Genomic DNA, 115,343 nt, shown 5'->3' with positions numbered 1-115,343 from the left:
TACTGCAATTGTTTCAGGAAATGTTATTTGTGTTGGTGTTTGTTTTACTTTTTCTAAAAAGGCTTGAATGCTCATGTATGTATTCTTTTTGTTCTTAATTCTTCTTTATATAGTTTTTGATGAAATTTTCTACTTTTCTTCCATCAAATTTTGTTATCAATTTCAAAATATATTTCATCATCATTACTTTGTTTTAAAGTAAAGGTTGTTTTGTTTCCATTTTCTTCTAAAATATAAATGTCCAACCATTGTTCAGGTCTTATATTTTCAATATATTTTGCATTTGAAGAATTTGCTATTTTACAAAAATCAATAATTTCATTTTGTGTTAAGGAAAAATAATATTCTTTATAGAAATCATATTCTTTTCCATTCCAATTCCAACTTCCGTCGCCATTGGAGATTTTGCTTATTGTTTTTGGATTTAACTTTGTTTTTTCTGTAATATCAAAGGATTGTTTTTTGTAATAAAAGACATTATATAAAGCTAAAACAAATGATAAATTTGAAATAATAATTATTATTGTAATAAGTATCTTTTTTCTAGTCATTCACAATACTATATTATTCTTCCTCGTCTTTCGAATATTTACTTTTCTTAGCTTCTTTTTCTATTGTTTTTCCGGCAACAACCACAACGATTTCTCCTCTTGGTGCAGTTTTTTCAAAATGAGCTAAAACTTCTTTTGCAGTTCCGCGGACGTTTTCTTCGTGGAGTTTTGATAATTCACGCGAAACACAAACTTGTCTATCTTCTCCGAAATACTGAACAAACTCCGCTAGAGTTTTAACCAATTTATGTGGAGAAACATACAGAATCATGGTTCTAGTTTCTTCAGCTAAAGCCAAAAAACGAGTTTGGCGTCCTTTTTTCTCCGGAAGGAAACCTTCAAAAATAAAGCGGTCATTTGGGAGTCCGCTGTTTACGAGAGCGGGAACAAAAGCCGTTGCTCCAGGAAGACATTCGACAGGAATATTATTTTCAACACAAGCACGAGTCAGTAAAAATCCCGGATCTGAAATCGCAGGAGTTCCGGCGTCTGAAATTAAAGCGATAGTTTCGCCAGCTTTCAAACGTGCAATTAAATTCTCTGTTGTTTTGTGTTCGTTGTGCATATGATGGCTGTGCATGTGCGTGCCAATTTCAAAATGCTTCAACAGTTTTCCGCTTGTGCGTGTATCTTCCGCCAAAATCAAATCGACTTCTTTCAAAACCCGAATGGCTCTAAAAGTCATGTCTTCAAGATTGCCAATTGGCGTTGGAACGATATATAATTTGGACATAAATTTTTATATTATAACACGAATTGCACTAATTAGCACAAATTCTAAAACTTTAAAAAATTGCACAAAGAAAAATTTGTGTTAATTCGTGCAATCTGTGTTTTTATTTTTTTAAGAAAATTTCTTCTCGATAATTCCCAGAAAACGTTCTGCATAGTCGTCTTTTCCTTCCCAGTTGTTGTAATCTGGTTTAACCATATTTTCGATAAATTCCTTTGCTTCATTAAACGAATCAAAAGTTAAAAGCTGGTTTAAAACACGACTGTAATCTTCTGTACTGTTTCCGAAAAGATTTTTAGTAAAAGCAATTCTGTCATTCAAATCAATATGAAAACCTCTTGCCAGTTTTTCATTTAAGGTTACAGGTTTTTGTTGTGCAGGAGTTTCTAAAATCGCAGTTTCCACTTTTTTAGGCTCTTTAAAATCACTTATAGAAGGAGCTGGAGTTGGAGGAACAGCTTCAAAACTATCTACTTTTACAAACTGTGCATCGGCATAATTAATGCCAAAATCCTCAAACTGAATAGTTGGCTGCGAAGGAGTTTCTGCCTTTGGCTCTATTTTAATATCCTCTTTAACTTCTTCTTTGATTGGTTCTGTTTCCAATTCAAAAGCAGGCTTAAAATCTGGAATTGGTTTCAGTTCATTTACAGTTGTGAATGAAAGATCGTCAATCGGTTTTTTAATTTCTTCTGTTTTTTCAGCAACTGGCTCAACAATTTCTTCAACAACTGGTTTTTCAACTTCAGCAGCGATTGGTTCAATAGTTTCTTCGATTACTGGTTCTTCAACTTCAGCAATTATTGGTTCAACAGTTTCAACAACTTCTGCTGGTTTTTCTTCTGAAATTTCAGGCTCGTAAGATTCTTCAAGCGCAATTACTTTTTCTGCAGTTGGAGTTTCAATTTCAATTATAGCTGGAATTATTTCTTCTTGTTTATCGAAAATAGTTTCCAACTCAGAAGTAATATCATTTTGTCCGATTGTTGGTTTTGCAGCATCGAAATTCTCTTCTACAAATTTTAATACCGCTAATTTCTCGTATAATTTCTGAGTTTCAAGATACAATTGATTGATATCGGATTTGTTTTTTAATTTTAAAATTCGATGTGCAATGCTAATTAAATCAGCTTCCAATTTTTTTTTCATAACTGTTGAAATTATAGTGAATAAGGTATTTTAGTGTATTTAATGTCTGAATGTCTCTATTATCAAGGAAATTCAAAAGATATTTTTTTATTTCTGTTAATACGCTTTCGCGAATCTACGGTTTGATAAAAATTTTCTACTTTTGAAAAAATGTAAAACAGCACATTTTTACATCAATTTATTGCCAGTACAAAGTAATAAAAACTATTCATTTTTAAAGGTAGAAAAATACAAAATGTTTCTCGAAAATACAGTAAATCACAAAGAACAATTTGGTTGGATTGAAGTTATTTGTGGATCAATGTTTTCGGGTAAAACCGAAGAGCTGATCCGAAGATTAAAGCGCGCCCAATTTGCCAAACAAAGAGTCGAAATCTTTAAACCTGCTATTGATACCCGTTATCATGACGAAATGGTGGTGTCTCATGATGCCAACGAAATTCGTTCTACGCCCGTTCCTGCAGCAGCTAACATATTGATTTTAGCTCAAGGATGCGACGTAATCGGAATTGATGAAGCACAGTTTTTTGATGATGAAATTATTACCGTTTGCAACGATTTGGCCAATCAAGGAATTCGTGTAATTGTTGCAGGACTGGATATGGATTTTAAAGGAAATCCGTTTGGGCCAATGCCTGGATTAATGGCAACTGCCGAATATGTAACAAAAGTTCACGCCGTTTGTACGCGAACAGGAAATTTGGCCAATTACAGTTTTAGAAAAACAGCAAATGATAAATTGGTCATGCTGGGAGAAACAGAAGAGTACGAACCGCTTAGCCGTGCAGCGTATTTTAATGCGATGAAGAAAAGTCAGGAAAAATAAATTTAAATTTCCCTAAATAAAAAAAATACAAAATATGAGAAAGTCGACTGCTTTATTATTGGTACTGATCGGAATTGCAGTGGCTTTTGTGGTTTATTTTCAGTTTTATCTCGCCAAAAATGCAGATGAGGTAAATACTGAAGTAGTAGAATTGGTTGCAAAATATAATAAAAGCTGTCCGCTAAATATTCAGGAAGGAATGAGATTAGACAGTGTAAGCCTTCCAGAAGAAAGATTTGTTCAGTACAATTTGACTCTGCTAAATGTTGAAAAAGAAACCGCTGAAGTAAATGTTATTCAAGAAGAACTAAAGAAAAGCTTAACAAGCACCGCAAAAGAAAATCCTGGACTTCAAGTTTTTAGAGATAATGATTATACTCTAATTTACCATTATACTGATAAAAAGAAATCTTTTTTATTTGATGTAAAGATTTTGCCGGATGAGTATAAATAGTTAAAAATATACATTAATTGATATTATAAAACCCGACAGATTTTTAAAACCTGTCGGGTTTTATTTTGTGCGGATTTATTTTTTAAATTTGTACGTATAAAATAAATGATCATGGACGCAAAATTGACATTGAAGTTAGATAAAGATGTAATTGAAAAAGCAAAAATCTATGCTGCCGAGCATAAACACAGTTTGTCGCTTTTGATTGAGAATTATTTAAAAACAATTATTCAGCTTGAAAAAATGGATAAAAGAGAAGAGAATGAAATTAGTTCTTTTGTAAAAAGTCTTGCCGTTGGAAAAGGGAAAATTGCCAATGATTTTGATTATAAAAAAGACAGGGAAAATTATTTATCTGAAAAACATAAATAATGATATTATTTCTGGATACAAATGTTCTAATTGATTTAATTGGAGAACGCGAACCTTATTTTAATGAGATTGCAATTATTGCATCTCTGGCAGAAAACAAACAGCTCAAATTAGTGACTTCTTCCTTGTCATTTGTAAATACTGTATATGTTGTTTCTAAAGAAATTGAAAAAAAAGTAGTGCTGGAAGCATTAAAAAAATTGCGTTTTATCTGTGAAGTTTCTACTACAGATGAAATTGTAATTGACAAGAGCTTAATTTCAAATTTTAATGATTTTGAAGATGCAGTACAATATTTTAGTGCCTTACATCATAAAAGCGATGTTATTTTAACGCGAAATAAGAAAGATTTTCAAAATTCTGAAATTTCGGTAATGAGTCCAGCAGAATTTTTAGCTTCAATGAAATAAAAACAAACCCCAACAGATTTTCTAAAATCTGCTGGAGTTTGTTTTTTTAAATAAGCTTATATTTCTTATATGGTTAAAAAAAGAAAAAAACTAAATCTTCTTTCTCATTCTCGCTACCGGTATATCAAGCTGTTCGCGATACTTAGCAATCGTTCTTCTCGCAATCGGATATCCTTTTTCTTTTAAGATTTCGGCCAATTGATCGTCTGGAAGCGGTTTTCTCTTGTCTTCTTCTTCAATAGTATTCTGAAGGATCTTTTTGATTTCTAAAGTCGAAACATCTTCTCCCTGATCATTTTTCATCGCTTCAGAGAAGAATTCTTTAATTAGTTTTGTTCCGTATGGCGTTTCCACATATTTGCTGTTGGCTACACGCGAAATCGTCGAAATATCCAAACCAACCATATCTGCAATATCTTTTAAGATCATTGGTTTTAGTTTGGTTTCGTCACCGTCTAAGAAATATTCTTCCTGATAATGCATAATCGCATTCATGGTAACAAAAAGCGTTTCCTGGCGCTGTCTGATCGCATCGATAAACCATTTTGCAGAATCTAGTTTTTGTTTGATAAACTGAACCGCATCTTTCTGCGCAGTCGATTTATCACGAGATTCTTTATAGGTCTGCATCATTTCTTGATAATCTTTAGAAACGTGCAGAGAAGGAGCGTTACGGCCGTTTAAAGTCAATTCCAATTCGCCGTCTACAATTCTGATGGCAAAATCGGGAACTATATTCTCGGTTACTTTATTATTTCCAGTAAAAGAACCGCCTGGTTTCGGATTCAAACGTTCAATTTCGTGAATCGCTTTTTTAAGCTGTTCGTTAGAAACGCTATATTTCTGTAATAACTTATCGTAATGTTTCTTCGTAAAAGCATCAAACTGATTTTCGATAATGTCAATCGCTAAATCAACATATTCAGTTGGTGTTTTATGTTTTAATTGAAGCAACAAACATTCTTGTAAATCACGTGCACCGACACCAGAAGGTTCCAGTTCGTGAATTACCGTCATCATTTTTTCGACCATTGCTTCATCAGTATAGATTCCCTGAGTGAAAGCCATGTCGTCTACAATATCTGGAATGCTTCTCCGGATGTATCCCATATCATCAATACTTCCTACTAAGAACTCAGCGATTTCGCGCTCTTCATCATTCAAAATAAAAGTATTCAACTGATTAATCAAATCCTGATGAAAACTTATCGGAGCCGCAAAAGGAGTTTCGCGTTCTTCATCATCGCTGTAATTGTTGACCTGAGTTTTGTAATCAGGCGTATCGTCGTCGCTTAAGTATTCGTCAATGTTAATGTCGTCTGCTTCGATTCTGTCCGATTCGTTATCATCGTAATCGTCGTAGTCGTCATTAGCATATTCATCAGCTTCGTAATCGTCTTCTTTTCCAGCTTCAAGTGCCGGATTTTCGTTCATTTCTTCCAATAAACGCTGTTCAAAAGCTTGCGTAGGCAATTGAATTAACTTCATCAGCTGAATTTGCTGTGGAGATAATTTTTGAGATAATTTTAAATTTAAAAATTGCTTTAGCATAAGTAAGGCGCTATTTTTTTAGCCACTAAGGCGCAAAGGCACAAAGTTTTTTTTGTTTTATATATTTTGCCTAAAAAGGCGCTAACTTTTATTACTTTTTTAATACAATATGTTTGTATTAATGAATCTTTTAATGCCGCTCTTAATCAAAGGAACATTGAAATTAATTAGAAAGCCTAAATCTTTATTTGAAAGTTTCAAATGACTTATGATTTGTGCGCTCCAAACTGGATTTATTTGTTCGACTGCTTTGATTTCTATAATTATTGAATCTTCAACTAATAAATCTAGTCTTAAGCCTTCGCTAAATTCAATTTCATCATAAACAATCGGAATTTCAACCTGTCGTTTTACATCTAAACCTGCTTTGGCAATTTCATGTGCTAAACAAACTTCATAAACTCTTTCTAATAATCCTGGGCCAAGTTGTTTATGAACTTTAAATGCAGAGTTTACAATAATTTTTCCAATTTCTTCTGTTCTTTCAGAGAGCATATTTTATGGGTTTGCCACGAAGGCACAAAGGCTCAAAGTTTTTTAACAAAAATCCAAGATGACTTTCTTTGTGTCTTCGTGGTATTATTATTTTAATTTATAAAAACTTCGTGACTTTGTGTCTTTGTGACAACCTATATCGCCAGCAAAAGCAAACAAAAACTTAGCGCCTTTGTGCCTTCGTGGCAAAACTTATTTCTTAGAATTCCGCACTACCTGGAGTTCTTGGGAAAGGAATTACGTCTCTAATGTTTGTCATTCCTGTAACAAACAATACCAAACGCTCAAATCCTAAACCGAAACCTGCGTGTGTTGCAGAACCAAATCTTCTGGTGTCTAAATACCAGTATAATTCTTCTTTGTCAATTCCAAGAGCTTCCATTTTCTGAACCAGAACATCGTAACGCTCTTCTCTTTCAGAACCACCAACGATTTCTCCAATTCCAGGGAAAAGGATGTCCATTGCACGAACCGTTTCTCTTCCTGGTTCTGTGTTATCATTCAAACGCATGTAAAACGCTTTAATGTTTGCTGGGTAATCGTATAAAATTACTGGGCATTTAAAGTGTTTTTCTACTAAATAACGCTCGTGTTCCGACTGTAAATCTGCTCCCCATTCGTTGATTAGGTAACTGAATTTCTTCTTTTTATTTGGAGTTGAATCTCTCAAAATGTCAATTGCTTCTGTATACGAAACACGTTTGAAGTTGTTTTCTAAAACAAAGTTTAGTTTCTCCAACAAACTCATTTCGCTTCTGTCTGCCTGCGGTTTCGATTTTTCTTCTTCCAAAAGTCTTCCTTCTAAGAATTTCAAATCGTCTTTACAGTTGTCTAAAGCATATTTAATAACGTACTGAATAAAATCTTCAGCCAAATCCATGTTGTCGTCCAAGTCGTTGAAAGCAACTTCTGGCTCAATCATCCAGAATTCTGCTAAGTGACGAGAAGTGTTTGAGTTTTCTGCTCTAAACGTTGGTCCAAAAGTATAAATCTGACCCAAAGCCATTGCAAAAGTTTCACCTTCTAATTGTCCAGAAACCGTTAAGTTCGTATGTTTTCCAAAGAAATCTTGTTTAAAATCAATGTTTCCTTCTTCGTTTTTCGGCAAATTATCCAACGGTAAAGAAGTAACTTGGAACATTTCTCCAGCACCTTCAGCATCAGCTCCAGTAATAATTGGCGTATTTACATAAACAAAACCTTTATCCTGAAAATATTTATGAACTGCATAAGACAATACCGAACGCACACGCATAATCGCACCAAAAGCATTTGTACGTACACGTAAGTGAGCGTTTTCACGTAAAAATTCTAAAGAGTGTTTTTTAGGCTGCATTGGGAATTTTTCAGCATCAGAATCTCCAAGAATTTCAAGTTTGTTTACCTGAATTTCATATTTCTGACCCGCACCTTTACTTTCTACTAAAGTTCCAATTACAGAAACAGAAGCTCCAGTCGTGATTCTTTTTAAAGTCTCTTCTGGCGTATTTTCAAAATCAACAACACATTGAATATTATTAATGGTAGAACCGTCATTTAGCGCGATGAACTGATTATTTCTAAAAGTTCTCACCCATCCTTTTGCATTTACTTCCTGTAACGTCGTCGTACTGTTTAATAAGTCTCTAACTTTTGTGTGTTTCATTGTTATTTAAGATTTTAGATTTCTGACTTAAGCTTAAAACCAAATCAGTGTTTTTATATCGAATTGCAAATATAAACGATAATAATTAATTTTTTGAAGTTGATTGTTGTTCTTCAAATTATTTGTTCAAGTAATTTCTCTCACCAGTGGTGAGAGTTTTGGCAAATCTTTATAAGCTTTTTAAAATTCGATAAACATTTTAAAAATCAGGTATTATTCCATAAAGAAAATAGAAAGTCATCTCCAAAAATCAGCATTGCTGCAATTGTTATTAAGAATGCGATAGAAAATGCCTTAAGCGTCTGGTTCTTTATAAACAGCTTGTTTTTCTGTAAAATAAACTTCACAATTATTCCTCCAAACATTGTAAATGCAAGAATCCAAAAGCAAATAAACAAAAGCTGTATAAAGTTCATAAATCGCGCTAACCCATATTGTCCTTCTGCAAAACAAATACTTGTATATGAAAAAAGTAATACAATTAGTGCGATTCTTTTCTTTGCCATTTCGATGTTTCGATTCTTAATATTAAAGCATTCGTTTCAACAATTACGAATGTTTCGTATTTTTTGTCATTTCGAGGAACGAGAAATCTCCGCGACAATATTCTACAAAGATTGGAAATACTTTGTCGAGTTTCTTGCGTAGATTTCTCGTTCCTCGAAATGACAGACTTTGTGGGAATTTTTATTTTAAAAAATCATATAATCTAAAAATAAAAACGAATGCGCCTGCAATAATAATAAATAGCTAATATTTTTTTAAAGGTTTTAAGTCCTCGTTATTTGAATATTTTAAGATTATTCCGAAACCAATTAAAATCAGAGGTATAAACAATCTAAATATTTCCATTCTCGTTTTAGTTGTATTAGAAAAATAGTTACTTATCCAAATTCTCCAATTCCTCTTTCTTAGTTTTCTTTTTTTCGAAAGTTAAAACCAAAGAAGGCAAAACAACCAAATTCGCAAACATTGCAAAAACCAAAGTACAAGAAATTAATCCACCAAGCGCAATAGTTCCGCTGAAACTTGATAAAGTGAAAGTCGCAAAACCTAAAATTAAAACCACAGAAGTATAGAAAGTACTTACTCCAGTTTCTCGCAAGGCACTGAAAACCGATTTCTTCACTTTTCCTTTATTTTGAATCAAGTCGTGTTTGTATTTCGCCATAAACTGAATCGCATTATCAACCGAGATTCCGAAAGCAATACTAAATACCAAAATCGTTGAAGGCTTTAATGGAATTCCGAAATAACCCATTAATCCTGAAGTAATGCAAAGCGGTAAAATATTCGTAATTAAAGAAGCCGCTACCATTTTGAATGATCTAAACAAATAAAGCATCAAAATTGCAATCGTTGCAATGGCAAAAAGAAGCGACTCAATTAAGTTGTGCGCCAAATAAGTTGTTCCTTTCTGGAAAACCAATGCTTTTCCTGTAATTGTAACTTCATAACGATCTTTCGGAAAAATTTCATCAATTTTCTTGCGGATTTTCCCTTCTACTTTTGCCATTTCATCCGTTCCAATATCTTTCATGAAAGTTGTGATTCTGGCATATTGTCCAGTCGAATCGACGTAAGCTTTCATTAGATTTTCTTTGCTGTTTTTAGTCGCATTTTTAGCATAACTCAAAATAAAAGTCTGCTCTTGCGAAGTCGGCAATTGGTAATATTCTGGGTTTCCATTGTAGAAAGCCTGTTTAGAATATTTCACCAAATTCACTACAGAAACCGGTTTTGCCAATTCTGGAATTTCTGCAATTGTATTTTGCAGTTCATCCATTTTACGAATCGTCGAAGCTTTCATAACACCTTTTTTCTTTTTGGTGTCAATCATAATTTCAAGAGGCATTACACCATTAAATTCTTTTTCGTAAAATAAAATATCTTTAAAGAAAGAAGCTGTTTTTGGCATTTCACCAATTAAACTTCCCGAAACTTTCATTTGTCTTACACCATTCAAACTCACGATAAAAAGTACCGCATAAATAATATAGACAATTGTCTTTTTGCCTTTAACAATTGTAGCAACAGAATTTAAAAGCGTCGAAATATACGTTTTGTCTAAATGGTATAAATGTTTTGCTTTCGGCAATGGCATAAAACTGTAAATAATTGGCACAATAAAAAGCGTCAGAGTATATACAGAAAGCACGTTGATAGAAGTGACCAAACCGAATTCAAACAGCAATTCGTTTCCTGTAATCATCAGCGTTGCAAAACCAATGGCTGCGGTTAAATTGGTCATCAAAGTTGATGATCCAATTTTTGAAATTACACGCTGTAATGCTTTTGCCTGATTGTTGTGTATTTTAATTTCCTGCTGATATTTATTAATCAAGAAAATACAGTTTGTAATTCCGATTACGATAATCAGCGGTGGAATAATAGCTGTTAAAATGGTGATTTTATAACCCAATAATCCAAGCATTCCAAATGACCAAGTTACACCGACAATTAAAATACAGATAGAAATAAATGTAGCTCTAAACGAACGGAAAAAGAAAAAGAAAATCAATGAAACGGTCAGTAAAGACGCACCAATGAAAAGTCCAATTTCGCCTTTCATGTTGTCGGCGTTAATCGTTCTGATGTATGGCATTCCAGAAACTTTCAAATCGATTCCAGTTGTTTTTTCGAATTTATCAATCTTCGGAACCAGAGTTTTCAGAATAAAAGTTTTTCTTTCAGCGGTGTTTACCAAAGCTTTATTCATGTAAATCGCCGAGCGTACGCTTCCGCTTTTTTTGTTGAATAAAAGGCCTTCGTAAAAAGGCAGATTGTTAAACAATTCGTCTTGAGCGCTTTTTAAATACGCAGGGTCCAAAACTTTGCTTTGATCGATAAAAGGCGTTAAAACAAATTTTTCATTAACCGTATCTTTTTCCAGTTTTTTCAAATCATTCAAAGAAACGACTAAATCAACTTCTTTAGATTTTTTCAAGCCTGTCATTAATTCATTCCAAGCGGCGTAATTTTTAGGCGTAAAAAAGTTTTTATCCTGAAAACCAATCACAATTAGGTTTCCTTCTTCACCAAATTTGTCTAAGAATTTTTGATAATCTTTATTGGCAATATGATCTTTAGGAAGCAGGTTTGCTTCAGTGTAAGTCATAGATAGATTTTTCCACTGATAACCAAAGAAAATAGTTAAAGCAGAAAGTATAACCAGAATCGTAATTCTGTTTTTAAGTATGATTCGGGCCAATTTTTCCCAAAATCCAACTTGAATAGCGTTTTTCATAACATCTTTAAAAAATGGTTGCAAATGTAGTGAAAAGTGCTCGAAATCATAAACAATCGCCTCTATTTTACTTTATGTTAACACAAACCATAACATCTTAAAAATAGGATAATTTACTTGCTTTTTGCTTTTTAGTCGTCTGCTTTTGCCATATTTGCAATTAATTTTGCAATAAAAAAAATCGGTTATTGTAATTTGTACTTAAAAATAGATTAACAGCGATGCAGCAAAACAATACAACAACTTTTATTTTTCTGGCAATTCTTCTGCTTCTCATCATCATTATTTGTTTTATGGTTTATCAATTAATGCAAACCAAAAAAGCCAAAGAAGATGCCGAGAAAAGTTTCTATGCTTTAGAATCAAAAGTTAACGATTTGCAATTGGAGAATTTAGAATCAAAACTAAATCCGCATTTGTTTAAAAATATTTTAAATTCGATTCAGTCGCATGCTTACCAAACTTACTTTGCATTGGACAAATTGGCTAATGTGTTGGATTATATTTTGTATGAAAGCAAAAAGAAATTTGTAACAGCCAAAGAAGAAATAGATTTTGCTCTGAATTTAATCGAAATCAATAAAATTAAAATCAGTCCGCTTTTTGAGCTCAAAGTCAAAACCAATATTAACCAAGAAGATAAATTGTACGATCAGCCTTTGCTGGCACCTTTAATTTCGATCGATTTAATTGAAAATGCTTTTAAACATGCCGATCTTCAAAGTCCCGATGCTTTTATTACGGTAGTTTTTGAGTTTAAAGACAATGCTTTTTTTATGACGGTTTCGAATAAAATCTCTGATAAAAAAGTGCTGAAAAAAGAACGAAGCGGTTTTGGCCATGCCACACTAGAACATCGTCTTCGCATTATTTACAAAAACAATTTCAAACTCGATAAGTTTATAGAAAACGACGTTTATATTGCTCATCTAAAAATTGATTTACTTGAATACAAAACTGAAATGCTTGCTTCTGGACGATGAACTTCCGGGATTAACATACCTAAAAATGCTTTGCGAACAGATTCCTGAACTGGAAATCGTAAAAACATTTAATAATCCTGAGAAACTTTTGTCTGATATTTCGGATCTGGATTTCGATCTGCTAATCTCAGACATCGAAATGCCAGGAATCGACGGATTGCATCTGGCTGAAAAGCTGCAGGATAAATTAGTCATTTTCTGCACAGCGTACAAAGAATATGCGGCCGAAGCGTTTAACATAGATGCGGTAGATTACATTACAAAACCTGTAAAATTGGAGCGTTTAGAAAAAGCGATTTCAAAGGCTCTTGAACGTTTTGAAAAATCAAATTCAGATAAAAAATTCATTCAGCTCAATACTGACAAAGGGAAGACGCTGCTGTATTTTAATAAAATCCAGTACATTACAACTGCATTAAGCGACAGTCGAGACAAAACGGTGCTTCTTACTGACGGAAGTTTTTTGAATTTGAAAAATGTAAAATTCGACACGCTTTTAAAAGAATTGCCAGATGCCGATTTCTGCCGAATTAATAAAAAGGAAATCGTAGCTGTAAAAGCGATAAAATTCTTTAACCATAACGAAATTGTCTTGCATCATTTGGACGAAAACAATAAAAATACAGCCTTAATTTTAAGTGAAACCTATCGTTCTGATTTTTTGAAAAAGGTAAAATTATAACTTATTACAAAGTTTTTCCGACTTGTTACATACATTGAAAATTAGCTGGAAATTTGCTTTTTCACGTAAAACTCAGTTCTGATATTTGCGCAAATAAATCTAAAGAACGAGTTATGAATAACATTAAGAACTCTATATTCTATGTTACAATTATTGGTGGTTTTACAGCGCTAATATATTGGGTAATTTCTAAAGGCGCCTCATTAGAAGTGGGCCGTAATATTGTAAAGAAAAGTGTTGAAAGCAATCATTGGAAAGACTTTCTTCATTCGATGGTCGAAAATCTGCAGCATCCACTAGCTATTTTACTAGCGCAGATCGTAACCATTATTTTGGTCGCTCGTCTGTTTGGATGGATTTTTAGAAAAATAGGACAACCGTCGGTAATCGGAGAGATGATTGCCGGAATTGTGTTAGGGCCATCTTTAGTCGGAATGTATTTTCCAGAGTTTTCTGCAGCTTTATTCCCAGCAGCATCTTTAGGAAACTTACAGTTTTTAAGCCAGATCGGTTTAATTCTTTTCATGTTTGTGATCGGAATGGAATTGGACTTGAAAGTCCTAAAAAATAAAGCGCATGATGCTGTTGTTATTAGCCATGCCAGTATCGTAATTCCGTTTGCTTTAGGTTTGTCATTGGCCTATTTTATATACGAGACTTTTGCGCCAGAAGGAGTGGAGTTTTCTTCTTTTGGATTGTTTATGGGTATTGCCATGAGTATTACCGCTTTCCCCGTTTTAGCTCGAATTGTGCAAGAACGCGGTATGCAGAAAACAAAATTAGGAACGATTGCCATTACTTGTGCCGCTGCAGATGATATTACAGCGTGGTGTATTTTGGCGGTTGTTATTGCTATTGTAAAAGCAGGCTCGCTTTCGAGTTCGCTTTATGTTATCGGAATGGCGATTTTGTATGTTATTATTATGCTAAAAATCGTTCGTCCGTTCTTGAAAAGGGTAGGAGATTTGAATGCAACTCGCGAAAGCTTGAATAAACCAGTTGTTGCGATTTTCTTTATCACACTTTTAATTTCTTCCTATGCTTCTGAATTAATTGGAATTCATGCTTTATTTGGAGCTTTTTTAGCGGGAGTAATCATGCCTGAAAACAATAAATTCAGAAATATATTTATTGAAAAGGTTGAAGACGTTGCCATTATTGTTCTATTGCCACTATTCTTCGTGTTTACTGGTTTGCGTACACAAATCGGATTGCTGAATGATCCTGAATTATGGAAAATTACAGGTTTGATCATTCTGGTTGCCGTTGTAGGTAAATTTTTCGGAAGCGCCTTTGCGGCCAAATTTATGGGGCAGAACTGGAAAGACAGTTTGGCCATTGGTGCCTTGATGAACACGAGAGGTTTAATGGAACTGGTGGTTTTAAATATCGGTTATGATCTTGGCGTATTGTCTACAGAAATCTTTACGATGATGGTTATTATGGCATTGATCACTACTTTTATGACGGGACCAGCATTAGATTTCATCGGATTTATTTTTAAAGATAAGGTCACGGCTGTTCCTCAGGAAATAGGAAGCAAAAGTAAATTTAAAATCCTTCTTTCGTTTGCAACTCCAGAAAAAGGGAAAAAACTGCTCAAGATTGCCAACAGTTTGGTGAAAAAACAAGCAGACAATTCAATCGTAACAGCGATGCATATTTCATTAAGTACAGAAGTGCACTCTTTTGATGTAAAAGAATATGAGCGCAAAATGCTGGTTCCGGTTATTGAAGAATCGCATGCGCTGAATCAGGATATGTTGAGTTTGTTTAAAGTTTCTAATGATATTGATTCTGATATAATTGATACGGCAAATCATGGCGAATATGATTTGTTATTGGTTGGTTTAGGTCAGTCTATTTTTGACGGAACTTTACTCGGAAAAATACTTGGTTTTACGACCAGAATGGTAAATCCAGATCGTTTGATTGATAAGTTTACAGGAAAAGAAGGTTTGTTTGAAAATTCTCCTTTCGATGAAAGAACACGTCACATTATTACAAAATCTAGAATGCCGGTCGGAATTTTTATCGATAAAAACTTAGAAGACGTCAATCGCGTTTTGATGCCTGTTTTTAGTAAAGAAGATGCTTTTTTAATTGAATATGCTAAAAAGCTAATCAATAATAACGGTTCTCAGATTACGGTTTTAGACGCTGGCGGAGAAGTGAAAAACACAAGAGAAATTCAGGAAACCATTCGTTCTATCGAGCAGATTGCACCAAATCATATTATGATTATGAATGATAGAACGCTGAAGAAAGAATTTTTAGAAAGTCAGGATTTAATGATTATCAGTCTGGAAAGCTGGAAAAAGCTAATAGAATCTCAAAGCATTTGGCTGAATAATTCGCCATCGGTTTTGATTTTTAAACCATAGTACTTTAGAAAATTCCAATATTTTAAAATTCCAAATTCCAATTTTTGTTGGGGTTTGGGATTTTTGTTTTCTGCCACAGAGATTCGCAAAGAATTTCCACAAAGATGCACGAAGATTTTTAAGTATTGTGAATTGTAGAGGCGCACCGCAGTGCGTCTAACGCAAAGTAACCATAAAGTTATTTGGATAAAGTTTTATAATAATACAATTGGAATTTGGAATTTAAAAAGATTGGAATTTAAAACTATTTACAATCCAAGATCAAGTACATAAGAAATCTTAACCGCAATATTATCTTCAAATCGTAATAACTGATTTGGGCCATATCTATAGAAGCCTCCTAAACCAAAACCTTTAAAGATTCTGTTCAATTCAATTCCCGATTCAAAAAAGCCTCGATCAAGTGTTTTGTAAGTTGGACCCACATGCTGTTCTGGATTTTCCATGCTTCCCCAAGCCATTCTCGTTACCAAGACTAACGAAGGGCGAACCTTTTTCATGATTCTGATTCGGTCAAAACCATGTTTGATTTGAAACATCAGATATTGGCTCGAGAAGAATTCGTTAAAATACATCGTTTCAAAAGCATTTCTACCTGCAAAAGTGATACGCTGTATAACGGTTTCTTTAGTCAAGTTGTTTGGAGAGGTATTGTACAAATGCGTAATCGGAACATCGCCCATTGCATAACCTGCCTGTAAAAGCAAGCTTGTTTTCTGGCGGTTCAAATACTGTTTTTCGTATTCGGCCTTAAAATCTATTTTGCTAAAAGTAAAATCATTATCGAAAACGCTCGGAAGAGATTGCGTGTATTGAAAAGTAAATCTCGGAAATCTTTTATCGCTTTCATTTCTTCCTGTCGGAGTCTGCATATAATTGCTGAAAGGCGCCCAGACAACAGAAAGCATTGCTGTGGTCATAATATAACTCGAATACAACTTTCCGTTGAGATTAAAAAGATAATCAAATTTTGGTTCGATCAAATTTCTCGAAACCTCCAAAACAGCTTCCGTTTTCGGAATAAATTTAGTCTGCACATTGGCACGCCATCCCGTATATTCGTAAAAAGTACTAATGTTTATCGGGCGCGGATCGTAGATTTTAAATACACGTTTATCTACCGCAAATACAGTACTTGCGATTTCGCGGACATCATCTGCATAATAGGCATTAAACCAAGTATTGGTATGTTTGTCTAGCAAAACCCCGCCACCCGCACTGTATTTAAAAACACCGTCTTTTGTTCCGTAAGCCGTGTAACTTTCAAGACGGAAATTTTTTGAAAAACGGTCGTTTGTAATACCGCCCAAACCAAGTCTGAAACCTTCGTAATTGTTGTAGCTGATAATTTTCTTTAAATCCAAATCAATCGGGCCAATCGGGTAGAAGCCATTAATGATTTTTCGGCCAATTCCTAAACGTTTTTCAATCCTGTTTCGAATAGAAAGACTGTCTAAGAGTAAATACGTTTTCTGGCTTTTTAAATCCAAATTTTCCTTTCGATAGGCTTCCCAGAAACTTTCTGGTTTTTTGGCCGCATCGTCATTGATTTCGATATAAAGGGAAGGATTTTTTATCGGATTATTGTTGTTTACACGAATATCAAAACTATTGCTTTCTGAAAGCAGATAGGTAAAATCTGAAGCCACTTTTTTTCTTGGTTCGGAACTCTCTTCAATATCCCCGTCAAACTGAATGGTGCCGCCTAATATTCTAATATCATCATCATTTTTTCCTTTTACGATTTTAAAAGTGGTATTGCTCTGAAACCAAATTTTTTCTTTCGGAATATATTCAAATTCATGAACACCGCTGATATCCAAAACGCCTTTAATTCGCATTACGGCTTTCGCGACAGCAAAATTTTCTTTGTCAATATATAAAACGCCTTCTAGCCCAGAAACTCTATGTCTAGATTTGTTTTTGAAATAAATCATATACGTATCGCGGCCTTTTATACTGACAGTATCTAACAATTTATAATTGTAATTAGAAGGCGCATTTCTCGAAATCGGATTTTCGTATTTGGTTTCGAACAATTCGTAGTTAGAATCGTAAATCGAGATAGATTGAAGGTTGAAAGCCAAAACTTCGTAAATAGGCTGTTTGAAACCAGCTATTTTTGTTCCTAAAACAGTTTCTTTCAATTTGTTATTCCCAAACTGATATTGAGAAACTTTTTCCGTTTGAAACAAATGCTGTTTGCTGACAATTTCTTTAAACTTATAATCGGAAGAATCGATGTTAACGATTTTTTTGTCGAAATCTTTGTACGCCGCCGAAGTGTCAATACGTCCGTCAATAGAATCAGGGTTTGCAGTTACAATAAGTTTATTATAGGTTTTGTATTCAAAGTTATTTAGTTTTTTCTGCGGATCGTTTGTCGATTTACTAGCAATAACTTTCTTTATTATCGTTAAGGCGGGATTTTCATTAGAAACCACAACTTCTTTTAAGTCATCGGTTTGCTGTAAAAGCGATATAGAGTAAAAGGTTTTGCTGCTGATTAGGGCAATCGTTTTGGTTTTAAAACCAATATAAGAAACCGTAAGCGATGTGGCTGAATTGCTAATTTTGAAAATAAATTTTCCGTCAACATCTGTAATAGTGTTATTGTTTTCTGAGGTGGTAATGGTAGCAAACGGAAGAGGTTTGTTGTTTGAATCGGTTACGATTCCGTTTATTTGAATTTGCGCCTGAAGGGTAAGCGTAAAAAACAAAGTCAAAAAACAAAATAGCTTCATACAGAATGATATAGTTTCAAAAACGAAAAGAATTTAATTTTCGTATGCAAAAATAACAATAAAAAAATCCGTCTGATGCAATTCACCAGACGGATTTTCTATTTTATCGCAAAACTAATTACACTTTCATGATTTCAGCTTCTTTTAAAGCCAATAATTCATCAATTTTTTTAATGTAAGCGTTTGTCAAGTTTTGAACTTCTTCTTCTGCAGATTTGCAGATATCTTCAGAAGTTCCTTCTTTTTCTAATTTTTTAATATCAGTATTAGCATCTTTACGAGAGTTACGAATACCAATTTTAGCATCTTCAGCTTCAGATTTTGCTTGTTTTGCCAAATCACGACGGCGCTCTTCTGTCAAAGGCGGTACGCTGATGATGATAACGTCTCCGTTATTCATTGGGTTAAAACCAATGTTAGCAATCAAAATAGCTTTTTCAATAACAGACAGCATATTTTTTTCAAATGGCTGTAATGTAATTGTTCTCGCATCTGGAACGCTAATTTTAGATACTTGAGAAAGCGGTGTTGCAGATCCGTAATAATCAACAAAAACACCTCCAAGCATAGCCGGAGAAGCTTTTCCTGCACGAATATTAAGAAATTCTTTCTCTAAGTGTGCAATAGTACCGTTCATAGATTCCTCAGTACTTTCTAAAATAAAGTCTATTTCTTCAGTCATTTTTTTAAATTTTAGATTTTAGATGTATGATTTTAGATTTAAAATAAATGCATCTAAAATTTACTAACTAATATAATTTAATTTTTAAGATTGCTTTTTAATAATTATAGAAAATCAGAAAGTTCTAACTTGTCTAAAATTCTAATAATCTAAGCAACCTAGATATTTACTACAGTTCCGATGTTTTGGCCTTCGCAGATTTTCAAAAGGTTTCCGATTTTATTCATATCAAAAACAACAATTGGCAATTTGTTTTCCTGGCTCAAAGTAAATGCAGTAGTGTCCATCACATTTAATCCTTTTTTAAGAACATCATCAAAAGTGATATAGTCAAATTTCACTGCAGAAGCATTTTTTTCTGGATCAGAATCGTACACACCATCAACGCGAGTTCCTTTTAGGATAACATCAGCATTGATTTCGATACCTCTTAAAACGGCAGCAGTATCAGTTGTAAAATATGGATTTCCAGTTCCAGCACCAAAAATTACAATTCTGCCTTTTTCAAGGTGGCGATCTGCTCTTCTTTTAATGTATGGTTCTGCAATAGATTCCATTTTCAAAGCTGTTTGCAAACGTGTTTTCATTCCTTTATCTTCAAGAGCGCCTTGCAAAGCCATTCCGTTAATAACAGTTGCAAGCATTCCCATGTAATCTCCTTGCACTCTGTCCATTCCTGAGCTTGCACCGGCAACGCCTCTAAAAATATTTCCTCCTCCAATAACAATAGCAATTTCTACTCCTTTGTCGTGAATCTGCTTGATTTCATCTGCATATTCGCCTAATCTTTTTGGGTCTATACCGTATTGTAAATCACCCATTAAGGCCTCGCCGCTAAGTTTTAGAAGAATTCTTTTATATTTCATGTGTGTGTTGCGTTAATTTGTGCAAATATAGACATATTCTGATTTTTAAAAATAATGTTTGCAAAAAATTAATTAGTACCTCAATTTTAGATTTAAAACGGCTTTACAGTTGTTTCATTTTAAATGTGACAAATGTCATTTCTCGGTGTTTCGAAAATTTGTATTTTTATTGTATCCTAAAAAATAAAATAATATGAAAAGCATCGTAGCCAAAGCATTATTCAATAGTCATTCTTATGCTGAATACAGAAAAATAGTAACCGATTTGCTGACTGAAGGAAAATCGACGGGAAACGAGCAATCGGAAAGTCTTACCAATTATTCCAAATTGAATGAAGCCCGAATGAATAGGCTCGAGAAAACGATCACTATTTCAGAAGCTATAGCAGATAAACTTCAACACTTAGATAATCATTATATTTGGCTGGTACTTTCAGAAGGCTGGTGTGGAGATGCAGCGCAGATACTTCCAATTTTAAATAAAATGGCTTTGGCTTCTAATAAAAAAATCGATTTGAGAATTGCTTTGCGCGATGAAAACGAGGATTTAATGAGCCATTATTTAACGAATGGCGGAAGAGCAATTCCGAAAGTAATTATTATTTGCAAAGAAGCGGGAATTGTGCGTGCCGATTGGGGACCAAGACCCAAAGGTGCAGCCGAATTAATGGCAAAACACAAAAGAGAGGTTGGCCCTATAGACGAAAAAATAAAGACAGATCTACAATTATGGTACTTAGCAGATAAAGGAATTTCGGTTCAAGAAGAATTGGTCGAAATTATGGAGAATATCAAATATAATAGGCTTTAAGAGGTTAATGTGTTGATAAGCAGAATATTTGGTTAATAAAATTGTCTTAAACTATTTTTAATTTATAAGAAATTTTGTAACTTAGTAAAACTAATCCCACATCTATTATAACTTTCAGATTTACTCTTTTTATTGGTGTTATTTAATTTTTATCTATTAACTATTAAAAAAATACACTATTATGAAAAAGTTATTCGAAAGATTTTATGATTTCTTTTCTACATTTTTATTTGGAGGGAAGAATGTGCCTCACTATTAAATGAGATAAGTATGAAGTAATAATACTTATTTTAGGAGCTTGGCACATTACTTTTCAAATAAATGTAATGTGCTTTTTTATTTATTACTTAAAGCTTTCTTCAAACAAAGTAATATCGATCGCATTTTTTACATCGTAATCGCCAATTTTTGTTCGGCGCAAAACGGTTAAATGCGAACCAGAATTCATTGCTTTTCCAAAATCGTAAGCTAGAGAGCGAATGTAAGTTCCTTTAGAACAAACCACTCTAAAATCTACTTCTGGCAATGCAATTCTCGTAATTTCAAATTCGTGAATCGTAGTTTTTCTGCTTTCAATTTCGATAGATTCTCCTGCGCGTGCATGCTCGTACAAACGAACGCCATCTTTTTTGATAGCCGAAAAAATAGGCGGTTTCTGGTCGATTTCGCCCAAAAATTGTTTTACGGTTTCATGAATCAGCGCTTCGTCAATATGTGCTGTTGGGAAAGTCTGATCGATTTCGGTTTCTAAATCGTATGATGGAGTAGTGGCTCCAATGTAAAAAGTTCCCGTATATTCTTTTGCCTGACCTTGAAGTTCTGAAATTCTTTTGGTGAATTTTCCGGTACAGATCAATAACAAACCTGTAGCCAAAGGATCTAAAGTTCCGGCGTGGCCAATTTTGAATTTTTTTGGAAGCCCAACTTTATTGATCAAAAGGTATTTTAATTTATTGACAGCCTGAAATGAACTCCATTTTAAAGGTTTGTCAATCAATAAAACCTGGCCTTCTAAATATTCTTCGGGTGTCATTATATGATGGTAAGCGGATGAATGAAAAAGTGAATCAATAATAAAATGATTCCAGCGATAATTCGGTAATAACCAAAAACTTTAAAACCGTTTTTAGTCAAAAAGCCGATAAAAGTTTTGATAGCTAAAAGCGCTACAGCAAAAGCAACAATGTTTCCGATAACCAGCATGTTTACCTGATCGTGCGAAAGTTCAAATCCAGCTTTATAATAATCGTAACATTTTTTTGCAGTTGCGCCCAACATAGTTGGAACAGCTAAGAAAAATGAAAATTCTGCAGCAGAAGTTCTGGTTAGCTTTTGTGCCATACCTCCAACAATACTTGCACCGCTTCGAGAAACTCCAGGAATCATAGCAAGACATTGAAATAATCCAATTTTAAAAGCTTTGGCATAAGTAATTTCGGTAGAAACTTCTGGATCGTTTGGTTTGTTAAACCATTCGTCTACTTTTAATAAAATTACACCTCCAATTAAAAGTGAAATTGCCACGGTTACTGGGTTTTCTAATAAGCCATCAATAAAATCGCTTAATAATAATCCTAAAACAACGGCTGGTATAAAAGCAACTAAAAGTTTAAAATAGAAATCAAAAGTTTGAAAGAAACGTTTGAAGTATAAAATCACAACCGAAAGTATCGCGCCAAGCTGAATTACAATGGTAAAAAGTTTAGTAAAATCGTCATGCGCAATTCCGAAAAAAGAAGACGCAATAATCATGTGACCTGTTGAAGAAACAGGCAAAAACTCTGTAATTCCTTCAATAATGGCAAGAACAATAGCTTGTAATGTGTTCATTTAAAATTTTAGATTTTAGATTTTGGATTTTAGATTGTTCTTTCGCTACGCTCAAGTTTTCAATTAAAATCTTAAAACTGATTTATTTTGATTTTTTGAATATAGAATAAATCGTGATTCCGAAACCGATTAAAACAGTTGTTGGCGCTAAACGAATACGTCTAAAGCTGAAAATATCCTCATTAAAAACATTTGGATCTGTACTTCCTCCACCAGACATTAAGATAAATCCAAGTGCTATAACCGCAATTCCGATTAATAAGATTTTATAATTAATGCTGTCAAAAAGAAATTCTTGTTTTGGCTGCTGTTCTGCGTTATTGTTGTTTTTCATTTTTATATATTTTGTAAACCCTGAAGCGTAGCCGAAGGGCATTTTTTTAATTGTAACCCTGAGCGGAGTCGAAGGGCAATCTAAAATCTAAAATCAGAAATCTAAAATTAATAAAGATCGTCAGTTCTTAAATTTAAGAAACGTTGTGTTGCAAAATGCGTGCTTACCCAAGTAATTAAAACTCCTAATCCGAAAACCGCAACTAGAACCAAACCAGTTAAAGCTTTGTCTTCTAGAATTCCTAAACCTGGGAAATTAGTGTCTACATAAATTAAAAGTGCGATTAAAGCAATAATAGCAAGACCTGCGCCCAGCATTCCAAGTTTTACGCTTCGCATTACAAACGGTTTACGAATAAATGCTTTTGTTGCTCCAACCATCTGCATGGTTTTAATAATAAAACGGTTAGAATGTATAGATAAACGAAGTGAACTGTTGATTAATAAAACGGCGATTACAGTCAAGAAACCACTGATAATCAAAATCCACATACTTACTTTTCTGATGTTATCATTGACAAGATTTACCAATTGTTTGTCATAAACAATGTCTGAAATCATAGTGTTTTGACGAAGACGGCTTTCGATTTTGGCGATGCTGTCTCTCTCTACATAATCTGCTTTTAAGTGAATATCGTATGAATTCAATAATGGGTTTTCTCCCAAAAAGGTTAAGAAATCCTCTCCAATAATGTCAGTGTGTTCTTTTGCTGCTTTTTCTTTGGTTACATAAACAAAAGATTTCGCAAAAGGCGCCCTTTTAAGTTCAGTATTAAAAGCTTTGATGATACTGTCGTTTGCTTCATTTTTAAAGAAAACTGTCATGGCGATTTTTTCTTTAAAATCGTCAGCTAGCTGTTTAGAATTAATAATGAATAATCCCAGTACTCCCAAAAGGAATAAAACCAAGAATACACTTAATACTACCGAAAAATAAGAGGAAATTAACCTGCGCTTTTGAAATTTATCAAAGTTAGAACTCATAGTCTGCTTAAATTATGTGGTAAAAATAGTAAACAATTTTTTTATTTAGGTTAATAACGTTCAAAGTTTTGACTTTATTAGCATAAATATACAATAACAGATTGAGATTTTTTCCGCTTAAGTTTTTTTTAACCGCAAAGGGCGGAAAGATTTTGTTCTAAGTCTTAAGAAAAAATCTCGCAAAGTCGCAAAGACGCAAAGTTTGATTAATCTTTGCGACTTTGCGTCTTTGCGAGCAAATTTTATGTTCTTTTCAAAACATAGCCCACGGTTTCAACCGTGGGAGACGTATTGTGAATTCTATCAAACGTATCGTGAATTCGTTGTGTACCCACGGTTGAAACCGTGGGCTATGTTCAAATCTTTGTCTTTTTGTCTCTTTGTCCCTCTGTTTCTCTGTCTCTCTGTCTCTTTACGTCTTTATCGAACCTTAAAAACTTCGATACTTTTTAGCCAATAAACATGCCTTGGTCCGGTGCTGATATCATTTTTAGAAATCAAAATCATGTCTCCATTTTTAACTGGTTTGCCATTTTCTTCAAAAAGAACAAAAACATTTTCTCCGGTCGGATTATTAAAAAGTTCTGCCCATGAAAATGTTGCTTTATAATCGTCTGAAGCTCTTGCTACGATATAGAAGTTTCGGTCTTTGTGATCGGTTTGTTTGATTTTGGCTTTTTCTAAAATATCTTTTAAGAGAACACCTTTACAAACTTTGACTTCCCTTTTAAGAACACCATTTTTTCCAGTTATCTTAAGATTATCAATCGTCACGACTTTCATTTTCTGAAGAGAATCGACACTTAATTGCAGCGGAAATTCAACTTCGCCTTTTACATCAATTTGATGATTGACCAATTTCAAACTGTCCTCTGCCGAAAGTGCGTGATGATGTTCTTCTTTTGGAACAACTTTTTCTACAACAACTTTTTCTTCTTTTTTAGAAGAATTGCACATCGTGAAAGTTAGAATGATAAACGGAATTAAAACGAAGATTTTTGTTTTCATAAATATGATTTTTAAAGTTTTTTGGTCTCCCAAACCAATGATAAATAATATAATCCGCCAATTGATGGTCCGCCAAGAATTGAAGAGTAAGGCTTATTAAGAATATTTGTTCCGCCTAATTTTGTTGAAATACCTTTTTTGAAACTGTAATTTAGCTGAGCGTCCATTGACCAATAGGCAGGAACCGTTCCGCTGACTAAAAAAGAAACATAATCAAAGTTGTTCTGATAACGCGCCGTAACACTTGCGCCCAGATTTTTCCAGATATTTTGAGCGATCAGCGTTCCGTTTGCATTAAATTCAGGCGTATTGAAACCGTCTTCCAATCCGTCTTTGTCATCTGTTCTGTCCAATTTTGTGTAAGTTAAATTGGTTAAAGCGGTAAACATTTCATCAATACGATATCTCAAACCAAAACTTCCTCCGTAATTGTAAATTTTACTTTTCGAATTCGTCCATAAACGATAACGGTTTTGAGTGTTTTTTGAATATAAAGCAGTCGGAATCAAATTTGGATCGGTAGTATTGGGAATGCTGGCTTCGACTTGCGCGATAAAATTTTTATACGAATTGTAATAGAAATCAGCATCAATAAAAAGACTTTGGTTTAAAGCAATTCCTCTAAAACCAATTTCAAAAGATTTAACAAATTCAGGTTGCAGATAAGTGTACGGATTTTTCTGAATCGTGTTTTTGTTTTTTTCAATGGCCTGCGCCTGAGTCAAACCAAGCGTATTAACGTCGCTGTTTACTTGTGCTTGAAATTTATCAATAGAAGCTTTAGTATAGGAATTTTCAAAAATACCATCAGACATAATTCTCAAACCTCCAACACGTTTTACACCGCCCGAATTTACATTAGAAAATCCTTCAAAAATACTCGGAAAACGATAACCATTTTGATAAGATGCTCTAAAACTCAAACTTTGTTTTGGGGAATAAACCGCTGTAAACTGCGGCGTAAATTTCGCATCAAAATAATCAGCTTTGTCCATTCTTAAAGTGGCTCCCAAACGTAATTTGCTTTCGAATAAATCTTTGGTTAACTGCGTAAAACCTCCGAATTTCTGATACGTTAAATTTCCGCCGTCATTTTTTGGATTGATAAAATAATTTCCGTCGGGTACAATAATGTAATTTCTATAATCTAGACCGCTCAGCAATTTAGCATCGATTTTTTCGAAGAAATTAGAAAAAGCTTTGTCCCAATTAAACAAACCTTCGCCATGAACCAAAGTCGATTTCACGCGTAAAGCGGCACCAATATCCCAATTATTGATGTTGATTAATTCGTTTTTCTTCGCTTCATAAGCTTCCGTTCCAGGTTCAAAACGGCCTTGATCAGAAGCTGTTCTGGCAATATGATGCGCATCGGCAACAGCCGAACCATTATTGATAGCATTGTTGTAAGCCGTTGTGTAATCCTTAAACCATTGATCGTCTGACTTAAAAGCGCGATCCATATTTTCGGCAAGTGAACGTAAATTGAATGAGTTTCCCGTATTTTCAGTTGTAGCATAGGCTTTTACCTGAAAAACTGGAGTATGATAATCAGCCGCAAATTGATTTAAAGTATAATTGTCTAATGTAAATCGGTTCGAACGCTGATAAATAGTATTAATTAAAGCGGTTTTATAGGTTAAAGCGAGTTCGTTATCTTTTTTTGGACGAAAAAATAATCCGAAATCAGCCTTGTAATTGTTGATATTGTAATCTGAAATATCCGTTTCGCGATATCCCGTTCTGGCAACGACATAATTTTTCCCGTTCAGATTTAAGGTTTTTCGGTTTGCCGATTCATTTCCGTAACCGTTGACTTCGTCATAAGCGGGATTATCAGCTCCGAATAAATTGGTTGAAGTATTGGCGTTTGGAGCCAAATCGGTTCGGTCGTCTGCAACCCAATCTGTTCCTCCGGTTGTGGAAGCATTTATTTTGAAAGCCCATTTTTCGTTAAAAGCTTTTGCCAATCTCAAATTAAACTGTGAATATACTTTCGGTGAAAACCGATCCACATTTCCAACATGATTCACGCCTGTTAATTGCTGAATGCTAATTCCCTGATGTTCAAAAGGATTTTTGGTTTGAATATTCGCCAAACCATTAATCGCATTCATTCCGTACAAAGCGGCAGCCGTTCCCGGAATAATTTCGATTTTATCTATATCCAAATCATTTGCGCCCAAAGCGTTTGCAATTGGCGCACCCAAATGTGGCGCCTGATTGTCGATTCCGTCAACCAATTGTGCAAAACGAACGTTGGTTGAATTGGCAAAACCTCTCGTATTGATCACTTTAAAACCTAAACTTGGCGTAATAATCTGTACGCCTTTTACATTTTCTAAAGCTTCATAAATACTTGGCGAACCCATTTTTTTGGCTTCCGCCGATTTTAACTGTTCAATGGTGGTGGGAGAATGCATCAATTTTTCTAAACGTCGCGACGCTGTAATTACAATTTCATTCAGTTCTTCCTTAATAGTGTCTTGCGTTTTTTTGTTTTCCGTTTGAGAAAAGCTTTTTAGGCTTATAAAAAGAAATAATAGATATAGTTTTTGGTTCATAATCTTGTTTTGTTTCAGTATGTTTTAAAATGAATACTGATGGATTTGAAAAATGGTTTTTGGTTGGTTTTTTTAAAATTGAATTTGATTGATTTTTTTAACACATAGAAACATAGATTTTTTTATTCGAAAAGGCAATTAAAAGAAACTAGTTTCTAACACATAGCTATGTGTGAAATGACGAGTCATTTTTTTATAATCTCAGTGAAAGAAAAAATCTATGTTTCTATGTGTTTAAATTTCTCCCGCAGATTTTACAGATTAAGCTGATTTATTTTTCTAAAGGCTGAATATATTTTTTAAAACTTTAAACTCTGTGTTTCTTTCAACGCAAAATCTTTAATACGTTTTTCGACTTCATAAAATACTTCAATCGCACGTTCGCCTGCCTCGGTCAATTTTGCGCCGCCGCCGCCTTTTCCACCTAAAAGTTTTTCAACTAAAGGACTTTCAGCACGCTGATTCATTTCTTCAACCAATTGCCACGCCTGACGATACGCCATTTTCATTTCTTTTGCGGCATTGGTAATTGATCCCGTTTTCCGGATATTTTCCAGAAGCCAGATTTTTCCAATTCCAAGAAACGCACCTTCAGCTTCTTCAATCCAAACACGAACTTCCACATTATATTTCTTATTTTCTGACATTTATTTCCGAATAAATAAGTACTAGAGTCTTGCAATAATACGTATTTTTACTTAATTATGAATACGTAATTTGTTATTTTATTTGTTTGTCAATGAAATAGCTTTGGAACAAACAACAATAAATGTAAATTTGCGGATTAAATTAAGCGGCAAAATAGAGAAACTCAGAACCTTTGCCTCTTAGAACCTTAGTATCTTTAAAAAAATGAAATACAATCCAAACGAAATAGAAGCCAAATGGCAGAAATATTGGGCAGAAAATCAAACTTTTGCAGCAAAGAATAACTCTGAAAAACCGAAGCATTACGTTCTCGATATGTTTCCTTATCCATCAGGAGCAGGATTACACGTGGGGCATCCGCTGGGGTATATTGCATCAGATGTGTATTCGCGTTTCAAAAGGCATCAAGGTTTCAATGTTTTGCACCCAATGGGTTATGATAGTTTCGGATTGCCAGCTGAGCAATATGCGATTCAGACAGGACAGCGTCCAGAAGATACAACTCGTGTAAATATTGATGGTGGAGTTGACAAAGAAGGAAAACAAATTGCCGGATACAGAAAACAATTAGATAAAATCGGATTCTCATTTGACTGGGCGCGTGAAGTGCGTACGTCAAATCCTGATTATTACAAACATACACAGTGGATTTTTATTCAATTATTTAATTCTTGGTATTGCAGAAAACAAGGACAGGCTTTTGATATTTCAGAGTTGGTTACTGTTTTTGAAGAATCAGGAAATGCTTTGGTTGAAGCCGTTTGCGATGACAACGTAGCGATTTTTACTGCTGACGAATGGAACTCGTATTCTGAAGAACAAAAAGAAAAAATCTTATTGCAATACAGATTGACTTATTTGGCAGAAACTGAAGTAAACTGGTGTCCGGGCTTAGGAACGGTTTTGGCAAATGACGAAATTGTAAACGGTGTTTCGGAGCGAGGAGGCTTTCCTGTTATAAGAAAAAAAATGACACAATGGAGTATGCGAATTTCTGCTTATGCCGAACGCTTGCTTGAAGGTCTAAATGATATTGATTGGAGTGAGTCAATTAAAGAATCTCAAAGAAACTGGATAGGGAAATCAGTAGGAGCGATGGTTACTTTTAAAGTGAAAAATCACGATGAAGTAATTGACGTTTTTACCACTCGTCCTGATACTATTTTCGGAGTTACTTTTATGACTTTGGCACCAGAACATGATTTGGTGGCTAAAATTACAACTCCAGAACAAAAAGCAGAAGTTGAAGCATATATCGAAAAAACATCTAAACGTTCAGAGCGTGAGCGTATGGCCGATGTAAAAACCATTTCTGGTGTTTTCACTGGAGCTTATGCAGAACATCCTTTTACAAAAGAACCAATTCCGGTTTGGATTGGAGATTATGTTTTAGCAGGTTATGGAACTGGTGCTGTAATGGCGGTTCCTTGCGGAGACGAAAGAGATTACGCTTTTGCGAATTTCTTTAAAGGTCAAAACGGAATGCAGGAAATTAAAAATATCTTCGCAAATGTTGATATTTCTGAAGCAGCTTACGGATCTAAAGACAACGTTGAAATCGCAAATTCTGATTTCTTAAACGGATTAAATTATAAAGAGGGAACTAAAAAAGCCATCGAAAAATTAGAAGAAATTGGTCAGGGAACTGGTAAAACTAATTATAGATTGCGTGATGCGGTTTTCTCTCGTCAGCGTTATTGGGGTGAACCGTTTCCAGTTTATTATGTAAACGGATTGCCAAAAATGATTGACGCACAGCATTTGCCAATTATTTTACCAGAAGTAGAGAAATACTTGCCAACTGAAGACGGTTTGCCTCCATTAGGAAACGCAGCTGTTTGGGCTTGGGACACGAAACAAAATAAAGTTGTTGATACTGATTTGGTTGACAATGTTTCGATTTTTCCTTTAGAATTAAACACAATGCCAGGTTGGGCGGGAAGTTCTTGGTATTGGATGCGTTACATGGACGCGCATAATGAAAATGAATTTGCTTCTAAAGAAGCATTGAAATATTGGGAAAATGTAGATTTATACATTGGTGGAAGCGAGCACGCTACAGGTCACTTATTGTATTCTCGTTTCTGGAACAAATTCTTAAAAGACAGAGGTTATGCTCCAACTGAAGAGCCTTTCAAAAAACTGATTAATCAGGGAATGATTTTGGGTACGACAGCTTATGTTTACAGATTGGAAGGAACAAATACTTTTGTATCTAAAAACAAAATCGGAGATCAAAATGTACAGCCAATTCGTGTGGATGTTAAGTTTGTGAATTCTTCAGATGAATTGGATATTGAAAAATTCAAAAAATGGAGAGAAGATTTCAATTCAGCTGAATTTATTTTTGACGAAAACGGAAAATACATCGTTGGCCGTGAAGTTGAAAAAATGTCGAAATCATACTATAATGTAGTAACCCCAGACGATATTTGTGCAGAATACGGAGCAGATACATTACGTTTATACGAAATGTTCTTAGGTCCGTTGGAGCAGGCAAAACCTTGGAATACGGCTGGAATTTCAGGAGTTTTTGGTTTCCTTAAAAAATTATGGAGATTGTATTTTGATGACAACGGTTTAATCGTAAACAACGACGAACCAACAAAAGATAACTTAAAATCGTTACATAAAACGATCAAAAAAGTAGCAGATGATATTGAGAATTTCTCTTTCAATACTTCGGTTTCTCAGTTTATGATTTGTGTAAATGAGTTGTCTTCTCAAAACTGTCATTCAAGAGCAATTTTAGAACCTTTAGCGATTTTGGTTTCGCCTTATGCACCTCATATCGCTGAAGAATTATGGGCAAAATTAGGACATACAACTTCTATTTCTGAAGTTCCGTTCCCAATTTTTGAAGAGAAACATTTGGTTGAAACCAATAAAGAATACCCAGTTTCTTTCAACGGAAAAATGCGTTTCACAATCGAATTGCCTTTGGATTTAACCAAAGAACAAATCGAAGAAATCGTTATGAAAGACGAAAGAACTCAAAAACAATTAGACGGTAGAACTCCAAATAAAGTGATTATCGTTCCTGGAAAGATAATTAACCTTGTGGGATAATTATTTTTAAATTCCAATATAAAAAATTCCAAATTCCAATTTTCTTGGGGTTTGGGATTTTTTTTTGTTTTTTTTTTTCGCCACGAATTCACGAATTTTTTTGCAATTAATTCGTGAATTCGTGGCGGAAAATTACCCGAATCAGTTTGGAATTAAGTCTAGTTTGTCAGTCTGAGCGGAGTCGAAGACCACGCGAGCAACTCTAATAAGATTGGCTTTTTTTTGCCACAGATTAAAAAAATTTCCACTGATTTTTTTGTTTCACGCAGATTTTAAATGATTTAAGCAGATCTAGAGATTTCAATAAATAAAAAATCATATTAAATCTGCTCTAATCTGTAGAATCTGCGTGAAAAAAAAATCGTTTCGACTTTCCTTTGTCGAGCTTCTTACGTGGTCTTCGACTCCGCTCAGACAGACAAAAAAAGCTGACAAAAAACTTTGCTTCTTAGCGCCTTCGTGGCAAAAAAAACTTGCGTCCTTTGCGAAAAACCTTTGCGCACCTTGCGGTTAAACCCCGCACCAACATTGGAATTTGGAATTTAATAATTGGAGTTTTAAAAAGTTTTGTAACATTTTAATAGTTCTCGTATCCAAAGCATGGATCCGATTATTTATAAACTTAAAAACTATTAAAATGAAAAAGTATATCATCTTAGTTATAGCATTCTTATTTTCAGCATTATGTTTAAATGTTTTTGGACAGACAAAATCATATCCGTTTGAAGTGGTTAAAACGGGAAACGGAAAAAAATCAATAATCTTCATTCCTGGTTTTGCTTCTTCTGGAGAAGTTTGGAATGAAACCAAAACTGCATTCGAGAAAAATTTTACGTGTTATACGTTAACAATGGCGGGTTTCGCAGGAGTAAAACCGCAACCGAATCCTTCATTTGAAAATTGGAAAAACGGAATTGCTAATTATATCAAAGACAATAAAATTGAAAAACCAATTGTAATCGGTCACAGTATGGGTGGCGGACTGGCACTGGCAATTGCGGCAGATTATCCAGAATTGGTTGGGAAAATTGTTGTGGTAGATGCGCTTCCTTGTCTGGCGGCTTTGAGTGATCCTTCATTTCAATCAAAAGAAAATAATGATTGTTCGGCAATGGTTACACAAATGACTGCAATGAACGAAAAGCAGTTTTATGATATGCAAAAGCAAACAATGCCGAGACTTCTGGCAGATCAGTCAAAACTGGAAATGGTTGTCGACTGGAGTGTAAAATCAGACAGAACGACTTTTGGTCAGATGTATTGCGACTTTTTCAATGTTGATTTAAGAGAAAGAATCTCAAACATAAAATGTCCTTCGCTAATTTTATTAGAGTCTTATTTTATAAATTTAAAACCTGTAATCGACGAACAATATAAAAATTTGAAAACAGCCGATTTTAAGTACGCCAATAAAGGCCTGCATTTTATTATGTATGACGATACAGCTTGGTATTTGGAGCAGTTAAACAATTTTATAAAAGCTTAAAATGGAATTCGAAGAAATATATAAAACCTATTGGGATCGAATTTTCAGGCTTTGCATGGGTTTTGTCAACGATCACAATGCCGCGCAAGATTTAACTCAGGAAACGTTTATCATTGTCTGGCAGAAACTGGAAACGTTTAGAAACGAATCGGCTATTGGGACTTGGATTTTTAGAATTGCTTCTAATAATTGTTTAAGGCAGATCGAAAAGCAAAAGCGTTTTCCAAAATCAGAGCTTCCGGTTCATCTTTCAGAAGAAAAACAACAATCAATAGAACCTCAGATTCAATTTTTGTATAAATGTATTGCTGAGCTTCCAGAAACCGACCGTATTATTATTTCATTAGAATTAGAAGAAATAAAACAAGCAGAAATTGCAACAATCGTCGGACTTTCAGAAGCTAATGTTAGAGTGAAAATTCACAGAATAAAAGAAAAACTGACTCAAAAATTTAAAGAAAATGGACAACGATAATACTATAGACTTCAAAGATTTATGGAAAAAACAAACCGTAAGTCAGCCCGATATGAAAGATTTGTTGGTACGATTAAGTAAATTTAAAAAAACGGCTTTACGCTGTTTGTGGTTGACCAATATTACGCTTTTGGCAACGAGTGCTTTTATTGCTTTTATCTGGATATATTATCAGCCACAATTTATTTCGACCAAAATAGGAATTGTGATTACCATTCTGGCTATGGTAGTTTATGTGTTTGTTTATAATAAATTATTGAACGATTACAGAAACATTGATTCTACACAAACCAATCAGGAATATTTGCAGAAATTGATTTTGATAAAAAAGAAACAGCAGTTTCTGCAAACCAAAATGATGACTTTTTACTTTCTGTTTCTCACAATCGGAATTTGTTTGTATATGTACGAATACGCCAGCAGAATGAGTGTTTTAGCCGCGAGTTTAACTTATGGAATCACTTTGTTTTGGATGCTTTTCAATTGGTTTTACCTTCGTCCGAAACAAATTAAAAAACAGCAGGATAAAATAAATGGTTTGATTGGGAAATTTGAAGAGGTTAATCGTCAATTAGAATTATAAAAAAGTAAAGCTTCGCAATTTGCGAAGCTTTTTCTTTACCAAAAACAAAAATCTAAATTCTAAATTTTATAGTGGAAAAACGTATGGAGTAAGAGATAGAACAATTATTCCGTCACTATTTGCTGTAGCAGTTAGTTCGTTTTCTAATTTTCCTCCAATATAAATTTTTCCAGTCAATGTCTGTCCAGCTACACCTCCGTATCCGCTCGCACTCAATGTTGCTCCCATAGATTTTGCTTCAGCAGTGAACTCTTTCGTCCAAGGAAGTTTTGTAATATCTTCATTTAATGCATTTCCTCCTTTTTCAAAATAAGTTGTAGAAAGAGTTCCTGTGTAGTTTCCAGTGATTTCGTATCTAACATCTCTTGAGTTGTTTGAACCTCCATTATCGTCGTTATCGCTGCTGCAAGAAACTGCTGTAAAAGCAAGGGTCAATACAATTGCTAAAGTTTTCAAAATTGATTTCATAATAAAATTCTTTAATTAAAATTCATAGTCAAACAAAATTAGTCCCTTATAAAAGAGTTATCAATACCTGATAAAATGTATTTTTTTTTACCTGATATCAGGTAAAAGCTGCTGTTTTCTTTTTGAAAGTCGTTAAGCTTTAATAACTTTGAGTAAATGCCATATTTATGAAGAAAATCTACGCCTTTTTATTTTTCTTGTTTTTCACTGCAATTTCTCATTCACAAGTAATTCTTTCCTTAGATGACGATACTGTTTATATTGACAGTATTGTTAAAATCACAAAAAACACAAAATCTGACAGTGTCAAAAGTTTGAATAGTTTCAGGTTGTCAAAGCTTTTTTTAATGACTCAGAATGCTAAAAAATCAAAGGAATATTTGGAACAGGCAAATCGATTGAAGGTTAAGTTTCCATTTTTGAAAGATGCTTCTGTTTTTTATAATGCGTACAGTTTTATAGAAAAAGGCGATTTGGAGGGTTTTGAAAAAGCTTTGCTCGAAGCCAATACGAAACTCAAAAAATATCGCAATAAAGAAGCCTATAAACTTCGTGCCGTGATACTTCAGAATTACGGTATTATGCAGCAGCGCAAGAATAACGAAAATGCCTATATGAAATTATTGGTCAATGAAGCTATTCCGATTGCTAAAAGAAGTGGCGACTACGAATTGATTAGTGCGCTTAATAAGGCTGTTGCAATTATTTTCATGAACAATGACGAGCGCGAAAAAGCTGCCGAATATCTCGATCAGGCACAGAAATATATTGAAAGTACCACTAAAAAATCGGCCACTTTAGCCGAGTCTAAAATGGAAACCTATATTATAAATGCAGAAAATTTAGTAGAACTCAAACATTTTTATGACGCTAAAGAAATTCTGGATAAAGCGTATTCGACCTTAGAGAAATATCCAGAATCCAACTTAAATGATTCGTATTTTTATTCGGAAGGAATTTATTATGCAAAACAAAACAAGCATGCCGAAGCCTTAGCCAGTTTTGATAAAGGAATTAAATCGGCTCAAAGCCATCATAATGCAATTGCCGTAAACCGATTGAAATTTGCTGAATATGAAGTGCTTTTTAAGCTTAAAAATTATGATAAAGCAAAAAGCAATTTAGAATATTTAGTAGAAAACACGCCTTTTATTGTAGACAAGAAAAACTATTATAAAGAGCTGTCGAAGGTTTATAATGCAACTAAAGAATATCCGAAAGCGTATTATTATTCTAATAAATACAACGTTATTAACGATAGTCTAAATGATGCGAAATTAAAGAACGAAATTGTTGAGCTTGAGGCCAAATATAAAAAAGCAGAAAGCGAAAAGAAAATCGGATTGCTTCAGTCTGAAAATGAAAAAGCCGTGTTGCAGGTAAACAACAATCGTTTGAATATGATGCTTTTTGCGGTGCTTTCATTTGTTTTGTTTTTAATTGTTTTGTTTTTGTGGAGCTGGAATAACTATCAGAAAAAGATCAGTTTTCAAAAAGAAGTCAATCATAAACAAGAACTCGAAGCATTAGAAAACCAGCAGAAATTATCTGTTTCAAATGCGTTGATTGAAGGAGAAGAAATTGAGCGAAAAAGAATTGCTAGAGATTTGCACGACGGACTCGGAAGTATGCTTTCTGGCCTGAAAATTCATTTGAATCTTGCTGAACGCGAAAACAATGAAAATGCTCCAAACATTAACGGAATGCTGAATGATTCGATAAAAGAGCTTCGTAATATTTCTCAGAATTTAATGCCTGAAAGTCTGATGAAACTTGGACTGGAACATGCGCTGAGAGATTTATGCGCTTCGCATTCAACAGCCGAAACTACAATTGAATTTCAGTATCTGATTAAAAAAACGACTTTGCCACAGCATTTTAAAATTATGATTTTTAGAATTATTCAGGAACTTTTAAATAATGCCTTAAAATATGCCAAAGCTTCTCAGATTCTAGTTTCGTGTTCGCAGAATAAAGATGTTTTTTTTATAACGGTTGAAGATAACGGAATCGGATTTAATGTTGAATATGCAGAAAAGAGAGACGGAATGGGCTTGCGGAATATCAAAAACCGTGTGGCTTTTTTAAACGGAAAATTAGAAATAGATTCTGTTATTGATAAAGGAACTTCGACTTACATCGAATTAAAATATAATCCAAATCATAAGTATGAAATATAAAACGGTAATAGTTGACGATCATCCGATTGTAATTTCTGGAATAGCGGGCCTATTGTCGGATTTAAATGATATAGAAATAGTAGAAAAATTCGAATCGGGAATTGCACTTTTAAACTATATAGAAGACAATAAAGTAGATTTGATTTTAATGGATATTTTTCTGCCCGTTATAAATGGGGTTGATTTGTGTAAAACAATCAAACAGAAACATCCTAAAATCGTAATTCTCGGTATGAGCAGCCAGTCTGAAAGAAGTTTGGTTATGCAGTTTATTCAGAATGGTGGAAACGGATATATTCTTAAAAATGCTTCTTTTGATGAGTTTAAAGAATGCATTTATAAAGCAATTGATGGCGAAATTGTTTTTAGCGAAGAAGTAAAAACCATAATCAGTCAGCCCTTGTCTGAAGATTTAGAGCGAATTCCAGGTTTAAGTAGGAGAGAGCGTGATATTGCTTTATTGCTTTCGCAAGGAAAATCGACTCAAGAAATTGCAGATGATTTGTTTTTAAGTTTCCTAACCGTCCAAACGCATCGTCGTAATATTCTACAAAAGTATAAAATGAAAAATGTGGCAGAATTAATTGCTTTTTTAATCAAAAACAACATGCTGAATTAAGTCAAAAGTGGTAGAAAAATGCCAAAATGACATTTTGTTAAAATGGTTCGCAATTTGCAGTTTGTTTTGTAAATTTAAAAATCAATCTAAAAACACAAAAAAAATGGGATCAGGATATTTAATTATTGCTGGAGCTATCATGTTGTTCAGCTGGCTAGTAAGCTCACAGCTGAAGAGTAAATTTGAATTGTATTCGAAATTACAGCTAAGAAACGGAATGAGCGGACGTGAAATTGCAGAGAAAATGCTGGCTGATAACGGAATTACAGATGTTCGTGTTATTTCAACACCGGGTCAGTTAACAGATCATTATAATCCATCAGATAAAACAGTAAACTTAAGCGAAGCAGTTTACAATCATAGAAATGCCGCCGCGGCAGCAGTTGCAGCACACGAATGCGGTCACGCCGTACAGCACGCAATTGGTTACGAATGGCTTACCATGCGTTCTAAATTGGTGCCGATTGTAAGCGTTGCATCCAATTATGTACAATGGATTTTAATTGCAGGAATCTTAATGATTAAAGTTTTTCCTGGATTATTATTAATCGGAATTATCATTTTTGCAGCAACGACTTTGTTTTCTGTTATTACGCTTCCAGTAGAATACGATGCGAGTAACAGAGCGTTGGCCTGGTTAGAAAACAAACACATGCTGACGCAAGAAGAGCAAGCAGGAGCAAAAGATGCTTTAAAATGGGCTGCAAGAACCTATGTAGTAGCTGCAATTGGTTCGATCGCAACGTTATTGTACTATATCTCGATTTATTCCGGAAGTAGAAGAAACTAATTAGATAATGTGCCAATTTGGTAATTAGTCAATTAGATAAATTATACAAACCCCACAGATTTCAAAATCTGTGGGGTTTTGTTTTTTTTTTATTTATTATGTCAGGCTGAGCGTAGTCGAAGCACTTCTAACAGGTTTTCAAAAATTATCTAATTATCAAATCGGCACATTGTCTAATTACACGATTATCTAATTATCAAATTGGCACATTATCTAATTTATAATTGAATCTGCCTATCAATCTGCTGATCCAGTGAAATAAAAGTTTCAGTTCTCGAAACCCCTTCAATTGCTTGGATTTTTGTATTCAAAAGTTGCATTAAATGTTCGTTATCGCGACAAATGATTTTAATTAAAACCGACCAGTTTCCTGTGGTATAATGGCATTCTAAAACTTCGGGTATTTTTCTAAGTTCTTTTACTGCTTCAGAGTTTCTGGAAGCTTTGTCCAAATAAACTCCAACAAAAGCCATGGTATTGTAACCCAAAACTTTTGGATTTACTGTAAACTTAGACCCAGAGATAACTCCAGATTGTTCCAGTTTTTTTAATCGCTGGTGAATTGCAGCGCCAGAAATTCCGATTTTATTAGCGATTTGCAAGATTGGTTTTCGGGCATCGTCCATTAGATATCGAAGGATTTCTTTGTCGATTCCGTCAATTTCAATTAAAAGGGAGTTGATTTTCATAACTTATAATTTGAAACTATTTTTTGAGATTTGGGTTTTGAATAGCAATCAAATGTAGTTAAAATGCTCAATAAATGGAAATTCGAATATTTAATAAATGAAAAATCCCAATTTTTAAATTCCAAATTCCAATTTTATGGATGGTGTGAATTTAACCGCCACGAATTCTTGAATTTTTTTTGCAATTAATTCGTGAATTGCTTCGCCTGTTCGCTATCGCTCGAGTCGTGGTGGAAAATTACCCGAATTAGTTGTGATTAATTCTAGTTTGTCAGTCTGAGCGGAGTCGAAGACCACGCTAGTAACTCTACAAAGATTGGCTATTTAGATTGCTGAGCTCCTTACGTGGTCTTCGACTCCGCTCAGACTGACAAAAAATGAGAAAAAAGCCTTGCGTTCTTTGCGGTTAAAAAAACTGCTTTAAAACAAAAATTCCAAATCCCAAGTGATTAGTTTGGAATTTGGAATTTTAAATATTGTAATTTCTTAGGTTTATTTTCCTTTGTTGGCTTCTGCAACGTATTTTTCTAAAGCCATTGTCATAGAAGGAGTTTCAGGAGTTGGAGCAAGAATATCAATTCTTAATCCGTGGTCTAAAGCCTCTTTCTGCGTTGTGCTTCCGAATACGGCAATTCTGGTATCGTTTTGTTTAAAATCTGGGAAATTTTTAAACAATGATTTAATTCCTGTTGGACTGAAAAAAGCTAAAACGTCGTAATAAACATCAGCTAAATCAGATAAATCACTCATTACAGTTCTGTAAAAAATAGCTTGTGCCCAATCTACTTTTAGACCGTTTAGGGTAACAGGAGCATCTGCATTTAATTGGTCAGATGCAGGAAGCAAAAACTTCTCGTCTTTGTACTTCTTGATTAACGGAGATAAATCTGCAAAATCTTTTGCTCCAACGTAAATTTTACGTTTTCTGTATACAACATACTTTTGAAGGTAAAACGCAACAGCCTCAGATTGACAAAAATACTTCAATCCTTCAGGAACTTTGTAACGCATTTCATCAGCCACTCTAAAAAAATGATCTACAGCATTTCGACTTGTTAAAATGATCGCAGTGTAATGATTAAGATCGATTTTTTGTAATCGAATCTCTTTTGCGCTAACCCCTTCTACATGAATAAATGGTCTGAAATCAATTTTTATTTTGTGTTTTTGTTGGAGCTCAAAGTAAGGAGAATTCTCCACTTTAGGTTCAGGCTGTGACACCAAAATTGTTTTCACTTTCATATTATAAATATTTTCTAAGCACTCCCTTTTGTTATCCAATAATAAAGAAAATAATAAGGGGCTATTTCAAGAGCGCAAAGATATAAAATAAAATAAAATAATTTGCCGATTATTACGTTTTGATACGTTTTGATCGAAATAAAGTAAGAGTATACGCTAATACACAGCGAAATACCTATGATTGCTAGCGGAATTATTTGCGGAATATTGTTGTAATAAAACAAAACAGCATTGATTGGAAGGATTAAAACGCCAATATACGTCCTGTAAGTTACTTTTTGTAGGTTAAATAGTTCTACAAATTCGTCAATGTTGAATGAAGTTGCTACAATTTTTTCGATCAAATACTTTCCTAAAATGAAATAAAGCAGAAAAGTAGCAATCTGTATAAATAGAATCCAGTCGGTCTTTTTAATGCTGCTGTCAAAAATATTCATTGCAAGAAGAATAAAAAAAGCAAACGATATGATCTGCACAAAAAATAGCCCCACAGTAAAGCTATTTTTCATGTGGCTGTTGTCTCGGTAAATTTTAGCGTATTTGTCAGAAAAAATAAGTTTACTAAATTCACTAAATCTTGTTTCGTAAGCAGATTTTGTCATGGCAACAACGGCAAAGGTCACCACAAATAAAAGTGTTGCCCAGTCTTTGTTTTCAATAATTCGAGGGTGAAGTTGTTCAATCATAGCGTTACAAAATTAGTAATTTTTTGATGCAATACTTTTATTATATATTTATTATGAATCAAATGCTATAAAAAGTTTACTTTTGCGGTGAAATTACCGAGAAAAAATGAATGATAGTATTGTCATAATTCCCACATATAACGAAATTGAAAATATAGAAAGTATAGTAAGAGCTGTACTTTCGCAGCATAAATCTTTTCATCTGCTGATTATTGATGATAATTCTCCCGATCATACTGCTAAAAAAGTGATCGCTTTACAGGAAGAATTTCCAGGGAAACTTTTTTTAGAACAAAGAACCAAAAAATCAGGATTAGGAACCGCGTATGTTCACGGCTTTAAATGGGCTTTGGAACGTGACTATCAATTTGTTTTTGAGATGGATGCCGATTTTTCGCATAATCCAAATGATTTAGAGAAATTGTATGATGCTTGCCATTTTGGTGGAGCAGATCTTGCTATTGGATCTCGTTACGTAACGGGAGTAAATGTGGTAAACTGGCCTTTAAGTCGAGTTTTGATGTCTTATTTTGCATCTGTTTACGTGAAGTTTATCACCGGAATGAAGATTCACGACGCTACCGCGGGTTTTGTTTGCTATAAAAGAGAGGTTTTAGAAAAAATCAATCTGAACAAAATAAAATTTGTCGGCTACGCGTTTCAAATTGAGATGAAGTACAGAACTTATTGTGCTAAATTTCAAATTACCGAAGTCCCAATTATTTTTACAGATAGAACAAAAGGAGTTTCTAAAATGAGCAATGCTATTATTAAAGAAGCTATACTTGGAGTGATTTCACTTCGATTAAGAAAATTAGTCAATTCATTATAAACCACTAAGATGAACAGGATTTTAATAAAAAATGCCAAAATTGTAAACGAAGGGACAATTTTTGAAGGTGATGTTTTAATTGAAAACGATTTGATTGTTGAAATTGCAGATAGCATTTCATTAAAAACTTCAGATTGTATCGTAATCGATGCTGAAGGAAATTATTTGATGCCGGGCGCCATAGATGACCAAGTGCATTTTAGAGAACCAGGATTGACTCACAAAGGAGATATCGAATCAGAATCTCGCGCGGCGGTTGCGGGGGGAATCACTTCTTTTATCGAACAACCGAATACAGTTCCTAATGCGGTTACACAAGAAATCTTAGAAGATAAATATCAGATTGCATCTCAGAAATCATTTGCGAATTATTCGTTTATGATGGGAGCAACCAATGATAATTTGGAAGAAGTTTTAAAAACGAATCCGAAAAATGTTGCTGGAATTAAAATTTTCTTGGGTTCATCAACAGGAAATATGCTGGTTGACAATGAAGCGGTTTTGGAGAAGATTTTTTCTAGCACGCCAATGTTAATTGCGGTTCACTGCGAAGACGAAACTACAATTAAAAATAATCTTGCTGCTTTTAAAGAGCAATACGGAGAAGATGTTCCAGTAACAGCGCACAACTTAATAAGAAGTGAAGAAGCTTGTTATATTTCGTCTTCAAAAGCTGTGGCGCTGGCAAAACGTACTGGGGCGAGATTGCATATTTTCCATCTTTCAACTGCGAAAGAAATGGAATTGTTTACGAATAAAATTCCTTTAGAAGAAAAGAAAATCACCGCTGAGGTTTGCGTGCACCACCTTTGGTTTACTGATGAAGATTATAAAACAAAAGGAAATTTCATTAAATGGAATCCAGCTGTTAAAACAGCAGAAGATCGTGCAGAACTTTGGAAAGCATTAAATGACGGAAGAATTGACGTAATTGCAACCGATCATGCTCCTCATACCAAAGAAGAAAAACAGCAGTCTTACTTAAACGCTCCTTCTGGCGGTCCGCTAGTGCAGCATGCCGTTGTGGCGATGTTTGAAGCGCATCACCAAGGAAAAATCAGCGTGGAGAAAATTGTAGAGAAAATGTGCCATAATCCGGCTAAACTTTTCAAGATCGAAAAAAGAGGTTTTATTAAAGAAGGTTATTATGCCGATTTAGTTATTGTAAATCCAAGTTTGCCTTGGAGTGTAAATCAAGACAATATTTTAGCAAAATGCGGTTGGTCTCCTTTTGAAGGTTATACTTTTAGGTCGAGAATTACGCATACTTTCGTAAATGGAGAGTTGCTTTATAATAACTTCAAAGTAAAAGATTCTAAAGCTGGAAAAAGATTATTATTTGACAGATAAAAAACGATTATGAAGAATCTTATAGTAATACTATTGGTTTTATTTCTTTCTATCAGCTGTAAAAAAGAGGTTGTAAAACAGCCTGCAAAGCTTATTGAGAAAGAGAAGATGATCGATATTATGTATGATTTATCTCTTTTGGAAGCAATGAGATATCAGAAACCATTGTCTTTGGATTCGATAGAAAATGATCCGACTAAGTTTATTTTGAAAAAATACAAAGTAGACAGTCTTCAATTTGCTCAAAACAATATGTATTATGCCTCTGATTATGATAATTATAAAGACATGTTTGATGAGGTAAATAAAAGAATTTCTGTAAACCAGAGAGCGGCAGATTCTTTAGCTAAAATTGATGAGAAAAAAGCAGCTAAGGAAAATAAAAAGAAAGCCGCAGCAGTCTCCAAAGATTCTGTGAAAAAGACAATTCCTAAGGTAAATATCGATTCTATAAAAAGAGCTCAGATGGAAAACAGAAAGAAGAAACTATAGTTTAGAGCTTTCTTTAATATAATGATGAATATCAGTAAAAACCGTTCCTAGAGCGGTTTTTATTTTTTCGTTACTATACAGATTCTTTGAGTAAGAAGCTTTTGCCGTTGCTTTTGTAATACTTCTTTTTCTAAAAAATAAAGTAGAAAATATTCCGTCAGTAATCCATAATACATTCATCAGGAAAGGCTTGGCGTGAATGTGTGGTCGCTTTACTTTTAAAACATCTGAAATTGTGTCCAAAAGATTTTTAAAAACGATATTATCCGCGATAAGGGTAAAGCGTTCGTTTTTAATTTCGCTTTTCATCAGTTCATAACTTGTTTTTACTATATCATCAATAGAAATAAAACCAGTACTTCCTAGCGTATAGAACGAAAGTCCATTAGAAACCTTTCGATAGATTTCGCTACTTCCTTCGTCAAAAATATCCATCATTTTAGGCGGACCCAAAATAACGCCCGGATTTACAATAATGACATTTAATCCTTCCTGATGTGCGCGCCAGACCTCCATTTCGGCACCGTATTTAGAAATAGCGTAATCGCTATGCGGTTTCTCTGGGTTCCAATCTGTTTCTTCGGTAATGTGTGTTTCGTGAGGAGCAATATCGCCTAAAGCGGCAATCGAACTGATATAGCAAAATTTTTCTATTTCTTTCGCAATAGCAAAATTGACCATATTGGCAGTTCCTTCGATATTGGTTTTTCTAAGGTTTTCTTCGTCTTTTGGTTCAAACGAAATAAAAGCAGCGCAATGGTATACCTGTTTGATATCGATAAAAGCGGTTTCAAGTGAAGGTACATCTAGAATATCGGCTTCAAGCCAATTGATTTTTTCAAATAAGTGTCCTTTTTTATAAAAATCAAAAACCGATTTTGTTTTCTGAATATTGTTTTGGGTTCTGTAAATTGCCCGAACATTTTCTCCATTTTCAATTAAATGAAGCAATAAATGTGCGCCTACTAAACCAGTTCCTCCAGTTACTAATATCATGTTGTAAAGATAAGTTTTTGGTTGGAAGGTGCAAAGTTGCAGAGAGACAAAGTTGCAAAGGTTTTTTTGTTTTTTTTGCCACGAAGGCGTAAAGACTCGAAGTTTTGTTTTTTTAGCCACGAATTACACAAATTACCCCGATTTTCCTTTTAATAAAATGAAATTACAATTCGAGAAATTTGTGTAATTCGTGGCGAATATTTGTGTCTTTGCGTCTTTGTGCCAATTTTTAAGTCCCTTAAAAGAAAGTATATCCGAAAACAAAATCAATTGCTCCGTATTTAGCAGAAAAACTGTCGTAGTCAGATAATAATTCTTTTTTGCTATTTGCTCTGATTTCTATACTAAATTTATCTTTGAAGTTGTAACCGACTCCAAAAGCAAAATTAGAATCTGTGTTGCTTTCCTGCTCTAAATTGTTGTCAAATGAAATGCTGGCTTTTCCGTTTATTTCTAAGGAATAAGCGGCGTTGATAAAGATTTTTGAATTATTATTTAAGAAAAAATAATGACGTAAACCAATAGGAAGTTGAACGCTTGAGTACTTTATCTCGACATAACGAACTTTCTCTGGAGAACCCGCAAAAGTACCTGGTCTGCTATAGGTTATATTATTTTCATATTTCTGATAAGCCGGATTTATAAACAGGCTCCATTTGTTTTTGTTGAATGGCATTACGTATTCTAATTCTGCACCTATTTTAAAATTGGTTTTATTATCCAGATCAACATCTTTTGAAGGTACATCTCCGTCATTCATCGTCATGGAAATTAAGCTAACTTGCGGTGTTATTTTTAAGTGTAATTTACCGTTTCGTGTTTTTAATTCGTCATTGTTTTCGGTATTGGCATCTATATTATTGTATTTTATGAAATACTTTACAAGTTGAGGTTTTTTATATTGCAGGCTTTCAATGTCTCTGTCTGATGTATTAGATGCTCGTACATTATTATTTAATTGTTGTTTGTAATAATTGTTTTCCTGTAAGTTTCCTGTTGACATTCCATCTTTTGATTCAATATATTTTAAATGAACCAACTGTTCTAGCGGAATTTTTGGTGTTTCATAAAAATAACGAATCAGATTATCTTCTCTGAAGGAATATAATTTGGCTTCGCCCTGAACCAATATTTTTAGAAAAAGTGTATTTTCTTCCCACACTGGTTTTCCTGTTTGGGAAATTGTTTCAAAATTATCGCTTGAACGATCCATTTTTACTTTGGCTCTTTTGAATGCTGTGTTGTTGTCTATTCCAAATTCCTGAACATTTGCGATGGTTTCTGTTTTTGAATCGTTATCAGTAATATGAATTTTATATCTGAAATCTGTTGGGTTGTTTTTCCAGTCTAAATTTTTGATAAAACATTCTGTTCTTTTCCCGTCGTTAGAAATGAAATATCCTTTTTCAAATGAAATTTGGGCATTAATAAATGTGCAATAAAATAATAAAGTGGTTAGTAAAAATTTTGTCATAGGTAGGTTTCTGGTTTTTTTCAGGCCAAAAGTAAATAATCAGCTGTTAAGATTTTTACGGCTTCCCGTAAATTTTTTTCAATGTATTTTATTTTTGCCACCAAGGGACAAAGACGCAAAGGTTTTTGTTTTTGCTGCCAAGACCCAAAGACTCGAAGTTTTTGTTTTTTTGCCATGAATTACGCGAATTGCGCTATTTTTTTTTGATGCAATTCTTGGGTAAAACTTAGTGTCTTTGCGTCTTTGTGGCATAACATTTTTTTATTGCAATTGACAATCCTTATATTTGCGCAAAATATTTAAAAAAAATGAAGAATCTAGTTGAAGAATTAAAATGGCGCGGGTTATATCATGATAGTATGCCTGGAACGGAAGAGCAATTACTAAAAGAAGCTACCACTGCGTATATCGGTTTTGATCCAACGGCAGATTCACTGCACATCGGAAGCATGGTTCAGATCATTTTATTGGTTCACTTAAAGAATTTCGGGCATAGACCGGTAGCTTTAGTAGGTGGGGCAACAGGAATGATTGGAGATCCTTCTGGTAAATCTGATGAAAGAAACTTGCTTGACGAAGAGGCTTTGGCTAAAAACGTAGCTGGAATCAAGAGCGTTTTGTCTCGTTTCTTAGATTTTAATTCAACCGAAGCAAATGCACCAGTAATGGTAAATAACTACGATTGGATGAAAGAGTTTTCTTTTATCGATTTTGCACGTGAAGTTGGAAAAAGAATCACCGTAAATTATATGATGGCTAAAGATTCTGTAAAAAAGAGATTTAGCGGAGAAGGTGAGGGAATGTCTTTTACAGAGTTTACATATCAATTAATTCAAGGTTACGATTTTTATCATTTATATAAAAACAACAATTGTATTCTGCAAATGGGAGGTTCTGACCAATGGGGTAATATTACCACAGGTACAGAATTAGTTCGTAGAATGGGAGGTGAAAATGCTAAAGCTTACGCTTTAACAACGCCTTTAATCACAAAAGCAGACGGATCTAAATTCGGAAAATCTGAAGGTGGAAATGTTTGGTTAGATGCTGATAAAACTTCGGTTTACAAATTCTACCAATTTTGGGTAAACACTACAGATGCTGACGCTGAGAAATATATTAAAATCTTTACTTTCTTAGATAAAGAAACTATTGACGCCTTAATTGCTGAGCACCAAACGGCTCCGCATTTGAGAGTTTTACAAAAGAAATTGGCAGAAGAAATTACTGTTTTTGTTCACAATCGTGAGGAATTAGAAAAAGCGATTCAGGCTTCGAATATTTTGTTTGGAAATTCTACTGCTGAAGATTTGAAAAAACTGGATGAAGTAACTTTCTTAGAAGTTTTTGACGGAGTTCCGCAAGCTGAAATCGCAAAAGCTGATCTAGAAAACGGATTGGATATTGTTACTGTTTTAAACGAAAAAACAGGTTTCTTTAAATCAAACGGAGAAGCGAGACGCGCTTTAACAGCAAACTCAATTTCTGTAAACAGAGAAAAGATAAAAGAAGATTTTGTTTTAACAGCAAATGATTTAATTAATAATCAGTTTGTGTTGTTGCAGAGCGGAAAGAAAAATTACTTTGTGATTCGCGTTGTTTAATTGTATCGATTAAATAATTAAGCTAAATAAACTAATCCCAATGTTCGAAAGAATATTGGTTTTTTTTATTTTTTAAAATACTGATATTTAAAAGGTAATAGTTTTTTTATTAAGTTTATTCCCTAAAAACTAACTCAACCGATATGATTGGAATTTTACTTATTTACTGGATTTGGAAAGGATTTGCCAATTTGGCTCTTGAATATGATAAGAACAAATGGGGTTATTTTGCTATTGGAATTGTCTCTTATTACGGAGGCACTCTTGTCTCAGGATTTATTGTTGGACTTTTAGCCGTTTTTATTAGTGGTGTGGACAGCGTAAACGATGATAGTTTTACAAATCCAGGCTGGAATATACTTTTTGTGCTTTTCGGTGCTTTGGCTTGCTATGGAGTTTACAGGCTATTGGAAAATAAATGCGAAAAAGAAAAAGAGCTTCAGAAAAAAGAAGGTATTGATAGTATTGGTGTAATTGAGGAGAATTAAGTTTTTAAATTACTTTAAAGAACCATCAAATTACACCCGCGAATATCAGAATTATCAAAACGTCCCAAAACTTCAAAAGAGTTGTTGGGATTTTTTTTACCTAAATCCTGCGTAGCGATAAAAGAACACGAATTGATATTGGCTAAATCGATCACATTGATTCCGCCAGTTTTCCCGTCTTTTACATACGTTAGAGCATCTTCTGGATCGCGAACTAAAATGTTCATCCAAGAAGGGCATTCAAAAACACCTTCGCCTAAAGAATACGCTTGCGCTAAAAGTTCGGTCATGCCATATTCGGAATGAATAGAGGAAACGCCAAAACCTTTGCATAAAATTTCGTGCAATTCTTCCCGAATCATTTCTTTACGCTTTCCTTTCATTCCTCCCGTTTCCATAATAATGGTGTTTTGAAGGTTGAATTGATGCTTTTCGATCAAATCTAATAAAGCGTATGTAACTCCAATTAAGATTACATTTTGGCCCGCTTCGTCTAGTTCAAGAAGTTTTTTGATTAGGTCATCATGGTTGTGCAAATAAAACCCGCTTTCAGGCTGATTGGAGAGTTTTATTAAATCTTCTACCATATAAATTAACGAAGAGCCTTCGCGTTCTAAATAAGACGGCAAAAGGGCTAAAACAACGTAATCTTCGATGTTACCATAAAATTGCGAAAATCCTTTGCGGTAACTTTCCTCATATAGGGAAACATCGGTCACTAAATGTCTGCTGGTAATCATTCCGGTTGTACCGCTGCTGGTAAAAGTTACCTGTGCAGGATCGGTAGTAGAAACTACATCATGACTTTTGAAAAACTGAATGGGTAAAAAAGGAATTTGCTGCAGTGATTTTACCTGCTGCGGATTGACTTTTAAAAAATCACAGAAATCGCGATAGACTTTATTGTTCTCGTGCTGAAAACGAAACACTTTTAGTGCTATTTTTTCAAATTGTTTCTGACTTGAAATGGTAAAGATATCGTTGGCTGTAATCAAAACTTTTTTTTGCAAAGATATTGTTTTTTAGTGTTCAGTGTTCAGTTTTTTGCTTTGAGGTTCAGTGTTCAGTAAGAGCAAAATTTATAGAAATTTAAATTAACTGAACACTAAAGCCTGAACACTGAACACCAAAAAAAAGCTCCCAATAAAAGGAGCTTTTTTCTATATTTTACCGAATAATGAGTTTTCGAGTTGCCGATGCATTCTGTTCGCTTATTTTAATGATGTAAACACCTGGAGGTAGTTCTGAAACACTTAATTCTTTAGAGGCTAAATGCGCTTGCAGTACTTTTTTGCCTAAGATGTCAAATACAATAACTTCCTTCTCTAAATCGTTCTTAGATGATATATAGACTTTTCCGTTTGTTACTGGATTAGGATACAAGCTAAGACCCTCGATAGAAGTAGATTCTTGAGTTTTTGGTAGTTGCTTGGTATCTTGCGCCGAAACGCTTAGAGTAAAGAAAAATGCCAATAAGAAAGTAATATAAAAGTAGTTTTTTGCCATCGCGTATATTTGATTACTGTAAATATACAAAAAAAATTACAAAAAGTACGCCAAAAAAAAACATCCTAAATATTTAGGATGTTTTTAACATTATGTGTTCGAAGTGATTAGAATTCTCTTGACTAAAAGTATATTTTTTAAATATAAACTTTATTAAAATGAAAAAAGCTGTCTGAAATCTTCAGACAGCTTTTTGTATATGGTATTAGAACTTTATTATTTAGTCCAGTTAGCCCAAGTTGGCAAGTCAGCACCAGCACCAGCACCTAGAGCACCAGTAGTTGTTCCTGCTAATTTAGGACCTGTAAAATCTGTTACAGAAGCTCCAAAAGTATAGTTTGTGATAGTAAAGTTACCAGCAGCAAGATTTGCAGTAACACCAGCATCAGCAGATAATTTAGTAAGAGCAGCAGGCATTCCGTTAGCTACATATACGTTTGTGTAAGCTTGTTTTCCACCACCTTCTTTGTAGTTGATTGCTTTTTCGTCAGCTAAGAAAGTAGCACCACCTTTAACGATAGAGATGTTGTTGATTTTAGCGTTAGTCATTGGAACAGCTCCACTTGGATCTTTAGCGTTAGTAGATCCTTCAACACCAGCTTTAGAAACACCGCTAATGTAAACATTAGTAGCAGTACCTTGCCATCCGTCAGCGAAATCTAATGAATCATCATAAGAGTTAATGATTACTAAGTTGTTAGCATTTACAGCTCCACCGAAGAATTCGATACCGTCATCACCACTTTCGAAAGCATAGATGTCAGAAACTACAGTTCCAGAACCAACTCCGAAGAAAGAAACTCCGTTGTATTCTTTTTCAGCAGTATATTTAGATCCTGTGTAAGAAATTTTCAAGAAGTTGATGTTTCCAGAAGAATCTGCATTATCATTACCCCCGTAGCTTAATCCACCTACTTCAGAAGTACCATTGTCTCCAGTGTTTACTTTACCGTTACCAGCGATGATCAATCCACCCCAGTCACTTTGAGCAGGAGTTGCTTTTCCAGATGTCATGATAACTGGTTTAGCAGCAGTACCGTTGATGTTGATTTTAGCATTTCTTTCTACAGCGATATATAAAGAAGTTGCTTCAGCAGTAGCAGAACTTTTGATTACTGTTCCAGCAGGAATTACTAAAGTAGCTCCACCTTTAACAACTAAACCTCCAGTTAATGTATAAGTTTGAGTAGGATCTAAAGTTACTGTACCGTCTTTAATTTCTCCTTTTAAATCGTCAACTTTTAAAACAAAAGAACTGTTGTTCGTGTTTTTGTTATCATCAGAACTACAGCTTGTTAAAGCAAGTCCTAATATTGCAGCCATTGCAAATAAACTTTTTTTCATTTTTGTTGTGTTTTATTGTTTTATTTATTCAAGGCAAAGTAAATGAACATATGTTTTTGCTGAGTTAAGACGATATTAACAATCTATTAAGTATATCGAGGTAAAAACGTCTTGTCTTAATATAAAATTTACATTGCAGTTTTGGACAAAAAAAGGTGATTAGTATATTACCTAATCACCTTTGTAATTTATTGAAAAGCTATTTCTTAGAAAGTATAGTTTAAAGTAAGTCTAAGATCTGAACCTGCTTTGTATGAAGTTACAGTAATATCTCCAACAGATTCTTTTCCTGGAACTTCTCCCTGCTCTTGTACACGTTTAAAAGTTGGGTTCAAAATGTTATTGTAAATAAGACCAATTTTTAAGTTTTTAGTTAAGCTTGAGTTTACGATAAAGTCTAGTTTGTTTACTGCTTTATCTACCATGTTTCCAACTCTTGATGTTCCAATTACTGCTAGTTTATCTGAAAAATAAGAGTAAGATACCGTTGCTGAAATATCTGAGTTTTCTGTAAATTGATTTAAGAATGATAAGTTAGCGTTGGCAAGGAAATTAGAAGCTCCTGTTAGTTTACTTTCTGTAAAAGTAAAGTTAGCTCCAAAATCATTTTCATTGTTTACTTTATCGTTGCTTAGATCTTGGTTTGTGTATAAGTAAGATCCGTTTGCGTCAAAAGTAACTTTTGTTTTTAAATTGTTTTCTTTTTCAATTTCAAAAAGATCTTTTCTGTATTCAAGTTCAACTCCAGCTACTGTTCCTTTGTCTCCTGTATTTGCATAAGAAATATCATTTGAAGAAGAGTTTAAGAACATCTCGTTGATTGGATTTTGAATGATTTTACCAAATGCAGTTACAGAGATTAACTCACTTGCTTTTGGGAAAAATTCCCATCCTAAATCGAAGTTGTAATTTGTTGAAGCATATAATCTTGGGTTTCCTTGGTACGCTTGTGCAACATCTTCGTAAATAATTGGCACTTTTTCTTTAAACTGAGGAAGTGTATAAGTTTTACTTGCAGAGAATTTTAAATTCTGCTTTTCATTTAACGAATACTTAGAAATTAAACTAGGTAAAATGTTAAACTTCGAATCGTTAGAATTTCCACCGCCTGGAACTGTTGTTGTGATAAAGAAAACATCTTGATTTAATTGCTCTAATCTAGCGCCTAAGATTACACTCAATCTTTCAGTTAAAGAATATTGAACATTAACAAATGCAGCATTAATATCTAAATTACCATTGTAAGTTTGGTGAATTCTGTTTGAGTAAGAAGAACCCCAATGTGCTGGATCTAAATAGTTATCTACATGATGGATGTCTTCTTTAGGGAAAGAAATTGTCGTTCTATTTGGGAAGAATGAAAATTGTTGCATGTCATAATCCACATCTTTAAATTTTCCTGAATATCCAACCGTTAATTTTCCTTTGTAAGTATCGTCACTAGCTTTTTTGAAGTTATAAGAAAGTGCAATATTTGCAGCAATTTCATTTTCTTTTAAGTCTTGAAAAAATCTGTGGTTGTTGATATTTGAATTGGTAAAGAAAGTATAGTCAATAGCGTTAGGAGCATATACGAAAGAGTTTTGCATACGATCTGGAATTGCGCTATTAGAAGTACTGTATCCTACTCCCCAGTTAAGATTCAATCTGTCGTTGAATTTAGTTTTTCCTGTTAATTGGTTAACAATTAATTGAGTTCTTTCAAAAGTTCCACGTTTGATGAAACCGCTAATTTGTTGTTGAGCATCTCCACCACCATCAAAATTGATGTTAGTTCCTTCGTATTCGCTATAATCTTGATCACTAGAGTTTAAGAATAAAGAAGTAAAGAAGATAGAGTTTTTGTTATTGATTTTATAATCAGCAGTACCCATAACAGTTGTTGTAGTGTTATGTTTGTAAGCCGTTCTGATAAAATCAGAATAAATATCTCCGTCAGAAGTAATTCCTCCTCTGCTGTAACCTTCAGTAAATTTATTTTTTGCACTAAAAGATCCTGTAACAAAAGCACCAATTGAACTTTCGTCATTTATTTTAAATCTTTTTCCTCCAGATAATGTGTAAAATGCATTCAATACATTTTTGTTTTCTTGTCTATCCCAGCTTGTAGAATAGCTATATGGCAATAATGGAGAGTCTGGAACACCAACTTTTTTAAACCCAGTGTAAGTAGGTCCATCTTGTAGGTAAAAATGATCTTGCGCTAAAACATTTGTGTTTGCGCCAGTACCAATTGAAAAGCTGATAAAAGGTTTTCCGCTGAATTTCTTTGCGCTAATATCGATATTAGCTCCTCCGAAATCCGCATAGTTTTGAGCTTCAAAAGTTTTGCTAATTCCAATATTGTCTACAATGTTTGTAGAGAAAATCTCTAAAAGGATATTTTTGTTTGCTGGGTTGTTTGATGGTAACGGAAGACCATTTAAAGTAGTTACATTGTAACGGTCACCTAATCCTCTTACGAAAACATTTCCAGAATCGTCTTGTTTAGAAACTCCGCTCACTTTCGCAACAGCGTTGGCAACATCGTTAACCCCTTTTCTTGCAATTTCTTCGGCACCAATAGCAGCTTTAAACTGAACGGCATTTTTTTGGTCTAACAATAATGCTGATTCTTTTTGTTTGTTTGCTGCAGCCGATTTTACCACCACATCTTTAAGTGTATAACTTCCTGATGAAAGCCCTTGATTAACCGTTACAGTTTCGTTTGCTTTTACAGCAACAGGAGCTTCTACAGATTCATATCCTAAAAAACTAAAAATTAAAGTATAATTTCCAGGATTAACGCTTAAGGAATATTTTCCATCTACGTCGGTATTTACGCTAATATTTGTACCTTTAACTAAAACATTAGCAAATGGCAGAGCTGCGTTGTTTGAATCTTTATCAGATAAAACGCCAGAAATCGTACCTTTGTTTTGCGCGATCGAAATCGTACAGATAAATAATGCAATAAAGAGAAATCTTAAATTGAATTTCATTTTTTTCAGTGTTGTGTTTGTGTCTTAAATATTTTGGTGCAAAGAAAGAACCACTCTGTGAAGTCCATGTTACCGACTTGTTATGTTTTTGTGTTGTTAAGATTATCAAATTGTTACGAGATTAAATTACGGTTAACACCATTTTTTAAAGGTTCTTTTGTTAGTATATTTACCCTGTGAAATAAGAAATATCGAATGTTTAATGAAGAAGTTTCGATATAAAAATCTCAATTTTTGCTATTTATGAAAAAAACACAAACTAAGATTTTATTAGTTGACGACGAACCAGATATCTTAGAAATCGTTGGCTATAACCTTGCTCAGGAAGGCTACCAGATTGTTACAGCATCAAATGGAAAAGATGCTATAGCAAAGGCGCAGAAAGAGCTGCCAGAATTAATCATTATGGACGTGATGATGGCAGAAATGGACGGAATGGAGGCTTGCGAGCATATTAGAAAAATTCCAGAATTAAATAATGTTATCATAACATTCCTTACAGCAAGAAGTGAAGATTATTCTCAAGTAGCTGGTTTTGACGCCGGTGCAGATGACTACATTACCAAGCCAATTAAGCCAAAATTATTGGTATCTAAAGTAAAGGCTTTGTTAAGAAGATTAAAAGAACAAGAAGTTGTTACAGATACTCTAAATGTAGGCGGAATCGAGATTAATCGTGAGGAATACAAAATCATAAAAGGCAATGTAGAAATTGCTTTGCCAAGAAAAGAGTTCGAATTATTTTATCTATTGGCTTCAAAACCAGGAAAAGTTTTTAAAAGAGACGAAATCTTAGATAAAGTTTGGGGTAACGAAGTTGTAGTTGGAGGAAGAACAATCGATGTTCATATCAGAAAACTGCGCGAGAAAATTGGCGAAGACCTTTTCAAAACAATAAAAGGAGTAGGATATAAATTTGAAGTGTAGTTTTTTTTAAAGCTTCTAAGGTTCTGAGTTACTAAGCTGCTGAGGTTTTGTAGCTTGAATTTTAAGAAAGATTAAATACATTCCAATTATTTTAAAATCTTCTATAAATATTTGAACCATATAAGTCATATAAGTTCATTTAATTATAGTATCGATAATTAATAATTTAAGATCATCTTTGTCAAAGTTTTTAACTTTGACAAAGATTTCCTTTTTTATGTCATAAAGTAATTTTTTAGTTTTCTACTTTAAATGAACTTATATGACTTATATGGTTCAAAATATAATTTTAAATATTTCAATGAAGATTAATTTTAAAAAAACATACAAATTTGCTATTAAATCGGCATTGTATATCAGTCTGTTTACCACAGGATTTGTGCTCATACTGATGTCTTTGTTTTACAAAAACCAATTAAAACATCAAGTAGCATTTGGAATAATCTTTATTATTGCCATTTATATTTTCTCTTTTTTGGTTTTGCAATATCGTGTAGAGCGATTTATTTACAGAAGAGTAAAGAAAATTTACGATGAGGTTTCCTTATTAGAATCGACAACACTTATCAATCAGCCGATTAATACCGATATGGAAACGCTTTCGCGCGAAGTGAAAAAGTTTGCGACCGATAAAAAACTCGAAATCGAAATGCTCGAAATTCGTGAACAATATAGAAGAGAGTTTCTTGGAAACGTTTCGCACGAATTAAAAACGCCTTTGTTTACCGTTCAAGGTTACGTTTCTACTTTGCTTGATGGTGCAATGGACGATAAAAACATTAGAAAGAAATATTTGAAACGCGCCGAAAAAGGAGTGGAGCGACTTATATATATAGTAGAAGATTTGGACATGATTACCAAATTAGAATCGGGAGATTTAGATTTGAATATGACTGATTTTGATATTGTCGAATTGATTGAGAATGTTTTTGAATTGCTGGAAATGAAAGCAGACAAAAAGAAAATCAAACTATCTTTTGAAAGTAAAAATGTGAAGTCGGTTATGATTAGAGGCGATCAGGACAGAATTCAGCAAGTGTTGGAAAACCTGATTGTCAATTCTATAAAATATGGAAAAGAAGGCGGTCTGACGGAAGTTGGCGTGGTAAACTTAACGAAGAAAAAAGTCTTAATCCGTATTAGCGACAATGGAGAAGGGGTTGAAAAACAAAACATTCCGAGACTTTTTGAACGTTTCTATCGTGTTGACAAAAGCGGAACGCGATCTGAAGGGGGTTCTGGTTTAGGATTGGCGATTGTAAAGCATATTATTGAAGCACACAAAGAGAAAGTTTACGTAGAAAGTGAGTTCGGAATTGGCTCTGAGTTCTCTTTTACACTCGAAAAAGCAAATAAATCGGCAAAAACTGAGGTTAAATAAGTTCAAGCCAACAGGAGTTAAAAGCCCTGAAACAGGGGTGTTTAACAATAAATCAACATACGGATTTCGGCCGTAACATTAAATTTTTATTATAGTAACATCTGGTTAATGATTTCTTAACATAGGTGGGTCATCTTTGCATCCTGAAATTAAGGGCATTAGAAAAAATGATAAAAAAAATAATATTAGCCGTTGCATTAATAGCTGTTTCTGTTGCAAATGCACAGGAACCAAACAAGCAGGAATTGAATAAACAGGATGTAAAAAACGAGGTAATGCGTATTTTAGATTCTATAAATAAAGCCAAACTTCCGGAAACTAAATCGGGATCAGGTGTTGAAGAACATTGGTACGATAGAATTTCGCTAAGAGGTTACGCTCAAATCAGATACAATGGTTTGCTTTCTACAAACGATAAAGTATCCTGCGATCAATGTGATAGATCTTGGGGAACAACTTCTACAGCTCCAGATGCAAAAGCAAACAACGGACTTTTTATTCGCCGTGCACGTTTAGTGTTTTCTGGACAAGTGCACCCTAATTTATTCTTCTATTTTCAGCCCGATTTTGCTAGTTCTCCAAGCACTGGAGTTCAGAACTTTGTACAAATTCGTGATTTGTATTTTGATGTTTCTTTCGATAAGAAAAAAGAATATCGCGTGCGTGTGGGACAAAGTAAAATTCCATACGGATTTGAAAATATGCAGTCAAGTTCTCAACGTTTAACGTTAGACCGTGCTGATGGAATCAACTCTTCGATTTTAAATGAGCGTGATTTAGGAATCTTCTTTTATTGGGCTCCAGCCGAAATTAGAAAACGTTTTGCGATGCTGGTTGATGAAGGTTATAAAGGTTCTGGAGATTATGGAGTTTTTGCTTTTGGAGTTTACAACGGTCAGATTGCAAATAAACTAGACGGAAACAGAGATCTAAATGTGGTAACTAGAGTAACTTATCCGTTTGTTATTGGAAGCCAGATTATAGAACCAGGAATTCAGGCTTACACTGGGAAATGGGCATTTACAGGAGAAGTTTCTCCAGGTGTTACAGTCAATGATCCTCAATATGTAAAAGATCAGCGAGTGGGTGCAACTTTCGTTTTGTATCCAAGACCATTCGGAATCCAGACCGAATACAACATCGGAACTGGACCTCGTTACAATACCCTTACCAATACAATAGAACAAACTGATTTGAACGGAGGTTACGTTTTATTAAACTACAAATGGGATATTAAAAAACAGCATATTTATCCTTTCGCCAAATTCCAATATTATGACGGAGGAAAAAAATACGAAAGAGATGCTAGAAGCTACGTAGTTAGAGATCTCGAATTTGGTGTGGAATGGCAAATTTTCAAAGCATTGGAGTTTACAGCCGAGTACGTAATTGCAGATAGAACTTTTGAAGATAGCGTATTGCCAATAAACAGACAGAAAGGAAATGTGCTTAGAATGCAAGTGCAGTTTAACTTCTAAAAAATAGTACGCGGATAAAGCAGATTCGCTTTCGCGAAGACGCGGATAAAAACGGATTTCTTTATAAAAAAAATATGAATTGCCTCCAGCTTTAGCTGGAGGTTTTTTTATGATAATCTATAAGGCTTTAGCTAAATAGAAATTTTAAAAATAGAAGAAGATAAATAAAAAAAATCTGTTTTTATCCGCGTTTTGCTTTAGCAACCCGTTTCATCCGCGTTCAATAATTAAGCTGTTTTTTCCTCGAAAACTTTAAATAAAGAATCCCAGTCAATATTATTTTCAAATTGAGACAATCCTTTATAAGATTGTACTTTTGATAAATCTTCAATTGTAAAATCATCTTGCATGGCATACGGCACAAGATTTTCTTCCTGAAGTTTTATTGCCAAATATTCCTGTTCGTACTGTCCAGGTGTTGGAATAAAAAAAGCTTTTTTGCCCAATTTTGCCAAATCCATTACAGTTGTGTAGCCAGAACGGCACAACACAAATTCACTTTCGTTAAAAGTCTGTTCCAGCTGTTTGGAATTCATGAAGTTATAATAAGTAACATTTCCTGCCTGCCATTTTTCTTGCGATTTTTCTACAATTCCTTGCACAAAAACTACTTTTCCAGGAAAGTTTGCTGCTTCTTTCTGCAGTTTTTCATCCAAGAAAGTGCGCTGCGGTTCAGGTCCAGATAATATAATCATAAGATCATATATTTTTGGAGTGTCCTTTTTTTTCATTCGACTCAGCGGGCCAATATATTTTAGGTTTAGTTCATCATTTTTTAAATGCCCCAAATCTCCAGTTAGATTTATTTCTTCGTTGGTATCAGGAACCCAGCATTCATCATACTTTTTAATAAAATGCTGATGACATTTACTCGTAAACCAAGTTGTATTTCCTGTCATTACATTCAATTGATGCGTAATAAAAACAGAAGGTACCTTTTTGCTGAAAACTCCCAATCTGTTGTCTGAGATAATACCATCAATGCCATGTTTTTTTATCCAATGATTGATCATTTTCTTCTCATCCAAAATGGCAGTAATCATTTTCGGAAGATTTTTAATCAGTTTCCATTTAAAGTTTTTCCCATTCTTTGCATATTCAATATGATAAGAAGGAAGTTCTAAAGTCTGTATGTAAGGAAATTCTTTTCGTAATAACGACAGCGCCACTCCATCAGAAGCAATGATCGGAATATAATTATTCTCTTGAAGCGCCTTAATAATAGGAATGCATCTCGTTGCATGTCCAAGTCCCCAATTTAATGGAGCAATTAAAATAGTTTTATTCGCAGAATAATCAATACTCATTTTTAGCACGTTTTAAAAACGAAGATAGAAAAATATGTTTTCTATGTTATTTCGAGTTTATTACTAAATTATTAATTTAAGGTTCTAAGCTTTTGAGGTGCTAAGTTTTTTTATAGATAATATATAGATTTAGAGGAATCCTTGCAAGGCTTAATATTCACAAACAAATGAAACATCTCAAAATAAAAGTATTACAGCAGCGACGAAATTGAAATGCAATAGAGATTGTCGCTCCGCTGGAGCTATTTTATGATGGGGTTATTAATCTCTATAAATATTATACTCCGCTGGAGTATTTTAGATTTTATAGATGTAGAGTAGTCCCAGCGGGACTTAATATTTATAGTGAAATAAATCGTTTCAATATAAAAGCCTCGGAGAGGCGACATTAAATCGGAATGCATAGGTACGCGTTCTAATGAGATAATTGTTTAGAATTAATGTTTTTAAATATTATTCTCTGTTATTATAAATAAAAAAACCGAACTGAAAGTTCGGTTTTGAGTAAAGCCTTAGGAGCTTACAAGCTTAGCACCTTAGCACCTCAGAAGCTTAATCCTGAATATACGTCTTATTACCATTTTTGTTAATATAGTATTTTCCGCCTCTTGGACCAGTATATACTTTTTTACCATTGTATTCGCCCGTAACTTTATCTGGAACAGATGGCGCTTTTTCGTTAGTTTCTTTTAAAGTTTTAGTTGCCGATTTTTTGGCAGCTGTAGCATCTTTCTTAGCAGCGTCAGCTTTTGCGGTCGATTTTTTAGCTTCGGCTTTGGTTTTGTCTGCAGTGCTTTTAGCTTTGTCAGAAGCTGCAGTAGCTTTTTTGGCATCAGCTTTAGCTTTTGCAGCTTCTTTGTCGGCCGTCTTTTTTGCAGCGTCAGCAGATTCTTTCTTTGCTTTAGACGAAGCTGCTTTTGCGTCATCTGCCGCTTTTTTAGATTTTGTGGCTTCTTTTTTGGCATCAGCCGAAGCTTTGTCGGCACTAGCTTTAGCTTTTTTTGCCGAAGTTTCTGTTTTGCTTTTCGTAGTTTTTGCAGTTGTTTCTTGTGCGTAAAAATTAGAAGAGAAAACAACTAATAAACAGATTAATACTAATTTTTTCATAAGGTTATACGTTTAAATTTCAATTAAAATTAAACAATTTATTGTCATCTTTTTCGAGACACATTAAAAATATGCACGCAGCTGAACGTTTCCTGTATGAATGGTAGATCCCGTCTCGCTTTTACGTCCTTGATAGTTTAAATTGACATCCAAAAAAGACGTAAGGTTCTTTTGCAGAAGCAGTTTCCAAACCAAATTCGATCCAGCTTGAAGCCCTTCCAGCATCTGAAAACCTACAGATGAAAATTCGTTTCCGTTAAATTTATTTTCATAAAAAGAAAATTCTCCATTTACGGTTACTTTCTTTTCGCCTGCATAAGAAAAAGAAGTTCCGATTCTGTTTTGGTCTAAAGTTTCGAGATTTCCAATCTGATTTTTCTTATTCTGAAGCTCATAAAAGAAATCCAATTTGGTGTTTTTTGAAAATAAATAACTGATCTTTGGCGCGATCTGCCAGCCGTTGATATCATAATTTTTTTCGACAAAATCTTCAGAAACCAAATCGGTTTTTATGGTTTTGGTAAAGAAATTAAACAGCCAGCTTTTTTGATATAAATGCGTGTATTGAATTTGATGCGAATAATTCTTCACCTGCTGCGACCCAACAGAAAGTAGACTTTTACCTTTGTTGACCAAATAAGAATAGGTAACAGAATGTTTTTGCTTACCTCGGTTGTAGAATAAACTGTTTCTAAAACTCGAATTCAGGCCTAAAATATTCTCTTCTGACGAAGCAAACGGATTAAGTTCTAATTTTTCGCCATCGCTTTTCACCTTTCGATCCATTATAAAAGAAGTCTGATTGTAAAAATAAGACAGCAGTTTTTTAAACCCTTTTTCATTCTGCCATTGCAGCGGATTTAGCGTTAAAGATTGCGAAAACTTATTTTGGTTGGTTTTAATGTAAACTTGATTCGGCAAAAAGATCCTTACATAACGCGCCTGATCTTGGTAAATCGCAACTTCAAATTCCTCCAATTCCTGAATCCCATTTCCGTTATAATCGTTCCAAGTGTAAACTCCTTGTCCCGTTGGAACTTCTACATACGTAAATTCTTGTTGGGCTATAGTTCCAGAACTGGTTTCGTACGCCGTTCCAATCTGCATTAACTGGTTAAAAAAACGGTCGTTGTATAAAACTCTCGAATTTAGTGAAGGTTCATTTTGCCTCGATTTATCCGTAAAATCCAAATTTCGATAACTTGCATAAACGGCTAAATCGGTCTTTTTGGTCTGGATTAATTTCGACTTTAAATAATACGTTTGCGAATTATTCACATGCTGCAATAAGCCGTTTTGTAAACTGTCGTTGCGTCTTTGCAGAAAGCCAACTTCAACAAAAACTTTGGTGCTGTCGCCTCGTCCTGTAAATATGCCATATTGTGAAAATCTTTGGCTTAAAGCCGAAAACTGATTGGTAATTTTATCTTTTTCCTGATTGTTTTCTAACTGCATGCTGCCGCCAATCCAGTTTTTGCCAAAATGATATTTGGCTCTAGTCTGATTTCTAATAAATTTTGAAGTCGAAGCAGTTGCATCAGAATTCAGAAAGCTTCCATTATTTTCGATTGTCCATCTTTTTAATTTGAACAGTGCATTGGTAGTATGTCTGGCTCCAGTATAGCTTTCGCTAAAATCTAATTTCTCAAATTGATACGTTAGCAACCCAATATTTGAAGTTTTATTTTTCGAAAATAAATCAAAATTCAAACCCGTAACCAAAAGACTTTGATTGCCCAGAAGAGTTCCAGTTAAATTCCAGTCGCGATTAAATTCGATATTGTACAAACGTTCGATAGATTTAAAATCCTGCTGCACGAATTGATAATTCGCGAAAGCGTCTAAACTCCACGCTCTAGAAAAAAGACGTTTTTTAAGATTGGTTTTAAAAGCAACTCCTTGATTGTTAGAATCATCAATTCCAGAAAATAAATTCTGATCGTTATTGCTGATAGCCACTTCAAAATCGACCAATGTTTTCTCATTCGGATTGTATTTTCCTAAAAAAGTCGCCACTTGAAGTTTCATTGGCGCCACAAGCTGTACAATAGGTTCGTAATTTCCTTGTAAAACTCCATTCACGGGTTCAGCATATTGATAAATGCGCTCAATCGAATTATTATTTTGAATGATATAATTTCCAGCGTTTGCACCAACCTGACTGAATCTGACGTTATACAAAACATCAGCAGGATTGTTCGAATATTCGTAAACTTCAACCGAGTTGACCAATATTTTTCGATACAAAATTTTATTCTCGGCATAAGAATCTTCATAAGCAGAAGGCGCTTTCATCAAATTGACATCATCTCCAGCTTCACTTAAAATTTGAACTTGTTCTGGAGAAAGATTTTGCTGTAATGGTTGATTTTTCATATCATTTTCAGAATATAAATAACCGCCAAAACTCCAGTTTTTGTTCTCGTGCGTTGCGCCCGCGTAGGTAACCAATCGGTTGTAATTTCGTTCAGAATATTGGTATTCTACATTAATACGCATTTCAGAAGTAATGGTAAAAAGAGAGGTAAAAACAATTTCACCTGCATTGTAATCAATAACATAATCGTTGTTTTCGCCGCGTTTCAGCAGAACGCCATTGACATAAACACGCTCAGAACCCGAAATTACGAGAACGTACAATTCGCCGTTCTGGCCTTTTAATTTGTACGGCCCTTGATTTCCTTCCTGTCCAATAAAAGTACTTTTGGCATATTGACCTCTAACAAAAGCGACCGAAGCAAAAACATTAGTCTTGCTTTTTTCGGTATCAAAATCAAAACTTGCCGAAAGCCCTTGAACTTTTTTATTGAAACTCAAAAATTGGGTTTTCCTGTTTTCTAAAAAGACATCGCCGGCGCGAATGTTCCAATCATCGCTGAAAAGTTCTATGAAAATATTATCAAACTGATCGAGTTTCTGCGAGTAACCACCGTCTTGTAACGGAATATTACTGTCTTGTAGTGAAGCTCTCAAACTCACTTTGTCTGAAAGTTTTCCTGTAATCTGCAGATCTAGATTAGAATTTAAAACCGTACTCTGATTATTACCGACAGTAATGCCGCGGGTAATGCTTCCAGAAGTTTCCAGTCCGTCAAAAGGAGTTACTTTTTTGGCATTTGAATTATTATCTATTCGATACAATTTGTCTGTTCCAACATCGCCACTCACAATCTGATCCGATTTGTAAAGGCTGTATTCTTTAGTTAAAAGCTCGGGATAATTAAGATAATTGACAATTAAAGTATCTGAAACCGATTGGAATTTTTCATTTAAAAGCAAATATCCTTTTTCAAAATTCACGTTATAAAAAGTTGAATCAATCAGCTCGTTTTTAGTATTCAGAATTTGAAAAAAACCAGAGTTGATGGACATTTTTTCCAAATGAATGGTATCTTTTGAAACGATTACTTTTTTGGTTTTGTACAAAGATTCAGTTTCCTGAGCCTGAAGCGCAGAAAACCAGAACAAAACCGTCAAAAACAGTAATTTTTTCAACATAAATACTTTAACTCTAAAAAGCCAAAAGTAGTATTTATAATCAAGAAATTACGACGCTTTTATTTATTGAAAAACGAAGCCCTTTTGTGCTGATTTTCTGTTTTTTATGATATGAAACAAAAAATAATTGCAGAAAAATTCTCCTGATAAGCCAATCTTTTTTTTAGCTTTGTTTACGATATAACTAACTTAAATTATGGATACTAGCAAAGAACTTTTATTCTTTTTTAGTGCTTTGGGAGCTTTTAACGGAATTATTCTCGGAGTTTATTTCTTCTTTTTTACTAAGAAAAAATACCTGACGAATTATTTTCTGGGCGCGCTTTTGTTTGCTCTGAGTATCCGAATCGGGAAATCTGTATTTGTATATTTTCATCCAGAATTGCCAAAAATGTATCTCCAGTTTGGCTTGACAGCTTGTTTCTTTATCGGACCATGTTTGTATTATTTCATCAAATCGGCGGTGGATGAAGTTCAGATAATGCCCAAATCATGGAAATTGATATTAGCATTTTGGGGCACTTTAATTGTTGCAGTCGGCGTTTTTTATCCGTATGAATTGTATCCAAAACTTTGGAGCGGTTATTTTATAAGGATTATTTATTTGCAATGGTTTGTTTATATTCTATTTGCTGGTTTTGAACTTCGTACTGTTTTGAAAAAAATCCTGAGTAGAAAAGAAAAAACAGCCCCTGCCGAAATGTGGTTTGGTATGCTTTTTTTGGGAAATTTTCTATTGTTTCTATTTTATTTCTTATCCATTATTGGAGCGCCAGGAGCAACGTATATCAGTGGAGCAGTAGTTTTTTCATTCATTTTGTATTTGGGAATTTCGATTCTTTTGTACAGAAAAAAAACAGACGATCTCTTTTTGTTGAATGGAAAGATTTCGAATAAAAAAATCGACTCAGCAGAAGCTGTAATGTGGTCTGAAAAACTCGAAAATGCCATGCACGAAAAGAGTTTGTATAAAAACCCGAATCTGACTCTTCAAGATTTGTCTCAAGAAATTAATATTTCGAGCCATCAGTTATCGCAGTTTTTAAACAATAATCTGGGGAAGAATTTTACCAGTTTTGTAAACGAATTTAGAGTAGCCGAAGCTTGTAAAATTATAGCTTCCAACAACAAACTGACTTTAGAATCTGTTGGCTATGATGTTGGATTTAATTCCAAATCGACTTTTTTTGCTGCTTTTAAAAAACATACCGGAACAACACCGTTAAACTATCAGCTTCAAGCTTTATAAAATTTAGATTATGAGTATTGGTAAAGAAATAGTATTCTTCTTGGGAGCTTTAGGCGCTTTTAACGGATTTATTCTAAGTCTGTATTTTTTGTTCTTTGCCAAGAAAAAATATGTTTCTAATTTATTTCTTGGGGCACTTTTATTGGTTTTAAGCATCAGAATTGCGGTTACGGTTTTCGTATATTTTAACAACGATCTTCCCAAAACATATTTGCAGATTGGGCTTTCGGCTTGTTTGCTAATTGGGCCGTTTTTGTATTACGTTTTAAAATCGGCGATTCATAATACAGTTTCAAAACAATGGAAATGGCATTTAGGAATTTGGTTTTTGACAGTTTCGACTATCGGATTTTTTCTTCCGTATGAAAATTATCCTGTTTTATGGAATTATTATTTTGTGGCTTTTATTTTCTTCCAATGGTTTTCGTACCTCTTTGTTTCTGGTTATGAAAGCCGTTTGCTACTTCAAAAAATAATCTGGAATTATGAAAGTTCTTCTCCCGCAGAAAGATGGTTTACGGCTATTTTCTTTGGTAATGCAGCCGTATTCATTGCTTACTTTTTAGGATTTTCACGAGTTCCTTTTGTTTCCTGCATTACAGGGGCAATAGCTTTTACCTTTATTTTATATCTGATTATTTTGGTTCTGTTGCATCGAAAAAAAACCGATGATTTGTTCTTGATCAATAATCAGAAAAGCAAAAAAATAAGCGATGCAGATGCTGTCGTTATTTCTCAAAAACTAGAGAAAATTATGAATGAAAAAGCATTGTACAGAAATCCGAATTTGAGTTTAAAAGATTTATCGGAAGAAATTAATATGCCGAGCCATCAATTGTCTCAGTTTTTAAACAACAATTTAGGCAAGAACTTTACGAGCTATGTTAATGAATTTAGAATTGAAACCGCTTGCAGAATTATTTCGTCAAACAATAAACTGACTCTAGAATCTGTTGGTTATGATGTGGGATTTAATTCGAAATCCACTTTCTTCGCAGCATTCAAAAAACATACAGGAACAACTCCTTTAAATTATCAGCTACAAGAATTATCGCTTAGATAAATTACAAAAATTATATTATTGACTCAAAGAAAGACAACGAGAATTAAACTTTGCGTCTTAGCGCCTTTGCGCGATTATAATATGGCAAAAACCTTAGCAACTTAGAATCTCAGAACCTTAGCCCCTCCAAAAAAAGTCCTAATTTATAAATCCGTACTCCTGATTTCACTTTCGACGACCTTATAACGCGATTTAGAACTGACTTTTGTTCCATCAAAGTCAAACTTAATCGCTAGAATTTTATGAGGTTTTTAATTTTAATTTTCGTTTTTATTTATTTCCTGATTTTTTCATCAATGGAAATAAAAGCACAAGCTGTAAAAAAAGTCACAGACAAATCCTATGTTAAAGAAAAGGATCTAATCATCAAAACAGTTCCAATAGCTGTTCCCGATACGATAATTCCCAACGATCAAGAACACAATAAATTAAATGAAGTAGTTATAAAAAGCCAGCCTTCATTATTAAAATACGGAGCCAATGGAAATATTGATGTCAATGTAAACGGAACGGTTCTGGCAACGAGCAGTTCTGTAAACGAATTATTGTCTAGGGTTCCAAACGTTGTGGTTGCCGATGGAGAAATCAGCGTACTCGGAAAGGGCGAGGCGATTATCTATCTTAACGGAATTTTGATTAATTACGAAAGATTTGCTGCGATTCCCGTTTCACAGATTCAGAAAATCGAAGTGATTTCGAATCCTTCTGCCAGGTACGATGCCGAAGGGAAAGCGGTTATCAATATTATCACCAAACAAAACAAAGAAAGTGGTATGATGGGAACTGCCAATCAGCACACATCGGTTTCTAAATTTGGCGGAACGAGCTACAATACGCTTCTTGATTTTAGTTATTCTAAAGGAAAATTTTCTTTTATAACCAATTATGGTTTGCAGTTGGGAAGAAACCGCGAATTATTGTACACCACGAGAACGCGCCCAGATCCGGAGGATTATATGAAATCGGAATTGACGACCGACTGGAAAAGAAGGTTTAATAATTATTCTAATTTCGGATTCGGGCTTCAGTATAGTTTTTCTCCAGACAATTATATTTCACTGGCCTACAGCGGAAACGTAAATGATTTGGGCGGAATTACAGAAAGTCGAAATTCGATAACGAATAATTCTGGGAGCAGTTTTTACGCAACAGATGTAGACCGAAATGATGTTTTGCTGAATCAGTTTGTCAATTTAAATTATAATATGAAAACCGATCCCAAAGGGTCAACACTATTTATTGGTTCGCAATATTCTAATTATAATCAGACTATTGGTGATTTTATTGAAGAAAATAGCTGGGCAGACGAAACAGCTGATAAAAGATATTTGAAGAATAATGTAGGAAGCCGAATTAATATCATTGCCATTCAAACGGATTATTCGAAGAAAATAAATGAAAAAACAAAGCTAGAAATAGGAGCAAAGTTCAGTCATGCTACAATAAAATCGGGAACAGATTTCCTGATTGCCGATGCAGATGATATGGATTATGAATTGGACGACGAACTTTCGAGTGATTTTGAATACAATGAAAAAATTACAGCGGCTTATTTAAATTATGTTGGATCTTGGGGAGAAAAAGTCAATTTTTCAGTTGGAGCAAGGGCAGAACGAACCAGTTATAATCTGTTTACAAACGCCAACGGAATTCAGGAATTTGAAAAAGCGTACGGCAATTTTTTTCCCAACATGCTTTTAAATTTTAATTTTTCAGAAGATTGGAAAGGTCATTTCTCGTACGCTGCCAGAATAACCAGACCGAGATATCAGGCTTTAAATCCGTATGTGATTTACCAAGATCCGTTTACGACCATTGAAGGGAATCCGAATCTGCTTCCAGAAAAAACGCATGCTTTTGAAATAGGCACGATGTACAAAAAATTCGATTTTAAAATTGGCTATACTTATAAAATTGACCCGATTTCTGCGGCAGCTTTACGTGGCGACACGCCAAACAGCTATATTCTGAGAGCTTTAAATCTCGAAAAAGGACATGTGTTTTTTACATCGCTTTCGAGATCCTTCAATCTCAAATGGTGGAATTCTACCAATACCATAAGCATGAACTTAACCAAATCGGTTGACAATTTTTATGAATTTGAATTCAGTCCAGTAAGACCGCAGTTTTATTTGTATTCGAATAACACCTTTACGATTCCGAAATTTTTTAAACTCCAGCTTTTGGCTTGGTACTTAGGAGATCGCAGCTACGGATTAGGAAGCGAAAACAGCCGTTCGACCGTGACTTTAGGAATTGAGAGAAACTTTTTCAGAGATGCGTTAAAACTCAATTTTTCTGCCAATGATATTTTTCACAAGTTTATGGTTTCAGGAGATTACAATGTCGGACAAACCCAGATTTATTATCACCGAACGTATACAAGTAATTACTTTAAACTGATAGCAACCTACAATTTTGGAGATTCAAAAAAGACAACCTATAAAAAATCTGAAATTGAGCAGTCGGAGAATAATAGGGCGAGGTAATATTTATTTAAAGCTTTCTGATAAAATCATTAAAGCAAGAATTATGACAACACAAATTAAAACCGAATTAGCATTGGCAAAATTGATTGTCCAGTCCAATTCTTTTATTTTCTTTGGAGGAAACATTCTTTTGTCTTTTGGATTAAAATAAAAGATTCCCCAAACCCAGTTATTAGGGTCTTCATGCCAATTGTTTTTTTCTTCTTCTGAGGGTTCTTGATTGTAAGACATTTTTTAAAGATATAAATTTAGTTTTAAAAAAATCAAAAATTATATTTTCATCATCTAAGTATAAAATTAATGCTGATGCCATTGAGAAAAAGAAACTTACTAATCCATGAGTTATAAGAATGCTAAAATGAAAGAGTAATCCTGTTAGGAGAAAAGTTTTTTTAAGTTTTATGTTTGTAGCTAAAATACAAGCAAATAATCCTAATTCTAAGATAATAACTGACCAAGTTATTAAAGGCGTAAAAGAGCTTAAAGTTATTATATTATATAGTTTTTGTAGATGCATAGGAGCTCCAAAGATGTTATTTGTAAACCAATAATAAGCACATGTTCCGTCTCTCCATTCATTAATGTATAATTTGCCTATGCCTGCATGTAAGTATATTATAGCAACTTGTAATAATATCAAAAAATAGTAAACATTAAAGAAAACATTGATTGCTTTTCTAAGTTTTGTGTTAACGCTTTTGCTGCTATTCCATTGATTTAGTCGATTATCAAATATGCAAATTGGAATTAGCAATATACTTAAATTTGAAGCTATTTGATCTCCGCCATCAACTCCTAAAAATGAATTACAAATACTTAAATGAACCCATGCATGTAAAAAACATGTTAATTGAGGAAGATAACCAGTTGTAATAATTAATAAGATTATAATGGAAATAGCTTTAGCGATTAAGGGATGAAATAGTGTGAAGATACTAAATTGTTTAAAAAAAATTATCGCGGCAAATTTTGTTTCATCGTTCAACACTAAATCAAAATTAGTAATGTATTCAATATTGTTAAAAGTAATAGTTAGTAAAGCACCTATTGCTAACAATAGCCGTACAAGCATTAATCTTTCAGTGAAAATTTTTTTTTGTTCTAATGATGAAATAAATTGATTCATTTTTCAGTGATTTCAATTGGATATACTATAAATGATGAAGGATAGTCAGTTTTTCTTTTTATTATATTCCAAGGAAGCATTATTTGAGAAACAAATAAATATTTTCCTTTGAAGTTAGGAGCACTCCCTTTTTTTAATATTATCTTTTTGTAGTGAATTTTTTTCCTTTTAATTTCTTCATTGACAGAATAGATATTAGTTGACTTAATGTAGAGTGGTTTAACTGAATCAGTAACTATTTTTTGAAAAATAGTATTCATCTCAATGTTTAAAACTCTATTTTTTCTTGATATACCGAAATAATACTCGCTTGTAAAGCTTTTTAGATTTTTCAATTTTGGCTCTAGAGAATTACAATCAAATATATGGAGTTGAGATTCTCTAGAGCTTTTAGTGAAAAAAGCCCATCCTTGCGGAAACATTGATGTTAATTGGGATTTGGAAGTATACTGTTTATTTAGAGGATTATTCCCAAAATATATTGCTGTTATTTTAAAAAAAATTAAGAGAACAATAAGGATAGCTAAGAAAAAAGAAAAAAAGGATAATTTGGACATTTTGCTCATTGTTGTTTTCTTAAGATAGAATTTAAATACCCTCTAATTCAAATGTTATTTCGGATTGATAATCATCCATTAAATATCTCTTTTCAGATGATAATTGTGAATTTGCATCATCAGGAAAAGGCTCGAATGGTTCAAATTCATCCACTGGCAGTAAAGGGGCTTCCTGTGCAACAATTACAATAATTAATACTGCGGCAGCTGCTATCCAAACCGCTGCCCATTTATAGTAGTAATCAGGCATTACAATTTTTGAAGTTTGTTTTCCAGAATTGATGTCATTTAATGCTTTTATAAGGTCTTCTTTGGAAGATTTTTCATCAACATTATAATTGTGCTTTAAATTAGAGCTGAATTTTTTTGCTACTATAGAAACCTCATTTTTGTTGAGATTTGAAATTTCATAAATGATATTTGCTACTTTAGTTGAGGCATCAGAAAAAGTTGCTTTAATTAAATAATAATTTCCTGACCCAATTTTTTTTCTAAAATCGGATAAGTAATTCGGATCAATGAATTTTATTCTGTTTATAATTTCATTTTGAAAGTTTATTATTTCTTCAACCTGTGATTTATCGGCAATAAATGACCTAAAGTTTAAATCTTTGAAATCGCTCATTTTATTTGCAACTGGTCCCTCTAAAAACATCACGCCTTTAAAAACTTCTTCGTCAGTGAATCTCGTGTTACTCATTTCCTGTCCATCATTTAGAATTTCATCTTTTGTACAACTAAACAAGAGAAATATTACTCCAATTATTGTTGGAATACGATATTTTATTGAAATTGATTTAATTTTTTTCATAATTATTTTTTCAAAAGTTGATTAATACAAACTTATTATGAATTGTATTTCGGTCTAAGTCGAATATCGGTTATTAAAAACCTAAATTCGAATAATTGTAAAACAATTCTTATATTTACATTTGCTTTTAAAAATGTTAATTATGAATAAAATTGTAGGAGATAATCTAAAAGTTTTAAGAAAATCAAAGAATATGTCACAAGAAGAGGCAGCTGATCACTTACAAATCTCACAATCTACTTATGCCAGAATGGAGCGAGGAGAAAGTACTTCTTGGACTATTCATTTTAAGAAAATCTGCCAAATTTTCGAAATTAGTCCAGAAGAATTGGTTAGAAAAGGATTGGGAAATTCTGCCTGTGAAAGTTTAATAAATACAGAGCGCCAAACACAAATCGCATTGCAGGGTGTTTATATGAAAATTATAAAAAAGTATGAGTTGGAAATTGAAGATCTGAAAACAATTATAAAACACTTAAATAAAGGAAAAAACTAATTTTTTCTTCTTTTCAGTTGCGTATAGGTTATAAGAATTCCAACTGTCGATAAAAAAGGGCCAATTACCAATTTAAAATCTGAATAAGAAATGTCTTGTCTATCTCTTGTTAGCAATGGACTCAAAGATATACCAATGTATAAGAAACCAAGAATAATAAAAACGAGTAAAAAAGCTTTTTTTGTCATTTCAAATTATAATTGTAGAATGAAAACCGTAATCGTTTCATAATTAATGAGTTTTGAAAAGGGTTTTCAGAAATTAAAAAGTAAATATAAGCAAAAAACAAATTAATTAGGGAAAATTCTTTCGAAATAAAAAAGGCTCCACTTTATTAAGTGAAGCCCTTCCAATAATTTGTGAATTAAATAATTACCTTTTATAAAGCAATATTAGTTTAATTCTTTAGTCACAATCTGCATTGTTTCACGGCTAACTTGTTTCAATAAAACTGCTTTGTTTTTCTCAACCGTTTCTGCCGCTTCTTCTGTAAAGTGACGGATTGTATATAAGGTTACATTTTCGCTGTATTCTACTTTGAATTTTTTAGAAAGAATGGCATTCAATTCTGGGAAATTTCCAAATTTATCTTCCACACAAACAGAGAAACTAATTGCAGAGTTCTGAATTAAGTTTACTTTGATTTTAAATTCGTGGAATAATCCAAAAATCTCGCTGATGTTTTCTTCCATAATGAAAGAGAAATCAATTGAAGAAAGAGAAATTAAAAGCTGTTCTCTTTTTACAATAAAACATGGATACTGTGGCTCCAAATCGACACCTTTAGAAACGCAAGTTCCTTTTAAAAGCGGATTAATAAACGATTTTACGTATAATGGAATTTCTTTTTTCTGTAAAGGCTGCAATGTTTTTGGGTGAATAACCGTTGCTCCGTAAAATGCCAATTCGATTGCTTCACGATAAGAAATCTGATTTAAAAGACTTGCATTTTCAAAATAACGCGGGTCTGCGTTCATCACTCCTGGAACGTCTTTCCAGATCGTTACACTTTCTGCATTTAAACAATATGCAAATATACCAGCAGTATAATCTGAACCTTCACGACCCAAAGTTGTTGTAAAGTTGTTTTCGTCTGCTCCTAAGAAACCTTGTGTAATATTCAAAACTTTTCTTGGTACATTTTTACTGATGTTTTGCTGCGTAACTTCCCAGTCCACTCCAGCGTCTCTATAGTTTGCATCAGTTTTAATGAAGTTGCGAACGTCAAGCCATTGCGTCTGAATTCCCATGAAATTCATAAAATAACTTAAGATATTAGTCGAAATCAATTCACCAAAACTTACCACCTGATCGTAAACAAAGTTGTAATTTGGAGATTTATTATGCGCTAAAAAATATTCTAATTCAGCAAACTGTGCATTTACAGCTGCGAAAACTTCGTGCTTTTCATCTTCAAACAAATCCAATAAGATTTGATTGTGGTATTTTTTGATTTCTTGAACAGAAGAATTTAGTTCTGTCGATTTTTCAAAATAATTCTTGATTACAACTTCAAGAGCATTTGTTGTTTTTCCCATAGCCGAAACTACAAGAATTACGTCTTCGTAACCTACTTTTTGTAAAACGTCGTATACGTTTTTAATTCCATCTGCATCTTTTACCGATGCTCCTCCAAATTTAAATACTCTCATTTTTTAATTATAGATTTTTAGATTTTAGATTTCAGATTGGGGCGAAATCATATGATTTTTTTCGCCACGAATTCACGAATTATCTTTTTAAATCTTTGCGAATAAAAATTCGTGAATTCGTGGCGAACATTTTTTTTATAATTTTTCTAAGAACGCATTAACTCCCGCTTCATCCATTTGTACAACTTGCCAGTCGTCTAAGATTTTGGCGCCAGAATTTTTGTAGAAATTCACTGCTGGTGTATTCCAAGCCAGCACATTCCATTCAACTCTTCTTACGTTATCTCTTTTTCCTTGTTTCATGATTTCAGCGTAAAGAGCAGAACCTAATCCAGTACCGCGCATTTTCTCTTTTACAATCAAATCTTCAAGGTGAATTGTTTTTCCTTTCCAAGTAGAATAGCGATAATAATACAAAGCTATTCCAACAATTTCTTTCTGTTTTTCTTCGTTTTCAATCTCTGCCACAAAAACGTGAAACAATGGTTTTTCTCCAAAACCGTCACGTATTAAATCTTCTTCTGTAATAACGACTGCATCAGGTTCTTTTTCGAATATTGCCAGCTCCTGAATAAGCCCTAACACCGATTTCATGTCTTCAGGATTTCCTTTTCTAATATTCATGTATTCGTATTTTTAATTATTTATTATCTAAAAAAGCGCCGTTTTATCCATTGCTTTTTGCAGATAATTAGCAAATATACAATAGTAGCAAACTAACAAAATAATTTTTAAATCATTCTCACAAAATAGACGATATTTGTGACTTAAAAATAAAACTATAACGATTTAGAAATGGAAGAACGCAATAAAACACTGGGAGAGTTTATTATTGAGAACCAAAAAGCATTTCAGTATTCGTCGGGAGAACTCTCGCGAATTATTAACTCTATTCGATTGGCTGCCAAGGTGGTCAACCATAAAGTTAATCAAGCAGGTTTAGTAGATATTGTTGGCGCCGCTGGCGAACAGAATATCCAAGGAGAAGACCAGCAAAAATTAGATGTCTATGCAAACGAAGTATTTATCCAGACGTTAATAAACCGTGAGATTGTCTGTGGTATTGCTTCAGAAGAAAACGACGATTTTATAACAGTTCAGGGGAGCGACAACTGTCATAATAATAAGTACGTGATCTTAATGGATCCGCTAGACGGATCTTCAAACATTGATGTGAATGTTTCTGTGGGAACTATCTTTTCTGTTTTCAGAAGAGTGACGCCAATAGGAACCCCGGTAACTAGCGAGGATTTTTTACAGCCGGGAATCAATCAAGTTGCAGCAGGCTATGTAATTTATGGAACTTCAACTATGCTTGTGTATACTACTGGACATGGGGTGAATGGTTTTACACTAAATCCGGCGATAGGTACATTTTACCTTTCGCATCCAAACATGAAATTTCCAGAAAATGGAAATATTTACTCGGTAAATGAGGGCAATTATGTTCATTTTCCGCAAGGAGTAAAAAATTACATTAAATATTGCCAGCGCGAAGAAGGAGACAGACCGTATACTTCTAGATATATTGGAAGTCTGGTAGCCGATTTTCATCGAAATATGATTAAAGGCGGTATCTACATTTATCCGACAAGTTCAAAAGCGCCAAAAGGGAAATTACGTTTGCTTTACGAATGTAATCCGATGGCATTTTTAGCAGAACAGGCGGGAGGAAAAGCAACTGACGGTTTTGGAAGAATTATGGAAATCCAGCCGACAGAACTGCACCAAAGAGTTCCTTTCTTCTGCGGAAGTTATAATATGGTAGAAAAAGCTGAGGAATTTATGGCAGCTGAATAAAAGTGTTCAGTATTCAGGTTTTTAGTGTTCAGTAACAGTTTATAGTTTACAGTCACAATAAAACCCGACAGGTTTTAAAAACCTGTCGGGTTTAGAATGGTTAAAATACAATTCACTATATCACAGCAACTTGTTCCGCGAAATACAATTAGTTGGTAGCATTTCAGTAAAAACAAAAACCCGATAGATTTTCGAATCTATCGGGTTTATAATTTAATTTTTTAGATTTCAATTCAGGAATCAGTATATAGCTGAACACTAAAAAACTGAACACTGAATACTAAAATTATTTATTCATATTCTCCATTTCGAAAAGGAAAGTATCCAAATCTACTTTTTTGTCTACAAGAGAAAGTGCTTTAGAAACAATATAGTTTACGTTTCCTGGTGTAAAACCTAATGCAAGTCCCATACGGGTTAACATTACTTCCTGCAAATCTCCTAAATGGTGGTCAACGTGAACCATTCTTGCTAAGTCATACAGGCGCTCTAAACGCTGCGTGTATAAATAAGGAGGATTTATTGGGTGTTTCCAAGGATCTGCAAGAATCTCTTTGTATTCTTCTTCAGAGATTTGTAAAGTCGAAGCAATTTTATCCAAGAACTCTTGTTCTTCTGTACTTATTTTTCCGTCAGCAAAAGCAACGCGCACAATTGCAGAGAAATGACCTCTGTTTCTTTGTTTAAATTCGTTATCAAATAATTCTGAAAATGGCATAATTAGTTAATTTTATATCAAACAAATATAGCCCAAATTTTAAATTATTGATTTTAAAATTCTCATAAAATTTAACTTATTTTTATTGAAGGATTTGCTGGCCTAAATCTTTAATTTTGAAAATTAATCGTAAGTTTACAGCCCCTAATTATTTAATTACAAATACCTATGTCACAATTTTGGATTTATTTTCAAATAGGATTAAAACACGTTTTAGATATCAATGCTTACGATCACGTTCTTTTTTTAATCGCCTTAACCGTTCCGTATTTATTTAAAGACTGGAAAAGAATTTTCTTATTGGTTTCTCTGTTTACAATTGGTCATACTTTGGCTTTAATTCTTTCTGTTTATGGAATTATAACCATAAAAGTAGATCTTGTAGAATTCCTGATTCCGATAACAATTTTAGTAACCGCTCTTTATCATTTGTTTACGGCTGGAAAGACCTCAAAAAATGATGGCGTAAATCTGGTATTTTTCATAACTTTATTCTTTGGAATTATTCACGGACTAGGTTTTTCTAATTATTTCAAAACAATTTTAGGAGGTTCTGCAACCTCAAAATTGTTACCTTTGGGAGAGTTTGCCTTAGGAATCGAAGCTGCACAGTTAGTAGTAGTTTTTGTTGTTCTGGTAATTTCATATATAGTGCAGACAGTTTTCCGTTTTTCAAAACGCGACTGGGCACTTGTAATGTCGGCTTTCATTATTGGAGTTGTAATTCCGATGATTATTGAAAGTCCAATTTGGAACAGATAAAATTAAATGGAAGTAAAAAAACGGAATAAATACGATAGAGCTTATCTGCGAATTGCAAAAGAGTGGAGCCTGCTTTCTTACTGTAAACGTAAACAAGTTGGCGCGATTATCGTAAAAGATAGAATGATCATTTCTGATGGTTACAACGGAACACCGTCCGGATTTGACAATTGCTGCGAAGACGAAGAAGGATTAACACGCTGGGACGTTTTACACGCCGAAGCAAATGCAATCCTGAAAGTAGCAAGATCAACACAGTCTTGCGAAGGAGCGACTTTGTATATTACGCTTTCGCCTTGCAAAGAATGCAGCAAATTAATACATCAGTCTGGAATAAAAAGAGTGGTGTATAAAGATGGATATCGAGACGATTCCGGAATTCAATTTTTAATAAAAGCAGGCGTAGAGGTTGAACATATTCCTGTTTTAGAAGAGTAATGAAATTTAATTCAAAATATCTGCCAATAGTTATCGGAGCTACTTTTGCTCTCGGAACAATAGTGGGAAGCTTAATGAACGCTCCAGCTAGTGACCAGCTTTTGGCTAAAAATTACTCCAAAACCAAGCTCAATAAACTCATTGATTTTATCAATACAGAATATGTAGATAGCGTCAATACCGATTCGATTGTAAACCTTACGGTCGATAATATTCTATCCAAACTAGATCCGCATTCTGTTTATATTCCGCCAAGCGAACAAGCTGAGGTTGCCGAGAGCATGAAAGGTGATTTCGTCGGAATCGGAATCAATTTCTACATGTATAAAGATTCGGTTGCCATTATAAAACCGATTGAAAACGGACCTTCAGCAAAAGCAGGATTAAAATCTGGCGACCGTATTTTATTCGCAGGAAAAAGCAAATTATACGGACGAAAATTGCCTTCAGACAGTTTGTTCTCAAAATTAAAAGGCCTTCAAGGTTCTGAAATCGAATTGACGGTTTTTAGAAAATCAGAACAAAAGAAACTTAAATTTAAAGTCAAAAGAGATATTATCCCAATCAAAAGTGTCGATGCGTCGATTATGATTGGAAATAAAATTGGTTATATCAAAATCAACCGTTTTGCTGAAACTACTTTTAATGAGTTTAAAACGGGTTTGGCAAGATTAAAACAAAAAGGAGTTGAGTCGCTTGTAATTGACCTTCGGGATAATGGTGGCGGTTATATGGAAGAAGCGATTGCTATTGCTGACGAATTTTTAAAAGACAAGCAATTAATCGTTTTCACGAAAAGTAAAAACGGTTCGACTGAAAAAACATACGCCACTAAAGCGGGAAGTTTTGAAAGCGGAAAAGTATATGTTTTGATTAATGAAAACAGTGCTTCTGCCAGCGAAATTTTAGCGGGAGCGATTCAAGATAATGATCGAGGAACTATTGTTGGAAGACGTTCCTTCGGAAAAGGTTTGGTTCAAAGAGAAATGGATTTTAATGACGGATCGGCAGTAAGATTGACCGTAGCCCGTTATTATACTCCGACAGGAAGATCAATTCAAAAACCGTATAAAAAAGGAAACGAAGCCTATTTTAAAGAATCTGAGTCTCGAATTGCGACGGGAGAATTGTACGCAAAAGACAGCATAAAAGTAGCTGATTCTTTAAAATTTAAAACTCCGAAAGGTAAAATCGTATACGGCGGCGGCGGAATCGTTCCTGATGTTTTTGTGCCGATGGAAGCAGAGCACGGAAATGAAAATGTAGCTTACTTGTTGCAAACTGGAATTGTCGGACATTTTGTTTTTGAAGAATTGGATAAAAATAGAAATGCTTTTGCAGGTGATAGCTTCGCTGAATTTTTAGCTAAAATGAAAAACTCAGATGTATATTTCAAAAAATTCAAGAATTACATTCTGATGACAGGTTTAGATTTAAAATTGGATAAAACCAAAGCGCTCGTAAATCGTCATATCACGGCCGAATTTGCGCGTCAGCTGTATGGAGAATTGTATTTTTATGATGTGATTCTGAAAGATGACGCGATGATTAAAACAATTCTGACTCCGAAGAAATAAGATAAAAAGGTTTAAAAAATCAATAAATAATAATCAGTCAAATCTGCTAAATCTGCGAGAAGTATTTTAAGCTTGCAGATTTAGCAGATTTTAAATGATTTAGTAAACCTTTGAGATTTGATCTAATAGTAACTTCAATCTTTATATCATGAAAATAGAAACCGTTGTTGATGCAGAAATCGAACTTCTAACTGCAATTAAAAAATCGGATGTTATGGCTTTGGATACCATCCTTCATGATGATTTATTGTTCAACATGCCCGACGGACAAACGATAACCAAAGAATTTGACTTGCAAGCGTACCGTTCTGGAAAAATGAAAATCGATTCGCTAGAAGCCTCAGACCAGATTGTAAATATAATTGAGAATACCGCTGTAGTCGCTGTTACGGTTTCATTAAAAGGAACTTACGATACTACTGCAATAAATGGCGTTTTCAAATACATTAGAGTTTGGAAAAAATCGGGTAAAAATTTAAAAGTTATTGCAGGAAGTTGCGTTCAGCTGGCATAAAGTTTGAAGCAGGAAAAATAATATTAACTTAAAGCGTAATTCCGAAATCTAAACATAAATCAGTGTTTAATTTGCGGTCTAAACTAAATGATATGAAAAATTTAAAAAGAATAAGTCTTTTAGCAATTCTAATGGCTTTTGTAATCTCTTGTACTTCTATGAAAAATGATGCAAATAATCCAGTTACAGGAAAAGTAGAATCAATTGAAGGAGGAAAAGACGGTTATACAGCAAAAATTACAACAGACAGTAAAGAAGTCTATTTTGCAACTATCAGTATTGTAAACGTTGGAGGACCTCAAAACTACAAACAAGTAAAAATCGGCGATGTAATTTCTGTAAAAGGAGAAAAATGGAAATCTGAAGATGAAAACCACATCAAAGTAACCCAAATCGTTTCGGTTAAATAAAAAAGATAAACCATATAAGTCATATAAGTTCATTTAATTTATACGCAAAGTATAATATGAACTTATATGACTTATATGGTTTAATAAATTTTATGAGATTTTATCGAATACTATCGTGAGCGTGAGTTTGTGTTCCGTTATTCCATAAAGTAAGAATATCTGTTGCAACGGCAGCGCCACTTCCGGCAGCAATTGCCAATTGGCTTCTCCAACCTGCTAAAGTCCCAATTACATAAATGCCGTCAGCAACTTTATGGTCTTCGTTTTTAAGCTGAATGCGCTGTTTTTCTGGAAGCGCTTTTTTGTGAGGTTCAACAAATTGCATCAAACCTTCGATGTCGAAAGTATTGGCAGAACCAATTCCCACTACGATATTTCTTGTTTTGTATGAATTTTTGTTGGTCACTACGGTAAATTCAGGGTAACTACCCTCAATTTTTATCACTTTTTCATTAGGAATCTGAGTAATGTGCGGATAAGTTGCCGCTAAGTCTTCTGTGCTTTCAGTTAAAAGTTCAGAACCTAATTTTCCTGGAGTAATTCCGTAAGCGTTATAAAATATAGCCTCTTGTAAAGAAGAATTTTTCTGATGCGTAAAAATTCCGATTTTTTTGTCAGTAACAAAAGTTTTGTTTTTTGCGGAACCTAAGACAAGAGCACAAGACATTCCTGATACTCCTCCGCCAATAATTAAAACATCAAACATATTATCTGTTGTCATTCATTTTTTCTTCAATTCTTTTTGAAATTCTAAAAATCAAAAGAATCAAAACAGCGCAAAATGAAGCGGCGATTCCAATAAAAGCTACCATACTATCTCCTTGAAAAGGGTTTTTAAAGTCTAATAGCGTAATATTAAAAACGATTAAAGCTAATGCCAAAAGCACTAAGATTGAAGTGAAAATTTTCATAGATTGTTTTTGTTTTTGTCTAAAATAATAAAGTAGAACTTTATGGAGGGTATGCCTTAAAGTTGTATTTTAGAAATTTTACGGGGTAAATTTATAAAAATAAATTTTAGACAAACAAACCTTTAACATTAGCAGCGAATAATTTAACAGCAATTGCTAAAAGTATCACTCCAAATGTCTTGCGAACCACGCCAAGTCCGTTTTCTCCTAACAAATTTTCGATTTTTTTAGAAGATTTTAAAACGATATAAACCAGTATAATATTAAGGACAATCGCAATGATGATATTGATGGTGTGAAATTGAGATCGAAGAGATAATAAAGTAGTCATGGTTCCTGCTCCAGCAATTAAAGGAAACGCTAAAGGTACAATAGAAGCCGAACCTGGTTCTTCGTCACGATAAATTCTGATTCCTAAAATCATTTCCAGAGCAAGAAAGAAAAGTACAAAAGATCCGGCAACAGCAAACGAATGTACATCGATTCCAATAAGATTTAAAAGTCCTTCTCCAACAAAAAGAAAAACAATCATAATAGCTCCAGCAACGATAGAAGCTTTTTCAGATTCGATATGGCCGACTTTTGCTCTTAAATTCACAATAATCGGAATAGAACCAACAATATCAATCACGGCAAAAAGCACCATACTAACGGTAATGATTTCTTTAAAATCGATTTCTAACATATCAATTTGATTTTGAGGAATTAAAATTTGCTGCAAAAGTAAATAATAAAGTTAGGTGATTTTTCGATAGCTTGTATTTTTGTTATAAAAACATGTTTTATATGTTAAAAAAGTGATATTTGTAACAATTGTGTTTTTCTTTTACATAATAATAAAGAGTAGAGGAGATTTTACCGCAAAGCACGCAAAGCTATTTCGCAAAGTTCGCAAGCATAAATATATAGATTTGTATTTTTTAAGACAAAGCTTTAAAAACTTTGCGAACCTTGCGTAAAATCTCTGCGACTTTGCGGTTAATTTTTTTAGGAGAGAATTTCTGCTTTCTTTGACTATCTTTGCACTTTATTAAAATACAGTATACTATCATGTTTCAGTTAGGTAAAACTATTATTTCAGAAGATATTCTGGAAAAAGAATTTGTGTGCAACTTGTCGGCTTGTAAAGGAGCTTGTTGCGTGGATGGAGATGCGGGCGCGCCTTTGAGCGAGGCTGAAACGAAAATCTTAGAAGAAATTTATCCTAAAGTAAAACCTTTTTTAAGAAAAGAAGGAGTAGAAGCTATCGAAGCGCAAGGGACTTGGTTAACCGGAACTGACGGCGATCTTGAAACGCCGCTTATTGATAATAAGGATTGCGCTTATGTAATTTTTGACGGCAAAACAGCGCTTTGCGGAATAGAGCAAGCGTACAATCAAGGAATTGTCGATTGGAAAAAACCGGTTTCTTGCCATTTGTATCCAATTCGTGTAAAAGACTTCACAGAATTTGCAGCGGTTAATTACGACAAATGGGATATTTGCGATGATGCCTGTTCTTTAGGAAAAGAATTGGAAGTTCCAGTTTACAAATTTGTCAAAGAAGCATTAATAAGACGCTTTGGCGAGGATTGGTATATGGAATTGGAAAAGGTTGCTGAAGAGCTCAAAAATTCATAAAAAACAACTATCCGTTATATAGTCTTTTTGACTACATATTTTAACTCAAAAAAATAAAGTTTTGACGCTAAAAAACTTTTTTAAAAACTATTCAAAATAACTTGCATTTTATATTTAAAAGTCTATATTTTACGGCTGTTTCCAAGAATTTAGTACTTTTAAATGTCTCATTTACAAATAATTAATTATTGTCTGAAAAATATCGCAATTTTGGGTCGTTGTTAAAAACTACGTCCGATTGTGAATAAGTTTGACTTTTATTTTTGGCGTTAATTAACAATCTTTGTACTGCTTGTTTAAGCACAAAATTTCAATACAAAAATTAACAGAATCTGTCATGTCACAAATCGAACCAATATTACAAGAAAATAAAAATCGCTTCGTTATTTTTCCGATTAAACATCATGATATTTGGGAGTGGTATAAAAAGATGGAAGCTAGTTTTTGGACTGCAGAAGAAATCGACTTACACCAAGATTTGACAGACTGGAATAATAAATTGAATGATGATGAAAGATATTTCATCAAACATATCCTAGCATTCTTTGCTGCTTCTGATGGAATCGTAAATGAAAATCTGGCTGAGAACTTTGTAAACGAAGTTCAATATGCTGAAGCGAAGTTTTTCTACGGATTTCAAATCATGATGGAGAATATTCATAGCGAAACGTATTCTTTATTAATTGATACTTATGTAAAAGACGAAGCAGAAAAAACAGAGTTGTTTAATGCTTTGGAAGTTTTTCCTGCAATTGCTAAAAAAGGAGAATGGGCTTTAAAATGGATCGAGTCAGATTCGTTTGCTGAAAGACTTATTGCTTTTGCTGCAGTTGAAGGAATCTTTTTCTCAGGAGCTTTCTGTTCAATTTATTGGTTGAAAAAACGTGGTTTAATGCCAGGTTTGACTTTCTCTAATGAATTGATTTCTCGTGACGAAGGCGTACACTGTGATTTTGCAGTTCACTTGCACAATCATCATTTGGTAAACAAAGTGCCAAAAGAAAGAATTAAAGAAATTATTGTTGATGCATTAGATATCGAAAGACAATTTGTGACTGAATCTCTTCCGGTAAGTTTAATTGGTATGAATGCTGGTTTAATGACACAGTATTTAGAGTTTGTTGCCGATAGACTTTTGGTTGAACTAGGTTGCGAGCGTGTTTACGGATCGGCAAATCCATTCGATTTCATGGACATGATTTCACTTCAAGGAAAAACTAATTTCTTTGAAAAACGTGTTGCAGAGTATCAAAAGTCAGGTGTGATGAACAATGACAGTGACGCTCAAAAAATTTCATTTGATGCAGATTTTTAGACAACAAAAATACTTTTAGCGTCTTATATCCTCAAGAGGCGCTAAAAAAAGATTACAAGGAATATTTTAAGGTTGAATCTCTTTCCCAAATCGCAGATTCAATAGCAATTTTAGGCGCATTTAAATTCGATTTTCGAATTTGAAACGAGTAACTATTGAGAATTTGGTAATTCTCTAAAATTAATTTTAAAACACGCAATGTTTAAGTGCTGGAGTTCGTTCTCTAGGTACTTTCATTTTTTCAATAACTATAAAAGGTAAGCTTATGTATGTAGTAAAAAGAGATGGCCACAGAGAGCCCGTAATGTTTGATAAGATTACAGAAAGAATCAAAAAATTGTGTTACGGCTTAAATGAGCTCGTAGATCCGGTTAAGGTAGCCATGAGAGTTATCGAAGGATTGTATGATGGGGTTTCGACTTCTGAATTGGATAATCTTGCGGCAGAAACAGCGGCTTCTATGACAATTGCGCATCCAGATTATGCTCAATTGGCAGCACGTGTGGCAATTTCTAACCTGCATTCAAATACCAAAAAATCTTTCTCAGAAACGATGAAAGATATGTATCACTACGTAAATCCAAGAAACGGGCAAGATGCGCCATTAATTGCTGATGACGTATACAAAGTGATTCAGGAAAATGCTGCTTTTTTAGATTCTCATATTATCTATACAAGAGATTTTAATTACGATTACTTTGGTTTCAAAACTTTAGAGCGTTCTTATCTTCTTAAAATAAACGGAAAAATCGTTGAGCGTCCGCAGCACATGTTAATGCGTGTATCTGTTGGTATTCACTTAGACGATTTAAAATCGGTTATTGAAACTTATGATTTAATGTCTAAAAAGTTCTTTACGCATGCAACGCCAACGTTGTTCAATGCAGGAACTCCAAAACCTCAAATGTCTTCTTGCTTCCTTTTGGCAATGCAAGATGATAGTATTGATGGAATCTACGATACATTAAAACAAACAGCTAAAATTTCGCAGTCAGCGGGTGGAATCGGACTTTCTATTCATAACGTTCGTGCAACTGGATCTTACATTCGCGGTACAAACGGAACTTCAAATGGAATTGTTCCAATGTTGAGAGTTTTTAACGATACAGCACGTTACGTAGATCAAGGAGGCGGAAAACGTAAAGGAAGTTTTGCGATTTACATCGAAACTTGGCATGCTGATATTTTCGATTTCTTGGATTTAAAGAAAAATACAGGAAAAGAAGAAATGCGTGCAAGAGATTTATTCTTCGCAATGTGGACTTCAGATTTGTTTATGAAACGTGTTCAGGAAGATTCAACTTGGACTTTAATGTGTCCTAACGAATGTCCAGGATTATATGATGTTTACGGAGACGAATTCGAAAAATTATATACAGATTACGAATTCCAAAATAAAGGAAGAAAAACAATCCGTGCTCGTGAATTGTGGGAGAAAATCCTAGAATCTCAGATCGAGACTGGAACGCCATATATGTTGTACAAAGATGCAGCAAACCGTAAATCGAACCATAAGAATTTAGGAACTATTCGTTCTTCTAACTTGTGTACAGAGATTATGGAGTTTACGTCTAAAGACGAAATCGCTGTTTGTAACTTAGCTTCGATCTCATTGCCAATGTTTATTGATAATGGAAAATTTGATCACGACGCACTTTACAATGTTACAAAACGTGTAACTCGTAACTTGAATAAAGTAATCGACAGAAACTATTACCCTGTAAAAGAAGCAGAAAACTCAAACATGCGCCACCGTCCGGTTGGATTAGGAGTGCAAGGTTTAGCAGATGCTTTCATCATGTTGCGTATGCCATTTACAAGTGACGAAGCAAAACAATTGAACCAAGAGATTTTCGAAACATTATACTTTGCGGCTGTAACGGCTTCTATGGAAATGGCAAAAGAAGAAGGTCCATATTCTACATTTGCAGGTTCGCCAATGTCGCAAGGAGAATTCCAATACAATATGTGGGGAATGAAAGATGAGGAATTATCAGGACGTTGGGACTGGGCTTCTTTAAGAAAAGAAGTTATGGAACATGGAGTTCGTAACTCATTGTTAGTTGCGCCAATGCCAACCGCTTCAACTTCTCAGATTCTTGGAAACAACGAAGCTTTCGAACCGTATACTTCAAACATTTATACACGTCGTGTATTGTCTGGAGAGTTTATCGTAGTAAACAAACATTTACTAGAAGACTTGGTAAAACTAGGTTTATGGAACGAGACATTGAAACAGGAAATTATGCGTCATAACGGATCTATTCAAAACATTGATATTATTCCGCAAGACCTAAAAGACCTTTACAAAACAGTTTGGGAAATGTCAATGAAAGATATTATCGATATGTCTCGTCAAAGAGGTTACTTTATCGATCAGTCTCAATCGTTAAACTTGTTCATGCAAGATGCTAACTATTCTAAACTTACGTCAATGCACTTCTACGCTTGGCAATCTGGTTTAAAAACAGGAATGTATTACCTAAGAACAAAAGCGGCTGTAGATGCGATTAAATTCACATTAAACAACGATAAAAAAGAAGAAACAGCACCAAGCTTAGTTGCAGAAACAGAAGCTATCTCTGTTGAAGATTATAAAGCAATGTTGTTAAAAGCACAAGCAGCAGATCCAGAGGATTGTGAGATGTGTGGATCTTAATCTTTTTTAGAAGAAAGAAAATAGAATAAAGAAGCAAGATTTATTCTTAAATTTATAAAGCAGTTGTCATTTGATAACTGCTTTTTTGCTTAAATATGAATTTAATTTATGATGAATAGAATTTTATCTTTAGTTTTTTTAATATGCCTTTTTTCATGTAAGCAAAAGGCAGAGAAAGTGCAAGTACAGAAAGGAGTCTCAAAAGAAGTTAATTTAAAAGAAATTGATTCAGAAGAAGTGAGAACAATAAGCACTATGGTAACTGATTACGATACATTAATTAATCGAGTTAAAAAGCGTGGCGATGTAGAGGCGTATTATGAACTTTTTTATAGTTTTAAAGATTGTTGCTTTCGCGAAAGCACAGATAGCGTGATGGTGTACTCGAAAATTATGGCGGAAAAGTTTAATTATGAAAGAGCTTATTGGGATTACTATTCGGCCTTTTTAGAGAAATATCATATTGATTATTCCAATTTCCCTCAAATTGACATTAGTAAAATAGATAAAAAGGAAAAAGGGAAATTGGAAAACTGGTTTAAAATGATGATTAGAAAAAAACTAATGACACAACAGGCTTTTGATTCTATTAAAAGATAGTAACGAACTGCTTTTTTATTATTTCTAATTACGTCAAATTTTAAACATAGCCCAAGGTTTCAACCTTGGGTACATGCAGGAAGAATCGTTACGTACCCAAGGTTGAAACCTTGGGCTATGATTGGTTATGATTGTCTAATGACAATATCCCCAAAAATCCTCCGTTTAAAAATATTACCAAACACATTCAAATCTCAGCACCTTAGAACCTCAGAGACTTAGTCCCTTAAAAAATTAAACCTTTTAAAGAGAATCGAGTCTTATAGTAATAATTTCCAAATTATGAAAAAGAGCAGTCTTTGGTCCTTACGCTTGGGTTTCTCCGGAAAAGAAGCCGAAAAGATAGAAAAACTCGGATTAGAAAAATTTCTAAAGCATTCTTATGACTCAAAATTCGACAAAGAGCTTCCTGCTTTTTTGCAAGACGATCCTAAAACTTTGGCAGAATTAAAAGAACTTCGCGAGTCGATCAAAAATGCCGATTCAGAATTCAAAAAGAAAACTTTAAAGAAAGAAGTCTACTCTAATCTTGAACTCAAGAAATGGTGGATTCAAAAAATGCGAACTGATGAATTTCCGCTTCGGGAAAATATGGTCTGCTTTTGGCACAATCACTTCGTGTCGACTTCGCAGAAAGTAAAAGTCAATTACTGGATTTATCAGCATAATATGATTTTAAGAGAAAATGCCTTTGGCAATTTTAAAGAACTGACCAAACGGATTCTGAAATCAAACGCGATGGTGAGATATCTCGATAATGGCGATAATAAAAAAGGAAAAGTCAACGAGAATTTGAGCCGCGAATTATTGGAATTATTCACGATCGGAATTGGAAATTATTCGGAAGAAGATATTAAAAACGGCGCAAAAGCTTTGGCAGGTTTAAATGTTGGGGATGATGGCGCGGTTTATAGAAAAAATATCGAAGACAATAGCGATAAAACCTATTTTGGAAAAACTGGAAATTGGAAAGCTGATGATTTAGTCGATATCATTTTCGAACAGAAAAATATTCCGTATCTCATTACCCGAAAAATTTTAAAATGGTTTGTTTATGATAATCCGCCAGAAAAATTGGTAACTTATTATGGCGATTATCTCCGAAAAGCAAAGTTTGAAATTGAGCCTTTGCTAACCAAGATTTTTACCGAAGAATATGCGAAAGAAAACGCCGGAAGTAAAATTAAAAATCCGCTGGTTTATATTTTGCAATTGACAAATGAATTGCAAATGGAAGATTTTGACAACGGAATGGTGCAATATTTCTTGAAACAACAAGGAATGGATTTGTACAATCAAACCAATGTGAAGGGCTGGGACGGAGGAAATTCCTGGCTGACTTCGCAGATTTATTTACAGCGAAACAATACTTCAGATCTACTTTGTAAAGGCCGAACTATTAGAGGGAAATTTCTAAATAAAATGAATTCGGAAGCTGAAAAGCCTGTTGTAGAAATCAATAAAGTGAAAGTAAAAGTGCAGTTTGAAGATAGCGGAAGCAACAAAACCATTATTTCTGAATTATCAGATCGATTGCTTTTTAAAACAAACGAATCGATTCAAAAAGATATGGAAAACCTTTTGAAATATGACTTCGACCCAAAAGAGCCCAATGCAGATGCAGCCGTAATTCGGTTATTCAATTACATTACCAAACTGCCCGAATATCAATTAATTTAAAAGTTTGAAATCATGAACAGAAGAACTTTTTTAACGTTAACAGGAACTTTTACTGGTGGAATGCTTGTGCTTCCAGATTTTCTGCACGCCTTTGGAACACAGCAAAATGTAATTGTGGGCGAGCAATGCGTTGTTTTTGTACAATTGAACGGAGGTAACGACGGACTGAATACTTTTATTCCTTACGACGATCCGTTGTATTATGATTTGCGAACAAAAATTGCTTTAAATAAAGATTTGGTAGTTGGTAAAAACCGCGGAATGGCATTTCATCCGTCTTTAAAAGATTTTGCCCAAATGCAGCAAAACGGAGATTTAACTGTGATTCAAAATGTGGGTTATCCAGAACCTGTTCGTTCGCATTTTAGAAGTCAGGAAATTTGGCAGACGGCTGTAGATTCTAATAAGTATGTAAACGAAGGCTGGTTGGGGCGTTATTTGGATTTGCAATGCAACGGACATCAGCCAACGGCGGGCGTAAATCTAGATTCGATTGATAATCTGGCTTTGAAAGGAATTGAACCGAATTCGATTACGGTAAAAGATCCGAATCGTTTTAAAGTGAAAGGTGGTATGGAAGATTCAAAATTATCTGATAATCCACAATTGGATTTTGTTCGAAAAATCGCCAATTCGGTTACCGAAGGTTCAGATGAAATTCAGAAGGCATTGTTGAAGTCAAAATCAGAAAATAGTTATACCAAAACCGAACTTTCTAAAAATCTAGAATGGATTGCGCGTTTGATAAAAGGAAATTTAAACTCAAAAGTATATTATACGTCTTTAAACGGATTTGATACGCACGACAATCAGTTGGCCATTCACGAAAGAAAATTGACAGATTTAAATGATTCAATATTTAGTTTCTACAAAGATTTAAAACACGCCAATCTTCTACAAAATGTTACAATAGTAGTTTTTTCAGAATTCGGACGCCGCGTAAAAGACAACGGAAACGGCACCGATCATGGAACTGCCGCGCCAATGTTCATTATTGGCGGAAATAATAAAGGAACTATTTTAGGCAAAAATCCAAACTTAGCAGACTTAGATAACGGCGATTTAAAATACGAAACCGATTTTAGGAGTGTATATGCTTCTTTATTAAAAGAAAAACTCGATTTTGATTACACGAAGATTGGGATTAAGAATAAAACGGTTTCTGGATTGTTTTAAAGTGTTTTTTTCGCCACGAATTCACGAATTTTTTTTGAAAATCTAGTCGTTTAATTTGTGCAATTTGTATAAATAGCCACAAAGATTTGCGCTAATTCGTGAATTCGTGGCGAAAAAAACTAATCCTAGATCATGATTATTTTTCGTTATTAAATTTGCGTAAATTTGTAATCAATAAATTTTATTAATCATGGAAATTAAAAACTTGTCTCAATACAGTAATGCTGAAAAAATAATTCTGGCCGAACAATTGTGGGATAGTGTGTCTAAAGAAGAATTGAGCATTTCCAGTGAAGTTGAAAAAGAACTTGATATTCGACTAAAAAATTTAGAAGAAGGTAAAACCGAATTATATTCATGGGATGAGATAAAAGCTCATTTAAAATCTATTAGGTAGTGACTAATATTCGTTTTACAAAAGAAGCTTTGTTCGATATCGAGGACATTGTGCTGTGGTACGAAGAGAAAAGAATCGGATTATCGTATGATTTTGAGTTGTGTCTCGAGGCTGGATTAGATACTCTTGTACGAAATCCAGATGCATTTCAAAAAAGATATAAAACAGTAAAAGTTCGTTTCATTTCAAGATTTCCATATGGAATACATTATAAATTTGAAAAGAACGAAATAATAGTGATAGGTGTTTTTCATACTTCCCGTTCACCTAAAAATTGGTCAAAGAGATTAGGTTTAAAATAAACATGAATCTTTTTTAATCTGTTTGAAATTAGAGAAATTGATTATAAAATCACAAAGATTTGCGCTAATTCGTGAATTCGTGGCGAAAAAAATCTCAGAACCTTAGCAACTTACCATCTCAGTACCTTCAAAAAAAAGCCGTTTTTTTTACATTATCATACAAATCATCCTAAATTTGTTAAGAAATTCCTTTTTGTTTCACAAAATGCAATCTTTTTTTTGGTGCACTAAAAATAATTTATACATTCGCAGAGAATTTAAACAATAAGACAAACAAAATGGCAAGTAACCGTTTTTATTTTAGCAACAATTTTTATTTCTTCTTTAGTAGAAGTCAGGATTGTGCTATGGTTATTTGAGATAAATTTTAAGACAAATAAAACTAATATACAATCCTGATGCAAATCAGGATTTTTTTTTGACTATATGACAACGAAAATTGCAATACAAGGTATTAAAGGATCATTTCATCATCAGGTTGTGAAAGAGTATTTCTCTGAAAATGTGGATATTGATGAATGTTTGTCTTTTGAAGAATTGATCGACAGCCTTATTGCCGGAAAATCTGATCAGGCTGTAATGGCGATTGAAAACTCTATTGCAGGTCCAATTATTCCGAATTATGCTTTGATTGACAAGAATAATTTGCACATTATTGGAGAGCATTATTTAAATATTCAGCAGAATTTAATGGCTTTAAAAGGTCAGAAAATTGAAGATATTAGAGAAGTTCATTCGCATCCAATGGCACTTTTACAGTGTATGGATTTCTTGAAACAATATCCAAATATCAAATTGGTTGAGGATAAAGATACAGCAGAAACGGCGAGAAGAATTCAGGAAAAAAAATTAACTGGAATTGCAGCAATTGCAAGCCAAACGGCAGCTGAAATGTATGATCTTGATATTATTGCGCCAGCGATTCAAACGATTAAAAATAATATGACTCGTTTTGTAATCATCAAAAAGCAAAATTCATTTTTGCCAGAAAGCGAAATCAACAGAGCTTCTGTAAAATTTGAATTGGATCATAAAAGGGGAAGCTTAGCAGCAGTTTTGAATGTAATGAGCGACTGCAAATTGAATTTGACAAAAATTCAATCGCTTCCAAAAATCGAAACGCCTTGGAAATATTCGTTTTTCGTAGACGTAACATTCGAGAAATACGAAGATTATGCAAAAGCAAAAGCCTTATTAACGATAATGGCAGAATATTTTAAAGTGTTGGGAGAATATAGAAACACAAGGCCATAAAAAAGGAAATTCCAAAATTTAAAAATTCCAAATTCCAATTGTTTGGGATTAAAAAATAAAAAACTCTAAAAGAGAATAAATAAGAATCATGATAACAACAGCAAAACGATTAGACACAGTTGAAGAATACTACTTCTCATCAAAATTAAGAGAAGTGAGACAGCTGATGTCTGAAGGAAAACCGATCATCAATATGGGAATTGGAAGCCCAGATTTGAGTCCGTCGAAAGCAGTAATTGAAGCAGTAGCTTCAGCAATTCAGGACGAGAATGGGCATGGTTATCAAAGCTATCAGGGTTTGCCAGAAATGAGACAGGCGATGGCGGATTTCTATAAAGATCAGTTTGGTGTTGAAGTGAATCCGAATAATGAGATTTTACCATTAATGGGTTCGAAAGAAGGAATTATGCACATTTCGCTGGCTTTTTTAAATGAAGGCGATCACGTTTTAATTCCGAATCCAGGTTATCCGACTTATACTTCGGTAACCAATTTGGTAGGAGCGGTTCCAGTTTATTATGATTTGAAAGAAGCAAATCAATGGGAACCAGATTTTGAAGCTTTAGAAAAATTAGATCTTTCGAAAGTAAAATTAATGTGGCTGGGTTATCCGCACATGCCAACAGGAGCGAGAGGAAGTTTAGCGTTATTTGAAAAATTGGTTGCTTTTGCTAAAAAACACAATATATTATTGATCAACGACAATCCGTATAGTTTTGTTTTGAATGATAATCCGATGAGTTTATTGCAGGTTGAAGGTGCGAAAGATGTAGCTTTAGAATTAAATTCATTAAGTAAAACATTCAACATGGCAGGCTGGAGAGTCGGAATGGTTTTAGGAAATCCTGAAATTATTGATGCGGTTCTAAAAGTAAAAAGCAACATGGACAGCGGAATGTATTACGGAATTCAAAAAGGTGCAATCGCGGCATTGAAATGTGATAAATCTTGGTTTGAAGATAACAACAAAATTTACAGACGAAGAAGAGAATTAACCGAAAAGCTGGCAGAAAAGTTAAACTGCAAAGTATATAAAGAAGGAGTTGGATTGTTCGTATGGGCAAAACTTCCTGGAGGAATCGAATCATCAGAAAAGTTCATTGACGAAATATTATATGAGAAACATATTTTCATCACACCGGGAACCATTTTCGGAAGCAACGGTGAAGGATATATTAGATTCTCATTGTGTGTAAAAGAAGAAAAAGTACAGGAAGCGATTGATCGATTTTAGAGTTTCATGTTAAGATAAACGGATAATGACCAGTTAATATTTTAAAACAAAAACAAACAAAAACAAACAAAATGAAAAAACTTCAATTATTTTACTTATTTGTATCAATTTTATTTATCGCATGCGAGGGTGATGAAGGGCCCGTTGGAGAACAAGGCTCAAAAGGAATTAACACTTTAGTAAATATGTCTGTTATAAACCCAGGAGTGGATTGTGAAAATGGTGGAATAAAAGTTGAAACTGGATTGGATAGTAATTTTAACGGGGTACTAGATAGTAGTGAAGTTCAAAATACAAAATATGTGTGTAATGGAGTAGATGGAAAAAATACTCTTACAGCAGTTGTAAAAGAACCTGCGGGAGCTAGTTGTGAAAATGGTGGGATAAAAATAAATTCTGGTTTAGATTTAAATAGAAACGGTATTTTAGAAGAAAGCGAAATAACTTCTACAGCTTATGTTTGTAATGGAGTAGATGGTAATTCTAGCTTAACAAGAACTACCAATGAAAATTCTGGTGGTAATTGTGGAAATGGCGGTTTAAAAGTAGAGTACGGATTAGATGTGAACAATGATGGAGTGTTAAATGACAATGAAGTAAAATATACAACTTATGTGTGTAATGGTCTAAATGGTAATTTAAGTCTTGTAAATATTACTGATGAGACTACAGGTGGAGTTTGTGGGAATGGTGGAATAAAAATAGAATCGGGTATTGACTTAAACAATAATAAAATATTAGATAATTCTGAAATTCAGACAACGAAGTATGTTTGTAATGAAAAAGAGGGGATTATAAGTGAAGAAATTCGTATTCAAGCAAATTATATTCAAGCTTATTCAAATAGTTCAACGATTCCTAGGTTTATTGAAGGTATTGAATTTGACATTACAAAATATAAGAATGTAGATTCAATAATTTTTGAATCTAATCCCAATGTTACATTTTCGAGTAATTATGCATTGCTTGAACTTTATAATTTTACTGATAATGTAGTAATACCAAATTCTCTAATTAGAACAAACAATGATTTTACTAATGTGATTTACTTGCAGACAAATAATATTATTAATGGTTTTCCTCAAAAAAAGATTAGAATAGGATTAAAATTGAGATCAGAAATTGATGGGCAGGCCGCACAAAGTGGGATTGGTTATATTATTTTAAAAACGAAGAAATAATTTTTAGTCTGTTTTGAATCAGTTTATAGTGTGATATGTTGATGTAGTTTAAGCTGATTTTATGTTTTTAAAATCGATAAATTTCTAATTGTGAAATAGTTCACAATAAAAATAAATATGAAAGTATACGTAATAGGAATAGGGTTAATAGGCGGCTCAATGGTGTTAGACATCAAAGGGCGTTATCCTGATGCGACTATTTTAGGAATCGATAGCAACGAACAGCATTTGCAGGAAGCAATTGAATTAGGCGTTATTGACGAAGCGGGAAGCTTTGAAGATTTGCAAAAAGCAGATTTTGTAATCGTATCAGTTCCAGTAGATGTAGCGTTGACGGTTTTGCCTAAGGTTTTGGATGCAGTTGGGGATAAAACGATTGTTTTTGAAGTAGGATCGACTAAAAAACCAATTTGTGAAGCAGTAGCCAATCATCCGAAAAGAAGAAATTTTATTGCTACACATCCGATAGCGGGAACAGAGTTTTCTGGACCATCAGCAGCAATAAGAGGTTTGTTTCAAGGAAAAACAAATATTATTTGTGAAGTCGAAAAGACGGCTTTTAAATTACAAGAGAAAGCATTAAATCTTTTTACTTCAATCGGAATGAGAATCCGATATATGGATCCGACTTCGCACGATAGACACATTGCTTACGTTTCGCATTTGTCGCACATTAGTTCGTTTATGCTCGGAAAAACGGTGATGAATAAGGAGAAAGACGAACAGGATATTTTTGACATGGCGGGCAGTGGATTTGAAAGTACGGTGCGTCTCGCAAAAAGTTCGCCGGCGATGTGGACGCCGATTTTCAAACAAAACAAAGAGCACGTTCTCGAAACATTAGAAGAATATATTTCAAATCTCAGTCGGTTTAGAGATTTGCTGAAAGACGAAAATTACAATGCCATTTTTGAAGAAATGGAAAGCACAAATAAAATAAAAGAAATACTAAACGGATTAACAACAACTAAAAAGTAAATTAAAATTAAGATGGAAAATAAGAAAGAAATGAGAAAGTGGTTAGAAGATTTCAATTTAAATCACCCACTTGTGATAGCTGGACCTTGTAGTGCAGAAACGGAAGATCAAGTTTTGAAAATTGCTCACGAATTGAAAGATTCTAAAGTAAGCGTTTTCAGAGCTGGAATCTGGAAACCAAGAACGCGTCCAGGAGGATTTGAAGGTGTTGGTGAAATCGGATTAAAATGGTTACAAAAAGCTAAAGCTGAAACTGGTTTATTAATGGGAACTGAAGTTGCAACTGCAGCTCACTGTAAATTAGCTTTAGAACACGATATCGACGTATTATGGGTTGGTGCTCGTACAACAGCAAACCCTTTCGCAGTTCAAGAAATTGCTGATACTTTGAAAGGAACGGATAAAATTGTTTTGGTGAAAAACCCTGTAAATCCAGATTTAGCTTTATGGTTAGGTGGTGTTGAACGTTTACACATGGCAGGTATCGAGAAATTAGGTGTTATCCACAGAGGTTTCTCTACTTACGAAAAAACAAAATACAGAAACATTCCAGAATGGCAGATTGCTATCGAATTACAAAATAAATTCCCTGATTTACCATTAATCATCGATCCATCTCACATTACTGGAGATCGTAAAATGATTTTCGAAGTAACTCAAGAGGCTTTAGATTTGAATTATGACGGTATGATCATCGAAACACACTTCGATCCAGACAACGCTTGGTCAGATGCTGCACAGCAAGTTACTCCAGATTCTTTGAAACAAATCATCAAAGATTTGACTATCAGAAAAACGGATGATACTACAGATGAGTACAGCCAAAAAATGACAAAACTAAGAGCTAACATCGACGTTCTAGATGCTAACTTATTAGAATTGTTAGGAAAACGTATGAAAGTAGCTGACGAAATCGGTCAGGTGAAAAAAGATGCTAACGTTGCCATTCTTCAAAACAACCGTTGGAACGAAATCTTAGGAAAAATGATTTTAGAAGGTGAGAAAAAAGGTCTTACTGAAGAGTTTGTTTTGAGAATGTTCAAAGCAATTCACCAAGAAAGTATCGGTCACCAAGAGAAAATTTTCAACGCATAATTTTTTCTAAAACCATATAAGTGATATAAGATAATTTTAGATTTTAAAAATCTTGATTTAAAGTTTTCTTATAGCATTCATTAAAAGTAGATTGTTTTTTAAGAATCCTCAACACTTTGAAAAAAGAGTTGGGGATTTTTTTTGGGTTTAAACCATATAAGATATATAAGTTTGAAAAGGTTTTTCTTCGCTAGATAACCATAGCCCACGGTTTTAACCGTGGGTACGCAATGTATGTTTGCAATGGTTGATGCAATATACAATCTTTGCACAATGCGTAATTCCAATCTTTGTCCCCACGGTTGAAACCGTGGGCTATGTTTGTGCATATTGTGTTTCAATCTTTGAGAAACATTTTCTTATATGATTTTTTTTTTCGTTTTCAACTCTAATATTTTCTTATATGACTTATATGGTTTAAAAGTTTTTTATCTCGGAGGAGTCTTTTTGTGTTCTGTTTTTCGAGATGAAAACTGTGAGTTATGTTTAAAATTATTCATTTATCTTTGCAGAGATTTAGAGGAATCTAAAATCTAAAATCAGAAATCAACAATTGAATTGAATGACAGGAACCGTTTATAAATCTACAGGAAGCTGGTATACCGTAAAATCTGAAAATGGAGATTTTGTGGAATGCCGTATGAAAGGGAAATTCAGAATTAAAGGAATCAAAAGTACCAACCCCATTGCTGTAGGCGATATAGTCGATTATGAATTGGATGAAACTTCAGATGCTGTTACGGGAACTATTCATAACATTCACGAAAGAAAAAATTATATTGTTCGTAAATCGGTTAACTTGTCTAAACAGATTCATATTATTGCTTCCAATATTGACCAGGTTTTTTTACTGATTACAATTGATAATCCGCCGACAACGACTAGTTTTATTGACCGTTTTTTGGTTACTGCCGAAGCTTACGGAATCGAAGCAATTCTTGTTTTTAATAAAATCGATACTTTAACAGAACAGACTTTAGACGATCAGTTGTATTTACAGCACATCTATTCTGAAATTGGTTATAAATGTCTTCGCATTTCTTCGACAGAAAATAAAGGAGTTGACAAACTAAAAGAAATGATGATTGGCAAAGTAAGCATGTTTTCTGGACATTCAGGAGTGGGGAAATCAACTTTGGTTAATGCTTTAGAACCAAGTCTTCATTTAAAAACTTCCGTAATTTCAGAGCAGAGCAAACAAGGACAGCACACAACTACTTTTGCCGAAATGTACGATTTGTCTTTTGATGCTCGAATTATCGATACACCAGGAATCAAAGGTTTTGGAATTGTAGATATGGAGCCTTCAGAAATTAGCGGTTATTTTCCAGAATTCTTCCGATTAAAAGATCAATGTAAGTTTAACAACTGTTTACACAAAGAAGAACCACATTGTGCCATAAAAGCGGCTTTAGAAAGAGACGAAATTGCTTGGTCGCGCTACAATAGTTACCTGAAAATCCTCGAAGGTGACGAAGAGCATTATCGTACCGATACTTACGGCGAAGACCGTGCGGCAAGTGATGAAACCCGAAAATAAATTTAAAATTCCAATTTTTTAAATCCCAAATTCCAAACTATCGATGCAATGTATTGCGTCTAACAAGTAATTTATAATTCATAATTTGCAATTTATAATTTCATGAAAGTAGTCATCCAAAGAGTTTCTCAAGCTTCAGTAACTGTAGATCAAAAAATAACAGCCGAAATTCAAAAAGGGTTATTAGTTTTAGTCGGAATCGAAGATGCCGATACACAGGAAGATATGGACTGGCTGGCTGGTAAAATTGTGAAAATGAGAATTTTTGGAGACGAAAATGATGTGATGAACTGCTCGGTTCAGGATATTGACGGCGATATTATTGTGGTAAGCCAATTTACACTTCATGCTTCAACGAAAAAAGGAAATCGTCCTTCTTATATAAAAGCTTCAAAACCAGATTTTGCAATTCCGACCTACGAAAAATTTGTTCAAGCAGTAGAAAAAGAGTTGGGAAAGAAAGTTCAAACGGGAATTTTTGGTGCCGATATGAAAGTCAGTCTACTAAACGACGGACCAGTTACAATTGTAATGGACAGCAAAAACAGGGAATAAAATATTATTAAACATTTGTTAAGGATTTCTGAAAAAAATATATATTTGACGAAAATCCCTATTAATGAAAAACCTTTTTCTTGCGTTATTTTTATTCTTAATTAACCTCACTGCGTTTGCTCAAAAGAGCACTTATCCTATATTTTCTATTCCCGATAGTTTAACACAAAATGCTAATGCTGTCCTTCGTTTGGACCAAATGGATATTGTGATTGCTTCGCAAAGAAGCATGACTATAAAAACGCAAAGAATCGTTTCTGTTTTTAATGAAAAAGGGTTAAGAGATATCGATGCCTATAGCCATTATGATAAAACTACTTCAGTCAAAACTATTGAAGCTGTGGTTTATGATGCATTAGGAAATGAGATAAAAAAAATTAAAAGAAAAGACTTTAGAGATCAGAGTGCCGTAAGCGGAAGCACTCTTTTTTCAGATAACAGAATACTTTACTTAGACTATACGCCAATTTCGTATCCTTTTACAATTGCTTTTACTTCTGAAGTCGAAACTTCAAATACTGCCTTTATACCAAAATGGTATTTTATTGGAGGCTATAATTTAAGTGTAGAAAAATGTATTTTGAATGTTACTTATCCAAAAGGATTAGGTTTTAAAAAGAAAGAGTTCCAATTTGATCTTTTTGATATAAAAAAAACAGCTGATACAGATACCAATTTAAGTTATCTAGCAACGAATATTCCTGCTCAAAAACAAGAAGATCTTAGTCCTTCTCCTTCAGATCTTTTTCCAAAAGTCATGATGGGATTAGAAAATTTCCACTTAGAAGGAGTAGATGGAAATGCAACTACTTGGGAGGCATTCGGAAAATGGTATAGCGATAAAATCTTAACCGGAACTACGGTCTTGCCAGAAGAAACAAAAGCCAAAATCAAAGCTTTGGTTGGAGATGAAAAAGATCCGATTAAGAAGGCAAAAATCATTTACGATTATGTGCAGAAAAAATCTCGATATGTCAATATTGCCGTTGGCATCGGTGGCTGGAAACCTATGCTGGCCAACGATGTGGATCGATTAGGATACGGAGATTGCAAGGCTTTATCCAATTATACCAAAGCGCTTTTGCAGGCTGTAGATGTTCCTTCTTATAACACTATTTTATATGGCGATCGTTATAAAGAAGATATTCAATCTGATTTTGTTTCGATGCAGGGAAATCACATGATTCTTGCGATTCCGAATAAAGATAATTATGTGTGGCTAGAATGTACAAGTCAGGATGATCCGTTTGGCTATCAGGGTACATTTACAGATGATCGTGATGTTTTGGTTGTGAAACCTGATGGTGGAGAAATTGTACGAACTAAAATCTATGATGACAAAGGAAATATACAGGAAGGTAAAGGAGTGTACACAATCGATCAAGCTGGAAATTTTTCTGGAGTTTTAAAGATAGCTTCTCAAGGAAGTGTTTATGCATCTAAATCTCAAGTAGAAACGATGCAGCCAAATGAGAAAGAGGAACATTATAAAAATTACTGGGATAATATTAATAACCTGAAATTGGGTAAAATTACTTTTACTAACGATAAAGAAAATATTCGTTTTACCGAAGATGTCCAGTTAAGCGCTACAAATTATGGAGCACTTTCGGGCAACAAAATGATTTTTGTAGTTGATGCTTTTAATCAATATACGGGAAGTGTGAAACGAATTAGAAATCGCAAAAATCCATTTCAAATTCAGAGGGGTTATTTGGATACCGATGAAATTGAGATTAATCTTCCAGAAGGTTTTAGTATCGAATTTCTGCCTTCAAATTATGAATTAAAAGGAAAGTTTGGAGAATATAAAACTGAAATCATTAAAAAAGACAATAACAAACTAACTTATAAAAGATCGATGTTCTTAAACAAAGGAAAATATTCAAACAAAGAATACGATGAATACCGCTTGTTTATGGAGCAAGTTTCTAGAAACGATAACGCCAAAATAATATTGACAAAGAACTAACCCATTATAACCTAACAAACCAAAAATTACCAATGAAAATTATTAAACTACTTAGCCTGTCTGTGATTTTATTGATCGCTCCCAAAGCGATTTCACAGGAATTTAAACTCGGAAAGGTCTCTGTTGCAGAATTGGAACAGAAAGTACATCCAAAAGATACTGCAGCTGTTGCGGCAATTCTTTATAAAAAAGGAGTTTCAAGAATGGAGTATGATCAAAATGATGGTTTTTACATGGCAACCGATGTAGAGACCCGTATTAAGATTTATAAAAAAGAGGGTTACGAATGGGCAAATCAGCAAGTTTGGTATCGTAACACTACAAATTTAAAAGAAAGAGTATTTTTTGCAGATGCCGTGACCTATAATCTTGTGAACGGGAAAATAGAAAAAACCAAATTGAAAAGTGATGGTTCATTTGATGAAGTTATTTCGAAATACAGAGGGCAAAAAAAGATCACAATGCCAAACGTAAAAGAAGGTTCTGTAATCGAATTTCGTTACACTATAAAATGTCCAAATGCAGGTATAATTCGTGATTGGGATTTTCAGGCTTCGATTCCTGTAAACTATTCAGAGTTTAAAGTTGCTTATCCGGAATATTATGTTTTTAAACCAAGACAAAAAGGTTATATTTTTCCGAAAGTGACAACATCAAAAAATTCAAAATCTATTACGATTAATAGTAAAGAAAGAAGTGGTGGACGTGTTTCCAGCACTAATTTTTCTTCTGATAATATTGATTATATAGAAACAGAAACTATTTATGTGGCTCAGGATTTTCCAGCGATGAAAGATGAAAGTTTTGTGAATAATATTGACAACTATACATCAAGCGTTCAGCATGAATTGTCTTTAGTTCATTTTCCAAATAGCCCAATGAAGGAATATTCTACAGACTGGAATTCTGTTGTAAAAACAATTTACGAATATGACGATTTTGGTCCAGAGCTTAATAAAACAGGATATTTTGAAGAGGATTTGAAAAAACTGCTGACAGGAATTGATGGTCAGGATGAAAGAATCTGGGCAATTTTAAACTATGTAAAAGCAAATGTAAAGTGGAATAACTATACAGGTTATAGCTGTGATAATGGTGTGAAAAAAGCTTACAAAGAAAAAACAGGAAATATTGCCGATATCAATTTAATGCTTACGGCGATGTTGCGTTCGTCAGGGTTAACTGCAAATCCAGTTTTAGTAAGCACACGTGATAACGGAATTGCATTATTTCCAAACAGAAATGCTTTTGACTATGTTGTTGCTGCAGTTGAAACTCCTAATGGATATATTTTGCTGGACGCAACTGACAAATATTCAACTCCAAATGTTCTTCCGTATAGAACATTAAACTGGTTTGGAAGACTGATAAGAAAAGACGGTTCTTCTGAAGAAATAGATTTAATGCCTAAAAAGGCATCGAATGATTTTGTTTTCCTGAATTATGATATTGATGCTAATGGGAAAATCACGGGAAAAACTAGAAGACAATGTACCGACTACAATGCAATGATCAGTAGAGCAAACTTCGAAAAATTGAAGGAGGAGGAATACCTTGAAAAATTAGAAAATAATAATAGAAAGATTGAAATAAGTGATTATTCAAGAACAAACGAAAAAGAGCTTTTGTCTCCAACAATTGAGACTTATTCATTTACAGGAAATGATTTGTGTGAAGTGATTGGGGGTAAAATTTATGTAAATCCGCTGTTATTCTTTACTCAGGATAAAAATCCATTCAAACAGGAAGTGCGTGAATACCCAGTAGATTTTGGTTATCCATTTTCAGATAAATTTAATATTTCTATCAAAATTCCAGAAGGCTATACTGTAGAAACTTTGCCCGCAGCAGTTGCTTACAATATGGAAAACAATTTGGGAAGCTTTAAGTTTAATATTGCCCAAAACGAGAATGTTTTACAAATAATGGTAACCAATCAAATCAATGAAGCAATTGTTTCGACAGAACAGTATGAAATGTTGAAAGAATACTACAAAGGCATGATTGCGAAGCAAACCGAAAAAATCGTTTTAAAACGTATTTAGTAAGATGAGAAATTTTATAATTTCTATCTTTTTGTTTTGTGCATTTCTGAAAGGAATTGCACAAAATGCTTCTTTAGGAAATGTTACAATAGCACAGCTGGAAGAAAAAAGGCATCCAAAAGATTCAACTTCGGCGGCGGCTATTTTGTATAGTAATATCGCTTTAAATCTTAGTAGTAATGGAAACTCTCAAAAGACGACCACTAAGAAAATTAAGATTTATAAAAGCGAAGGCTATTATTTGTCAAATATTGCAATTTATTTTGCGGCAGGAAAACTAAGTTATGTACATATAGTGAGTGCCTTTACTTATAATTTAGTTGACGGAAAAATTGTAAAGACAAAACTCAAACCTGAAAATGAGTTTATCGAAAAAAACAATACCAGTTACTGGATTAAAAAAATAGCTTTTCCAGAAGTAAAAGAAGGTTCCATTATTGAATTTCAGTACACCGAAGAAGGTGGTTTCTCTACTCTTTACAATTGGAATTTTCAAGAAAATATCCCAGTCAATTATTCTGAGCTTAAAACCATTTTTCCAGATGCTTTTGTGTTTAAAAAAAATCTGAAAGGTTTTTTTGCGCCCAAAATAACTTCGAAAGTGGCTAACACTTACAATTATATTGCTACAGAAACAAGTTATGTTTTTCAGAATCTGCCAGCAATGAAAGAAGAAGCTTTTGTAAATAATATTGACAATTACAGAACAGGAATTACTATTGAGTTAGAAAGAATTTCTGTTCCTGGACAGTTTTATAAGACATTGTCATCAGACTGGACAAGTGTTGCCAAAACTATTTATGATTTTGATTCCTTCGGGACAGAATTAAATAAATCGGGCTATTTTGAAGAAGATCTTAAAGTATTATTGGAAGGAAAAACAGCAGCTAATGCGAAAATTACTGCGATTTTAGAATATGTGAAATCAAATGTAAAATGGAATCAGCATGCTGGCTATTCTTGCGAAAAAGGAGTTCGTAAAGCTTACAAAGAAAAAATAGGAAATAGTGCAGATATTAATTTAATGCTTACCGCAATGCTTCGAGAGGCGAAACTTAAAGCAAATCCTGTTTTGATTAGTACCCGTTCAAACGGAATTGCTTTTTTTCCGAATCTAAATGCTTTCAATTATGTGATTGCAGCTGTTGAATCAGGAGACGAAATGATACTGCTCGATGCGACAGATCCTTTCTCTGCTCCAAACGTACTTCCTTTAAGAGATTTAAATTGGATAGGAAGATTAATTCGTAAAGACGGAACTTCAGAAAGCATTGATTTGGCTCCTAAAAAGTTTGCAGCAGATAATGTTGCAATAGATTATACTATCGAAGCTGGAGGCAGAATAAAAGGAAAAGTAAGATGCCAGTACACAGAGCACAAAGCAATGGACTGCAGAAATAATTTTGAAAAAACGAAAGAAGACGCCTATCTCGACGATCTCGAAAATAAATATGGTAAAATCGAAATAAGCGATTATAGCAGATCAAATGAAAAAGATGTTTTGTTGCCAGCTGTAGAAAGCTTTTCGTTTACAAGCACCAATTTTTGTGAATTAATAGGAGACAAAATATATATTAAGCCAATGCTCTTTTTTGCTAATACAAAAAATCCTTTTAAGCAGGAAACAAGAGAATATCCTGTCGATTTTGGATTTCCTTTTTTAGAAAAATACAATATTAGCATACGAATTCCTGAAGGTTATGCGCTAGAAACAATTCCTGTTGGAGGAGTAGTCGCGATGGACGAAGATTTAGGAGTTTTTAGATATAACATTGCAGTCATTGATAATACGCTACAATTATTAGTGTCACATCAAATTAATTCGCCTATAGTGTCTAAAGAACAATACGTAATTCTAAAAGATTACTACAAAGAAATGATCGCAAAACAAACCGAAAAAATCGTTTTAAAACGTATTTAAATTATGTTGAGATTTCTCCTAATTTGTACTGCCCTTTTGGGAAGTACAATAACTATTCAAGCTCAAAAATATGAATTGGGCAAAGTAACAATTTCAGAATTAAATGAGAAAGTTCATCCTAAAGATAGCAGCGCGCCCGCTGCTATCTTATTTAAAAAGGGAAGGACTTATTTTGGTTATAACAAGGATGTTGGATTTTATGCCAACCATGTCTGCGAGGTAAAAATCAAAATTTACAAGAAAGAAGGTTTGAGCTGGGCAGACCAGAGAGTGCGTTTTTATATTGGATACGAAAAGTTAAATGAAGACCGTTTAGAGTTTTCAGATGCGGTTACGTATAATTTGGAAAACGGAAACATTGTAAAAACTAAACTAAATAATCAAGGAGAATTTAAAACCAAAATCAATAAATACTGGAAAGAAAAGACCATTACATTGCCAAATGTAAAAGTGGGTTCTATTATTGAGTACAAATATGTTTTAAAATCGGAAAATCTTATAAAATTTCCAGATTTTGATATTCAGTTTGACATTCCTGTCGACTATTTTTATTACAAGACACAAATTCCAGAATTTTTTATTTATAAGCCAATTTTAATTGGAGAAATTCCGCTTACAACGGAATCTAAATTTACAAGTGCTAGTCAGAGTTTTGACAATGCTTACAGTCAGACCAGTTCCTTTAGCTACAAACAAATTGAAACCTTTTATGAAGGAAAAGATGTTCCTGCGTTAAAAGAGGAACCGTATATCAATAATCTTGAAAATTATCGAGGCAGTATTCAGCAGGAACTAGAAAGAGTTCGTATGCCAGATCAGCCTGTTAAAGATTACAGTTTGACATGGGAGGGCGTTGCACAAACAATTTTTAAAGACGAGAGTTTTGGCAAACAGCTTAATGAAGCCTCTTTGTTTACAGATGATCTCAATAAATTATTGACAAACGTAGAAGATAAAAATGAAAGATTGAATCTGATTTTTACGTATGTTAAGAATCGAATGAACTGGAATGAAATTAATAGCTGTCATACAGAAAAAGGAGTTGTAAAAGCTTATAAAGATCAAACGGGGAATGTTGCAGAAATTAATTTTATTTTGATCAATATGCTTCGTGCGGCTGGTATAGAAGCAAATCCTGTTTTGGTAAGTACAATCCAGAACGGACTTCCGGTTTATCCCACAAGAACAGGATTTAATTATGTAATAGTTGCAGCAGATATTGATGGAAAAAGAATCCTTTTGGATGCAACGCATAAACTTACTTCTCCTAACATTTTACCATTAAATGTATTAAACTGGAAAGGAAGATTGGTTAAGAAAGATGGCAGTTCGCAAGAAATAGAATTAGATCCTGCATCACAATCTAAAGAAATTTATACTCTTATGGTTAAAGTGGATCCTGACGGAAAAATGAATGGTCAGGCGAGGGTGCAGCGAACAGATTATGATGCGTACAGCTTTAGAGAAGAAAACAATGCTAAAACGGAGGATTCTTATCTGGAAAAATTTGAGAATAAATTGGGAGGATTGACGATTTCAAATTATAAAATAGAGAATCAGAAATCAAATTTAGATCAGTCGGTTATAGAAACTTTTACTTTTGCTTCAGACAGCCGTTCAGATATTATTGGAGGAAAGATCTTTGTAAATCCGTTATTGTTTTTCACACAAACGAAAAATCCATTCAATCAGGAAAATAGAGTTATGCCAGTTTATTTTGGGTATAAAAATTTGGAAAGATTTACTTTTAATGTCGAAATTCCACAAGGTTATACAGTAGAATCGATGCCAAAACCGGTTAAAATCTCTTCAGAAGACAAAAAGATGTCGTTTATTTTAAATTTTTCAGTTTCAGAAAACAAAATTCAAATTATAAGCCAAAAAGAAATCAACAATAGTATTTTTGCAGCTGAGGATTACGGAATGATAAAAGAGTTTTTTCAGAAAATGATTGTAAGCCAAAATGAAAAAATTGTTCTAAAAAAAATATGATAAAATGAATTTTCGTCCGCTTGCCATTTTTCTTTTTCTGATTCTTTTTACTTCTGGAATTAACGCTCAAAATTTTGAATTGGGAAAAGTAACCATTCAGGAATTACAGGAAAAAGAAAACCCTAAAGATACTTTTGCGCCAGCGGCCATTTTATTTAAAAAAGGAAGAACCTATTTTACTTATACAGAAGAAAATGGTTTTATTGCCAATCATGTTTACGAATTCAGAATTAAAATTTATAAAAAAGAAGGATTAAGCTGGGCAACTCAAAAAGTATCTTATTACGTAGGATACGAGAACTTAAGAGACGATAAAGTCTCCTTTTCAGACGCTGTAACATACAATCTCGTAAACGGAGAAATCGTAAAAACAAAAATGAAAAGCGATGGCAATTTTAATAATAAAGTAAATCAATATTGGAACGTTGCCTCAATCACGCTTCCTAATGTAAAAGAAGGATCTGTTATAGAATTTAAATATGTTTTAAAATCTGAAAACTTGGTTCGTCTTCCTGATTTTGAATTTCAGTATGATATTCCAGTCAATTATTTTGAATATAAATCTGAAATTCCAGAATTCTTTATTTATAAAACGCTTATTGTTGGCAACATAAAACCAGAAATGAGCGGAGAGGTAGAGAATATCAAACAGATTTACGCTAGCAATTACAAGCAAATTCGAAGCTTATATACCGGAAAAGACGTTCCTGCATTAAAAGAAGAAAGCTTTATTGATAATATAGACAACTATAGAGGTTCAATTCAAAATGAACTAGAACTAAAAAGATTTCCAGATAAGCCAGTCGTAGATTATACTAAAACCTGGGAAGGACTGGCATCCACTACTTACAAAGACGCTGAATTTGGAAAGGAATTATCCGAAAGAAGTTTTTTTGAAGAAGATTTGAAGAAACTCCTGCAAAACACAAATTCTCCAAAACAACGTATGGATACCATTTTTAAATTTGTTCAGAACAGAATGAATTGGGATAAAAAGAGAGGTTATTATACGGTTAAGGGAGTTAAAAAAGCTTACCAAGAACAAGCAGGGAATGTGGCTGAAATAAATCTATTGCTGATTGCCATGTTAAAGTCGGCCAAAATTGAAGCAAATCCTGTTTTGGTAAGCACGACCGAAAATGGAATTCCGTTATTTCCTAACCGTACCGTTTTTAATTATGTAATTGCTGCAGCCGAAATTGACGGAGAGCAGATTTTAATGGATGCATCTAATAAATTTACTATTCCAAATATTCTTCCGTTAAACGTTTTAAACTGGAAAGGTCGACTAATTAAAAGCGATGGTTTTTCTAAAGAAATTGAATTGATTCCGACAAGTTTTTCAAAACGCATCAATACCATAAAAGTGTCATTGTCGCCAGAAACAGCTCAGCTTAACGGAACTTTATCTCTACAGAAAACAGATTATCAAGCACTTTCTTTTAGAGAAAATTATGGAGGTAAAGCCAATGAAAGCAACATCGAAAGATTGGAAAATGATTTTGGAGGAATTGAAATAGAAGATTATAAAATTGAAAATCAAAACAGCAATTTATCGAAACCTGTTTTTGAAAAAATCACATTTAGTTCCAATAAAGCCTATGACATAATTGGAGACAAAATAGTGCTCAATCCACTGCTGTTTTTTACTTACGGAAGCAATCCTTTTAAATTAGAAAAAAGGCAAATGCCAATTTACTTTGGTTATCCAGAACAAAGAAAGTATAATCTATTTTTGAAAATACCAGATGGTTATAAGGTAGAATCGGTGCCAACTCCATTAAGAATTGTAATGGAAGATAAAGCGGCTTCGTACACCATGAACACGATGGCAGATGAAAGCCAGATACAAATTATAGTTACTCAGGAAATCAGCAAAGCTATTTTTCCGACCGATGATTACGATATGATTAGAGATTTTTTTCAGAAAATAATCGAAATTCAAAACAATAAAATAATTCTAAAAAAGACATAGAAGATGAACTTGAAAAATGCACAACTTGACGTAGATACTTGGATAAAAGAACACGGCGTTCGTTATTTTAACGAATTGACCAATATGGCACAACTAACAGAAGAAGTTGGAGAAGTGGCAAGGATTATTGCCCGCCGTTACGGAGAACAATCTGAAAAAGAAAGCGATAAAAACAAAGATTTAGGAGAAGAATTGGCGGATGTTGTTTTCGTAGTTTTATGTTTGGCAAATCAGACAGGAATCGATTTGCAAGCTGCTTTTGATAAAAAAATGGATCTAAAATCGGTTAGAGATAAAGATCGTCACAAAAACAATGATAAATTGAAATAATTGTGAAATATCACTCATAAGTTTTGAATTATGAGTTTTGAATTTTGAATTATGAATGGGGATTGGTAAATTGCGGGGCTGAATTATGCTTCTAATCATTCATAATTCATAATTCACAACTTACAATTAAAAAAATGAATTTAAAATTAAGCACGAATTCACCATTCACCATTGATGATTCGCAACTAAATATTACCGGTTCTAAAAGTGAAACGAACCGTTTATTGTTACTAAAAGCATTATTCCCAAATATTACTTTAGCCAATACATCAAACTCAGATGATAGCGAAGTAATGCAGAAAGCTCTTGCTGGAAATGATGAAATTGTAGACATTCACCACGCAGGAACGGCAATGCGTTTTCTTACGGCTTATTTTTCGGTTAACGAAGGCAGAGAAGTGGTTCTGACAGGTTCGAGCAGAATGCAGGAACGTCCGATTAAAATTTTGGTTGAAGCTTTAGCACAATTAGGTGTTGAGATTTCATACGAAAAAAATGAAGGTTACCCGCCAATTAGAATTAAAGGAAAAAAAGTTACTGCTTCAAAAGTAACTCTGGCAGCAAATGTGAGCAGCCAATATATTTCAGCACTTTTACTAGTAGCTTCAAAATTAGACAATGGTTTAGAGCTAACTTTAGAAGGCGAAATTACTTCAATTCCGTATATCAAAATGACTTTAGCTTTGCTAGCTGATTTAGATATTCAGACTAGTTTTGAAGGAAACGTAATTAAAGTTTATCCAAAAACTTCAGTTGAAACCAAAGAGATGGTAGTCGAATCAGATTGGAGTTCTGCCTCTTATTTCTTCAGTCTTGTAGCTTTATCAGATGCGGCAAAAATCACTTTGAGCAGTTATAAAGAAAACAGTCTTCAGGGAGATTCTGAATTGGTTTCGCTTTACGCGAAAATGGGAGTAAAGACCACTTTCGAAAACAATAAAATGACTTTGAAAAAAGTTTCTGGATTCAATTACGAAGATGTAAATTTTGAATTGAATAATACGCCAGATATTGCTCAGACTATTGTAGTAACGTGTTTAGGTTTAGGAATCGGATGCCATTTAACAGGGCTTCATACTTTAAAAATTAAAGAAACAGATCGTTTAGAAGCTCTAAGAAATGAGCTTACTAAATTGGGCGCTAATATTTCGGTGACTAATGACAGTTTGACTTTAGTGCGTTCAGAAAATATTAATCACGACATTCATATTGCAACTTATAATGATCACCGTATGGCAATGGCATTTGCGCCGCTTGCGATTAAAGTACCTATTATCATTGACGATGCAGAAGTGGTTTCAAAATCATACCCAGATTTCTGGAATGACTTAAAAGCATTAAATTTTCAAATTGAAGAAATTTAATTTTTTTTTGAACCATATAAGCCATATAAGTTCATTTTTAGCTTAACTGGCTGAATAAGCTTAATATCAATTGCCTCCAGTTTTAACTGGAGGTATTTTTTTAGCATCATTTTTTGGCTTTAGCCGAATTATAGTTCTAGTTTAAAATGAACTTATATCACTTATATGGTTTAAAAAAGTCAATCTGAAACCTCAGTAAATCAAGGACTTTTGAAAATAAAAGGCAAAACACTTGACAACGCCTATCTCACAATCGTATATTTGCAACCGATTTAAAATTTTAGATATACAAATCTAAAATCTACACGCTAAAATCTATAATTCAAATATGAAATTATCACACTTCAATTTCAACTTACCGAAAGAACTTTTGGCTGAATTCCCAGCAGAAAACAGAGACGAATCTCGCTTAATGGTAATTGACCGTAAAAAAAACACTATCGAACATAAAATGTTTAAAGACGTTATCAACTATTTTGATGACGGAGACGTTTTAATTCTTAATAATACAAAAGTTTTCCCTGCGCGTTTGTATGGAAACAAAGAAAAAACAGGAGCTAGAATTGAGGTTTTCTTATTAAGAGAATTAAATTCTGAGCAAAGACTTTGGGACGTTTTAGTAGACCCAGCTAGAAAAATCCGTATTGGTAACAAACTTTATTTTGGTGATGACGATTCGTTAGTTGCTGAGGTAATCGACAATACAACTTCTCGTGGTAGAACTTTACGTTTCTTATATGACGGATCTTACGAAGAATTCAGAAACAAATTGACAGAACTTGGAGAGACTCCAATTCCTAAATACATCAACAGAGAAGTAACTGCTGAAGATGCTGAAAGATACCAAACTATTTATGCAAAAGAAGAAGGAGCAGTAGCAGCGCCAACTGCAGGTTTACACTTCTCTAAACACCTTTTGAAAAAATTAGAAATCAAAGGAGTAAATTTTGCTGAGGTAACTTTACACGTAGGTTTAGGAACTTTTAACCCAGTTGAGGTAGAAGATTTATCAAAACACAAAATGGATTCTGAGGAATTGATCATTACTCAAAAAGCTTGTGATATCGTAAACGAAGGAAAAGCAAAGAAAAAACGTATTTGTGCTGTAGGAACAACTTCTATGCGTGCAATTGAAAGTTCGGTTTCTTCTGCAAACACTTTAAATCCATACGAAGGATGGACAAATAAATTCATTTTCCCTCCTCACGATTTCAGTATTGCAAACTGTATGATTACAAACTTCCACACACCAAAATCAACATTGTTAATGATGATTTCTGCTTTCTGTGGACACGATTTAATGAAAAAAGCATACGAAGAAGCGATCAAAGAAGGATACAAATTCTATTCTTACGGAGACGCAATGTTGATTCTATAATTAGCATTTATCATAAAAAAAGACCCGACAAGTTTTCAAGACCTGTCGGGTTTTTTCGTTTTTATTTGTTTCAAGTTCGTTGTGAAATTTAACCGCAAAGTTCGCAAGGATTTTTTTTACTCGGTTTGTGTTTGCAAAATGAAAAAGAACGCAAAGCTTTGCGAACTTATTAACGTTTGTAAACGTTCAGTTTGATAAAAAATCCTTGCGGACTTTGCGGTAAAAAACACAAAGCATTTCAACTTGAAACATTAAACCTGAAACAAAACAAACAAAATTTGTTATTTTAGCACACAAAACAAAAAACAATGACTTTTCAAAATACACGCGAATTTGCACGAGAGCTTGATTCGCAAGACGCATTAAATAAGTATCAAGACGAATTTATTTTCCCTAAAGTAAATGATAAAAGAGTAATTTATTTTACAGGAAACTCTCTAGGATTACAGCCAAAACGCACCAAAGCCTACATTGACGAAGTAATGAACGACTGGGCAGAACTAGCTGTTGAAGGTCATTTTTATGCTGAAAAACCGTGGTGGGATTATCAGGAAAGATTTGCAGAACCGTTGAGTAAAATCGTAGGTGCGCTTCCATCAGAAGTTACGGTTATGAATACTTTGACGGTAAATCTTCACTTGTTGATGGTTTCTTTTTATCAGCCAAAAGGAAAACGTTACAAAATTATCTGCGAAGAAAAAGCTTTCCCGTCAGATCAGTATATGTTTCAGAGTCAGGTGAATTTTCACGGATACAAAGCTGAAGATGCTATTGTAGAAATTAAGCGCAGAGAAGGAGAACACAATATTCGTTTAGAAGATGTTTTAGCCAAAATCGAAGAAGTTGGCGATGAATTGGCTTTAGTATTAATAGGTGGAGTAAATTATTATACAGGGCAAGTTTTTGATATTAAAACCATAACTGCTGCTGGACAAAAAGCTGGAGCAAAAGTGGGCTGGGATTTAGCGCACGCAGCTGGAAATATCAAATTAGAACTGCACGATTGGAATGTCGATTTTGCTGCTTGGTGCAGTTACAAATATATGAATTCAGGTCCAGGAAATGCTTCGGGCTGTTTTGTTCACGAAAAACATCATAATTCAGATCTTCCAAGATTTGCGGGATGGTGGGGACACAATAAAGAACGTCGTTTTAAAATGGAACCTACTTTTGATCCCGTTCATGGAGCAGACGGATGGCAGATTAGTAATCTTCCCGTTCTTTCGCTGGCGCCTTATTTAGCTTCTGTAGAAATGTTTGCCGAAGTTGGAATGGATGCTTTAATCAAAAAGCGTGATCATATTACTTCTTATCTGGAATTTATTCTTCATGAAATTGATAAAGAAGTCGATAGTACTTTTGAAATTATAACGCCTACAAATCCAGAAGAAAGAGCTTCTCAGTTATCTGTATTTTTACACGGAGAAGGAAGAGCTTTGTTTGACTATTTAATGAAAAATGGAGTTATTACTGATTGGCGCGAACCAAACGTAATTCGCTTGGCTCCAGTTCCGTTGTATTGCTCTTATGAAGACATGTACGATTTCGGACAAATTCTGAAAAAAGGAATTTTAGGAAAGTAAGTTTTTTAAGTTGCAAAGTTGCAGAGTTGCAAAGGAACAAAGTTTTTTTGCCACTCCCGATTGCTACCGGGATAAAAGGATTAAAAGGATTTTTTTTGATCTGAGAATTTTTATAAAGATATCAATTGCCTCCAGCTTTAGCTGGAGGTTTTTTTTATGTTACAAATCAGGCTTTAGCCCAAACAGCAAAGTTTGGCTAAAGCCTTTTCGGTATTTCTTAATTTTACCTCCAGCTAAAGCAGGAGGCAATTCAAATTAAAACTTTGCGACTTAGCGTCTTTGCGAGATTATTATCTAGAAAAACAAAAATCTGCGAGAAATAATTTCTCCCGCAGATTTAGCAGATTCAGCAGAAAAAAAATCCTTTTAATCTTTTCAATCTGTGGCATAAAAAGTCTAGGGATAAAACTTTGCACCTTTGTCACTTTGCCACTCTGTCCCCTCAAATTTTATAATCTTTCAAAAAAATTCTGTAACAACTGTTATAGCAGATATTTCGTAATTTGTAATGTGTAATTTTTAAAATTTAGATCATGAAAGGCTTATATATATTATTGACCGTGATATTTTTAACTTCTTGCCAGCAACAAAGCAAAGAAGATATAAATAAAGCTAAACAAGCCAGCATTGATTCAATGAAAGTTGAGATTAACAAACAGCGTGTTATCGATTCGATGAAGACTGAAATGGCTAAAATAAATGCAGAAAAGATCGAGGCTCAGAAAGAAGCTCAGAAAGAGAAAGTTGTTGTAGTGCATCAGCAAGACGGAACAACAGCTGCGCCAGCCGCAACAGCTAAAAAGAAAGGTTGGAGTGCAACCGCTAAAGGTGCCGTAATTGGTGCTGGAGTTGGTGCTGCAACAGGAGCAATTGTCAGTAAGAAAAAAGGTGAAGGCGCTATTATTGGCGGATTAGCCGGAGCTGCGGTAGGAACTGGAACTGGAGCTGTTATTGACAGCAAGAATAAAAAGAAAGAATAGTATATCTATAAAATAAAAACAAACCCCAAATGTGACCACATTTGGGGTTTTCAATTTTAAACCAACTCTGAAACGGGAATTTTAATACCAACTAATTCTGATTTACAAGAATCGAGTTGATTTAGGTCACCTTTAAAGGGCATCGTCGATTCAAATAAATTTTTATAATACTCAATTCCATCCAACAGATTCGATTTAAAAGTATTCCATTTTTTTAGCTGAGCAGCTGTAAGTTCTCCAGAAAGAGATTGAATTTCATTTCTAAAATACTCCACATACATTTTAAGCTCTTTTATAAATAAGTTTGGACGTTCTGTTCTAATAACCGATTTGCCTTGATAAATATGCTGGATCATGTCTTTTAAAGAGACTTCTTGATCAAAATAAGCTAAGTTTGGTCCAGGGCAAATGACTACGCCTTGTGCCTGACCTTTTATTTTAATATCATTTTCCAGATAAGAAGCATTGGCTAAACCAACACACAAACATGACTTTTCGGTAATTTTGATTTTACATTTTTCAAATTCATCGGCAGATAAAGCATCTTTTTTTGCTTCTAATTCTTCCAATTTAATATCCTGATATTTTTTTGAAGCTGTACAAATTCCGTGTGGATCGTATTCTTTGCTTAAGGCTAAAAATTTCTTTGGGCAGGAACTTCCTGCTTTATTTTCATGAATTCGCTTTTGCTTAAAAAATTCATTCGTGGTTCCTTTCAACGTATTAAACGGAACTCCCAAAGGTGAAATATTACTTAGGTAAAAATCATCTTCTTTGGCATTCATCAATAAATTACGGGTTTCTTGGTCTACAGAAGTAGCTTCGGGAACCAATAAAAAAGGAGAACCCCAACCAATAGAATCAACATTGTATTTATCTAATAAAAATTCATGTTCTGCTGCTGTTCCAACTCCGCCTTGAACGGTAATTTTCAATTCTAAAGGTTTTTCAGGACAAGCCATATTTTTTGCCTGTAAAGCCTTAATCATTAATTCGTGGGCAGATTGTATCAATTGCTCTTTTTTCTCCTTGAATTCCTCTAAAATACTGCCCAATAAAAGGCCATCGGTAGCAAAGGCATGTCCGCCGCAGTTCAATCCTGACTCAATTCGGTATTCTGAAACCCAAAGCCCTTTTTTTGCTAAAAAATTTCCTTGAATCATTGCCGATCTAAAATCGCTTACTTTTAGGATAATTTTTTTTCTCAGAAAATTATTTTCATCTGGGAAAAAATCTTTGAAGTTTTCGAAATAACCGAACAATCTCGGATTCATTCCAGCAGAAAGCACCACCGAAGATTCCAGATTACTATTGGCAAAACCTCTTAAAGCGGCATGAGCATCATTAAATTCGGTAGGAAGCTGTTCGTTTTTGATAAAATTATCTTTGTCTAATTTCGTCATGATATTGACGTCAATCTCTCCAGGAAAAAGATGCGATTCAATATAATTCTGAATGTTTTCCTTAAAAGCAATTCCATCGTCCAGTAAATTCTGAAATCCTTTTTTAATATCAGAAGTATTAGGCAACATTGACATAAAGTTTTCTAAAGACGTTTTGCTTTCTGCCAATTCTGTTTTAAAATTTTCGAATTTCTCTTTTACAATTTTATCGACTAAATTTAAATAAGAGGTAATTCTTTCAGCACGATAATCGTGAAATTTTTGAGTGATTTCTTCGTATGGAATGTTGAATTTAGTGCTGTAAAAATTACGCATCTTTTCAATCAAATCATCATCGGCCAAAGCAACAACTGATGAAATTCCGTACTGCGCGACTCTTATTGGGCTGTCTATCGTATAGGCCAATCCCATTACCGGAATATGAAAAGTATGCAGATTTTTTTTTGTCATTTGTATTCGGATTAAAATAGAGACAAATGAAAAAAAATATTTCCTGCCAAAACCTGATAAATGTCAGGTTTGAAAGTAAGTGGCCTCTTTTTAATCTCATTTTTGTCATTCCGAGGAACGAGGAATCTTCGTAAGTAGCTCCGTAAAGCAAAAGCGCCCATTAGCCGCAGTCTTGTCATTCTGAGGAACGAAGAATCTTCGTAAGTAGCTCAACAAAGTATTTCGCCAATTTTAAGAAAATAAATAATTTAAAAAATCTAAATCAGGATTAATAGTTTTAATTAATTCTAATTTTTTATCTCTAGACCAACCCTTTATTTCTTTCTCACGTTTAATAGCTTCTTGAATCCAAGTAAATTTTTCATAGTATAAAAGAAATTCTGTTTTATATTTTGAAGCAAACGTTTTATTGCTAGCAGTTATGTTTTCAGCATGTTGGCTTAAACGAAGCCTTAAATTATTTGTTACTCCTGTATAAAATACAGTTTTGTACTTGTTTGTGATGATATAGATGTAATATGTATGATAACCTTCTGAAAATTGCATTTCGCTAAAGTAAATGTTTTTTAACAAAAGTAAGATTTTTCTTTTATTGCGAATACTTCATACTTTGTGGAGTTACTTGCGAAGATTCCTCCTCCGTCGGAATTGTAAAAGTCATTTATTTCGGTAACAGATTTTTCATATCAATTGGTGTTTTTCCATCAATTCCCTGATGCGGTCTTTCATGATTGTAATAGTATAGATATTGCAATAATTCTTCTTTTAATTCCTCTTGAGAGTCAAA

At 33.8% G+C, this 115,343-nt stretch carries 102 protein-coding genes (1 of these 102 running past the window's edge); 58 read left to right on the top strand and 44 right to left on the bottom strand.

The features are described 5' to 3' along the window. The 4 genes from Q9Q97_RS00505 to Q9Q97_RS00490 all read right to left on the bottom strand — a co-directional run. On the bottom strand, positions 1 to 75 hold the start of the coding sequence (locus Q9Q97_RS00505; RefSeq protein ID WP_113676677.1) for a HopJ type III effector protein. 270 nt of this gene lie to the left of the window's left edge; 75 of the gene's 345 nt are visible here — the first part of the coding sequence; its start codon is at positions 73 to 75; its stop codon lies beyond the left edge, outside the window. A 68-nt stretch (positions 76 to 143) separates the two neighbouring features. Further along, positions 144 to 551 (bottom strand): hypothetical protein, encoded by a 408-nt coding sequence (locus tag Q9Q97_RS00500; RefSeq protein ID WP_306153345.1) that lies wholly within the window; start codon positions 549 to 551, stop codon positions 144 to 146. A 13-nt stretch (positions 552 to 564) separates the two neighbouring features. Beyond that, positions 565 to 1,284, bottom strand: coding sequence for a 16S rRNA (cytidine(1402)-2'-O)-methyltransferase (rsmI, locus tag Q9Q97_RS00495; protein WP_306153344.1), 720 nt, complete (start codon positions 1,282 to 1,284; stop codon positions 565 to 567). A gap of 111 nt (positions 1,285 to 1,395) precedes the next feature. Further along, positions 1,396 to 2,433 carry a hypothetical protein gene (locus tag Q9Q97_RS00490; protein WP_306153342.1) on the bottom strand — a complete coding sequence of 346 codons (1,038 nt, stop codon included), beginning with the start codon at positions 2,431 to 2,433 and terminating at the stop codon, positions 1,396 to 1,398. A gap of 235 nt (positions 2,434 to 2,668) precedes the next feature. On the opposite strand from Q9Q97_RS00490, the gene Q9Q97_RS00485 reads away from it, so the two are divergent. From Q9Q97_RS00485 to Q9Q97_RS00470, 4 genes are all read left to right on the top strand, one after another. After that, positions 2,669 to 3,259 (top strand): thymidine kinase, encoded by a 591-nt coding sequence (locus Q9Q97_RS00485; RefSeq protein WP_144219804.1) that lies wholly within the window; start codon positions 2,669 to 2,671, stop codon positions 3,257 to 3,259. Positions 3,260 to 3,293: 34 nt separating this feature from the next. Beyond that, positions 3,294 to 3,713: a hypothetical protein gene (locus Q9Q97_RS00480; protein ID WP_306153340.1), complete on the top strand. Its 420-nt coding sequence runs from the start codon at positions 3,294 to 3,296 to the stop codon at positions 3,711 to 3,713. Positions 3,714 to 3,824: 111 nt separating this feature from the next. Beyond that, on the top strand, positions 3,825 to 4,085 hold the full coding sequence (locus tag Q9Q97_RS00475) for a DUF6364 family protein (protein WP_306153338.1): 261 nt from the start codon (positions 3,825 to 3,827) through the stop codon (positions 4,083 to 4,085). Beyond that, positions 4,085 to 4,495 (top strand): PIN domain-containing protein, encoded by a 411-nt coding sequence (locus tag Q9Q97_RS00470; protein WP_306153336.1) that lies wholly within the window; start codon positions 4,085 to 4,087, stop codon positions 4,493 to 4,495. Before Q9Q97_RS00475 ends, Q9Q97_RS00470 begins: the two co-directional genes overlap by 1 nt. A 90-nt stretch (positions 4,496 to 4,585) precedes the next feature. On the opposite strand, the gene rpoN is transcribed toward Q9Q97_RS00470, so the two are convergent. The 4 genes from rpoN to Q9Q97_RS00450 form a co-directional block, all read right to left on the bottom strand. Then, a complete protein-coding gene (rpoN, locus tag Q9Q97_RS00465) occupies positions 4,586 to 6,046 on the bottom strand; it encodes an RNA polymerase factor sigma-54 (protein WP_306153333.1) in 1,461 nt (486 codons plus the stop codon). 99 nt (positions 6,047 to 6,145) lie between these two features. Continuing rightward, on the bottom strand, positions 6,146 to 6,541 hold the full coding sequence (locus Q9Q97_RS00460) for a GxxExxY protein (RefSeq protein ID WP_306153331.1): 396 nt from the start codon (positions 6,539 to 6,541) through the stop codon (positions 6,146 to 6,148). Between the two features lie 199 nt (positions 6,542 to 6,740). Continuing rightward, positions 6,741 to 8,186 carry an asparagine--tRNA ligase gene (gene asnS / locus Q9Q97_RS00455; protein ID WP_306153330.1) on the bottom strand — a complete coding sequence of 482 codons (1,446 nt, stop codon included), beginning with the start codon at positions 8,184 to 8,186 and terminating at the stop codon, positions 6,741 to 6,743. A gap of 880 nt (positions 8,187 to 9,066) precedes the next feature. After that, complete coding sequence (locus Q9Q97_RS00450) at positions 9,067 to 11,433, bottom strand: RND family transporter (RefSeq protein WP_306153328.1); 2,367 nt, start codon at positions 11,431 to 11,433, stop codon at positions 9,067 to 9,069. 221 nt (positions 11,434 to 11,654) lie between these two features. Here Q9Q97_RS00450 and Q9Q97_RS00445 point away from each other — a divergent pair, with 221 nt between their 5' ends. From Q9Q97_RS00445 to Q9Q97_RS00435, 3 genes are all read left to right on the top strand, one after another. Further along, positions 11,655 to 12,416 (top strand): sensor histidine kinase, encoded by a 762-nt coding sequence (locus Q9Q97_RS00445; protein ID WP_306153326.1) that lies wholly within the window; start codon positions 11,655 to 11,657, stop codon positions 12,414 to 12,416. Continuing rightward, positions 12,379 to 13,098, top strand: coding sequence for a LytTR family DNA-binding domain-containing protein (locus Q9Q97_RS00440; RefSeq protein WP_306153324.1), 720 nt, complete (start codon positions 12,379 to 12,381; stop codon positions 13,096 to 13,098). The genes Q9Q97_RS00445 and Q9Q97_RS00440 overlap by 38 nt, the downstream gene beginning before the upstream one ends. Before the next feature lie 113 nt (positions 13,099 to 13,211). Then, positions 13,212 to 15,482 (top strand): cation:proton antiporter, encoded by a 2,271-nt coding sequence (locus tag Q9Q97_RS00435; protein ID WP_306153322.1) that lies wholly within the window; start codon positions 13,212 to 13,214, stop codon positions 15,480 to 15,482. Between the two features lie 248 nt (positions 15,483 to 15,730). Here Q9Q97_RS00435 and Q9Q97_RS00430 read toward each other — a convergent pair whose 3' ends face one another. From Q9Q97_RS00430 to pyrH, 3 genes are all read right to left on the bottom strand, one after another. Further along, the gene (locus Q9Q97_RS00430; protein ID WP_306153319.1) at positions 15,731 to 18,226 is read right to left on the bottom strand and encodes a DUF5686 family protein; all 2,496 of its coding nucleotides are present in this window, start codon (positions 18,224 to 18,226) and stop codon (positions 15,731 to 15,733) included. A 118-nt stretch (positions 18,227 to 18,344) separates the two neighbouring features. Then, a complete protein-coding gene (frr, locus tag Q9Q97_RS00425; protein WP_125717836.1) occupies positions 18,345 to 18,908 on the bottom strand; it encodes a ribosome recycling factor in 564 nt (187 codons plus the stop codon). Positions 18,909 to 19,066: 158 nt separating this feature from the next. After that, a complete protein-coding gene (gene pyrH, locus Q9Q97_RS00420) occupies positions 19,067 to 19,774 on the bottom strand; it encodes a UMP kinase (protein WP_306153317.1) in 708 nt (235 codons plus the stop codon). Between the two features lie 193 nt (positions 19,775 to 19,967). Between pyrH and Q9Q97_RS00415 the strand changes: the two genes are divergently transcribed. After that, positions 19,968 to 20,585: a thioredoxin family protein gene (locus Q9Q97_RS00415; RefSeq protein WP_306153315.1), complete on the top strand. Its 618-nt coding sequence runs from the start codon at positions 19,968 to 19,970 to the stop codon at positions 20,583 to 20,585. 343 nt (positions 20,586 to 20,928) lie between these two features. On the opposite strand, the gene truB is transcribed toward Q9Q97_RS00415, so the two are convergent. From truB to Q9Q97_RS00380, 7 genes are all read right to left on the bottom strand, one after another. Continuing rightward, entirely contained in the window at positions 20,929 to 21,618 is a 690-nt protein-coding gene (truB, locus tag Q9Q97_RS00410; RefSeq protein WP_306153313.1) for a tRNA pseudouridine(55) synthase TruB, read from the bottom strand. Then, positions 21,618 to 22,415, bottom strand: coding sequence for an undecaprenyl-diphosphate phosphatase (locus Q9Q97_RS00405; protein WP_306153311.1), 798 nt, complete (start codon positions 22,413 to 22,415; stop codon positions 21,618 to 21,620). Before Q9Q97_RS00405 ends, truB begins: the two co-directional genes overlap by 1 nt. An 82-nt stretch (positions 22,416 to 22,497) precedes the next feature. Next, positions 22,498 to 22,749 (bottom strand): DUF3098 domain-containing protein, encoded by a 252-nt coding sequence (locus tag Q9Q97_RS00400; RefSeq protein WP_306153309.1) that lies wholly within the window; start codon positions 22,747 to 22,749, stop codon positions 22,498 to 22,500. Between the two features lie 107 nt (positions 22,750 to 22,856). Then, positions 22,857 to 23,732: an ABC transporter permease gene (locus tag Q9Q97_RS00395; protein ID WP_306153307.1), complete on the bottom strand. Its 876-nt coding sequence runs from the start codon at positions 23,730 to 23,732 to the stop codon at positions 22,857 to 22,859. Between the two features lie 420 nt (positions 23,733 to 24,152). Continuing rightward, the gene (locus Q9Q97_RS00390; RefSeq protein WP_306153305.1) at positions 24,153 to 24,740 is read right to left on the bottom strand and encodes a molybdopterin-dependent oxidoreductase; all 588 of its coding nucleotides are present in this window, start codon (positions 24,738 to 24,740) and stop codon (positions 24,153 to 24,155) included. An 11-nt stretch (positions 24,741 to 24,751) separates the two neighbouring features. Then, positions 24,752 to 27,304 carry a TonB-dependent receptor gene (locus Q9Q97_RS00385; RefSeq protein WP_306153303.1) on the bottom strand — a complete coding sequence of 851 codons (2,553 nt, stop codon included), beginning with the start codon at positions 27,302 to 27,304 and terminating at the stop codon, positions 24,752 to 24,754. Between the two features lie 299 nt (positions 27,305 to 27,603). After that, positions 27,604 to 27,951, bottom strand: a complete 348-nt coding sequence (locus Q9Q97_RS00380; RefSeq protein ID WP_306153302.1) for a winged helix-turn-helix domain-containing protein — start codon at positions 27,949 to 27,951, stop codon at positions 27,604 to 27,606. Between the two features lie 205 nt (positions 27,952 to 28,156). Between Q9Q97_RS00380 and leuS the strand changes: the two genes are divergently transcribed. The 4 genes from leuS (at position 28,157) to Q9Q97_RS00360 (ending at position 33,565) form a co-directional block, all read left to right on the top strand. Then, positions 28,157 to 31,021, top strand: coding sequence for a leucine--tRNA ligase (gene leuS, locus Q9Q97_RS00375; RefSeq protein ID WP_306153299.1), 2,865 nt, complete (start codon positions 28,157 to 28,159; stop codon positions 31,019 to 31,021). A gap of 637 nt (positions 31,022 to 31,658) precedes the next feature. After that, a complete protein-coding gene (locus Q9Q97_RS00370) occupies positions 31,659 to 32,507 on the top strand; it encodes an alpha/beta fold hydrolase (protein ID WP_306153297.1) in 849 nt (282 codons plus the stop codon). Between the two features lies 1 nt (position 32,508). Then, positions 32,509 to 32,982 (top strand): RNA polymerase sigma factor, encoded by a 474-nt coding sequence (locus Q9Q97_RS00365; protein WP_306153295.1) that lies wholly within the window; start codon positions 32,509 to 32,511, stop codon positions 32,980 to 32,982. After that, positions 32,969 to 33,565 (top strand): hypothetical protein, encoded by a 597-nt coding sequence (locus tag Q9Q97_RS00360; protein WP_306153293.1) that lies wholly within the window; start codon positions 32,969 to 32,971, stop codon positions 33,563 to 33,565. Before Q9Q97_RS00365 ends, Q9Q97_RS00360 begins: the two co-directional genes overlap by 14 nt. A gap of 66 nt (positions 33,566 to 33,631) precedes the next feature. On the opposite strand, the gene Q9Q97_RS00355 is transcribed toward Q9Q97_RS00360, so the two are convergent. Continuing rightward, a complete protein-coding gene (locus Q9Q97_RS00355; protein WP_306153291.1) occupies positions 33,632 to 34,033 on the bottom strand; it encodes an MmpS family transport accessory protein in 402 nt (133 codons plus the stop codon). A 167-nt stretch (positions 34,034 to 34,200) separates the two neighbouring features. On the opposite strand from Q9Q97_RS00355, the gene Q9Q97_RS00350 reads away from it, so the two are divergent. The 3 genes from Q9Q97_RS00350 (at position 34,201) to Q9Q97_RS00340 (ending at position 37,622) form a co-directional block, all read left to right on the top strand. Beyond that, positions 34,201 to 36,213, top strand: coding sequence for a sensor histidine kinase (locus tag Q9Q97_RS00350; RefSeq protein WP_306153289.1), 2,013 nt, complete (start codon positions 34,201 to 34,203; stop codon positions 36,211 to 36,213). Continuing rightward, complete coding sequence (locus Q9Q97_RS00345; protein WP_306153287.1) at positions 36,203 to 36,832, top strand: response regulator transcription factor; 630 nt, start codon at positions 36,203 to 36,205, stop codon at positions 36,830 to 36,832. The genes Q9Q97_RS00350 and Q9Q97_RS00345 overlap by 11 nt, the downstream gene beginning before the upstream one ends. A 103-nt stretch (positions 36,833 to 36,935) precedes the next feature. Next, positions 36,936 to 37,622, top strand: a complete 687-nt coding sequence (locus Q9Q97_RS00340) for a zinc metallopeptidase (RefSeq protein WP_095928287.1) — start codon at positions 36,936 to 36,938, stop codon at positions 37,620 to 37,622. A gap of 218 nt (positions 37,623 to 37,840) precedes the next feature. Here the strand turns inward: Q9Q97_RS00340 and Q9Q97_RS00335 are convergent, their stop codons facing one another. The 3 genes from Q9Q97_RS00335 to Q9Q97_RS00325 form a co-directional block, all read right to left on the bottom strand. Beyond that, the gene (locus Q9Q97_RS00335; protein ID WP_008465121.1) at positions 37,841 to 38,311 is read right to left on the bottom strand and encodes an Lrp/AsnC family transcriptional regulator; all 471 of its coding nucleotides are present in this window, start codon (positions 38,309 to 38,311) and stop codon (positions 37,841 to 37,843) included. Between the two features lie 492 nt (positions 38,312 to 38,803). Then, entirely contained in the window at positions 38,804 to 39,553 is a 750-nt protein-coding gene (locus Q9Q97_RS00330; RefSeq protein ID WP_111365823.1) for a uroporphyrinogen-III synthase, read from the bottom strand. A 14-nt stretch (positions 39,554 to 39,567) separates the two neighbouring features. After that, positions 39,568 to 40,239, bottom strand: coding sequence for a DUF4271 domain-containing protein (locus tag Q9Q97_RS00325; protein WP_306153284.1), 672 nt, complete (start codon positions 40,237 to 40,239; stop codon positions 39,568 to 39,570). 106 nt (positions 40,240 to 40,345) lie between these two features. Between Q9Q97_RS00325 and Q9Q97_RS00320 the strand changes: the two genes are divergently transcribed. The 3 genes from Q9Q97_RS00320 to Q9Q97_RS00310 are packed head-to-tail and all read left to right on the top strand — an operon-like array spanning position 40,346 to position 42,913. Beyond that, a complete protein-coding gene (locus Q9Q97_RS00320; RefSeq protein ID WP_306153282.1) occupies positions 40,346 to 41,071 on the top strand; it encodes a polyprenol monophosphomannose synthase in 726 nt (241 codons plus the stop codon). Between the two features lie 9 nt (positions 41,072 to 41,080). Then, positions 41,081 to 42,421 carry a dihydroorotase gene (locus Q9Q97_RS00315; protein ID WP_306153280.1) on the top strand — a complete coding sequence of 447 codons (1,341 nt, stop codon included), beginning with the start codon at positions 41,081 to 41,083 and terminating at the stop codon, positions 42,419 to 42,421. Positions 42,422 to 42,430: 9 nt separating this feature from the next. Continuing rightward, on the top strand, positions 42,431 to 42,913 hold the full coding sequence (locus Q9Q97_RS00310) for a DUF4296 domain-containing protein (RefSeq protein ID WP_306153278.1): 483 nt from the start codon (positions 42,431 to 42,433) through the stop codon (positions 42,911 to 42,913). Here the strand turns inward: Q9Q97_RS00310 and Q9Q97_RS00305 are convergent. Further along, positions 42,908 to 43,909, bottom strand: coding sequence for an NAD-dependent epimerase/dehydratase family protein (locus Q9Q97_RS00305; protein ID WP_306153276.1), 1,002 nt, complete (start codon positions 43,907 to 43,909; stop codon positions 42,908 to 42,910). The two genes, Q9Q97_RS00310 and Q9Q97_RS00305, sit on opposite strands and share 6 nt — an antisense overlap. A 238-nt stretch (positions 43,910 to 44,147) precedes the next feature. Next, on the bottom strand, positions 44,148 to 45,383 hold the full coding sequence (locus Q9Q97_RS00300; protein WP_306153274.1) for an outer membrane beta-barrel protein: 1,236 nt from the start codon (positions 45,381 to 45,383) through the stop codon (positions 44,148 to 44,150). Positions 45,384 to 45,691: 308 nt separating this feature from the next. Between Q9Q97_RS00300 and tyrS the strand changes: the two genes are divergently transcribed. Further along, a complete protein-coding gene (gene tyrS, locus Q9Q97_RS00295; protein ID WP_306153272.1) occupies positions 45,692 to 46,987 on the top strand; it encodes a tyrosine--tRNA ligase in 1,296 nt (431 codons plus the stop codon). A gap of 143 nt (positions 46,988 to 47,130) precedes the next feature. Continuing rightward, positions 47,131 to 47,475: a hypothetical protein gene (locus Q9Q97_RS00290; RefSeq protein ID WP_306153270.1), complete on the top strand. Its 345-nt coding sequence runs from the start codon at positions 47,131 to 47,133 to the stop codon at positions 47,473 to 47,475. A gap of 14 nt (positions 47,476 to 47,489) precedes the next feature. Here Q9Q97_RS00290 and Q9Q97_RS00285 read toward each other — a convergent pair whose 3' ends face one another. From Q9Q97_RS00285 to Q9Q97_RS00270, 4 genes are all read right to left on the bottom strand, one after another. Continuing rightward, positions 47,490 to 48,470 (bottom strand): acyl transferase, encoded by a 981-nt coding sequence (locus Q9Q97_RS00285; RefSeq protein WP_306154840.1) that lies wholly within the window; start codon positions 48,468 to 48,470, stop codon positions 47,490 to 47,492. A gap of 172 nt (positions 48,471 to 48,642) precedes the next feature. Continuing rightward, complete coding sequence (locus Q9Q97_RS00280) at positions 48,643 to 48,981, bottom strand: T9SS type A sorting domain-containing protein (protein ID WP_306153268.1); 339 nt, start codon at positions 48,979 to 48,981, stop codon at positions 48,643 to 48,645. A 216-nt stretch (positions 48,982 to 49,197) separates the two neighbouring features. Beyond that, entirely contained in the window at positions 49,198 to 50,325 is a 1,128-nt protein-coding gene (locus tag Q9Q97_RS00275; RefSeq protein WP_306153267.1) for a hypothetical protein, read from the bottom strand. A gap of 206 nt (positions 50,326 to 50,531) precedes the next feature. Further along, on the bottom strand, positions 50,532 to 53,306 hold the full coding sequence (locus tag Q9Q97_RS00270) for a TonB-dependent receptor (protein WP_306153265.1): 2,775 nt from the start codon (positions 53,304 to 53,306) through the stop codon (positions 50,532 to 50,534). A gap of 243 nt (positions 53,307 to 53,549) precedes the next feature. Here Q9Q97_RS00270 and Q9Q97_RS00265 point away from each other — a divergent pair, with 243 nt between their 5' ends. The 3 genes from Q9Q97_RS00265 (at position 53,550) to Q9Q97_RS00255 (ending at position 57,092) form a co-directional block, all read left to right on the top strand. After that, positions 53,550 to 54,233 (top strand): response regulator transcription factor, encoded by a 684-nt coding sequence (locus tag Q9Q97_RS00265; RefSeq protein ID WP_008465097.1) that lies wholly within the window; start codon positions 53,550 to 53,552, stop codon positions 54,231 to 54,233. Between the two features lie 301 nt (positions 54,234 to 54,534). Continuing rightward, entirely contained in the window at positions 54,535 to 55,614 is a 1,080-nt protein-coding gene (locus tag Q9Q97_RS00260) for a cell wall metabolism sensor histidine kinase WalK (protein ID WP_306153262.1), read from the top strand. Positions 55,615 to 55,781: 167 nt separating this feature from the next. Continuing rightward, positions 55,782 to 57,092, top strand: coding sequence for a porin (locus tag Q9Q97_RS00255; protein ID WP_306153260.1), 1,311 nt, complete (start codon positions 55,782 to 55,784; stop codon positions 57,090 to 57,092). Between the two features lie 227 nt (positions 57,093 to 57,319). Here Q9Q97_RS00255 and Q9Q97_RS00250 read toward each other — a convergent pair whose 3' ends face one another. The 3 genes from Q9Q97_RS00250 to Q9Q97_RS00240 form a co-directional block, all read right to left on the bottom strand. Continuing rightward, on the bottom strand, positions 57,320 to 58,399 hold the full coding sequence (locus Q9Q97_RS00250) for a glycosyltransferase (RefSeq protein ID WP_306153258.1): 1,080 nt from the start codon (positions 58,397 to 58,399) through the stop codon (positions 57,320 to 57,322). A gap of 552 nt (positions 58,400 to 58,951) precedes the next feature. Continuing rightward, the gene (locus Q9Q97_RS00245) at positions 58,952 to 59,506 is read right to left on the bottom strand and encodes a hypothetical protein (protein WP_306153256.1); all 555 of its coding nucleotides are present in this window, start codon (positions 59,504 to 59,506) and stop codon (positions 58,952 to 58,954) included. 63 nt (positions 59,507 to 59,569) lie between these two features. After that, positions 59,570 to 63,004 (bottom strand): hypothetical protein, encoded by a 3,435-nt coding sequence (locus tag Q9Q97_RS00240; RefSeq protein WP_306153255.1) that lies wholly within the window; start codon positions 63,002 to 63,004, stop codon positions 59,570 to 59,572. Positions 63,005 to 63,200: 196 nt separating this feature from the next. On the opposite strand from Q9Q97_RS00240, the gene Q9Q97_RS00235 reads away from it, so the two are divergent. From Q9Q97_RS00235 to Q9Q97_RS00225, 3 genes are all read left to right on the top strand, one after another. Then, positions 63,201 to 64,253, top strand: coding sequence for an AraC family transcriptional regulator (locus Q9Q97_RS00235; RefSeq protein WP_306153253.1), 1,053 nt, complete (start codon positions 63,201 to 63,203; stop codon positions 64,251 to 64,253). A gap of 10 nt (positions 64,254 to 64,263) precedes the next feature. Beyond that, positions 64,264 to 65,316 (top strand): AraC family transcriptional regulator, encoded by a 1,053-nt coding sequence (locus Q9Q97_RS00230; RefSeq protein WP_306153251.1) that lies wholly within the window; start codon positions 64,264 to 64,266, stop codon positions 65,314 to 65,316. Between the two features lie 296 nt (positions 65,317 to 65,612). Continuing rightward, positions 65,613 to 67,805 (top strand): TonB-dependent receptor domain-containing protein, encoded by a 2,193-nt coding sequence (locus Q9Q97_RS00225; protein WP_306153249.1) that lies wholly within the window; start codon positions 65,613 to 65,615, stop codon positions 67,803 to 67,805. Between the two features lie 3 nt (positions 67,806 to 67,808). Here Q9Q97_RS00225 and Q9Q97_RS00220 read toward each other — a convergent pair whose 3' ends face one another. From Q9Q97_RS00220 to Q9Q97_RS00205, 4 genes are read right to left on the bottom strand one after another with little or no spacing between them, the layout of a single operon-like run. Then, the gene (locus Q9Q97_RS00220) at positions 67,809 to 68,036 is read right to left on the bottom strand and encodes a hypothetical protein (protein ID WP_306153247.1); all 228 of its coding nucleotides are present in this window, start codon (positions 68,034 to 68,036) and stop codon (positions 67,809 to 67,811) included. Continuing rightward, a complete protein-coding gene (locus tag Q9Q97_RS00215) occupies positions 67,987 to 68,931 on the bottom strand; it encodes a hypothetical protein (protein WP_306153245.1) in 945 nt (314 codons plus the stop codon). The genes Q9Q97_RS00220 and Q9Q97_RS00215 overlap by 50 nt, the downstream gene beginning before the upstream one ends. Continuing rightward, positions 68,928 to 69,488: an SdpA family antimicrobial peptide system protein gene (locus Q9Q97_RS00210; RefSeq protein WP_306153243.1), complete on the bottom strand. Its 561-nt coding sequence runs from the start codon at positions 69,486 to 69,488 to the stop codon at positions 68,928 to 68,930. Before Q9Q97_RS00210 ends, Q9Q97_RS00215 begins: the two co-directional genes overlap by 4 nt. 31 nt (positions 69,489 to 69,519) lie before the next feature. Continuing rightward, on the bottom strand, positions 69,520 to 70,299 hold the full coding sequence (locus Q9Q97_RS00205; protein WP_306153241.1) for a hypothetical protein: 780 nt from the start codon (positions 70,297 to 70,299) through the stop codon (positions 69,520 to 69,522). 142 nt (positions 70,300 to 70,441) lie between these two features. Here Q9Q97_RS00205 and Q9Q97_RS00200 point away from each other — a divergent pair, with 142 nt between their 5' ends. Continuing rightward, positions 70,442 to 70,795, top strand: coding sequence for a helix-turn-helix transcriptional regulator (locus Q9Q97_RS00200; RefSeq protein WP_306153240.1), 354 nt, complete (start codon positions 70,442 to 70,444; stop codon positions 70,793 to 70,795). Between the two features lie 392 nt (positions 70,796 to 71,187). Here Q9Q97_RS00200 and Q9Q97_RS00195 read toward each other — a convergent pair whose 3' ends face one another. Both Q9Q97_RS00195 and Q9Q97_RS00190 read right to left on the bottom strand, forming a co-directional pair. After that, positions 71,188 to 72,447: an aspartate kinase gene (locus tag Q9Q97_RS00195; RefSeq protein WP_306153239.1), complete on the bottom strand. Its 1,260-nt coding sequence runs from the start codon at positions 72,445 to 72,447 to the stop codon at positions 71,188 to 71,190. A gap of 135 nt (positions 72,448 to 72,582) precedes the next feature. Further along, entirely contained in the window at positions 72,583 to 73,071 is a 489-nt protein-coding gene (locus tag Q9Q97_RS00190; RefSeq protein WP_306153237.1) for a GNAT family N-acetyltransferase, read from the bottom strand. A gap of 171 nt (positions 73,072 to 73,242) precedes the next feature. Between Q9Q97_RS00190 and fbp the strand changes: the two genes are divergently transcribed. Further along, the gene (gene fbp / locus Q9Q97_RS00185; RefSeq protein ID WP_306153235.1) at positions 73,243 to 74,247 is read left to right on the top strand and encodes a class 1 fructose-bisphosphatase; all 1,005 of its coding nucleotides are present in this window, start codon (positions 73,243 to 73,245) and stop codon (positions 74,245 to 74,247) included. Positions 74,248 to 74,533: 286 nt separating this feature from the next. Here fbp and Q9Q97_RS00180 read toward each other — a convergent pair whose 3' ends face one another. Continuing rightward, a complete protein-coding gene (locus tag Q9Q97_RS00180; protein ID WP_306153233.1) occupies positions 74,534 to 74,965 on the bottom strand; it encodes a TerB family tellurite resistance protein in 432 nt (143 codons plus the stop codon). 168 nt (positions 74,966 to 75,133) lie between these two features. Between Q9Q97_RS00180 and Q9Q97_RS00175 the strand changes: the two genes are divergently transcribed. The 5 genes from Q9Q97_RS00175 to Q9Q97_RS00155 all read left to right on the top strand — a co-directional run bounded on the left by Q9Q97_RS00175 (position 75,134) and on the right by Q9Q97_RS00155 (position 78,666). Beyond that, the gene (locus tag Q9Q97_RS00175; protein ID WP_306153232.1) at positions 75,134 to 75,727 is read left to right on the top strand and encodes a HupE/UreJ family protein; all 594 of its coding nucleotides are present in this window, start codon (positions 75,134 to 75,136) and stop codon (positions 75,725 to 75,727) included. A 6-nt stretch (positions 75,728 to 75,733) separates the two neighbouring features. Beyond that, a complete protein-coding gene (locus Q9Q97_RS00170) occupies positions 75,734 to 76,165 on the top strand; it encodes a dCMP deaminase family protein (RefSeq protein WP_306153230.1) in 432 nt (143 codons plus the stop codon). Further along, the gene (locus Q9Q97_RS00165) at positions 76,165 to 77,742 is read left to right on the top strand and encodes a S41 family peptidase (RefSeq protein WP_306153228.1); all 1,578 of its coding nucleotides are present in this window, start codon (positions 76,165 to 76,167) and stop codon (positions 77,740 to 77,742) included. Before Q9Q97_RS00170 ends, Q9Q97_RS00165 begins: the two co-directional genes overlap by 1 nt. Positions 77,743 to 77,890: 148 nt before the next feature. Further along, positions 77,891 to 78,256 (top strand): nuclear transport factor 2 family protein, encoded by a 366-nt coding sequence (locus Q9Q97_RS00160; RefSeq protein ID WP_306153226.1) that lies wholly within the window; start codon positions 77,891 to 77,893, stop codon positions 78,254 to 78,256. Positions 78,257 to 78,348: 92 nt separating this feature from the next. Further along, positions 78,349 to 78,666 carry a hypothetical protein gene (locus Q9Q97_RS00155; protein ID WP_306153224.1) on the top strand — a complete coding sequence of 106 codons (318 nt, stop codon included), beginning with the start codon at positions 78,349 to 78,351 and terminating at the stop codon, positions 78,664 to 78,666. Positions 78,667 to 78,766: 100 nt separating this feature from the next. Here Q9Q97_RS00155 and Q9Q97_RS00150 read toward each other — a convergent pair whose 3' ends face one another. The 3 genes from Q9Q97_RS00150 to Q9Q97_RS00140 all read right to left on the bottom strand — a co-directional run bounded on the left by Q9Q97_RS00150 (position 78,767) and on the right by Q9Q97_RS00140 (position 80,262). Then, a complete protein-coding gene (locus tag Q9Q97_RS00150) occupies positions 78,767 to 79,372 on the bottom strand; it encodes an FAD-dependent oxidoreductase (protein WP_306154838.1) in 606 nt (201 codons plus the stop codon). Position 79,373: 1 nt separating this feature from the next. Then, a complete protein-coding gene (locus Q9Q97_RS00145; protein WP_008465053.1) occupies positions 79,374 to 79,577 on the bottom strand; it encodes a hypothetical protein in 204 nt (67 codons plus the stop codon). A gap of 106 nt (positions 79,578 to 79,683) precedes the next feature. Further along, the gene (locus tag Q9Q97_RS00140) at positions 79,684 to 80,262 is read right to left on the bottom strand and encodes a MarC family protein (protein WP_008465051.1); all 579 of its coding nucleotides are present in this window, start codon (positions 80,260 to 80,262) and stop codon (positions 79,684 to 79,686) included. 365 nt (positions 80,263 to 80,627) lie between these two features. Between Q9Q97_RS00140 and Q9Q97_RS00135 the strand changes: the two genes are divergently transcribed. The 25 genes from Q9Q97_RS00135 (at position 80,628) to Q9Q97_RS00015 (ending at position 112,703) form a co-directional block, all read left to right on the top strand. Further along, on the top strand, positions 80,628 to 81,197 hold the full coding sequence (locus Q9Q97_RS00135; protein WP_306153205.1) for a DUF3109 family protein: 570 nt from the start codon (positions 80,628 to 80,630) through the stop codon (positions 81,195 to 81,197). Positions 81,198 to 81,534: 337 nt separating this feature from the next. After that, positions 81,535 to 82,512: a ribonucleotide-diphosphate reductase subunit beta gene (locus Q9Q97_RS00130; RefSeq protein ID WP_179001755.1), complete on the top strand. Its 978-nt coding sequence runs from the start codon at positions 81,535 to 81,537 to the stop codon at positions 82,510 to 82,512. A 265-nt stretch (positions 82,513 to 82,777) separates the two neighbouring features. Next, positions 82,778 to 85,171 (top strand): ribonucleoside-diphosphate reductase subunit alpha, encoded by a 2,394-nt coding sequence (locus Q9Q97_RS00125; protein ID WP_306153203.1) that lies wholly within the window; start codon positions 82,778 to 82,780, stop codon positions 85,169 to 85,171. Positions 85,172 to 85,279: 108 nt separating this feature from the next. After that, positions 85,280 to 85,771 carry a hypothetical protein gene (locus Q9Q97_RS00120; RefSeq protein ID WP_306153201.1) on the top strand — a complete coding sequence of 164 codons (492 nt, stop codon included), beginning with the start codon at positions 85,280 to 85,282 and terminating at the stop codon, positions 85,769 to 85,771. 282 nt (positions 85,772 to 86,053) lie between these two features. Beyond that, entirely contained in the window at positions 86,054 to 87,451 is a 1,398-nt protein-coding gene (locus Q9Q97_RS00115) for a DUF1800 domain-containing protein (protein WP_306153199.1), read from the top strand. Positions 87,452 to 87,463: 12 nt separating this feature from the next. After that, the gene (locus Q9Q97_RS00110) at positions 87,464 to 88,627 is read left to right on the top strand and encodes a DUF1501 domain-containing protein (protein ID WP_306153197.1); all 1,164 of its coding nucleotides are present in this window, start codon (positions 87,464 to 87,466) and stop codon (positions 88,625 to 88,627) included. Positions 88,628 to 88,817: 190 nt separating this feature from the next. Next, the gene (locus Q9Q97_RS00105; protein ID WP_306153195.1) at positions 88,818 to 89,024 is read left to right on the top strand and encodes an addiction module protein; all 207 of its coding nucleotides are present in this window, start codon (positions 88,818 to 88,820) and stop codon (positions 89,022 to 89,024) included. Beyond that, a complete protein-coding gene (locus tag Q9Q97_RS00100; RefSeq protein ID WP_306153193.1) occupies positions 89,024 to 89,326 on the top strand; it encodes a type II toxin-antitoxin system RelE/ParE family toxin in 303 nt (100 codons plus the stop codon). Before Q9Q97_RS00105 ends, Q9Q97_RS00100 begins: the two co-directional genes overlap by 1 nt. Before the next feature lie 426 nt (positions 89,327 to 89,752). Continuing rightward, positions 89,753 to 90,580: a prephenate dehydratase gene (locus Q9Q97_RS00095; RefSeq protein ID WP_306153191.1), complete on the top strand. Its 828-nt coding sequence runs from the start codon at positions 89,753 to 89,755 to the stop codon at positions 90,578 to 90,580. Positions 90,581 to 90,668: 88 nt separating this feature from the next. Continuing rightward, positions 90,669 to 91,814: a pyridoxal phosphate-dependent aminotransferase gene (locus Q9Q97_RS00090; protein ID WP_306153189.1), complete on the top strand. Its 1,146-nt coding sequence runs from the start codon at positions 90,669 to 90,671 to the stop codon at positions 91,812 to 91,814. 71 nt (positions 91,815 to 91,885) lie between these two features. Next, complete coding sequence (locus Q9Q97_RS00085; protein ID WP_306153187.1) at positions 91,886 to 92,995, top strand: hypothetical protein; 1,110 nt, start codon at positions 91,886 to 91,888, stop codon at positions 92,993 to 92,995. 117 nt (positions 92,996 to 93,112) lie between these two features. Further along, positions 93,113 to 93,973 carry a prephenate dehydrogenase gene (locus Q9Q97_RS00080; protein WP_306153185.1) on the top strand — a complete coding sequence of 287 codons (861 nt, stop codon included), beginning with the start codon at positions 93,113 to 93,115 and terminating at the stop codon, positions 93,971 to 93,973. Positions 93,974 to 93,985: 12 nt separating this feature from the next. Further along, positions 93,986 to 95,068, top strand: a complete 1,083-nt coding sequence (locus tag Q9Q97_RS00075) for a bifunctional 3-deoxy-7-phosphoheptulonate synthase/chorismate mutase type II (protein WP_125717723.1) — start codon at positions 93,986 to 93,988, stop codon at positions 95,066 to 95,068. A 562-nt stretch (positions 95,069 to 95,630) separates the two neighbouring features. Next, entirely contained in the window at positions 95,631 to 96,608 is a 978-nt protein-coding gene (rsgA, locus tag Q9Q97_RS00070) for a ribosome small subunit-dependent GTPase A (RefSeq protein ID WP_306153184.1), read from the top strand. A gap of 102 nt (positions 96,609 to 96,710) precedes the next feature. Next, positions 96,711 to 97,163, top strand: a complete 453-nt coding sequence (gene dtd / locus Q9Q97_RS00065; protein ID WP_306153182.1) for a D-aminoacyl-tRNA deacylase — start codon at positions 96,711 to 96,713, stop codon at positions 97,161 to 97,163. A gap of 64 nt (positions 97,164 to 97,227) precedes the next feature. Further along, the gene (locus tag Q9Q97_RS00060) at positions 97,228 to 99,135 is read left to right on the top strand and encodes a DUF3857 domain-containing protein (RefSeq protein WP_306153180.1); all 1,908 of its coding nucleotides are present in this window, start codon (positions 97,228 to 97,230) and stop codon (positions 99,133 to 99,135) included. Between the two features lie 32 nt (positions 99,136 to 99,167). After that, on the top strand, positions 99,168 to 101,180 hold the full coding sequence (locus tag Q9Q97_RS00055) for a DUF3857 domain-containing protein (RefSeq protein ID WP_306153178.1): 2,013 nt from the start codon (positions 99,168 to 99,170) through the stop codon (positions 101,178 to 101,180). A gap of 4 nt (positions 101,181 to 101,184) precedes the next feature. Next, complete coding sequence (locus tag Q9Q97_RS00050; RefSeq protein WP_306153176.1) at positions 101,185 to 103,101, top strand: DUF3857 domain-containing protein; 1,917 nt, start codon at positions 101,185 to 101,187, stop codon at positions 103,099 to 103,101. 3 nt (positions 103,102 to 103,104) lie between these two features. Then, positions 103,105 to 105,093, top strand: coding sequence for a DUF3857 domain-containing protein (locus Q9Q97_RS00045; protein WP_306153174.1), 1,989 nt, complete (start codon positions 103,105 to 103,107; stop codon positions 105,091 to 105,093). Between the two features lie 4 nt (positions 105,094 to 105,097). After that, positions 105,098 to 107,068 (top strand): transglutaminase domain-containing protein, encoded by a 1,971-nt coding sequence (locus Q9Q97_RS00040; RefSeq protein ID WP_306153172.1) that lies wholly within the window; start codon positions 105,098 to 105,100, stop codon positions 107,066 to 107,068. Positions 107,069 to 107,071: 3 nt separating this feature from the next. After that, positions 107,072 to 107,398, top strand: coding sequence for a nucleotide pyrophosphohydrolase (locus tag Q9Q97_RS00035; RefSeq protein ID WP_007811153.1), 327 nt, complete (start codon positions 107,072 to 107,074; stop codon positions 107,396 to 107,398). A 134-nt stretch (positions 107,399 to 107,532) separates the two neighbouring features. Continuing rightward, complete coding sequence (gene aroA, locus Q9Q97_RS00030; RefSeq protein WP_306153166.1) at positions 107,533 to 108,762, top strand: 3-phosphoshikimate 1-carboxyvinyltransferase; 1,230 nt, start codon at positions 107,533 to 107,535, stop codon at positions 108,760 to 108,762. Positions 108,763 to 109,090: 328 nt separating this feature from the next. Then, positions 109,091 to 110,140, top strand: a complete 1,050-nt coding sequence (gene queA / locus Q9Q97_RS00025) for a tRNA preQ1(34) S-adenosylmethionine ribosyltransferase-isomerase QueA (protein WP_306153164.1) — start codon at positions 109,091 to 109,093, stop codon at positions 110,138 to 110,140. A gap of 308 nt (positions 110,141 to 110,448) precedes the next feature. Beyond that, positions 110,449 to 111,723 (top strand): kynureninase, encoded by a 1,275-nt coding sequence (gene kynU, locus Q9Q97_RS00020; protein ID WP_306153162.1) that lies wholly within the window; start codon positions 110,449 to 110,451, stop codon positions 111,721 to 111,723. Between the two features lie 533 nt (positions 111,724 to 112,256). Next, positions 112,257 to 112,703, top strand: coding sequence for a YMGG-like glycine zipper-containing protein (locus tag Q9Q97_RS00015; RefSeq protein WP_306153160.1), 447 nt, complete (start codon positions 112,257 to 112,259; stop codon positions 112,701 to 112,703). A gap of 56 nt (positions 112,704 to 112,759) precedes the next feature. Here the strand turns inward: Q9Q97_RS00015 and Q9Q97_RS00010 are convergent, their stop codons facing one another. From Q9Q97_RS00010 to Q9Q97_RS23255, 3 genes are all read right to left on the bottom strand, one after another. Next, on the bottom strand, positions 112,760 to 114,556 hold the full coding sequence (locus Q9Q97_RS00010; RefSeq protein WP_306153158.1) for a hypothetical protein: 1,797 nt from the start codon (positions 114,554 to 114,556) through the stop codon (positions 112,760 to 112,762). A gap of 231 nt (positions 114,557 to 114,787) precedes the next feature. After that, a complete protein-coding gene (locus Q9Q97_RS00005) occupies positions 114,788 to 115,102 on the bottom strand; it encodes a GIY-YIG nuclease family protein (RefSeq protein ID WP_306154836.1) in 315 nt (104 codons plus the stop codon). Between the two features lie 115 nt (positions 115,103 to 115,217). Beyond that, the coding region (locus Q9Q97_RS23255; RefSeq protein ID WP_371878203.1) for an integrase core domain-containing protein at positions 115,218 to 115,343 on the bottom strand (126 nt) is incomplete at its 5' end.

Source organism: Flavobacterium sp. DG2-3 (genome assembly GCF_030730925.1).
Classification (GTDB): Bacteria; Bacteroidota; Bacteroidia; order Flavobacteriales; family Flavobacteriaceae; genus Flavobacterium.
The sequence above is the reverse complement of the archived record's forward strand: the minus strand, read 5'-3'. Positions and strand labels throughout refer to the sequence as shown.

Excerpts from the sequence above, each read along its gene's own strand:
- Q9Q97_RS00500 (WP_306153345.1), bottom strand. The coding sequence starts at position 551 with ATGACTAGAAAAAAGATACTTATTACAATAATAATTATTATTTCAAAT.
- rsmI (WP_306153344.1), bottom strand. The coding sequence starts at position 1,284 with ATGTCCAAATTATATATCGTTCCAACGCCAATTGGCAATCTTGAAGAC.
- Q9Q97_RS00490 (WP_306153342.1), bottom strand. The coding sequence starts at position 2,433 with ATGAAAAAAAAATTGGAAGCTGATTTAATTAGCATTGCACATCGAATT.
- Q9Q97_RS00485 (WP_144219804.1), top strand. The coding sequence starts at position 2,669 with ATGTTTCTCGAAAATACAGTAAATCACAAAGAACAATTTGGTTGGATT.
- Q9Q97_RS00480 (WP_306153340.1), top strand. The coding sequence starts at position 3,294 with ATGAGAAAGTCGACTGCTTTATTATTGGTACTGATCGGAATTGCAGTG.
- Q9Q97_RS00475 (WP_306153338.1), top strand. The coding sequence starts at position 3,825 with ATGGACGCAAAATTGACATTGAAGTTAGATAAAGATGTAATTGAAAAA.
- Q9Q97_RS00470 (WP_306153336.1), top strand. The coding sequence starts at position 4,085 with ATGATATTATTTCTGGATACAAATGTTCTAATTGATTTAATTGGAGAA.
- rpoN (WP_306153333.1), bottom strand. The coding sequence starts at position 6,046 with ATGCTAAAGCAATTTTTAAATTTAAAATTATCTCAAAAATTATCTCCA.
- Q9Q97_RS00460 (WP_306153331.1), bottom strand. The coding sequence starts at position 6,541 with ATGCTCTCTGAAAGAACAGAAGAAATTGGAAAAATTATTGTAAACTCT.
- asnS (WP_306153330.1), bottom strand. The coding sequence starts at position 8,186 with ATGAAACACACAAAAGTTAGAGACTTATTAAACAGTACGACGACGTTA.
- Q9Q97_RS00450 (WP_306153328.1), bottom strand. The coding sequence starts at position 11,433 with ATGAAAAACGCTATTCAAGTTGGATTTTGGGAAAAATTGGCCCGAATC.
- Q9Q97_RS00445 (WP_306153326.1), top strand. The coding sequence starts at position 11,655 with ATGCAGCAAAACAATACAACAACTTTTATTTTTCTGGCAATTCTTCTG.
- Q9Q97_RS00435 (WP_306153322.1), top strand. The coding sequence starts at position 13,212 with ATGAATAACATTAAGAACTCTATATTCTATGTTACAATTATTGGTGGT.
- Q9Q97_RS00430 (WP_306153319.1), bottom strand. The coding sequence starts at position 18,226 with ATGAAGCTATTTTGTTTTTTGACTTTGTTTTTTACGCTTACCCTTCAG.
- frr (WP_125717836.1), bottom strand. The coding sequence starts at position 18,908 with ATGACTGAAGAAATAGACTTTATTTTAGAAAGTACTGAGGAATCTATG.
- pyrH (WP_306153317.1), bottom strand. The coding sequence starts at position 19,774 with ATGAAATATAAAAGAATTCTTCTAAAACTTAGCGGCGAGGCCTTAATG.
- Q9Q97_RS00415 (WP_306153315.1), top strand. The coding sequence starts at position 19,968 with ATGAAAAGCATCGTAGCCAAAGCATTATTCAATAGTCATTCTTATGCT.
- truB (WP_306153313.1), bottom strand. The coding sequence starts at position 21,618 with ATGACACCCGAAGAATATTTAGAAGGCCAGGTTTTATTGATTGACAAA.
- Q9Q97_RS00405 (WP_306153311.1), bottom strand. The coding sequence starts at position 22,415 with ATGAACACATTACAAGCTATTGTTCTTGCCATTATTGAAGGAATTACA.
- Q9Q97_RS00400 (WP_306153309.1), bottom strand. The coding sequence starts at position 22,749 with ATGAAAAACAACAATAACGCAGAACAGCAGCCAAAACAAGAATTTCTT.
- Q9Q97_RS00395 (WP_306153307.1), bottom strand. The coding sequence starts at position 23,732 with ATGAGTTCTAACTTTGATAAATTTCAAAAGCGCAGGTTAATTTCCTCT.
- Q9Q97_RS00390 (WP_306153305.1), bottom strand. The coding sequence starts at position 24,740 with ATGAAAACAAAAATCTTCGTTTTAATTCCGTTTATCATTCTAACTTTC.
- Q9Q97_RS00385 (WP_306153303.1), bottom strand. The coding sequence starts at position 27,304 with ATGAACCAAAAACTATATCTATTATTTCTTTTTATAAGCCTAAAAAGC.
- Q9Q97_RS00380 (WP_306153302.1), bottom strand. The coding sequence starts at position 27,951 with ATGTCAGAAAATAAGAAATATAATGTGGAAGTTCGTGTTTGGATTGAA.
- leuS (WP_306153299.1), top strand. The coding sequence starts at position 28,157 with ATGAAATACAATCCAAACGAAATAGAAGCCAAATGGCAGAAATATTGG.
- Q9Q97_RS00370 (WP_306153297.1), top strand. The coding sequence starts at position 31,659 with ATGAAAAAGTATATCATCTTAGTTATAGCATTCTTATTTTCAGCATTA.
- Q9Q97_RS00365 (WP_306153295.1), top strand. The coding sequence starts at position 32,509 with ATGGAATTCGAAGAAATATATAAAACCTATTGGGATCGAATTTTCAGG.
- Q9Q97_RS00360 (WP_306153293.1), top strand. The coding sequence starts at position 32,969 with ATGGACAACGATAATACTATAGACTTCAAAGATTTATGGAAAAAACAA.
- Q9Q97_RS00355 (WP_306153291.1), bottom strand. The coding sequence starts at position 34,033 with ATGAAATCAATTTTGAAAACTTTAGCAATTGTATTGACCCTTGCTTTT.
- Q9Q97_RS00350 (WP_306153289.1), top strand. The coding sequence starts at position 34,201 with ATGAAGAAAATCTACGCCTTTTTATTTTTCTTGTTTTTCACTGCAATT.
- Q9Q97_RS00345 (WP_306153287.1), top strand. The coding sequence starts at position 36,203 with ATGAAATATAAAACGGTAATAGTTGACGATCATCCGATTGTAATTTCT.
- Q9Q97_RS00340 (WP_095928287.1), top strand. The coding sequence starts at position 36,936 with ATGGGATCAGGATATTTAATTATTGCTGGAGCTATCATGTTGTTCAGC.
- Q9Q97_RS00335 (WP_008465121.1), bottom strand. The coding sequence starts at position 38,311 with ATGAAAATCAACTCCCTTTTAATTGAAATTGACGGAATCGACAAAGAA.
- Q9Q97_RS00330 (WP_111365823.1), bottom strand. The coding sequence starts at position 39,553 with ATGAAAGTGAAAACAATTTTGGTGTCACAGCCTGAACCTAAAGTGGAG.
- Q9Q97_RS00325 (WP_306153284.1), bottom strand. The coding sequence starts at position 40,239 with ATGATTGAACAACTTCACCCTCGAATTATTGAAAACAAAGACTGGGCA.
- Q9Q97_RS00320 (WP_306153282.1), top strand. The coding sequence starts at position 40,346 with ATGAATGATAGTATTGTCATAATTCCCACATATAACGAAATTGAAAAT.
- Q9Q97_RS00315 (WP_306153280.1), top strand. The coding sequence starts at position 41,081 with ATGAACAGGATTTTAATAAAAAATGCCAAAATTGTAAACGAAGGGACA.
- Q9Q97_RS00310 (WP_306153278.1), top strand. The coding sequence starts at position 42,431 with ATGAAGAATCTTATAGTAATACTATTGGTTTTATTTCTTTCTATCAGC.
- Q9Q97_RS00305 (WP_306153276.1), bottom strand. The coding sequence starts at position 43,909 with ATGATATTAGTAACTGGAGGAACTGGTTTAGTAGGCGCACATTTATTG.
- Q9Q97_RS00300 (WP_306153274.1), bottom strand. The coding sequence starts at position 45,383 with ATGACAAAATTTTTACTAACCACTTTATTATTTTATTGCACATTTATT.
- tyrS (WP_306153272.1), top strand. The coding sequence starts at position 45,692 with ATGAAGAATCTAGTTGAAGAATTAAAATGGCGCGGGTTATATCATGAT.
- Q9Q97_RS00290 (WP_306153270.1), top strand. The coding sequence starts at position 47,131 with ATGATTGGAATTTTACTTATTTACTGGATTTGGAAAGGATTTGCCAAT.
- Q9Q97_RS00280 (WP_306153268.1), bottom strand. The coding sequence starts at position 48,981 with ATGGCAAAAAACTACTTTTATATTACTTTCTTATTGGCATTTTTCTTT.
- Q9Q97_RS00275 (WP_306153267.1), bottom strand. The coding sequence starts at position 50,325 with ATGAAAAAAAGTTTATTTGCAATGGCTGCAATATTAGGACTTGCTTTA.
- Q9Q97_RS00270 (WP_306153265.1), bottom strand. The coding sequence starts at position 53,306 with ATGAAATTCAATTTAAGATTTCTCTTTATTGCATTATTTATCTGTACG.
- Q9Q97_RS00265 (WP_008465097.1), top strand. The coding sequence starts at position 53,550 with ATGAAAAAAACACAAACTAAGATTTTATTAGTTGACGACGAACCAGAT.
- Q9Q97_RS00260 (WP_306153262.1), top strand. The coding sequence starts at position 54,535 with ATGAAGATTAATTTTAAAAAAACATACAAATTTGCTATTAAATCGGCA.
- Q9Q97_RS00255 (WP_306153260.1), top strand. The coding sequence starts at position 55,782 with ATGATAAAAAAAATAATATTAGCCGTTGCATTAATAGCTGTTTCTGTT.
- Q9Q97_RS00250 (WP_306153258.1), bottom strand. The coding sequence starts at position 58,399 with ATGAGTATTGATTATTCTGCGAATAAAACTATTTTAATTGCTCCATTA.
- Q9Q97_RS00245 (WP_306153256.1), bottom strand. The coding sequence starts at position 59,506 with ATGAAAAAATTAGTATTAATCTGTTTATTAGTTGTTTTCTCTTCTAAT.
- Q9Q97_RS00240 (WP_306153255.1), bottom strand. The coding sequence starts at position 63,004 with ATGTTGAAAAAATTACTGTTTTTGACGGTTTTGTTCTGGTTTTCTGCG.
- Q9Q97_RS00235 (WP_306153253.1), top strand. The coding sequence starts at position 63,201 with ATGGATACTAGCAAAGAACTTTTATTCTTTTTTAGTGCTTTGGGAGCT.
- Q9Q97_RS00230 (WP_306153251.1), top strand. The coding sequence starts at position 64,264 with ATGAGTATTGGTAAAGAAATAGTATTCTTCTTGGGAGCTTTAGGCGCT.
- Q9Q97_RS00225 (WP_306153249.1), top strand. The coding sequence starts at position 65,613 with ATGGAAATAAAAGCACAAGCTGTAAAAAAAGTCACAGACAAATCCTAT.
- Q9Q97_RS00220 (WP_306153247.1), bottom strand. The coding sequence starts at position 68,036 with ATGTCTTACAATCAAGAACCCTCAGAAGAAGAAAAAAACAATTGGCAT.
- Q9Q97_RS00215 (WP_306153245.1), bottom strand. The coding sequence starts at position 68,931 with ATGAATCAATTTATTTCATCATTAGAACAAAAAAAAATTTTCACTGAA.
- Q9Q97_RS00210 (WP_306153243.1), bottom strand. The coding sequence starts at position 69,488 with ATGTCCAAATTATCCTTTTTTTCTTTTTTCTTAGCTATCCTTATTGTT.
- Q9Q97_RS00205 (WP_306153241.1), bottom strand. The coding sequence starts at position 70,299 with ATGAAAAAAATTAAATCAATTTCAATAAAATATCGTATTCCAACAATA.
- Q9Q97_RS00200 (WP_306153240.1), top strand. The coding sequence starts at position 70,442 with ATGAATAAAATTGTAGGAGATAATCTAAAAGTTTTAAGAAAATCAAAG.
- Q9Q97_RS00195 (WP_306153239.1), bottom strand. The coding sequence starts at position 72,447 with ATGAGAGTATTTAAATTTGGAGGAGCATCGGTAAAAGATGCAGATGGA.
- Q9Q97_RS00190 (WP_306153237.1), bottom strand. The coding sequence starts at position 73,071 with ATGAATATTAGAAAAGGAAATCCTGAAGACATGAAATCGGTGTTAGGG.
- fbp (WP_306153235.1), top strand. The coding sequence starts at position 73,243 with ATGGAAGAACGCAATAAAACACTGGGAGAGTTTATTATTGAGAACCAA.
- Q9Q97_RS00180 (WP_306153233.1), bottom strand. The coding sequence starts at position 74,965 with ATGCCATTTTCAGAATTATTTGATAACGAATTTAAACAAAGAAACAGA.
- Q9Q97_RS00175 (WP_306153232.1), top strand. The coding sequence starts at position 75,134 with ATGTCACAATTTTGGATTTATTTTCAAATAGGATTAAAACACGTTTTA.
- Q9Q97_RS00170 (WP_306153230.1), top strand. The coding sequence starts at position 75,734 with ATGGAAGTAAAAAAACGGAATAAATACGATAGAGCTTATCTGCGAATT.
- Q9Q97_RS00165 (WP_306153228.1), top strand. The coding sequence starts at position 76,165 with ATGAAATTTAATTCAAAATATCTGCCAATAGTTATCGGAGCTACTTTT.
- Q9Q97_RS00160 (WP_306153226.1), top strand. The coding sequence starts at position 77,891 with ATGAAAATAGAAACCGTTGTTGATGCAGAAATCGAACTTCTAACTGCA.
- Q9Q97_RS00155 (WP_306153224.1), top strand. The coding sequence starts at position 78,349 with ATGAAAAATTTAAAAAGAATAAGTCTTTTAGCAATTCTAATGGCTTTT.
- Q9Q97_RS00150 (WP_306154838.1), bottom strand. The coding sequence starts at position 79,372 with ATGTTTGATGTTTTAATTATTGGCGGAGGAGTATCAGGAATGTCTTGT.
- Q9Q97_RS00145 (WP_008465053.1), bottom strand. The coding sequence starts at position 79,577 with ATGAAAATTTTCACTTCAATCTTAGTGCTTTTGGCATTAGCTTTAATC.
- Q9Q97_RS00140 (WP_008465051.1), bottom strand. The coding sequence starts at position 80,262 with ATGTTAGAAATCGATTTTAAAGAAATCATTACCGTTAGTATGGTGCTT.
- Q9Q97_RS00135 (WP_306153205.1), top strand. The coding sequence starts at position 80,628 with ATGTTTCAGTTAGGTAAAACTATTATTTCAGAAGATATTCTGGAAAAA.
- Q9Q97_RS00130 (WP_179001755.1), top strand. The coding sequence starts at position 81,535 with ATGTCACAAATCGAACCAATATTACAAGAAAATAAAAATCGCTTCGTT.
- Q9Q97_RS00125 (WP_306153203.1), top strand. The coding sequence starts at position 82,778 with ATGTATGTAGTAAAAAGAGATGGCCACAGAGAGCCCGTAATGTTTGAT.
- Q9Q97_RS00120 (WP_306153201.1), top strand. The coding sequence starts at position 85,280 with ATGATGAATAGAATTTTATCTTTAGTTTTTTTAATATGCCTTTTTTCA.
- Q9Q97_RS00115 (WP_306153199.1), top strand. The coding sequence starts at position 86,054 with ATGAAAAAGAGCAGTCTTTGGTCCTTACGCTTGGGTTTCTCCGGAAAA.
- Q9Q97_RS00110 (WP_306153197.1), top strand. The coding sequence starts at position 87,464 with ATGAACAGAAGAACTTTTTTAACGTTAACAGGAACTTTTACTGGTGGA.
- Q9Q97_RS00105 (WP_306153195.1), top strand. The coding sequence starts at position 88,818 with ATGGAAATTAAAAACTTGTCTCAATACAGTAATGCTGAAAAAATAATT.
- Q9Q97_RS00095 (WP_306153191.1), top strand. The coding sequence starts at position 89,753 with ATGACAACGAAAATTGCAATACAAGGTATTAAAGGATCATTTCATCAT.
- Q9Q97_RS00090 (WP_306153189.1), top strand. The coding sequence starts at position 90,669 with ATGATAACAACAGCAAAACGATTAGACACAGTTGAAGAATACTACTTC.
- Q9Q97_RS00085 (WP_306153187.1), top strand. The coding sequence starts at position 91,886 with ATGAAAAAACTTCAATTATTTTACTTATTTGTATCAATTTTATTTATC.
- Q9Q97_RS00080 (WP_306153185.1), top strand. The coding sequence starts at position 93,113 with ATGAAAGTATACGTAATAGGAATAGGGTTAATAGGCGGCTCAATGGTG.
- Q9Q97_RS00075 (WP_125717723.1), top strand. The coding sequence starts at position 93,986 with ATGGAAAATAAGAAAGAAATGAGAAAGTGGTTAGAAGATTTCAATTTA.
- rsgA (WP_306153184.1), top strand. The coding sequence starts at position 95,631 with ATGACAGGAACCGTTTATAAATCTACAGGAAGCTGGTATACCGTAAAA.
- dtd (WP_306153182.1), top strand. The coding sequence starts at position 96,711 with ATGAAAGTAGTCATCCAAAGAGTTTCTCAAGCTTCAGTAACTGTAGAT.
- Q9Q97_RS00060 (WP_306153180.1), top strand. The coding sequence starts at position 97,228 with ATGAAAAACCTTTTTCTTGCGTTATTTTTATTCTTAATTAACCTCACT.
- Q9Q97_RS00055 (WP_306153178.1), top strand. The coding sequence starts at position 99,168 with ATGAAAATTATTAAACTACTTAGCCTGTCTGTGATTTTATTGATCGCT.
- Q9Q97_RS00050 (WP_306153176.1), top strand. The coding sequence starts at position 101,185 with ATGAGAAATTTTATAATTTCTATCTTTTTGTTTTGTGCATTTCTGAAA.
- Q9Q97_RS00045 (WP_306153174.1), top strand. The coding sequence starts at position 103,105 with ATGTTGAGATTTCTCCTAATTTGTACTGCCCTTTTGGGAAGTACAATA.
- Q9Q97_RS00040 (WP_306153172.1), top strand. The coding sequence starts at position 105,098 with ATGAATTTTCGTCCGCTTGCCATTTTTCTTTTTCTGATTCTTTTTACT.
- Q9Q97_RS00035 (WP_007811153.1), top strand. The coding sequence starts at position 107,072 with ATGAACTTGAAAAATGCACAACTTGACGTAGATACTTGGATAAAAGAA.
- aroA (WP_306153166.1), top strand. The coding sequence starts at position 107,533 with ATGAATTTAAAATTAAGCACGAATTCACCATTCACCATTGATGATTCG.
- queA (WP_306153164.1), top strand. The coding sequence starts at position 109,091 with ATGAAATTATCACACTTCAATTTCAACTTACCGAAAGAACTTTTGGCT.
- kynU (WP_306153162.1), top strand. The coding sequence starts at position 110,449 with ATGACTTTTCAAAATACACGCGAATTTGCACGAGAGCTTGATTCGCAA.
- Q9Q97_RS00015 (WP_306153160.1), top strand. The coding sequence starts at position 112,257 with ATGAAAGGCTTATATATATTATTGACCGTGATATTTTTAACTTCTTGC.
- Q9Q97_RS00010 (WP_306153158.1), bottom strand. The coding sequence starts at position 114,556 with ATGACAAAAAAAAATCTGCATACTTTTCATATTCCGGTAATGGGATTG.
- Q9Q97_RS00005 (WP_306154836.1), bottom strand. The coding sequence starts at position 115,102 with ATGCAATTTTCAGAAGGTTATCATACATATTACATCTATATCATCACA.